91 protein-coding genes, 2 tRNA genes, 1 other RNA gene and 1 pseudogene are annotated in these 93,787 nt (G+C 60.4%); 39 read left to right on the forward strand and 56 right to left on the reverse strand.

The window, feature by feature from the left end; all coding sequences use genetic code 11:
* From AKV04_RS03175 to AKV04_RS03190, 4 genes and pseudogenes are all read right to left on the reverse strand, one after another.
* Positions 1-498, reverse strand: a pseudogene (locus AKV04_RS03175) (IS21 family transposase); the annotation flags it as partial.
* A gap of 432 nt (positions 499-930) precedes the next feature.
* Positions 931-1,938 (reverse strand): nucleotidyltransferase family protein, encoded by a 1,008-nt coding sequence (locus AKV04_RS03180; RefSeq protein WP_054005034.1) that lies wholly within the window; start codon positions 1,936-1,938, stop codon positions 931-933.
* Positions 1,939-2,059: 121 nt separating this feature from the next.
* Positions 2,060-2,245, reverse strand: coding sequence for a hypothetical protein (locus tag AKV04_RS03185; RefSeq protein ID WP_054005035.1), 186 nt, complete (start codon positions 2,243-2,245; stop codon positions 2,060-2,062).
* A complete protein-coding gene (locus AKV04_RS03190; protein ID WP_054005036.1) occupies positions 2,242-2,640 on the reverse strand; it encodes a helix-turn-helix domain-containing protein in 399 nt (132 codons plus the stop codon). Before AKV04_RS03190 ends, AKV04_RS03185 begins: the two co-directional genes overlap by 4 nt.
* Before the next feature lie 283 nt (positions 2,641-2,923).
* Here AKV04_RS03190 and AKV04_RS03195 point away from each other — a divergent pair, with 283 nt between their 5' ends.
* Positions 2,924-4,273 carry a Fic family protein gene (locus AKV04_RS03195; RefSeq protein WP_054005037.1) on the forward strand — a complete coding sequence of 450 codons (1,350 nt, stop codon included), beginning with the start codon at positions 2,924-2,926 and terminating at the stop codon, positions 4,271-4,273.
* Positions 4,274-4,399: 126 nt separating this feature from the next.
* Here the strand turns inward: AKV04_RS03195 and AKV04_RS03200 are convergent, their stop codons facing one another.
* The 3 genes from AKV04_RS03200 to AKV04_RS03215 all read right to left on the reverse strand — a co-directional run bounded on the left by AKV04_RS03200 (position 4,400) and on the right by AKV04_RS03215 (position 8,081).
* Positions 4,400-6,148 carry a DUF927 domain-containing protein gene (locus AKV04_RS03200; RefSeq protein WP_054005038.1) on the reverse strand — a complete coding sequence of 583 codons (1,749 nt, stop codon included), beginning with the start codon at positions 6,146-6,148 and terminating at the stop codon, positions 4,400-4,402.
* Positions 6,149-6,321: 173 nt separating this feature from the next.
* Positions 6,322-7,077, reverse strand: coding sequence for a hypothetical protein (locus AKV04_RS03205; RefSeq protein WP_156317332.1), 756 nt, complete (start codon positions 7,075-7,077; stop codon positions 6,322-6,324).
* Positions 7,078-7,202: 125 nt separating this feature from the next.
* Entirely contained in the window at positions 7,203-8,081 is an 879-nt protein-coding gene (locus AKV04_RS03215; RefSeq protein ID WP_156317333.1) for a hypothetical protein, read from the reverse strand.
* Between the two features lie 215 nt (positions 8,082-8,296).
* On the opposite strand from AKV04_RS03215, the gene AKV04_RS03220 reads away from it, so the two are divergent.
* On the forward strand, positions 8,297-8,500 hold the full coding sequence (locus AKV04_RS03220; protein WP_054005042.1) for a hypothetical protein: 204 nt from the start codon (positions 8,297-8,299) through the stop codon (positions 8,498-8,500).
* On the opposite strand, the gene AKV04_RS03225 is transcribed toward AKV04_RS03220, so the two are convergent.
* The 15 genes from AKV04_RS03225 to AKV04_RS03295 all read right to left on the reverse strand — a co-directional run bounded on the left by AKV04_RS03225 (position 8,482) and on the right by AKV04_RS03295 (position 27,159).
* A complete protein-coding gene (locus AKV04_RS03225; protein ID WP_054005043.1) occupies positions 8,482-9,750 on the reverse strand; it encodes a tyrosine-type recombinase/integrase in 1,269 nt (422 codons plus the stop codon). The genes AKV04_RS03220 and AKV04_RS03225 overlap by 19 nt on opposite strands.
* Before the next feature lie 172 nt (positions 9,751-9,922).
* Positions 9,923-10,012 (reverse strand) — tRNA-Ser (locus AKV04_RS03230).
* A gap of 99 nt (positions 10,013-10,111) precedes the next feature.
* Positions 10,112-10,834 (reverse strand): alanyl-tRNA editing protein, encoded by a 723-nt coding sequence (locus AKV04_RS03235; RefSeq protein WP_054005044.1) that lies wholly within the window; start codon positions 10,832-10,834, stop codon positions 10,112-10,114.
* On the reverse strand, positions 10,831-13,320 hold the full coding sequence (locus AKV04_RS03240; protein WP_054005045.1) for a DUF3772 domain-containing protein: 2,490 nt from the start codon (positions 13,318-13,320) through the stop codon (positions 10,831-10,833). Before AKV04_RS03240 ends, AKV04_RS03235 begins: the two co-directional genes overlap by 4 nt.
* Complete coding sequence (locus AKV04_RS03245) at positions 13,317-14,351, reverse strand: cysteine synthase A (RefSeq protein WP_054005116.1); 1,035 nt, start codon at positions 14,349-14,351, stop codon at positions 13,317-13,319. The genes AKV04_RS03240 and AKV04_RS03245 overlap by 4 nt, the downstream gene beginning before the upstream one ends.
* A gap of 442 nt (positions 14,352-14,793) precedes the next feature.
* Positions 14,794-16,179: an aspartate aminotransferase family protein gene (locus AKV04_RS03250; protein ID WP_054005046.1), complete on the reverse strand. Its 1,386-nt coding sequence runs from the start codon at positions 16,177-16,179 to the stop codon at positions 14,794-14,796.
* 121 nt (positions 16,180-16,300) lie between these two features.
* Complete coding sequence (locus AKV04_RS03255; protein WP_054005117.1) at positions 16,301-16,954, reverse strand: GntR family transcriptional regulator; 654 nt, start codon at positions 16,952-16,954, stop codon at positions 16,301-16,303.
* A 69-nt stretch (positions 16,955-17,023) separates the two neighbouring features.
* Positions 17,024-18,601: a glycoside hydrolase family 43 protein gene (locus tag AKV04_RS03260; protein ID WP_054005047.1), complete on the reverse strand. Its 1,578-nt coding sequence runs from the start codon at positions 18,599-18,601 to the stop codon at positions 17,024-17,026.
* 62 nt (positions 18,602-18,663) lie between these two features.
* Positions 18,664-19,797: a Gfo/Idh/MocA family protein gene (locus tag AKV04_RS03265; RefSeq protein ID WP_054005048.1), complete on the reverse strand. Its 1,134-nt coding sequence runs from the start codon at positions 19,795-19,797 to the stop codon at positions 18,664-18,666.
* 9 nt (positions 19,798-19,806) lie between these two features.
* Complete coding sequence (locus AKV04_RS03270; protein ID WP_054005118.1) at positions 19,807-20,556, reverse strand: sugar phosphate isomerase/epimerase family protein; 750 nt, start codon at positions 20,554-20,556, stop codon at positions 19,807-19,809.
* Positions 20,557-20,566: 10 nt separating this feature from the next.
* On the reverse strand, positions 20,567-22,957 hold the full coding sequence (locus AKV04_RS03275) for a beta-mannosidase (protein ID WP_235815529.1): 2,391 nt from the start codon (positions 22,955-22,957) through the stop codon (positions 20,567-20,569).
* A 4-nt stretch (positions 22,958-22,961) separates the two neighbouring features.
* Positions 22,962-24,044, reverse strand: a complete 1,083-nt coding sequence (locus AKV04_RS03280) for an ABC transporter ATP-binding protein (RefSeq protein WP_054005050.1) — start codon at positions 24,042-24,044, stop codon at positions 22,962-22,964.
* Positions 24,045-24,047: 3 nt separating this feature from the next.
* Complete coding sequence (locus AKV04_RS03285) at positions 24,048-24,959, reverse strand: carbohydrate ABC transporter permease (RefSeq protein WP_054005051.1); 912 nt, start codon at positions 24,957-24,959, stop codon at positions 24,048-24,050.
* On the reverse strand, positions 24,952-25,845 hold the full coding sequence (locus AKV04_RS03290) for a carbohydrate ABC transporter permease (protein ID WP_054005052.1): 894 nt from the start codon (positions 25,843-25,845) through the stop codon (positions 24,952-24,954). The genes AKV04_RS03285 and AKV04_RS03290 overlap by 8 nt, the downstream gene beginning before the upstream one ends.
* 84 nt (positions 25,846-25,929) lie before the next feature.
* Positions 25,930-27,159 carry an ABC transporter substrate-binding protein gene (locus AKV04_RS03295; protein ID WP_054005053.1) on the reverse strand — a complete coding sequence of 410 codons (1,230 nt, stop codon included), beginning with the start codon at positions 27,157-27,159 and terminating at the stop codon, positions 25,930-25,932.
* Positions 27,160-27,509: 350 nt separating this feature from the next.
* On the opposite strand from AKV04_RS03295, the gene AKV04_RS03300 reads away from it, so the two are divergent.
* Genes AKV04_RS03300 through AKV04_RS03310 form a run of 3 tightly spaced genes read left to right on the forward strand, consistent with a single transcriptional unit; the run spans position 27,510 to position 30,770 of the window.
* On the forward strand, positions 27,510-28,541 hold the full coding sequence (locus tag AKV04_RS03300) for a LacI family DNA-binding transcriptional regulator (protein ID WP_156317335.1): 1,032 nt from the start codon (positions 27,510-27,512) through the stop codon (positions 28,539-28,541).
* Between the two features lie 9 nt (positions 28,542-28,550).
* On the forward strand, positions 28,551-29,606 hold the full coding sequence (locus AKV04_RS03305; protein WP_054005054.1) for a sugar phosphate isomerase/epimerase family protein: 1,056 nt from the start codon (positions 28,551-28,553) through the stop codon (positions 29,604-29,606).
* 3 nt (positions 29,607-29,609) lie between these two features.
* A complete protein-coding gene (locus tag AKV04_RS03310; RefSeq protein WP_202905559.1) occupies positions 29,610-30,770 on the forward strand; it encodes a Gfo/Idh/MocA family protein in 1,161 nt (386 codons plus the stop codon).
* A 74-nt stretch (positions 30,771-30,844) separates the two neighbouring features.
* On the opposite strand, the gene AKV04_RS03315 is transcribed toward AKV04_RS03310, so the two are convergent.
* The 5 genes from AKV04_RS03315 to AKV04_RS03335 form a co-directional block, all read right to left on the reverse strand.
* Positions 30,845-31,990 (reverse strand): NUDIX domain-containing protein, encoded by a 1,146-nt coding sequence (locus AKV04_RS03315; RefSeq protein WP_054005055.1) that lies wholly within the window; start codon positions 31,988-31,990, stop codon positions 30,845-30,847.
* Positions 31,966-32,406: a TrgA family protein gene (locus AKV04_RS03320; protein WP_054005056.1), complete on the reverse strand. Its 441-nt coding sequence runs from the start codon at positions 32,404-32,406 to the stop codon at positions 31,966-31,968. The genes AKV04_RS03315 and AKV04_RS03320 overlap by 25 nt, the downstream gene beginning before the upstream one ends.
* Before the next feature lie 27 nt (positions 32,407-32,433).
* Positions 32,434-33,663: an SAM-dependent methyltransferase gene (locus AKV04_RS03325; RefSeq protein WP_054005057.1), complete on the reverse strand. Its 1,230-nt coding sequence runs from the start codon at positions 33,661-33,663 to the stop codon at positions 32,434-32,436.
* Positions 33,663-35,111, reverse strand: a complete 1,449-nt coding sequence (locus AKV04_RS03330) for a cryptochrome/photolyase family protein (protein WP_054005121.1) — start codon at positions 35,109-35,111, stop codon at positions 33,663-33,665. The genes AKV04_RS03325 and AKV04_RS03330 overlap by 1 nt, the downstream gene beginning before the upstream one ends.
* Positions 35,112-35,270: 159 nt before the next feature.
* On the reverse strand, positions 35,271-36,503 hold the full coding sequence (locus tag AKV04_RS03335) for an aminotransferase class V-fold PLP-dependent enzyme (protein ID WP_054005058.1): 1,233 nt from the start codon (positions 36,501-36,503) through the stop codon (positions 35,271-35,273).
* A gap of 516 nt (positions 36,504-37,019) precedes the next feature.
* On the opposite strand from AKV04_RS03335, the gene AKV04_RS03340 reads away from it, so the two are divergent.
* The 9 genes from AKV04_RS03340 (at position 37,020) to AKV04_RS03375 (ending at position 43,800) form a co-directional block, all read left to right on the forward strand.
* Positions 37,020-38,069, forward strand: a complete 1,050-nt coding sequence (locus AKV04_RS03340; protein WP_054005059.1) for an extracellular solute-binding protein — start codon at positions 37,020-37,022, stop codon at positions 38,067-38,069.
* Positions 38,070-38,234: 165 nt separating this feature from the next.
* Positions 38,235-38,592: a transfer-messenger RNA gene (gene ssrA / locus AKV04_RS25320) on the forward strand.
* 187 nt (positions 38,593-38,779) lie between these two features.
* A complete protein-coding gene (locus tag AKV04_RS03345) occupies positions 38,780-39,580 on the forward strand; it encodes a chromate resistance protein ChrB domain-containing protein (protein WP_054005060.1) in 801 nt (266 codons plus the stop codon).
* The gene (gene chrA, locus AKV04_RS03350) at positions 39,577-40,821 is read left to right on the forward strand and encodes a chromate efflux transporter (RefSeq protein ID WP_054005061.1); all 1,245 of its coding nucleotides are present in this window, start codon (positions 39,577-39,579) and stop codon (positions 40,819-40,821) included. Before AKV04_RS03345 ends, chrA begins: the two co-directional genes overlap by 4 nt.
* A 62-nt stretch (positions 40,822-40,883) precedes the next feature.
* Positions 40,884-41,333: an SspB family protein gene (locus AKV04_RS03355; RefSeq protein ID WP_054005062.1), complete on the forward strand. Its 450-nt coding sequence runs from the start codon at positions 40,884-40,886 to the stop codon at positions 41,331-41,333.
* Positions 41,334-41,359: 26 nt separating this feature from the next.
* Entirely contained in the window at positions 41,360-41,914 is a 555-nt protein-coding gene (locus AKV04_RS03360) for a class I SAM-dependent methyltransferase (protein WP_054005063.1), read from the forward strand.
* A 91-nt stretch (positions 41,915-42,005) separates the two neighbouring features.
* Positions 42,006-43,400, forward strand: coding sequence for a class II fumarate hydratase (fumC, locus tag AKV04_RS03365; protein WP_054005064.1), 1,395 nt, complete (start codon positions 42,006-42,008; stop codon positions 43,398-43,400).
* Complete coding sequence (locus AKV04_RS03370; protein WP_054005065.1) at positions 43,400-43,588, forward strand: DUF4169 family protein; 189 nt, start codon at positions 43,400-43,402, stop codon at positions 43,586-43,588. The genes fumC and AKV04_RS03370 overlap by 1 nt, the downstream gene beginning before the upstream one ends.
* Positions 43,585-43,800 carry a ribbon-helix-helix domain-containing protein gene (locus AKV04_RS03375; RefSeq protein WP_054005066.1) on the forward strand — a complete coding sequence of 72 codons (216 nt, stop codon included), beginning with the start codon at positions 43,585-43,587 and terminating at the stop codon, positions 43,798-43,800. Before AKV04_RS03370 ends, AKV04_RS03375 begins: the two co-directional genes overlap by 4 nt.
* Here AKV04_RS03375 and AKV04_RS03380 read toward each other — a convergent pair.
* The 3 genes from AKV04_RS03380 to AKV04_RS03390 all read right to left on the reverse strand — a co-directional run bounded on the left by AKV04_RS03380 (position 43,797) and on the right by AKV04_RS03390 (position 47,160).
* A complete protein-coding gene (locus AKV04_RS03380) occupies positions 43,797-45,140 on the reverse strand; it encodes a cytochrome P450 (protein ID WP_054005067.1) in 1,344 nt (447 codons plus the stop codon). The genes AKV04_RS03375 and AKV04_RS03380 overlap by 4 nt on opposite strands.
* Positions 45,137-46,357, reverse strand: coding sequence for a hypothetical protein (locus tag AKV04_RS03385; protein WP_054005068.1), 1,221 nt, complete (start codon positions 46,355-46,357; stop codon positions 45,137-45,139). The genes AKV04_RS03380 and AKV04_RS03385 overlap by 4 nt, the downstream gene beginning before the upstream one ends.
* Before the next feature lie 62 nt (positions 46,358-46,419).
* Positions 46,420-47,160, reverse strand: coding sequence for a cytochrome c biogenesis CcdA family protein (locus AKV04_RS03390; protein WP_054005069.1), 741 nt, complete (start codon positions 47,158-47,160; stop codon positions 46,420-46,422).
* 136 nt (positions 47,161-47,296) lie between these two features.
* On the opposite strand from AKV04_RS03390, the gene AKV04_RS03395 reads away from it, so the two are divergent.
* Positions 47,297-47,524 carry a sulfurtransferase TusA family protein gene (locus AKV04_RS03395; protein WP_054005070.1) on the forward strand — a complete coding sequence of 76 codons (228 nt, stop codon included), beginning with the start codon at positions 47,297-47,299 and terminating at the stop codon, positions 47,522-47,524.
* 49 nt (positions 47,525-47,573) lie between these two features.
* Here the strand turns inward: AKV04_RS03395 and AKV04_RS03400 are convergent, their stop codons facing one another.
* From AKV04_RS03400 to AKV04_RS03425, 6 genes are all read right to left on the reverse strand, one after another.
* Positions 47,574-50,309, reverse strand: coding sequence for an Rne/Rng family ribonuclease (locus AKV04_RS03400; protein ID WP_054005071.1), 2,736 nt, complete (start codon positions 50,307-50,309; stop codon positions 47,574-47,576).
* 452 nt (positions 50,310-50,761) lie between these two features.
* Entirely contained in the window at positions 50,762-52,090 is a 1,329-nt protein-coding gene (locus AKV04_RS03405) for a sigma-54-dependent transcriptional regulator (protein WP_054005072.1), read from the reverse strand.
* A gap of 7 nt (positions 52,091-52,097) precedes the next feature.
* Positions 52,098-53,834, reverse strand: a complete 1,737-nt coding sequence (locus AKV04_RS03410; RefSeq protein WP_328287137.1) for a sensor histidine kinase — start codon at positions 53,832-53,834, stop codon at positions 52,098-52,100.
* Positions 53,835-53,907: 73 nt separating this feature from the next.
* On the reverse strand, positions 53,908-54,576 hold the full coding sequence (gene purQ / locus AKV04_RS03415; protein ID WP_054005074.1) for a phosphoribosylformylglycinamidine synthase subunit PurQ: 669 nt from the start codon (positions 54,574-54,576) through the stop codon (positions 53,908-53,910).
* Between the two features lie 127 nt (positions 54,577-54,703).
* Positions 54,704-54,943 (reverse strand): phosphoribosylformylglycinamidine synthase subunit PurS, encoded by a 240-nt coding sequence (purS, locus tag AKV04_RS03420; protein ID WP_054005075.1) that lies wholly within the window; start codon positions 54,941-54,943, stop codon positions 54,704-54,706.
* A gap of 63 nt (positions 54,944-55,006) precedes the next feature.
* A complete protein-coding gene (locus AKV04_RS03425) occupies positions 55,007-55,771 on the reverse strand; it encodes a phosphoribosylaminoimidazolesuccinocarboxamide synthase (RefSeq protein ID WP_054005076.1) in 765 nt (254 codons plus the stop codon).
* Positions 55,772-56,013: 242 nt separating this feature from the next.
* On the opposite strand from AKV04_RS03425, the gene AKV04_RS03430 reads away from it, so the two are divergent.
* From AKV04_RS03430 to bmt, 3 genes are all read left to right on the forward strand, one after another.
* Positions 56,014-56,580, forward strand: a complete 567-nt coding sequence (locus AKV04_RS03430) for a hypothetical protein (protein WP_054005077.1) — start codon at positions 56,014-56,016, stop codon at positions 56,578-56,580.
* 58 nt (positions 56,581-56,638) lie between these two features.
* Positions 56,639-56,953, forward strand: a complete 315-nt coding sequence (locus tag AKV04_RS03435) for a DUF1476 domain-containing protein (protein WP_054005078.1) — start codon at positions 56,639-56,641, stop codon at positions 56,951-56,953.
* Between the two features lie 216 nt (positions 56,954-57,169).
* Positions 57,170-58,186, forward strand: a complete 1,017-nt coding sequence (gene bmt, locus AKV04_RS03440; RefSeq protein ID WP_054005079.1) for a betaine--homocysteine S-methyltransferase — start codon at positions 57,170-57,172, stop codon at positions 58,184-58,186.
* 92 nt (positions 58,187-58,278) lie between these two features.
* On the opposite strand, the gene AKV04_RS03445 is transcribed toward bmt, so the two are convergent.
* Positions 58,279-59,340 (reverse strand): PA0069 family radical SAM protein, encoded by a 1,062-nt coding sequence (locus AKV04_RS03445; protein WP_407638397.1) that lies wholly within the window; start codon positions 59,338-59,340, stop codon positions 58,279-58,281.
* 177 nt (positions 59,341-59,517) lie between these two features.
* Here AKV04_RS03445 and AKV04_RS03450 point away from each other — a divergent pair, with 177 nt between their 5' ends.
* The 3 genes from AKV04_RS03450 to AKV04_RS03460 all read left to right on the forward strand — a co-directional run bounded on the left by AKV04_RS03450 (position 59,518) and on the right by AKV04_RS03460 (position 61,620).
* Positions 59,518-60,213: a corrinoid protein gene (locus tag AKV04_RS03450; RefSeq protein WP_054005081.1), complete on the forward strand. Its 696-nt coding sequence runs from the start codon at positions 59,518-59,520 to the stop codon at positions 60,211-60,213.
* A gap of 234 nt (positions 60,214-60,447) precedes the next feature.
* Positions 60,448-61,089, forward strand: coding sequence for a DUF1638 domain-containing protein (locus AKV04_RS03455; RefSeq protein ID WP_054005082.1), 642 nt, complete (start codon positions 60,448-60,450; stop codon positions 61,087-61,089).
* A gap of 150 nt (positions 61,090-61,239) precedes the next feature.
* Positions 61,240-61,620 (forward strand): SgcJ/EcaC family oxidoreductase, encoded by a 381-nt coding sequence (locus tag AKV04_RS03460; protein WP_054005083.1) that lies wholly within the window; start codon positions 61,240-61,242, stop codon positions 61,618-61,620.
* Positions 61,621-61,632: 12 nt separating this feature from the next.
* On the opposite strand, the gene recN is transcribed toward AKV04_RS03460, so the two are convergent.
* The 14 genes from recN to AKV04_RS03530 form a co-directional block, all read right to left on the reverse strand.
* Positions 61,633-63,270, reverse strand: coding sequence for a DNA repair protein RecN (gene recN / locus AKV04_RS03465; protein ID WP_054005084.1), 1,638 nt, complete (start codon positions 63,268-63,270; stop codon positions 61,633-61,635).
* A 50-nt stretch (positions 63,271-63,320) separates the two neighbouring features.
* Positions 63,321-64,175, reverse strand: a complete 855-nt coding sequence (locus AKV04_RS03470) for an outer membrane protein assembly factor BamD (RefSeq protein WP_054005085.1) — start codon at positions 64,173-64,175, stop codon at positions 63,321-63,323.
* Between the two features lie 126 nt (positions 64,176-64,301).
* A complete protein-coding gene (lpxC, locus tag AKV04_RS03475; RefSeq protein ID WP_054005086.1) occupies positions 64,302-65,219 on the reverse strand; it encodes a UDP-3-O-acyl-N-acetylglucosamine deacetylase in 918 nt (305 codons plus the stop codon).
* Between the two features lie 200 nt (positions 65,220-65,419).
* On the reverse strand, positions 65,420-67,048 hold the full coding sequence (gene ftsZ / locus AKV04_RS03480) for a cell division protein FtsZ (RefSeq protein ID WP_054005087.1): 1,629 nt from the start codon (positions 67,046-67,048) through the stop codon (positions 65,420-65,422).
* A gap of 213 nt (positions 67,049-67,261) precedes the next feature.
* A complete protein-coding gene (ftsA, locus tag AKV04_RS03485) occupies positions 67,262-68,596 on the reverse strand; it encodes a cell division protein FtsA (RefSeq protein WP_054005088.1) in 1,335 nt (444 codons plus the stop codon).
* On the reverse strand, positions 68,593-69,498 hold the full coding sequence (locus tag AKV04_RS03490) for a cell division protein FtsQ/DivIB (RefSeq protein ID WP_054005089.1): 906 nt from the start codon (positions 69,496-69,498) through the stop codon (positions 68,593-68,595). Before AKV04_RS03490 ends, ftsA begins: the two co-directional genes overlap by 4 nt.
* Positions 69,486-70,406: a D-alanine--D-alanine ligase gene (locus AKV04_RS03495; protein ID WP_054005090.1), complete on the reverse strand. Its 921-nt coding sequence runs from the start codon at positions 70,404-70,406 to the stop codon at positions 69,486-69,488. Before AKV04_RS03495 ends, AKV04_RS03490 begins: the two co-directional genes overlap by 13 nt.
* A gap of 43 nt (positions 70,407-70,449) precedes the next feature.
* Positions 70,450-71,373, reverse strand: coding sequence for a UDP-N-acetylmuramate dehydrogenase (gene murB, locus AKV04_RS03500; RefSeq protein WP_054005091.1), 924 nt, complete (start codon positions 71,371-71,373; stop codon positions 70,450-70,452).
* Positions 71,374-71,404: 31 nt separating this feature from the next.
* Positions 71,405-71,650, reverse strand: coding sequence for a DUF2484 family protein (locus tag AKV04_RS03505; RefSeq protein ID WP_054005092.1), 246 nt, complete (start codon positions 71,648-71,650; stop codon positions 71,405-71,407).
* Positions 71,647-71,913, reverse strand: coding sequence for a DUF2484 family protein (locus tag AKV04_RS03510; protein ID WP_054005093.1), 267 nt, complete (start codon positions 71,911-71,913; stop codon positions 71,647-71,649). Before AKV04_RS03510 ends, AKV04_RS03505 begins: the two co-directional genes overlap by 4 nt.
* Positions 71,910-73,319 (reverse strand): UDP-N-acetylmuramate--L-alanine ligase, encoded by a 1,410-nt coding sequence (gene murC, locus AKV04_RS03515; protein WP_054005094.1) that lies wholly within the window; start codon positions 73,317-73,319, stop codon positions 71,910-71,912. The genes AKV04_RS03510 and murC overlap by 4 nt, the downstream gene beginning before the upstream one ends.
* A gap of 8 nt (positions 73,320-73,327) precedes the next feature.
* A complete protein-coding gene (locus tag AKV04_RS03520) occupies positions 73,328-74,407 on the reverse strand; it encodes a UDP-N-acetylglucosamine--N-acetylmuramyl-(pentapeptide) pyrophosphoryl-undecaprenol N-acetylglucosamine transferase (RefSeq protein WP_054005095.1) in 1,080 nt (359 codons plus the stop codon).
* Positions 74,407-75,570: a peptidoglycan glycosyltransferase FtsW gene (locus tag AKV04_RS03525; RefSeq protein WP_054005096.1), complete on the reverse strand. Its 1,164-nt coding sequence runs from the start codon at positions 75,568-75,570 to the stop codon at positions 74,407-74,409. Before AKV04_RS03525 ends, AKV04_RS03520 begins: the two co-directional genes overlap by 1 nt.
* Before the next feature lie 174 nt (positions 75,571-75,744).
* Positions 75,745-76,662, reverse strand: coding sequence for a fatty acid desaturase (locus AKV04_RS03530; protein WP_156317336.1), 918 nt, complete (start codon positions 76,660-76,662; stop codon positions 75,745-75,747).
* Between the two features lie 68 nt (positions 76,663-76,730).
* Between AKV04_RS03530 and AKV04_RS03535 the strand changes: the two genes are divergently transcribed.
* Positions 76,731-77,630, forward strand: a complete 900-nt coding sequence (locus AKV04_RS03535) for a helix-turn-helix domain-containing protein (protein WP_328287138.1) — start codon at positions 76,731-76,733, stop codon at positions 77,628-77,630.
* On the opposite strand, the gene AKV04_RS03540 is transcribed toward AKV04_RS03535, so the two are convergent.
* Genes AKV04_RS03540 through AKV04_RS03550 form a run of 3 tightly spaced genes read right to left on the reverse strand, consistent with a single transcriptional unit; the run spans position 77,624 to position 79,701 of the window.
* Complete coding sequence (locus AKV04_RS03540; protein ID WP_054005098.1) at positions 77,624-78,115, reverse strand: lipocalin family protein; 492 nt, start codon at positions 78,113-78,115, stop codon at positions 77,624-77,626. The genes AKV04_RS03535 and AKV04_RS03540 overlap by 7 nt on opposite strands.
* Complete coding sequence (locus tag AKV04_RS03545) at positions 78,103-78,648, reverse strand: hypothetical protein (protein ID WP_162232824.1); 546 nt, start codon at positions 78,646-78,648, stop codon at positions 78,103-78,105. The genes AKV04_RS03540 and AKV04_RS03545 overlap by 13 nt, the downstream gene beginning before the upstream one ends.
* A gap of 9 nt (positions 78,649-78,657) precedes the next feature.
* A complete protein-coding gene (locus AKV04_RS03550) occupies positions 78,658-79,701 on the reverse strand; it encodes an aldo/keto reductase (RefSeq protein WP_054005100.1) in 1,044 nt (347 codons plus the stop codon).
* Between the two features lie 151 nt (positions 79,702-79,852).
* Here AKV04_RS03550 and AKV04_RS03555 point away from each other — a divergent pair, with 151 nt between their 5' ends.
* The 3 genes from AKV04_RS03555 to metG all read left to right on the forward strand — a co-directional run bounded on the left by AKV04_RS03555 (position 79,853) and on the right by metG (position 82,754).
* Positions 79,853-80,413 (forward strand): YceI family protein, encoded by a 561-nt coding sequence (locus tag AKV04_RS03555; protein ID WP_054005101.1) that lies wholly within the window; start codon positions 79,853-79,855, stop codon positions 80,411-80,413.
* Positions 80,414-80,953, forward strand: a complete 540-nt coding sequence (locus AKV04_RS03560) for a cytochrome b (RefSeq protein WP_054005102.1) — start codon at positions 80,414-80,416, stop codon at positions 80,951-80,953.
* Between the two features lie 82 nt (positions 80,954-81,035).
* The gene (gene metG / locus AKV04_RS03565) at positions 81,036-82,754 is read left to right on the forward strand and encodes a methionine--tRNA ligase (RefSeq protein WP_054005103.1); all 1,719 of its coding nucleotides are present in this window, start codon (positions 81,036-81,038) and stop codon (positions 82,752-82,754) included.
* Positions 82,755-82,821: 67 nt separating this feature from the next.
* On the opposite strand, the gene AKV04_RS03570 is transcribed toward metG, so the two are convergent.
* Positions 82,822-83,604 (reverse strand): sulfite exporter TauE/SafE family protein, encoded by a 783-nt coding sequence (locus AKV04_RS03570; protein WP_054005104.1) that lies wholly within the window; start codon positions 83,602-83,604, stop codon positions 82,822-82,824.
* A 170-nt stretch (positions 83,605-83,774) separates the two neighbouring features.
* Between AKV04_RS03570 and AKV04_RS03575 the strand changes: the two genes are divergently transcribed.
* The 4 genes from AKV04_RS03575 (at position 83,775) to AKV04_RS03590 (ending at position 87,181) form a co-directional block, all read left to right on the forward strand.
* On the forward strand, positions 83,775-84,782 hold the full coding sequence (locus AKV04_RS03575) for a GlxA family transcriptional regulator (protein WP_054005105.1): 1,008 nt from the start codon (positions 83,775-83,777) through the stop codon (positions 84,780-84,782).
* A gap of 157 nt (positions 84,783-84,939) precedes the next feature.
* Complete coding sequence (gene hisD, locus AKV04_RS03580) at positions 84,940-86,250, forward strand: histidinol dehydrogenase (RefSeq protein ID WP_054005123.1); 1,311 nt, start codon at positions 84,940-84,942, stop codon at positions 86,248-86,250.
* On the forward strand, positions 86,247-86,726 hold the full coding sequence (locus AKV04_RS03585) for a UPF0262 family protein (protein WP_054005106.1): 480 nt from the start codon (positions 86,247-86,249) through the stop codon (positions 86,724-86,726). Before hisD ends, AKV04_RS03585 begins: the two co-directional genes overlap by 4 nt.
* Positions 86,727-86,728: 2 nt before the next feature.
* Positions 86,729-87,181 (forward strand): arsenate-mycothiol transferase ArsC, encoded by a 453-nt coding sequence (locus tag AKV04_RS03590; RefSeq protein WP_082351502.1) that lies wholly within the window; start codon positions 86,729-86,731, stop codon positions 87,179-87,181.
* Between the two features lie 79 nt (positions 87,182-87,260).
* Here the strand turns inward: AKV04_RS03590 and AKV04_RS03595 are convergent, their stop codons facing one another.
* On the reverse strand, positions 87,261-87,623 hold the full coding sequence (locus AKV04_RS03595; protein ID WP_054005108.1) for a winged helix-turn-helix transcriptional regulator: 363 nt from the start codon (positions 87,621-87,623) through the stop codon (positions 87,261-87,263).
* A gap of 104 nt (positions 87,624-87,727) precedes the next feature.
* Here AKV04_RS03595 and AKV04_RS03600 point away from each other — a divergent pair, with 104 nt between their 5' ends.
* The 10 genes from AKV04_RS03600 to AKV04_RS25325 all read left to right on the forward strand — a co-directional run.
* Positions 87,728-88,564: an SDR family oxidoreductase gene (locus AKV04_RS03600; RefSeq protein WP_054005109.1), complete on the forward strand. Its 837-nt coding sequence runs from the start codon at positions 87,728-87,730 to the stop codon at positions 88,562-88,564.
* A 138-nt stretch (positions 88,565-88,702) separates the two neighbouring features.
* Positions 88,703-89,110 carry a nuclear transport factor 2 family protein gene (locus AKV04_RS03605; RefSeq protein WP_054005124.1) on the forward strand — a complete coding sequence of 136 codons (408 nt, stop codon included), beginning with the start codon at positions 88,703-88,705 and terminating at the stop codon, positions 89,108-89,110.
* On the forward strand, positions 89,107-89,712 hold the full coding sequence (locus AKV04_RS03610; protein ID WP_054005110.1) for a GNAT family N-acetyltransferase: 606 nt from the start codon (positions 89,107-89,109) through the stop codon (positions 89,710-89,712). The genes AKV04_RS03605 and AKV04_RS03610 overlap by 4 nt, the downstream gene beginning before the upstream one ends.
* 250 nt (positions 89,713-89,962) lie before the next feature.
* Positions 89,963-90,847, forward strand: a complete 885-nt coding sequence (locus AKV04_RS03615) for a carbon-nitrogen hydrolase family protein (RefSeq protein WP_054005111.1) — start codon at positions 89,963-89,965, stop codon at positions 90,845-90,847.
* A gap of 206 nt (positions 90,848-91,053) precedes the next feature.
* Positions 91,054-91,272 (forward strand): translation initiation factor IF-1, encoded by a 219-nt coding sequence (gene infA / locus AKV04_RS03620; protein WP_054005112.1) that lies wholly within the window; start codon positions 91,054-91,056, stop codon positions 91,270-91,272.
* A gap of 1 nt (position 91,273) precedes the next feature.
* Positions 91,274-91,849 carry a Maf family protein gene (locus tag AKV04_RS03625; protein WP_156317338.1) on the forward strand — a complete coding sequence of 192 codons (576 nt, stop codon included), beginning with the start codon at positions 91,274-91,276 and terminating at the stop codon, positions 91,847-91,849.
* Positions 91,846-92,871, forward strand: coding sequence for a ribonuclease E/G (locus tag AKV04_RS03630; protein ID WP_054005114.1), 1,026 nt, complete (start codon positions 91,846-91,848; stop codon positions 92,869-92,871). Before AKV04_RS03625 ends, AKV04_RS03630 begins: the two co-directional genes overlap by 4 nt.
* Positions 92,868-93,044: a DNA gyrase inhibitor YacG gene (locus tag AKV04_RS03635; RefSeq protein ID WP_054005115.1), complete on the forward strand. Its 177-nt coding sequence runs from the start codon at positions 92,868-92,870 to the stop codon at positions 93,042-93,044. Before AKV04_RS03630 ends, AKV04_RS03635 begins: the two co-directional genes overlap by 4 nt.
* Before the next feature lie 98 nt (positions 93,045-93,142).
* Positions 93,143-93,218, forward strand: a tRNA-Phe gene (locus tag AKV04_RS03640).
* Between the two features lie 376 nt (positions 93,219-93,594).
* A partial coding sequence (locus AKV04_RS25325) for a transposase (protein WP_156317339.1) occupies positions 93,595-93,787 on the forward strand: 193 nt, incomplete at its 3' end.

The raw sequence follows: 93,787 nt of genomic DNA on the forward strand, positions 1-93,787 counted from the left end.
CTCGGAAACTGCTGCAGGATAAGCCCGCACAAAGCAGGCGTCACTGTGAGGCAGATCAAGTGCGAAGAAATACGCCTTTTGCTCAACACCGCCGATCACAACCATCGCCTCGCCAAAATCCGCTTGGGCGTGGCCCGGGGCATGAGCCAGCGGCACAAACATCTCTCGGCTGCGTCGGCCATGTTCGCGGACATAATTCTTCACCGTCGTGTAGCCGCCCTTGAACCCGTGCTCGTCACGCAGCCGCTCAAAAATACGCTTGGCCGTATGCCGTTGCTTGCGGTTCCGACTAAGGTCCTCCTGCAACCACTGGTCGATGAAGCCCGTGAATGCATCCAGCCTGGGCCGCTTTATCGCCGTTGTCCGCTGATACCCTGGCGGAACCGAAAAACTCATCATCTTCTTCACGCTTGCACGCGAAACACCAAAATGAAGAGCGGCGGCGCGTTCGCTCAGGCCTTCGCGGCGCGCAAGGCGCACCTTTCTATAAAGTTCCACGCTGAAAATCCCCCGCCCTCCCCGTCACCAGAAAGAGCCAAAGTGGCAAAGTTTTACTCTGCCCGCAGCAAGACTATCCCGCCACTTCCGTGGCAAACTTTTGCACTGCCGTTCTCAGACGGCGTGTTCCACGAGAACAGATCTGTTTTGCTCGCAAACACCGCGTCAACTGACGGAGCTTGACGGTCTCGGCGGTCGGAAGTGTGGTAGTCAATCAAATGGGCTGTAAAGCTGCCTGAAGCGGATATTCGCAGCGCTGAAGTTTGGTGTTGCTCATCCTCAACTACACTGGCGTCAGCACGCAGACGTTGAAGGCGTCGTCGCTTTTGCCGTTGCCGTTGCCGGAGCGGACAGCGACAGGTGTTGGCTGCGGACGCGCAACAACTGGCGGCACCTCAAGCTATTACCTGCGCCAGGTTTCGGGAAATTGCATCAGCCCAGCCATGCCGCCACGTCAGGCATCAGCTTGAGCGTGGTTGCGATCCGCTCCTGCCACCGCGGACCTCGGGACAGCGCATCCTGGTAGGCGTCTTGCAGTTCATCAGGCCTGTCGTCGAGGAGCGCCTCTATCAAAAAGCGCGCCTGCCTGCGATCTTTCTCGGCCTTGATCCTGTCGCGGGCTTCACGGCGGGCGGCGACGATCAGCTTGTGGATCGCAAATCGCTCAGGTCGCGGGATTTGAACCAATACGCCAGACCGGTAAAGCACTGCGGCAGGGATGGGTTCGGCGATCAGATAATTCAGGTGGTGCAGCGCCTGTGCAGACACGCCAAGGGCTGCGAGGGGTCGCACACCTTCGTCACCAAAGGCCGGTGTCAGAAACTCCACCAGTGCAGCGCCTTTGCTCTGACGCCAGCGCCATGCCGGCCCTGGATCAAGTGTCGGCACCGGCTCGAAAGCAAAGTCGGCCAACACTTTCTCCATGGGTGGATCGGCCTGATCATCCAGTGCAAGCGACAGACGCTCAAAACTGGCGATATCGAGATCTCCGGTTTGTGCCAGATCGTCGAAGCGGTAACGCAGGCCCAACTCTCCTTCATAGAGTCGGAATGCATGGGTGCCCACGACGGTGCCCCCCAGTCGGAAAACACCGGCGGTCGCCATTGCGGCCAACAGGCTGCCGGTGGCGGCATCGTGGCTCATAAGGCGTTCTGCGCGCAGAATACGCACCAGCCGCGCCCTCTCGGCAGCACGGCCTTCAGACGCGAGCTTCAGCTCTCGATGTCGCGTGATCCGCGCCAGAAGATCAGGGTTCTCTTCTCCGATATAGGTTTTGCGCACATCTGTGCCGATCCGAAAACTGTCATACCAATAGACGTGCCTGTTGCGCTCGACCCGCGTGGGCGTGCCGCGCAGGCCAGAGGTGCGATCATCCAGCAGCAAGCGCAGCAGATCATGATAGGCGGCATGTGCTGTGGCAGAGTGGCGGTCAAGTGGCATGTTCAACGCTCTCGGATTTCGTTGAACATCGCAAAGCGTTCAACGAAAGACAAGTGTGTTGAACATAGCTGATGTCCAGCGTTCCAGTGATCGAGGTGACCAGAGGCGCGTCACGCGTCTTTCACCGCCGAGGGCTACGCCGTTGCGCATCCAAAGCCTCGCGCAGCACCTGCACCACAGGCAGGCTTGGTGTGGGCACCCCATCGTAACAGATCGCACGCAGGAGCTCGACCCAACCTTTCTCTGCCTTGGTCAGCGGTCCATCTTGCGGCGCAGCAAAATCGTCAAACCTCTTGGGGGCGCTCATTTGCCAAAAATCCCACGCAGGGTTGTGCGGCTGCGCGTGGTGACGCGAGGATCGCCACCTTCAGATGCATCGCGGATCTCATCTAACCATCCACGCTCGTTGACGGTCACGGGGCTGCCGAGGATCTCTACGATGGCAGCCGCAGATGTGCTGCCGACCGTTTGATCAAGAGCCAACCGCAGCAAGTGGGCTGGATCACAGTCGATCGCTTTTGCCAGAGCAGGCACCCGGTCGAGCGGTAGCTTGGCTGCACCGGATCTGATCATCGACAGCACATTTGCATTTTTAAACCCGGCTTCAAAAGCCATCTCAGACTGAGTTTTGGGCTTCATTTCCAGAATGCGTCGGTCGAGAAACTTCACCAGCGCGGTGTCCTTATGAGGTTTGGTCGTCATCGCTATCGTCCTTTGCTGCTATTTCGTATCTTCTATATAGCAGGTAAAGACGCGACAGTTCGTCCGTAAGCGCATGATAGTAATGGGAAAATACGTTGCAAAAGTAGAGACCTAGCAACTGACCCGCCCCAAACAGAACACAGTAAAGGTCCGACGAAAGGCGGCAACTGATTTGCAGATTGACAGTTGCGGCAATATTGCGCGACAAAAGAGCGACATATTCCGCGACACTTGTGCGTCACGAGGAGCGACACATGCGCGTCACCACAATGGGATACTTTTGATGATCAACGCTGATCATGACATCCAGAAGGCGCTTCTCGCAGCGCTTCCGACAGACCTGACCGTGACATCAATCAGCCAGATTGAACAACGCCTGATGGACCAGGGCGTCACAGTCAGCCGTAGAACCTTGCAGCGCCACTTGGGGCTGCTCGAAGTCACTGGTCAGGTTATCAAAGAGGGCCGCAGTGTTGCCGTCACATATCGCATCGCTGAGCCTGCAATGTCTGTGGCGGCTACAGGGATCGCCATGTCATCTGCGGGCCGTGAAGTTTGGAACCTTGTTGCTCAGCCGGTGATTGCCAAACGCCCGGTGACCTACAACCAAGACTTCCTTGACCACTACACCCCCAACGCCACCTTCTATCTTCCTGACAGCATGCGCAGCCAGCTGCACGACATGGGCAGGACCGGCACAGCGAACAGACCCGCTGGCACCCACCTGCGCGACGTGATCGGTCGCCTGATGATCGACCTGTCCTGGGCGTCGTCGAAGCTGGAGGGTAACACCTACACCCGCCTCGATACCGAAAACCTGATCCGCTTCGGCACAGCTGCCCAAGGAAAAGATCTGATCGACGCGCAGATGATCCTGAACCACAAAGCTGCCATCGAATTGATTGCCGAGTCGCCAGAGGAGATCGGATACGACAGCTACAGCTTCCTCAACCTGCATGCCCTGCTATCAGAAAACCTGATGGCGGACCCTGCCGCCTCCGGTCGGCTGCGTCGTCGCCCCGTGGACATTGGCGGCAGCGTTTATACGCCGCTGGCCATCCCGCAGCGCATCGAGGCGAACTTCCAGACCATCCTCGACAAAGCCGGTCAGATCAGCGACCCGTTCGAGACCTCGTTCTTCCTGATGGTCCACATCCCATATATTCAACCGTTCGAGGATGTGAACAAGCGGGTTTCACGGCTCGGTGCGAACATCCCATTGATCAAGCACAACCTTTCGCCATTGTCGTTCATCGACATGCCCGAGGAGGCTTATTTCCGGGGCACTCAGGCCATCTACGAGTTCAACCGCACCGAGTTGCTGGTGGATGTCTACCTGGCCGCCTACGAGCGCTCCTGCCAGCGCTACGCGGCGATCGTGCAGTCACTGCCAGAACCCGATCCGCTGCGCCTGAGATATCGTGAAGCGATCCGCGCCGCAGTGCGTGATGTTGTTCTGGATGGTCATGCGGTGATCGCCGATTATGTTGCGGCTGACACTGATCCCGATGTGCTTACGCTACTCCAAGCCATCGTCGATGCCGAAGTTGCGAACCTGCACGAAGGCAACGCGCTCCGCTTCGGTATCAGACGCAGTCAGTTCGAACAGTGGAAGCAGCAATCTGGCAGATGATATGTTTCGATCTGCCCACGCCTTGATCGACGAAGGTTAGCGAAGCGCAGTCTTCTGTATTCTGCGCCCAGTGTGGCGGGACCGGGGACCAGGGGGCCGGGCAGAAACCCGGTCCCGCGCCCAAAATCAAATCGGCTTATATCGCATCACATCGGCAATCTTCAGCGTGTAGAGCCGTGGGCGTCCAGGGATGGCACGCGGAGCCTTCTTCATATGCCGACCATCTTCACCAAGTAGGAGCAACGACATTTTCATCAACGCCGTTGCTGCCGTAGCGGCCGTAGAGCCAGGATAAATTTGGTGCCAGCAATCGGCGGTGAGAAAAACTCGACTTGCATCTTTCCATCCAATCGGATCGCTCGAAACCAGAGTGCCCACTTCCGGCAAGGTGTCGAGCTTCGCAGTCAGAAATTGCTGAATGGGCACAATCACGTTGGCAAGCCCTTCGTGCTTCGCGCCATGAATTCTGTCGTGCCAGTCGAGGAATGCAGCAGTCGCGAATTTATGAGCATCACCTTCGTCCCAACCAGTCAGCTTAAAGGCAGTTGCCAATTCTCCCGCAACGCCCACAAGGGCAAAACGCTGCGCAACTCTGCTGACAACCCCGTCGGACTCCTGAGGAAGCTTCCCAAGAGACTCCTTGCATAGCTTTGCGAAAAGGGTGCGCACCACGTTATCAACCTTGTCTTGGTGGTCAAGCATTCCTCTGACAAAAGCATGTCCCACTGCTCCATGGCTCGTCTTGGCCGCGGCTTTCAGCATGTCAGCAAACATTGCCGCAGTTTCCGAACCATGAAGATCATCGAATGCGCCATGTGCTCGGCTGTCGGCTTCGATGTCGATTAAACGTGCTTCTTGTCCGGCCATCTGCCTCTGACCAGCTTCCTTCAGCTTTTCTGCAACACTGATTTCGCCCGATGAAATCAACGCAAGCCGCCAACGCTGAATTTCATCCGGTGTGATGCCCTTGGTCATGCGTGCTTTTCCCGTGCCGTTTGCCAGCATGTAGATGGTCTCCTGCAGCGCACGGGCTGAAATTTCGGCAATCTCATCTAGCGGCAGCAGGATGTCGTTGAGATTTGCAGCGATACTTTCCAGGCCATTGCTCGTTGCCCGCCACTGGGTGATGAGATCCGCACTTCCCCAAACAGAAGCTGCAAGGTGAAGCAGGGTTGTTTTGCCGGAAGACGATGCACCGCGGAAGTGGAGGCCGCCGCCATCCATCCCCACACACGCCAGGAGCGGGCCGGAGAAGGCCAGAGACACTGCCAGGACCATCATGGGGTTTCCCCGGCACTTCATGCCGATGTCAGTTTTCCAAGTGCTCAAGCTGCCGTTTGTGACCAGATGCGCAGCAGGCCCACGCGCCAAGTCCAGCAGCGGCAGAAACGCGCCCTGACCAATCACATTTTTGCCGAGAGCAAACGCGGACCGGTTCTCACCAACCCAACCCAAGCGCGACACCGACGTCATGCGCCGTGTGGGCTTCCACCGGCCGAGAAGGGCGAGCAGAAGTTCCTTGCACTTGCGCTCAGGACCCAGCTCCAAGCCATGATTGACAAGTCGGGCAACAACGTCCCCGGGGGCGCGGGTGACGTGCGCATTCATGACCGGAACATCATGCCAAACGCCATCGGGACTCTTGACGGAGATAAGCTTGCCCCATCCTGTGCCAGCCAGGTCGGCAAAACCAGCATCAACACGAAGCGGCGAGCAAATGAAAATCGGCTCACCAGCTTCTTCTTCCGCCAGTGCGTATACGCCATCGTCAAAAAGAGCGTAGCCATCTGGCAGTGAACTGGTCAGTTCTAGTGTATCCGAGTCGACCGTGGCAGGCTGCGCCGGGAAGTCGGAAATCTGCACTACGTTGTTCATTTTCTTATCCTTCAGATGAAAACACCGAGTAACCCCTCGGCAAGGCAGGTTTATTCACAGCCAACCAACTGCGTTGTTGTTCTTGGATCGAGGTGTCGGGACCATGGGACCGGGGGACCGGCTTGATTTTTGCTGGAGAGCTGCAGCGGTCCCATGGTCCCAGCCGGGACGGTTCAGCTCACGCGGCCTGGAAGCTGGTGATCAAGGTTGGCGGCCGCGTCGGCGCGCGCTGCCGTTTGGTAATCTCTGGCATCCTGAAGCAATGAGCGTGAAACCCACCAAAGCCGGGCATCAGCATCCAATCTGAGCAGACGACGCGTCAACCGATGATCCATCGTGATGTAGGTCCACCAGCCGTCTGCGTAGAAGATGTCCCTGTGGTAGAATTGGCGAGAGCCTGAGTGGCTGGCGACCTTTCCGACAGCTTTGCGCATGGCTTCACGAACCAAGCCGGGATCCACCGCTCCAGCGATATAGACACCATGAATGTGCGGACGCTTTTCCTTTCGCGAGGTCTCAAGGATCAGCAGAATGGGGAGGTTTTGCAGGCCGCGACTGACGAGCTCACGGTTCATTCGCTGACCGATAGCTCGCATAGGATCTTCTGTAGTCAGGATGAACTTTTCGAATGCCGCAGAGAAGTTCAGCGTTACTGCGCGGCCACCGCTGCCGGCTGCAAACCTGATCATTTCTCGGTGGCGTTCGCCGACTGTCAGATCCCTCCAGCGCTTCATAACAGGAGAGTGGGCAGTGCTGATAGTGACTGAATTGCGACGTGCTTTGTGCTTGGCCAAGACGTTCTTCCTTCTGTATGATAGGGGTGTTGATGGTTTGAAAAGGTTGCAACTGGACATCGTCAGGCGTGCGTCCGCATTTCCCCTTGCAAACAAGGGGATTTCGAAGATTTCGGCCTTCAGAATTTTGGACATTATTGCCGGGCACGCGGGCAGGGTTTACCTGCCTGCGTCTGCTGTGTTCTTCGGTGTGATGTAGTCACCCGAGCGCCCGTCAGTCTCCGCCGCTAGGCGGGTGTGATCGTGGCGTTTCGGGACATCTAGGCGCTTGCGGGTGATGACGCTGTCAGATCGAGCCCAATCAAGTGCTTCACGGCCCGGGCCACAAATTCCGGCTCAGGTGCATTCAAAGCGCGCGCCATCGCCCGTAGGGCAACGACGTCAATCTCAGCGGATCCGCCTTTGCGCAACGTTTCAACCCACTGAGCAGTTCGCTGCGTCACATCCGCCAAAGCGTTTGCGTCGACCCGCAGGACGGTCATTGCGCGTTGCAGGGCTGTGTCGAAGCTCAGATCCGGGTTGGCAAAGATCTCGGTGGCGACGCTTGCGACATCGCGTGTTTCAGCGTTGCGGTTCGCAGTAAAGCCGCGCCGTCGTGACAGCCAGCTGAGCGCGTCCTTCGGGTTCAGGGTCAAAGCTTTATCGTCATCGCGTCGGGTGCCTTCGCGCGCCGCAAACTCCAACTTAAATCCCTCTTTGCTCAGAGACGTGCGGACCGCCGGGACCGTCATATTGGAGAGCAATGACAACGCGCGCACCGACACGCCGCTCCAATCCTCGAATTCGTAGAGTTCCCATCTTGCCAGAAATGTTTCAAACATGCGGCGCAGAGGGAAGTCGTTGAGCTTGCAGAACGGCGAAGGCTCGCCATGCAAATCTGTCTGCGGGAAGCCGTTCAGCACGCCGCATGCCAATTCATAATGTGTCTCATCGGATGCCATTTCCAGCCCATCAAGTTGGTAGGCATACGCGTAAGCGGCGCGTGCATAGTCGTAGAGACCGTATTGTTCAATCTTGATGGCGGTGCCGCCTAGGTTTTCGATCTCCTCGCTAGGGTCTCCCCCAAGGTATTGTTGTGCAAAACCGCTGGCTTTCGGACCGGTGTAGTCGAGGATAGAGGCTTGGCACATGATCGCCACGCGTAGCTGATCCTCGATCTCGGCCCAAGTGTAGGGGATGTGGTTGTTGGTGCTCATCGTCGTGCCTCTCGCTCTGTATTTAGTGATGTCGCTCTTATAGCCGTATTATCGGCCTTGCGTCAAGATAATAATATAGATATGATATCTGCATCACTTTATGCCAACCTCATTCCATAGGAACGCGAGGTTGGCGCGACTTAGGACCAGAAGAGACTATGATCACCAAGTCGGCGAAACAGCGGGATATCGAAATCGAACGGCTGCGCGCAGCTTTGCTGAAGGTGGCGAAGTTGGTAGATGCTGATCCCGTCTATCTTCCGCTTTTCGAACGCTTAGAGGTCGAGATTGCCTTGGACCAGTCGATGGGTGACGCGATCACGCGGGCGCGTCTGATTGCGCGTCAGAGGGCGATGGTCTGAACGACCTGCTGCAGGTGCTCCAACGTGGCGCCCTGGCCGTAACGTTCTCTGCCCAAAGCATGACCAAACAAATCACGACGGATCCGTTCATCAACGCCTGCCGCCAACATCCGGTCCTCGAATGCGTGCCTGAGGCTGTAGAGCGTGTGGCCAGGTGTCTCCATCAGCCCGTTTTCACGCATGAACTTGTTGACCGTCGCTGACAGTGAAGGGTTGTCGCGATAGCGCGGAAAGCCATCAGGACATTCACGAAACGCCTCCAGACTTACTCCTGTAAGCGGGATCACGCGCTTGGCGTGCTTGCTTTTCAGCTGGCGGCCCACAGGCTCGATCGAAATATGCGGCACCCTCGCCGCCAAGTTGATATGTGCGCTCAGCAATCCAGCGCCCTCACTCGGACGATATCCGGTGTTAACCATTCCCAGCACGATGCAGCGTGCCTCGGTATTCAAGCCACCCAAAGCGCCGGGTGCCAGGATCTTCTCTTTGATCCACTCCACGGAAAACGGTGGCCGCTGACGTTGCTCGCCCTCTTTGATCGCCAGATCGGATAGCGGCAACACAAGGCCCAGCCGCTTCAGCCGGTTCACCGTCTTGAAGATGTCGCCTAAGTGAACGAGGTCCTTGTTGCCGCTGTTGGCGGTCAGATCCTCAAGCTCTATCCGCTCCATCCACCAATTGCGGAAATCAAGCATGTCATCGCCCGTGATCCTGGCAAGAGCCTTGTCGCCGATGAGATCAACGAAGTTGTTCACCGCCTTCACTCGGGGGTTTTTCCAGCGTCGCAGCTGATCCTCGCTCTTGCCGAAGGTTTTATCCTTGGCGAGCGTCCAGTAAAGCTCCAGCGCCTTGCTTACCGTAATCTCTGGCTCAACGGCTCCGCCAAGAATGGCCGCCGCCTCGATCAAATTCGGGCCTGATCTTGTCTGCGGCACCGCCTCAATTCGAGTGAGCAGTTCGTCGCGTTCCAATTTGGCGACATCGGCCACTTTCATAAACCGGAAGCCGCGGGCAGAGGCCAGCTCCCGAGCGGCCGCAAACCTCGTTTCAGCATCACTGCTATCGCCCGCGAGAAGCGCTTCCCATCCTTCGACCATGTTGGCCCAAGCCGTAACCTCCTTCGTGGCCGCAAGCGCCTCCGAGTCAGTGTGCAGACTTACCCAGACAAACTGACGGGGCTCTACAGCCGCGTAGCGCTTGGGCACACGCTTATAAAGATACTGGGTTTTGCCACGCTTCTTGATTGCCATGATGTCGCTGACCTCGCACTGCCGCGTTACAATGGTCGAATCGGCATCGAGTGTAAAGCAAAGTGTAGCGCAAATTGTATAGCAATTTCCCACTAGAACGTCGAACGCGTAGGCTCTCAGTTAACTTTTTCCTGTATTTTCAATGACTTGCACGGTTAAACAAATGTGAAAATGGCGGATCGATAGGGATTCGAACCCTAGAGACGGTTCCCCGCCTACACACTTTCCAGGCGTGCGCCTTCGACCACTCGGCCACCGATCCGTTGCGGGTGTTTAGCCTGCAACGCCAAGCGGGCGCAAGGGGGGGCGATTTGGTTTTATTGGCGATTTGGTGGGATTTTTGCCCATGGGCTGCCTGTGGTCAATCGACCAGCAGCAGGTTGACCCGGCGGTTTTGTTTGCCTTTGTTCTCGATGCGGCCGATCTCAATCCGGCCGATCTCGGCGGTGCGGGCGACATGGGTGCCACCGCAGGGTTGCAGATCAATCTGCGCCTCGCCCTGGCCGATCCGCACCAGACGGATTTGGCCCTGCCCCATCGGTGGGCTGACCGACATGGTTTTGACAAGCTGCGGATTGGCCAGCAATTCGGCATCGCTGATCCATGTGTCTGTGACCGGAAGATCACGCTCGATCAATAGGTTAAGTGCAGTGTTCAACGCGGCTACATCGGTGGGCGGCTCTGGCATCATAAAATCAAGACGGCCTTTATCAGCGCCGATCTGCCCGCCGGTCACCGGCAGGGGGATCACCACCGACAACAAATGTAGTGCTGTATGCACCCGCATATGGCGGTGACGGCGGTGCCAGTCGAGGCGCTGGGTGATTTTGCTGCCCACCGGTGGCAAGGCGGTGGCCTCGGCTGGCACCAAAGCGATCAGCCCGCCTTCAACTTTGACTGCCGTTGCAATCGGCATCCGCCCGCCCGCCCAAACGATCAAGCCACTGTCCCCCGGCTGCCCGCCTGCCGTAGCGTAGAAGATTGAGACATCCAGCACGATGCCGCCCTCGGGGGTATGCGCCAGCACGGTCGCCTCCGCCTCGCGCAGATAGGCGTCGTAGCGAAACAGCAAGGTGGTGGTCATGCGTCGGTGTCCTTGGCTTTTGGGCGGCTTGATGGGGCGGCGTCCGGCTCGGCCAAAAACACAGCGACGGCGTCCAACGCAGCTTGTTCCTCGGCCTTGGCTTCGGCATCCGCCGCCGCCTCATCCGCCAGACGCTTCAGGTAATCGCGATGCGCGTTGGTGAACAAGATGCCCTCGGCGTGGAACCGCTCGGCAATCTGGTGGTTGATCTCCGAGCGCACCGGCACCTGAAAATAGATATCCCGCACGATGACGCGGATCTCAAAATTCATCAGCTCGCCGGTGAAGCCCATCAGCGCGATGATCGGCGGCGGTGTCAAAATCGCCAGAGGTTGCGCCTCAACGATCTCACGTAGGATCGCCTCCACCCGGCGGCTGTCCGAGGTGAACGGCACCGAGACCGGCACAATCATCCGGCCCGACATGTTGAACCGGGTCCAGTTCGTCACCCGCCCGGTGATCAGATCCGAATTCGGCACGATCACGTCCGAGCGGTCAAAGGTCTGGATCCGGGTCGAGCGCACCGAGATCGCCTTGACGATGCCCGAGGTGGTGCCGACCTCGATCCAGTCGCCCTCAGACACCGGGCGTTCGACCAGCAAGATCACGCCCGAGACAAAGTTCGACACAATCGTCTGCAAGCCAAAACCGATGCCGACCGACAAGGCCGAGGCCACCAGTGCGAAGCCCGACAGATCAATCCCCGCCGCCGTGATCGCCAGCAGCGCCGACAAAAACACCCCGGCATAGCCCACGCCCGAGATGATGGCGTTCTTGCCGCCCTGATCCAGCGAGGTGCGCGGCAGGATCGAGGATTTCAAGCCCCCCTGCACCAGTCGCATCACCGCATAGCTGACCCCGAACACCGCGACGAGGATGATGAAGCTGGTCGGCGATATCCGCACGCCACCCAAGGAGACGCCAGAGCGGAACGCCGCCCACAGATCCACCAGATCGACCACCCGCGCGCCCCAGATCAGCGCCAGCAGCGGCAGCGCCGCACAGGTGATCACCAGACCGGCGATGATCGGCATCAAGCCATCGTGCCGGGCCTCAGGCGTGCGCGCCACCGTCACATACAATTCGGCAAAGAAGCCTTGCAGCACGACCACCATCGCAAACAGCGACAAGGTGTTGATCGCAGGCCAGATCAGCGCATTGGCGGCACTGACATAGCCGATCACGCCCAGAGCCGGGGCAACCACCGCGATTGCGATGGCGGCAGAAGATACCCAATAGATCAGCTCAAACCGGAACGCGCCGTCCGTGCCGCTGCGCCCCACCGCGCTTTGCCGCCGCAAGATATGGCCCAGCCGATAGAGCGCAACCGCCGCGAAAATCTGCAACGGCACCACGATCACCGAAATCGCCGCATCCGTTGCCTGCGCCACCTGCTGCGCGCGATCTGCCCCGATGTTGCTGGCAGCCCCGCCTAGAAAATTCGCAGCCCTCGGCACGATCCACGCCGCCACCAGATCGTAAACGGCAACCGAGACCCCCAGCAACACCGCTTGCAGCCGCCCCTCGGCGCGGCCCTCGGGCCCAAGTCCAATGGCGCTTTCCGTGGCAGGATCGGTTGGGAAGATATGATGCGCCAGCCAGCGTGTCAGGAAAATCACCAACACCACGGCGGGCAGCGCTGCAAACAGCGACAGGATGATCGGCCCAAACAGCGAGGCCCGCTCCAGCGCCATATACAGCAACACCGCCCCCACCACGGGCAAAGCCACTTGACCCAAAGACACAAAGCCCGAGATCAGATTGCGCCCGCGCATGTGGGTTTTCGTCAGCAGCCAGTAGGTCAACCGCCGCATCCAATGGCCGCCGCGCACCAACAACAGCAGCGCCGACAGCACCAGAACCACAATCAACGGCGCATTGTCGCGCAGTTGATCGACGTTCATCGGCCGGGTGAAGCGCCAGCGGGTTTCATCCCAGATCCACTGCCCCATCCAGCGGAACATCGACGCCGCCGTCGGCCAGTTCACCGGGTTCAGCGCCGAGGGAGACAAGCGCAGCAATTTATCGGCATGACGCTCGCGGATCAGCTTATCAATCGACGCGATGGTGCTGTCGGCACGGGTGGTGGCCTCGGTGGCGGTCAGCACCGGCGCTTGCAGCTTGGCCAACTCCGCGCTCAGCTCACCCCGCCGCTTGGCGATCATCGCATCCTCGGTCTGACCCTCAGCGGGCACCGGGCCCAGCGCGGCAATTTGGTTTTTCACCGTGGCGATCTGGTCGGCGTTGCTGCCTTGTGCGGCGCTGAAGGTCGAGCGCCATTTTACCATCTCGGCGCGCATACTGCTCAAGCGTTCGTCATCAATCTGCGCTTTGACGACAACATCCTCGATCTGCGACACCGTGGTGTCGAAGGTCTTGTAATCCTCAGGTTTAAGCGCGTCTTGCGCAAGGGCTGGGCCAGCCTGCCCCAGCGCCGCCAGCAGCGCCAGAACCAGCAGCGCCCTGCGCAGCATCAGACCAATCATGCGTCTTCAAACACCGTCGGGATATTCGACGGCGCGCGGTCCAGCCATTTCGGCACCGGCAGACCCTTTTCCTTCAGGAAGGCCGGGTTATAGAGCTTGGACTGATAGCGGTTGCCGTAATCACACAGGATGGTGACGATGGTATGCCCCGGCCCCATTTCCTGCGCCATCCGCACCGCGCCCGCGATGTTGATGCCCGACGAGCCGCCCAGACAAATCCCCTCATCCTCCAGCATTTCAAAGCACAACGGCAGCGCCTCGGCATCCGGGATGCGATAGCTGAAATCGGGGGTAAAGCCTTCGAGGTTGGCGGTAATCCGCCCCTGCCCGATGCCTTCGGTGATCGAGGTGCCGGGCGCATCAAACTTGCCGGTGGTGTAGAACGCGTGCAACGCAGCCCCCTCCGGGTCCGCGAGGCCGATTTTCACGCCCTTCGGCTGCAACGCCATGCCAACCCCGGCCAGAGTCCCACCCGAACCAACCGCACAGATGAACCCATCGACCTTGCCGCCGGTTTGTTCCCAAATCTCTGGCCCAGTCGTCTCAATATGGCTCAAACGATTGGCGACATTGTCAAACTGATTGGCCCAGATCGCACCATTCGGCTCAGTCCGTGCCAAAGCCTCGGCCAAGCGACCCGAATAGCGCACATAGTTGTTGGGGTTCTTATAGGGTGCCGCTGGCACCTGCACCAATTCCGCCCCCGCCAAGCGGAGCATGTCTTTTTTCTCCTGAGATTGTGTCTCAGGAATAACAATCACAGTGCGAAACCCCATGCTGGCACCGACCAGCGCGAGGCCAATCCCGGTGTTGCCCGCCGTGCCTTCCACAATGGTGCCGCCCGGCTTCAACTGGCCTTTGGCGACCGCATCGCGGATCATATACAAGGCCGCGCGATCCTTCACCGACTGACCGGGGTTGAGAAACTCACATTTGCCCAAGATCGTGCAACCGGTGATCTCAGACGCCCGTTTCAGCTTCAAAAGCGGGGTGTTGCCAATCGTGTCAGCCAGGTCACTGTGAATCCGCATGGGAAAACCATCCTTTATACCGTTGCTAAAGGAATAGGCGAGCGGGCGGGCAAACTCAAGCGCACGGCTGTCGAAAAGGAAAACCACACGGCTTGTGCAAGCCCGCGCCGAACTGCGTTCCAGCAATCCCGCGCTCGGCCAAACAACTCCCACCCTTCGGCTTTCATCTTGGCCTAAATATCCCCGCCGGAGGCTTCAACGCCGACCGCAAAAACTGCCCCCGCAAAACACCTCCACGATCCCGATTTTTGAGAAAAATCGTGGCCTCTTCATCGCCGGAAGGCGCAGATTGCCCCAACGGAAAAGATGAACAACCCCCTAATGCCGGGACATAACCATTTGAAATTAAATAAAACGCAAGATGTCCACGCGTGGACACCCGATAGAAAAGGGCGGAGCCTTGCAGCCCCGCCCCCAATTCCTCTCAAAACCCGGCTTCAGATCACTTAAACAACCCGTCCGCCTTCAGACCCGCATAGCACTCATCCAGCGATGTCTTCGCCCGCGCGATCAGCACGTCAATTTCGTCCGGCGTGATCACCAGCGGCGGCGCGATGATCATCCGATCCCCCACATGCCGCATGATCAGATTGTTGGCAAAGCAGCGCTCGCGGCAACGATAGCCGACCGTCCCGGTATCAGAAGAAAACTTCGCCCGCTTCTCTTTGTTCGGGGTCAGCGCAATCGAACCCATCAACCCCACCAACTGCGCATCTCCGACCATCGGATGATCCGCCAGCGCCGCCCATTTCGCGGCCAGATAGGGATGCGCCACGTCGCGGACATGCTCGACGATCTTTTCTTCCTGCATGATCCGCAGGTTCTCCAACGCCACCGCCGCCGCGACCGGATGGCCGGAATAGGTGTAGCCGTGGTTGAACTCATCGGTGCCGATCACCGCCGCCACCTCATCGCAGACAATCGAGCCACCAATCGGCTGATACCCGGAAGACAACCCCTTCGCGATGGTCATGATATGCGGCTTGATGCCAAAGGTCTGGCTGCCGAACCAGTTGCCGGTGCGGCCAAACCCGGTGATCACCTCATCCGCGATCAGCAGGATGCCGTATTTGTCGACGATACGCTGGATTTCCGGCCAGTAGGTCGACGGCGGCACGATCACCCCACCCGCACCCTGAATAGGCTCGCCGATGAAGGCGGCGACGTTTTCGACGCCAAGGTTCAGGATCATCGCCTCCAATTCCTGCGCCCGCATCAGCCCGAAAGCCTCGGGCGTCATATCGCCACCCTGATCCCAATAGTTCGGCTCGCCGATATGGACCACGCCCGCAATCTTGCCACCATGCGCATGGATGCCTGACATGCCGCCCAAAGACCCGCCACCGATGGTCGAGCCGTGATAGCCGTTGGTCCGCGCGATGATGATGCGCTTTTCCGGCTGGCCCTTGATGTCCCAATAGCGCCGCACCAGACGGATATTGGTGTCATTGGCTTCCGAGCCCGAGCCTGCAAAAAAGGTGTGGTTCATGCCTTCCGGGGCCAGTTCGGCGATCTTGGCAGCCAAAGCGATGGCCGGCACATGGCTGGTCTGGAAGAAGGTGTTGTAATAGGCCAACTCATCCATCTGCCGTTTGGCAACTTCGCCCAGCTCCGGGCGGCCATAGCCGATGTTGACGCACCACAGCCCGGCCATGCCGTCGATGATCTTGTTGCCTTCCGAGTCGGTCAGCCAGACGCCCTTGCCCTGCGTCATGATCCGCGCGCCCTTGCGGCCCAGCGCGGCGTTGGCGGTGAAGGGGTGCATGTGATGGGCGGCATCCAGCGCCTGAAGTTCAGCCGTCGGCATGTGGTTGGTGATTTTGTTCATCGCATGACCCTCTTGATACGCGCGGCCATGCCCGAATCCGGTGGCCTTTGGATCAGGATATGATCAAACGCAGCGGCGTTCAAGAAATTTGATCAAATTATTTAGAGGCAGCTTTGCGAGCCTAAATTTCACCGCGTTGCAAGGCCGCGCGGACCTGATCAACACCTTGCGCAATGTCGCGCTGCATCGCGGCTGACAACCCGGCGGCATCGCCTGCCCGCATCGCCGCAAGGGCCTCTTTGTGCGAATCCGGCAGGCTGGTGGCGCCACTGCGCGACGACACCACCCGCAGGCTGGGGCCAAAGCGCAGCCAAAGCGAACGCGCCATATCCAACAGCACCCCCGCCCCTGCCGCCTCATACAAGGCGAAATGGAAGGCGTGATTGCTTTTCAGATAGCCCGAGACATCGTCGGCGCGGATCGCGGCATCGACGGCTGCATCCAAGGCTTCCAGCTTGGCGATCAATGCGGGGGTGATCACGGCAAGGCCCGCCAAATGCGGCTCAATCGTCAATCGAGCGAAGGCGACTTGATCGAGGTCGGCGGCACTGAGGCGCGGCACGGTTACACGGCGGTTGCCCTGCGGCAGCAATGCGCCTTCGGCAGCCAAGCGGCGGATGGCTTCGCGCACTGGAGTCATTCCGGCCTCTAAACCTGCGGTCAGGCCTTGGATCGTCACGGGCTGACCGGGCTGCAGCACGCCAAACAGGATCATGTCGCGCAGGCGGGCGTAGATGACCTCGTGGGTCGGGATTTTACGGCTGTCGTCGGTCATGCGGCCTGCACTCATTGCTCTGAGCGCCGTTTATGACGGCAATGGCCTGCGTTGCAAGCCCGGCGTTTATCAGGCGGCGGGATGATAAGCGAAACGGGTGAAATCGGCACTCCAGCCTTGCCCAGTCAGATCATAGGCCACAATGCCAACAAAGGCCCCGGTGAACGAAGCATGTTCGCCGCGCCCGCCTTCATCCGAGATCACCGAGGCATCGAGCAGCGGGCCAAGCGGTTGCGCCGCGCCACCTTGCGCCCAGAAGAATTGCTGGCTGGCGCGATCCACTTTGACCGACAGGGTGATCGGGCCATCTGGCAGCGGCACCGGGTCGGTGAAGGTCAACGCCTCGGTCGGATCGCCGATGCAAGAGATGATGCGGGCGCAACGGCCAATCTGGGGTTCATCGGTGATCAAAGCGGCGTGGAATTTGTGGCGGTTGTAATAGGTGGTGAGGCCCGCCGCGCGTTGCCAGTTGGGCGGATCGGCCAAAATGGTGGTCTCGGCATGGTAGGCTTGGTCTTCTTGGCGGCGCGCGACGAGGGCTTGTTCGAACCACGAGCCGAGACTTTCGCGGCCTGTGAGGCGCATGGCTTGTCCGGTCATCTGGAAAATCCGCGCAGGATATGGGGTGCGCAGCCATTGGAATTCGGCAGGCAGGCTGTTGGTCAGATCATGCGCCGTTGGCGGCCCCGGCACGCGCGCAGGCCCAGGCAGGGTGGCAGGCGGCACCAGCCCGCCGCCCTCAAGGTAAAGCCAATCCTCCACCCACATACATTTGGCCAGCCCGGTTTCGCGCCCCATCGCACAGAACGCGCCATGCGGCCCCTGCACGGGCCGCCCACAGAGGTAGCTGTGGAAGGCCTCGCCCTCAGGCGTTTCGACATATTGGCCATGCCCGACGCGCTGGATCGGATTGCCGGGGGCGAAACGGGCGGTCATCAGGTGTTGGTTGGGGTGGGTTTCGTAAGGCCCGTGCAGCTTGCGCGACCGTGCCATCGTCACCGCGTGATCATAGCCGGTGCCACCCTCAGCGATGGTCAGGTAATACCAGCCGTTGCGTTTGAAGAGATGCGGCGCTTCGGTCAGGCCCAGAGATGTGCCGGTATAGATCGTGGTCACCTCACCCAGAAGGCCGCGCTCGGGGTGCCATTCCTGCACTTCAATGCCATCAAAGCGATCCTGCGCGGGGTTGAGGCCACTGCCGATGGGCCGATGGTTCCAGCGCATGTTGGTGAACCATTTGCGGCCATCGTCATCGTGAAACAGCGAGGGGTCAAAGCCCGAGGAGGTGACATAGATCGGGTCCGACCAATAGCCGTCAATCGCTTCAGCGGTGACGATGTAGTTGTGCGCATCCTTGAACGCACCGTCGAGGCGTTTGACATCCGTGTAAACCAGCCAGAACTTGCCATCGGCATGACTGAGGCAAGGGGCCCAAACCCCGCAGCTGTCAGGATTGCCGCGCATGTCCAACTGGCTGGCACGGTTGAGCGGACGCGCCACAAGCCGCCAATTCACCAGATCGCGGGAGTGGTGGATTTGCACGCCAGGATACCACTCAAAGGTTGAGGTGGCGATGTAGTAGTCGCCGCCCACCCGGCAGATCGACGGATCGGCATTAAAGCCGCGCAGCACCGGGTTCTCGATCATGGTTATCCTCTGGCTCATATATCCTAAGGGGGTCCGGGGTTGGGAAACCCCCGGTTCCAGCCTTAGCGCAGCAACGCCCGCGCCTGATCCGGCCCCAAAGCGGCGGGGCGGGTGCAGGTGGTGGTCAGGGTGATGAACTCCCCCGTCTCGCCCGACCGCAAAGCCGCCGTCATCACATCGACGCCGTGCAGGGTCCGCTCCAGCGAGCAGCGCGCATCGCGGCCTTCGGTGATCGCCAGCACCATATCGGCCATGCCCGCGGTGCGGTAATTCGCCTGATCCTCGCCGCGATGGCCCTTCTGGTTGACGATGCTGAACGGATGATCCCAAGCCGCAACCGTCTGCAGCACACCGTCGCGCCCCGCCATTTCCAGCGGTCCGCCGAAGAAGTTCGGGTCAGGGACATAAAGCGTGCCCTCGCTGCCGTAGAGTTCAAAATGATTGCGCTTGTGGTGCCAGACATCCCAGCTTGCCGAAAAGCTAATGGTGGCGCCTGAGTGAAACTCCAGCAACGCCTGAATATTGCTGGGGGTTTTCACCGCAATCTCTTGCCCTGCCCGATCGCCGGACCCGATGGTGCGGGTCGGGGTGGCCGATGAGGTCAGCGCCCCCACACGACGCACCGGGCCAAGCAGGTTGATCAGATTGGCGATGTAATAGGGGCCCATATCCATGATCGGGCCTGCGCCGGGCAGGTAGAAGAACTCCGGGCTGGGGTGCCAGCTTTCGGGCCCATGGCCTTGGATCGCGGCGCAGCCGGTGGTGATCGTGCCCAGCTTGCCCTCGTCAATCAGCGCCCGGGCCTGCTGATGGGTGCCGCCCAAGAACGTATCGGGGGCGCAGCCCACGGCAAGGCCCTTGCTGGCCGCGAGGTCACGCAGGGCCACACCTTCCGCCAGCGTCAGCACCAGCGGCTTTTCGGAATAGGCGTGCTTGCCTGCCTCCAAAATCCGGCGCGTCACCGCATAATGCGCGTCGGGGATGGTCAGATTGATCACCACATCGACGTCCTTATTCGCCAGCAGGTCATCGACCGATTGCGCTTTGACGTCGAACGCTGCCGCGCGCGCCTGCGCCGTTGCCATGTTCATATCGGCCACGGCGCGCACTTCCAGCCCTTTGAACAAAGGCGCCAGCCGCAGGTAAGAGGTTGAGATATTGCCGCATCCGATGATGCCAATGCCCAAGTTTGCCATGATCTATCCTTACAGCTTTTCCGCCGAGGCCAGCGAGCGGCTTGCAAAGCGCGCGTGGTCGGTGGGGTTGTCATGCTCCATCACGAAGTTCGTGACGCCGATTTTGCGCAAAGCGGGCAGGATCGTCGCCCAGTCCACGACGCCATAGCCAAGATCGGCCCAGCCATCTTCGGCGAGATTTTCGCCCTTGGCCGCGATGTCTTTGACATGGGCGGCGATGAGGCGGGACTTATGGGTGTCAATCCACGCCAACGGGTCCGCACCACCGCGCACCACCCAAGCCACGTCCATTTCCCATGCGAGGTCCGGCCCGCCCTCAAACAAAGCGGTTTGCGGAATGGCACCGTCGGCAGTTTTGACGAATTCAAAGTCGTGGTTGTGCCAGCCGAATTTCAACCCGGCATCGCGGATCGGTCCACCCGCCTTTTGCAACCGCGCGCCCAGATCGCGCCAGCCTTTGCCAGTGGTGGGGCGCTCATCGGGATGAATCCACGGCACGATCACCTGTTCCATACCCAAAGTCTTGGCGACTGTGATCGCCCAATCCGGGGTATCTTCGACTTGCGCCAGCCCGAAATGGCCGGAAGGCATTTTCAGCCCGCAGGCCTGCAAACCCGCATGCAGATCGCTCAAGCCCGCTGGGTCGGCATAAAGCCCGCCGAAGCCTTCGACGGCGCGGTAGCCGGTGGCGGCCAGCATTTCCAAGGTTTTCGCCAAGGGCGGGAAGTTGCGCGAGGAATAGAGTTGGTAGCTGAACATATGTGCCTCCTCAGGCAGTCGGACCATAGGTCGCGGAATGAAGGTCTCGGATGGTGAAACGGGGCGCAGCACCAGGTTGCGCGGGGGTAAAGGTGATCGTGGCGGGATAGCCGGGGAACAGCGTCACGGCGTTGTGCGAGAACCGCCCCGGCTGATCGGATTCGACGGCAACAAACAGCGCGAGGGCCTCGGCGGTGAGGGTGATTTCGTAGATGCCATTGGTTTCGCTGACCTGATGGGTCAGATGCGCGGGCAGAAGATCGTAGTGTTTGTAAGGCTTTGGCGCGAAAGTATCGCCAGAAATCTGCGTGCTGCCGTCGGCCCAAGTGTAGGCCAGCATTTCTTGCACGCCGAGATCGGTGGTGTTGATTTTCAGCGCCAGCACGGCGGTTTCAGCGACATTTACTGTCGCTTCCGCCAAGGGCCGCGTGCTGCCATCCATCGCCACAGCCATCGCTTTCACCGTCACATCCAGCGCCGTGCCATCGTTGATCGCGCGCAATTCGATGCCGCCCGCGACCGGAACCGCCGAGACAAACACCGTTTGGAAAAACTGTTTCGCCATATGATGCAACAGTTTCCAGCCACCGCCGTGATCAAGGCTCGACCACGAACACACCGGCCAAGTGTCGTTCAACTGCCAGATCAGCGCGCCCATGCAATGCGGTTTCAGACTGCGCCAATGCGTGACGGCGGTTTTGATCGCCAAGCCCTGCTGGACTTGGCTGAGATAGACGAAATTCTCGAAATCCACCGGAAAGCGGAAATAGCGGAACATGGTTTCCGCGATCCGCGCGTTGCCACCGGCATTTTTCTGATGGCTCTCCATCACCGGGGCGGCGATGTTGAAATCCTTGGGGTCGGCGAATTTGCGGATCACGTCCATCGACGGATAGCTTTGAAAGCCAAACTCTGAACAAAAGCGAGGGCTTACATCTCGGTAATGATCAAAATCGCGGCCCTCGTGCCAGACCGACCAAAAGTGCATATCGCCCTTGCTGTCATCATGCCAAGCATCGCCGAAATCCATCGGGCCGGGGCTGGGGCTGGAGGGCCACCACACCGCCCCCGGCACCGCTGCCTTCAACGCGGTTTCAATCGTGCGGTTCAGACGGTCATAGCCGACCAGATAGAGATCGCGGTTGGCGCGGGTTTCAGGGAACCATGTCAGCGCCCCGATCAATTCATTATCACCGCACCACAGCACCAGACTTGCGTGATAATGCAACCGCTTGGCTTGTTCGGCCACCTCAATCGCCACATCCGCCAGAAACGCGCTATCGGCAGGATAGATATGGCAAGAGAACATGAAATCCTGCCAGACCATCAGGCCGAGTTCATCGCAAAGATCGTAGAACCAGTCCGGCTCGTAGCGCCCACCGCCCCAGACCCGGATCATATTCATATTGGCATCGACTGCTGATTGCAGCAGATCGCGGGTGGCTTCAGGGGTGATGCGGCCCGACAAAGCATCCTGCGGGATCCAATTCGCGCCCTTGGCAAAAATATCGCGACCATTGATGCGGAACTTGAAACCAAGGCCTGCGGCGTCTTTGACATTGACCAAGGCGGCATCGCGCAGGCCGATACGACGGATCAAGACTTGATCGCCAAATTCGATCACCAGATCATGCAGCGGCTGCGCGCCCTGCCCTGCGGGCCACCACAAAGCCGGGTTTTCCACCACCAGCGCTGCTATCGCCTGCCCGCGCTGCACTTTGGCTTGGGTGGTCACGCCGTGCAGCGCAAAGGACACTTCGGCTCCCTCAGCTTCACCTTCGACATCCGCCGTCACCGTCACCACGGCGCGATGGGCGGAATGCGACTGCGCAACCCCCACCGCAGTGATGCGCGTTTGGGCCCGCGGTTCGAGATAAAAGTCGCCGTAAACACCGAAGCTGCCGAGAGCGATGTTCCAATCCCAGCCAAAATCGCAAGACGGCTTGCGCAGCATATTCCCGTTATGGATCGGAGTGTTGTTGGCCGAAAATGGCACGAAATATGGCTGGGCGGTCTGGCGCTTGGCGGCCTCTATCTCGGGCGCGCGGAAGGTGATCGCGATATCATTCGCCCCCAATCGCAGCGCTGCAGACAGATCAATGCGGTAGCTTCGGAACATGTTGTCCGATGCCAACACCGTGACACCATTCACCGCGATTTCCGCCACCGTGTCGAGCATCGACACCACCAGCACAAGGTCAGTGCGGCTGGTGCTAAAGCTGCGCTTGGCGACCCAATCGCGGCCACAAATCCAGCGCAGATCGTATTCGTTGCGGCCCCAATAGGGATCGGCAATCGCTCCCGCTGCGTGCAAAGCGGTGATGCCATCCCCCGGCAGCGAGAAGCCGACAGAATATGCTCCGCTTTCATCGCAAAGCGTCCAGCCCTCGGCCAAATTCATCATCTCAGACCCGCTGTTCACTGGCGGTATCGAAGATCGAGGCCTTTGAGATATCCACCTTCAGATGCACCGGCGTCCCTGCTGCCATCCGGCGTTCGACCGGCACACGGACCGACATTTTCAGACCACCCTCGGCCTCCAGCCAGACAAGGGAATCCGCACCCATCGGCTCGTCAATCTCGACCACCGCCGGGATCGTCAGGCCGGGTTCCGAGTGGTCCTGAATGTGCAGATGCTCGGGACGTAGGCCGAGGATGGCTTTGGGGCGATCCAAGATCGCACCGCCCTCATAGCCCGCGAGGTTGATCTTGGTGCTGGCGAATTGGAACGCCGCCCCGCCGTCAATCGTAGCCCCATGCAGGAAGTTCATCGACGGGCTGCCGATGAAACCGGCCACGAACAGGTTCGACGGCCGGTTGTAGATTTCCTGCGGCGCGGCAAGTTGCTGGATGATACCGCTGCGCATCACCGCGATACGGTCGGCGAGGGTCAAAGCCTCAATCTGGTCATGCGTGACGTAAACCATCGTGTTGTTCAAACGGCTGTGCAAGCGCTTGATTTCCACACGCAATTCGCTGCGCAGCTTGGCATCCAAGTTCGACAAAGGCTCGTCAAACAAGAACACATCGACATCGCGTACCAAGGCCCGCCCGATGGCCACCCTTTGCCGCTGACCGCCCGACAAAGCCGCAGGTTTGCGATCCAACAGCGGCTCAATCTGCAAAATCCCCGCCGCCCGCGCGATGCGTTTGTCGATTTCTTCCTTCGGCATCTTGGCGTTCTTCAGCCCGAACGACAGGTTTCCCCGCACCGTCATCTGCGGATAAAGCGCGTAGGATTGAAACACCATGCCGATGCCGCGATCCGACGGCTCGGCCCAAGTGACGTTCTTGCCCTTGATCCAGATCTCACCATCGGTGATGTCCAACAGCCCGGCCAAACAGTTCAGCAACGTGGATTTCCCGCAGCCCGAAGGCCCCAGCAGAACGATAAACTCGCCCTCGGCCACGTCGATATTCATGTTTTTCAGCACCGAAACCGAACCGAAATTCAAGCTCAGGTCTTTGACTTGGATGGAATGGGTCATGGGTCAGCCTTTCACGGCGCCAGCAGCAATGCCGCGAACAAAGAGTTTGCCAGAGACGAAGTAGATGATCAGCGGCACGAGGCCGGTCAGCAAAGTCGCCGCCATGTTGACGTTATATTCCTTCACCCCCTGCACCGAGTTGACGATGTTGTTGAGCTGCACCGTCATCGGGTAAATCTCGGGCTTGGTGAACACGACGCCGAACAGGAAGTCGTTCCAGATGCCGGTGATTTGCAGGATCAGCGCCACCACGAAAATCGGCAGGCTCATCGGCACCATGATCTGAAAGTAAATCCGCCAGAACCCGGCGCCATCGACGCGCGCGGCTTTGAACAATTCTTCCGGCAAGCTGCTGAAATAGTTGCGAAACAGCAGGGTCAGGATCGGCATCCCGAAGATCGTATGCACAAGGATCAGACCGTAAAGAGTGCCGTAAATATGCATCTCACGCAGCAAGATCACGATCGGATACAGCATGATTTGATAGGGGATGAACGAGCCGAAAATCAGGATGGTGAAGAACACTTCACTCCCTTTGAAGCGCCAGTTCACCAACGCATAGCCGTTCACTGAAGCCACAATGATCGAGATGATCACCGAAGGCACCGTGATCATCACCGAGTTCCAGAAACCGCGGCTCAGCCCATCACAGTTCAACCCGGTGCAAGCCTCGGACCATGCTTTGACCCAGGGTTGAAAGGTGATCTCGACGGGCGGCGCGAAGATATTGCCCATGCGGATTTCCGGCATGCCTTTGAGCGAGGTCATCACCATCACCCAGAGCGGCAAAAGGTAGTAGACCGACACCACAAACAAGGTGCCATAGAGCATGATATTGCCGCCCGAGAACCGAGTTTTCGGCTTCGCCCCGCGTGGCCGCACGACCGTCGCGCTGTGAATTGCTACATCAGCCATGCTTTTTGCCCCCAAATTCCAGATAGGCCCAAGGCACCAGCACGATCAGCACCGACAGCAACATCATCGTGCTGGCGGCAAAGCCTTGGCCGAGGTTTTGCGCGGTGAACATGTAGCGATAGACATACATCGCGGGCACTTGGCTGGCATTGCCCGGCCCACCCGAGGTTTGTGCCACCACCAGATCATAAAGCTTGATGATGCCTGCCGCGACGATCACCAAAGTGGTCATAAACACCGGGCGCATCATCGGTATCACCACATAGATATAGGTTTTCCATTTCGGGATGCCGTCAACGCGGGCAGCTTTCCAGATATCTTCGTCAATGCCGCGCAGGCCCGCCAGCATCAGACACATGGTAAATCCGGTGCCCTGCCACAGCCCTGCGATCAGCAGGCCATAGAGAACCGTATTCGGATTGTGCAAAGGATCGAAGGTGAAGGTCTCAAACCCAATCCGGCGCACCACTTCTTGAATCCCCATCTCGGGGTTCAAAATCCACTGCCAGACAAGACCGGTGACGATGAAAGACAATGCAAACGGATACAGCATGATGGTGCGGAAGGCGTCTTCAAAGCGGATTTTCTGATCCAGCAGCACAGCCAGCACGAAACCCATCACGATGGTGAAAATCAGCGACATCACGCCATAAAACGCGAGGTTCCAGATCGCGGCATTCCACAGATCGTTCGACCAAAGCCGCTTGTATTGGTCGATGCCAACAAACTCCAGCCTCGGTAACAGCTTGGAATTGGTGAAGGAATACAGCACCGTCCACAACGTACCGCCGACAAACACCACCATGGTGGTCAGCACCATCGGCACCGCCGCGACCTTGGCGTTCAGGTTGCGAAACAGCCGCAGCCCCCTTGGTTTTCCTGCCATGCTCTGCCTTCTCCCCCGCAAATCCGCACTTGGTCACAAAAGCGCCGCCCGAACGGGTCGGACGGCGCTTTTGCAGTGGAAGGCTTAAAGCCCGGTTTTCAGGATTTCGACGTAACGCGCTTGGGCATCTTCTGGGGTCATATCGCCGCTCCAGAATTCGCTCTGCATGTCACCCAGTTGGGTTTGCACATCCGGCGACCAGACCTGATCGCCTGCGGGCACGACGTTGCCGGATTTCAGGATCTCCAGACCCTTCTTCATGCAGTCGTTGGCAGCGGACATGTCGATATCACCCCGGATCGGCAGCGAGCCCTTCTTCAGGTTGAAAGCGACTTGCACATCCGGGCTGACCAACAGCGCAGCCAGACGCTTCTGTGCGGCTTCCTTCTCAGGGTCCGCCAGTTTCGGGAAATAGAATGCATCGCCGCCCGTCGAAAGGTAAGCGTTCAGCCCAAGACCCGGCAGGCAGGTGTAATCTTTGCCCGCAACCTTGCCCGCCACCGCGAATTCGCCCTGCGCCCAGTCGCCCATGATCTGACCCGCCGCTTCACCGGTGATCACCATATTGGTGGCTTGGTTCCAGTCTTGCACCGTCGATTTCGACGCCAGTTTGCGCGCGTCGGCAGAGGCTTGGAACACTTTCAGCATTTCGGGCCCAGCGGCGGCTTCCATATCTTTGTCGACGTTGACCTTCTTCCACAGATCAAGCCCGCCGATACCGACCGCAATCGCGTTGAACGCAAGGTTCGATTGCCACGCCTGACGCCCCAAAGCCAAGGGGATCTTACCAGCGGCCTCAACCTGCGGTGCCGAGGCGACAAATTCGGTCCAGTTGGTCGGGATCGGGATGCCCAAATCTTCGTAAATCTTGTTGTTGATCCACAGCCATTCTGGCGAGTGGATGTTCATTGGCGCACAATAGACCTTGCCATCAATCGTGCAGCCATCCAGCAGCGAGATCGGGTTGATCACGTCACGCCATTTCTGAGCCTCGGCCACATCGGTCAGGTCCAGCATCAAGCCAGCCTGCACCAGCTCCAGCGCTTGCTGGCCGTGGTTGAACTGCGTCGCCCCCATCGGATCACCGCCAGTGATGCGTGCGATCATCACCGGGCGGGCGGTATCGCCGCCGCCTGCAATCGCGCCGTCAACCCAATGATCGCCCGACGCGTCAAAGGCTTTCGCAAGCTCAGCCACCGCCGCCGCTTCGCCGCCAGAGGTCCACCAATGCGTAACTTCCAGATCGGTGGCATTGGCCCCAGACGGCAGCGCAACCGACAACAACAGGCCAGCGGCCAGTTTCCAATTCTTCATGTGATCCTCCCAGATCGTTTGGTATTCTGCCAAATCGCTTGATATTCTTGTCGTCTATATCGTTATAGTTCGATCCTATAACGTTATAGTTTTCTCAATCAAGCAATCTTTTCGCTTGTCGGTTGTAAAATTCTGCGCCTTGATTGCGGCTGGTATGTGCAGGATCTTCGGCTTGGGCGTTGCTGCTTGCGTGCGAGGAAGCCTCTGAAATTATGGGCAAGTTGGCGCGGATTACGATCACTCTGAACCGGACATCCGCCGCAGGTCGCAAAGGGAAAGGGCGAATCACTGGGCTGGAAGATTGCGCGGATTACCGCCAAAAGAAGCGGCAGGCTTCGGGAATGGATGCGATGACAGAATCACCCCTGCCCCTTGTCGGGGCGGAACGACCCACGCTGAAAACCATCGCAGCCGCCACCGGCCTTGCGATTGCCACGGTCAGCCGTGCGCTGAAAGATGCCCCCGATATTGGTGAGGAAACCAAGCGCCGGGTGCGCGAAACTGCGTTGAAACTCGGCTACCGGCAGAACCGCGCAGCTGTGCGTTTGCGCACAGGAAAGACCAATGTGATTGCCCTGCTGCTGTCCACCGAATCCGATGTGATGAACCACACCTCGAAACTTCTATACTCCATCGCTGATGCCCTGCGCGGCACCGCCTACCATCTGGTGGTGATGCCGTTCTTCCGCGACCAAGACCCGATGGACCCGGTGCGCTACATAGTGGAAACCGAAAGCGCCGATGGCATCATCCTGAACCAGACCAAGCCCGACGATCCGCGCATCCGCTATATGACCGAGCATCACATTCCGTTTGCCACGCATGGCCGCACCGATATGGGGCTCGATCACCCGTATTTCGACTATGACAATGAAAGCTTCGGTCGCCTTGCCGTGCAGGCCCTAGCTGAACGGCAGCGCCGCCATGTCTATATGATCGCCCCGCCGCGCAACCACATGTACGCCCGCCATATGATCATGGGGGCCAGCCAAGAGGCCGCCGCGCGGGGTATGCGGTTTGAATTGGCTGATGGCGTCACGTCGGACAGTTCCGCCGATGACATCGAAGCCGACATTGCACGTCGCTTTTCTAGGACGGCACCAGATGCGATCATCGCAGGCTCCACCACCGGGGCGATTGCGGCGGTGGCAGGGGCGGAAAGCGCAGGCTTGCGCATCGGCCAGGATTTCGATGTTGTCTCAAAAGAAGCCATCCGCCTGTTGCACCGCTTTCGCAAAGAGATGATCGTGGTGAACGAGGATGTGGCCCGAGCCGGAAATTTTCTGGCCCGCGCTGTTATGGCCGCGATAGAGGGTCGCGCGCCGGATGAAGGACAAGCACTGGAAGTGCCGCAAGCGTCGGACTTCCGCACGGGAAACTAGGGAGAGATTATGAAGACGATCAAAGGACCGGCGCTGTTTTTGGCGCAATTCGCAGCCGACGCGGCCCCGTTCAACAGCTTCGATTCGATCACCAAATGGGCCGCCGATTGTGGCTACAAGGGCGTGCAGGTGCCGTCATGGGATGCGCGGCTGATTGATTTGGACAAAGCAGCCAGCTCAAAAACCTACTGTGATGAATTGAAGGGCATCGCCGCGCAGAATGGCGTCGGAATCACCGAACTTTCGACTCACCTGCAAGGCCAGTTGGTCGCCGTCCATCCCGCCTATGACACTCAATTTGATGGCTTCGCCGCCCCCGAAGTGCGTGGCAATCCGAAGGCCCGGCAGGCTTGGGCGGTGGATCAGGTCACCAAAGCCCTGACCGCCAGCAAGAACCTTGGCCTCACCGCCCATGCCACCTTTTCGGGCGCGCTGGCCTGGCCTTATCTCTATCCATGGCCGCAGCGCCCGGCGGGTCTGGTTGAAGAAGCCTTTGATGAACTCGCCCGTCGCTGGACGCCGCTTTTGAACCATGCCGATGCCTGCGGCATTGATCTGGCCTACGAAATTCACCCCGGCGAAGACCTGCATGACGGCATCTCGTTTGAGATGTTCCTAGAGCGCGTCAACAACCACCCCCGCGCCAACATGCTGTATGATCCCAGCCACTACGTTCTGCAACATCTTGATTACCTTGAGCATATCGACATCTACCACGAGCGGATCAAGATGTTCCACGTCAAGGATGCCGAGTTGAACCCCACAGGCCGCCAGGGCGTCTATGGTGGCTTTCAGTCTTGGATCAATCGTGCGGGCCGCTTCCGCTCGGTCGGCGATGGGCAGGTCGATTTCGGCGGCATCTTCTCAAAACTCACCCAATACGGCTTTGACGGCTGGGCGGTGGTCGAATGGGAATGCTGCATCAAACACCCCGAGGACGGCGCGCGCGAAGGGGCTGCCTATGTCGCCAAACAGATCATCCGCGTGACCGAGAAAGCGTTCGACGACTTCGCAGACGCAGGCACCGACCGCGCCGCCAACCGCCGCATGTTGGGATTGGAGTAAACCATGGCGATCACCGCAGCCCATACCGCCCGCAGCCCCCGCATCCGCCTTGGCATGGTCGGCGGCGGCCGCGGCGCTTTCATCGGCGCCGTCCACCGCATAGCCTCACGCATTGACGACCAATACGAACTGGTTGCAGGCGCGTTTTCATCCGACCCCGACCGCTCCGCCGCCTCTGCCGCCGATCTGGGCGTGGCACGCAGCTATGGCAGCTTTGCCGAGATGGCGCAGAAAGAGGCGCGTCGGAAGGACGGCATTGAGGCCGTCGCCATCGTCACCCCCAACCACATGCACGCCCCCGTCGCCTTGGAGTTCCTGAAACGCGGCATCCATGTCATCTGCGACAAACCGCTGACAGCGACGCTGGCGGAGGCGAAAAAGCTGGCGAAAGCCGCCGAAGCCTCGGGCGTGGTGTTTGCGTTGACCCACAACTACACCGGCTATCCGATGATCCGCCAAGCCAAAGCCATGGTGCAGGCGGGCGATCTCGGCGACATCCGGCTTGTGCAGGTTGAATACGCGCAAGATTGGCTGGCGCATGAGGTCGACAACAAACAAGCCGATTGGCGCACCGATCCGGCCCGTTCCGGTGCGGGCGGATCGACGGGGGATATCGGCACCCATGCCTTCAACCTCGCCAATTTCGTCAGCGGTCTGACGCTGGCCGAACTCGCCGCCGACCTGCAAAGCTTCGTCCCCGGCAGGCGCGTTGATGACAACGCCCATGTCCTGCTGCGCTATACCTCTGGCGCGCGCGGGATGCTGTGGTGCAGCCAAGTCGCGGCAGGCCAAGAAAACGGCCTGCGCTTGCGGATGTACGGCACCAAAGCCGGGATCGAATGGGAGCAAGAGAACCCCAACTACCTCTGGGTCACCCCCTTGGGCGCGCCGCGCTATCGGTTGACCCGTGGCGGCGCAGGCTCGGGCGAAGCAGCCGCCCGCCTGACGCGCATCCCCCCCGGCCATCCAGAGGGCTATCTGGAAGGCTTTGCCAATATCTACGCCGAGGCAGGCCGCGCCATTATTGCCCGCCGCGACGGCAGCCTACTGGACAGCGCGGTCAGCTTTCCGGGGCTGAAAGAGGGCCTTGAAGGCGTCGCTTTTGTCGATGCCTGCGTGCGCTCATCGGCCAGAAACGGCGCTTGGACCACGCTGGCGCTGTAACACCGCCTACCCCCGCGCAACCGGAATTTTCGAAAATTCCGGCACGATTTTTCTCAAAAATCGGTTGCGCGGGGTCAGGCCTTGCGCAACCGATCCCGGTTCTGTGCCAGCCAAAACGCGGTCAGCACGGTCGGCGCGTTGGAAATCTCTCCCGAAGCCACCAGCGCCATCAGCCGATCAAAGCTGATCAGATGGCCGCGAATATCTTCCGCCTCGCCCTCCACCCCAAACACCCCCGCCGCCGTATCGGGCAGATCGGTCAGCGCAACAAATGAATACAAGAACTCCGCCGAACACCCCGGCGTCGGATAGTAGCTGGCGACCGGCAGCAGATCGGTCAACACCAAGCCTGCCTCCTCCACCGCCTCACGCCGCGCCGCCTCAACCGGCGTTTCCCCCGGGTCAATCCGACCCGCAATCGCCTCAATCTGCCAAGGCTGCGGATCGCCGCGCAGATAGGGCCCGGCACGGAACTGATCGACCACCAGCACCCGGTCACGCAGCGGATCATAGGGCAGCACCGTCACCGCATCGCAGCCGATGAACCCGGCCCGCGTCACCTGCGGGCTCATACTGCCGTCAAAGCGGCGGAAGCTGACGTCGATTTCTTCCATCGCGAAAAACCGCGCGTAGGGTTCGCGCAAAGCCGCCACCGACACATCCCCCACCCCGGCGCGATGGCGCAGGTCTGTCGGTGAAGCACCAGATGCCCGCACCCGAGACGCCCCGCGCGCCAGCATCTGCTCAAACCGTGCCGCTACCGCGCGCGGCGGCTTCACCCCGAACAGCGCCAGATAATCCTTGGCCATCGCCACAAATTCAGCGCCAAATTGCGGCTGCCACTGCTCCAACGCCCAAACACCGCCGCGCTCACACTGCGACGCGCAAGCCTCGGGGTGAAACACCACGGCCTCAACCACCGCGTCGTGTTGCATCACCGCCATGGCGCGGCCGCTATACCCAAAACCGCCCTCAAAGAAATCCATCCGCGCCACATCGGCCTCAGAGCCAGCCGTGACCAAAATCCCCTCGGCCCGCGCGCCGGGCTCGGCAATCAGGACGGGAAAACTGCGATCCTTCACCCAATACAGCGCATGATCTGCCAGCCAAGCCGGGGTGGCCACCACCTCATGCCCCAGCACGGCCTCGAGCAACGGCAGGTGCCGCAAGGTGCCGCAGAAGAAATACGGATGGTTCACGACCAGCGCTTCCCGGCCCATTCGGTGATCAAGCCAGCGACAATGCCACCCACCAAGATCACCCCCAGCATATCCGGCACCAACAGCATTTTGCCGTAATCAAACATCAACTGGAACACCCCCAAAACCGCTTCCATCGGGCCGTCATACATCATCCGCATGGATTTCTTGATCATGAAGTACAGCGAAAACGCCAACAGCGCCCAGAACACCAACAAGAGCGCCGTCACCAGCCCCGCGTTGATCGCCTCGCGGTAGCCTTTGCGGGTCAGCTTGCCCATCACCAGCCAGCCGGTGATGAAGCCAATCGCCGCTGTGATCTCGCGGAAATAGCCCAAGGGCGTGCCCTCGGGCAGATATTTGACAAAAGTCTGCGCTGCGAGAAAGCCCAGCAGCGCATAGGCCACCGCGGCGACAAGTTTAGAGGCAGTGGGCATGGCGATCCTTCTTGGCTGTAGCTCAGATCACGCCGTCCCCACCTCTGCAATCGGGCGGGTCAGCGTGATCTGCGTTACATCGCAGTTTCCGCCCTCAAACGTGCCAGCACAAGAGGCGAGATAAAAGTTCCACATCCGCCGGAATCTCTCATCAAAGCCAAGCCCAGCCGCTTCGGCCCAGCGCGCATTGAACGTGGCATACCAGCGCCGCAGCGTCTGGCTGTAGCTTTTGCCAAACTCAATGGAGCCTTTGACCCGCAGCCCGGCGCGTTCCGCCTCACGCTTCAGCACCGAGGGGCTGGGTAGCATCCCGCCGGGAAAGATGTATTTCTGAATGAAATCAACGCTTTTACGATAGATTTCAAATCGTGCCTCTTGCACGGTGATGATCTGTAACGTCGCATTGCGCCCCGGCTTCAAGCGATTGCGCACGGTGTCAAAATATACCGGCCAGTATTTCTCACCCACCGCCTCGAACATCTCGATACTGGCGATGCCGTCGTAAAGCCCAGTCTCATCGCGGTAGTCTTGCAGCTTGATCTCTACCTTATCCTGCAGCCCCAACCGTTGCATCCGCGCCACGGCAAAATCATGTTGCGCTTGGCTGATCGTCAAAGCCGTCACCCGCAGACCACGCTCTTTCGCGGCATATTCGGCAAACCCGCCCCAGCCGCAGCCGATCTCCAGCACATGATCACCGGGCTGCGCGCCCATCTGATCCACCATCGAGGCATATTTTTGCGCCTGTGCGGTCTCAAGGCTTTCCTGCCCAGTGCGGTAAATCGCTGACGAGTAGGTCATGGTATCGTCCAGCCACAGGCGGTAAAAGTCATTGCCCAGATCATAGTGATGCGCGATGTTCTTCTTGGCTTGGCGTTTCGAGTTCGATTGCAGCCAGAACCGAAACCGCTCATACGCCCGCACCAAAGCCATGCCGGGGAAGGCATCGTAGACCTCGCCATTGCCCTCATGCACCAGATCCATGAAGGTCATCAGGTCAGGGCTGGACCAGCCGCCCTCGACATAGGCCTCGCAAAACCCCAGATCGCCCTCGCGGATCAGCCGCGCGAATAGATCCGGGTCGTGTACGGTAATCTCCGCCACTGGCCCCGGATTTTGCCCCTCGACGCGAAAACGGCGGCCATCCGGTAGGACGAAATCCAACCGCCCGTTGCGCAGCTTTTGCGCCAGTTCGAATACGGCGGAAAAATAGCGCGGCAGGTGCTTTTCGCCTTTGGTCGTCGTCAACACCTCCATCATTCTCTCCCATCTTTCTCGGTTTGCCCCGCAGCGCGACCCCGCGCAGCATAGGCCTCCAGTGCCCGCGCCCGCCCATCGGCGAGGCTGAAAATCGGGTCCGGGTAAGTCTGCGTCACCGCGAGGTTCCAGCGCCTTGGCACCGCTGCAAAATAGCTCTGCGCCTCTGGCCCCGGCTTGGCCGATATCTCTGCAATCCAGCGTCGCCGATATGCCCCATCGCTGTCAAATTTTTCAGCCTGTCCGGCGGGGTTGAACACGCGAAAATAGGGTGCCGCATCGGGGCCAGAGCCTGCCACCCATTGCCAGCCCATCGCATTGGCGGCCTCATCCCAATCGGTCAGACACTCGGCAAACCAAGCCTGCCCCAGCCGCCAATCGGTCAGCAGATGCTTGGTCAGATATGAGGCCACCACCATCCGCGCCCGGTTGTGCATTCGCCCGCTGACATACATCTCGCGCATCGCCGCATCGACAAACGGCTCGCCGGTCATGCCACGCCGCCACGCTTCGGCTTGGCGGTTGTCACTGCGCCACGGGAAATCCTCCCAACCCTCACGCCAGCTTTGCGTCAGGATATGCGGCGAGTGGTGCATCAGATGATAAGCAAACTCGCGCCAGACCAGTTCCTTGCAGAACTGCTCCGCCCCGGCATCACCCTGATGCAAGGCACGCTGCCCCGCCGCCCAAATGGTGCGAGGCCCGATCTCCCCCCAAGCCAAATTCTCCGACAGCCCCGAGGTCGCACCAATCACCCCCGGAAAATCCCGCGCCGCCTTGTAGCGAACCACCGAACTGTCGATAAATTCATCCAGCCGCGCGAGGGCCGCAGCCTCGCCCACCCGCTGATGCGGCAAGCACACCACCGCCCCGCGCCGCATCGCAGCGCCCATCTGCCAATCGGCCAGATCTTCTGAGGCAGGCCAAATATCAGGCGCACGCATCGCCGTCACCGCAGGCACCGGAGGCGAAAACCCACGCGCCGACACAGCCTTCCAGAACGGCGAATAGACCTTGTAATAGCCGCCCTGCCCGGTCGCGACTTCCCAAGGCTCGATCAACAGCGCCCCCGGAAAGCTTTCGGCGACCAGCCCCTTCGCCTTCAGCGCCGCCTTCACGCCGGTATCGCGCGCCACCGCCTGCGGATCATACATCCGCTGCCACATCACCCCCGCAGCCCCGGTTTCAGCAATCAAACCCTGCAACACCGCCAAAGCATCGCCACGCCGCAGGATCAGCCGTTGCCCCATCGCGGCAAGCGTTTGGGCAAACCGCGCAACCCCCAAGCCCAGCCGCCATTTCGCCGCAGCCCCCAAAGCCTCGGCCTGAGCATCCAGCACAAACACCGGCAACAACGGCCGACCCGAGGCCACAGCCGCCGCCAACATCGGGTGATCTGAAAGCCGAAAATCCCGCCGAAACCACAAAATCAAAGGCTGATCTGCCATCACATCCCACATCGTTTCAACTGCTTACGCAGCCACCGCCCGATCAGATCACTTGCCCGTCCGCTCTGCTCAAATATCCTGAGGGGGGAGCGGAGCGGGGGGCGCACAGCCCCCCCGATTTCCGCCACGGAAATCGTCCACGATTTTTCTCAAAAATCGCTACAGCACCCGGTCCAGCGCCCTGATCAACTGCGCAACCTCCGCCGCCGAGGTGTAATGCACCAAAGACATCCGCAGCACGCCCTGCTCCAGATCAACACCCATCGCCGTCAATGGCCGCACCGCATAGAAATCGCCCGCCCAGCACGCAATCCTCGCGCGTCCCAAAGCCTCTGACACAGGCTCCGCCGCGCGGTCCAACACCACTGCCACGGTTGGCGCACGGTCCTCGCCGCGACGCGGCCCGATCAACCGCAGATCATTGCGCGCCGCCAGATAATCCAGCAGCGGTGCCACCACTGCCACCTCATGACTGCGCATCAGATCATGCACTGCCCGGTTCCGCTGCGCCGCATCAGCCTCTGCCCCGAAATGATGCGCGTGCAAAGCGTCAATGTAATCCGCCATCCCGGCACAAGCCGCGATCTGCGCATGATCCGGTCCGGCGGGGGTGAAGCGTTTATACAGCGACCCTGCGTTGAAATAATGCCCCTGCGCCGGTAATTCCGCGCCGAATTCCTCAGAGATCAGCATGATGCCCTGATGCGGCCCATAGGTCTTATAGGCCGAAAACAGATACACATCGCAGCCCAAAGCCGCAAAATCCGGCAGCCCATGCGGCGCGTAAGACACCCCATCCACCACCACCCGCGCCCCAGCCGCCTTGGCCTGTGCGGAAATCGCCGCCACATCGTTGATCTCAGCCACCACGTTCGAGCAATGCGGCAGACACACCAGCCGTACTTTGCCATCCGCCAGCAGTGCGCTCAAATCCGCCGGGTCCAAACTCCCGGTCTGCGGATCAATCTGCCACTCGCGCACCTCAATACCCTCGTCGGCCAACCGCCGCCACACCCCAGAATTCGCCTCATGATCCTGATTTGTCACCACAATCGCGGCCTTCGCCCCTTTCAGCCACACCCGCACCGCCTGCGCCAACACATAAGTATTGGCGCTGGTCGAGGGCCCAAACGACACCTGCTCCGCCTTCACCCCCATCAGCCCCGCCAGCCGCGCGCGCGCCTCGTCCATCTCGGCCCCGCCCGCCTGCGCCCCCGGATAGGGGCCATAGGGCTGCACTTTGCGATCCAGATAAAACCGATGCAGCCGGTCCACCACCTGACGGCAGGGGTAAGATCCCCCGGCATTCTCAAAAAAAGCATGGCTCGACAGCACCGGGCTGTCAAAAGCCGGAAACTGGCTGCGCACGAAATTCAGATCAAGCTTGGTCATCAAACACCTCTCATTGCGGTTCAGACAAACGGCCCAGCTGGAGTCCACGGGTTTTGCAAAGGCCGTGGCAGGTCTTCCAGCCAAGCCGCAGCCCCGCATAGGTGCTGTGGCAGACCCCGCTTAAGAGCGGGTTCGAAGCAAACTTAACCAAGGATGGCCAAGGCGTAAACCCGGCAAATTTCAAACTGAGACACTGCCAAATTCCCGACGCTTGGAGTGCGGTTGTGCGTCCGCCCCGCCCAAATACCCGATGCGGCTCGGGGCTGGCCCCAAAAACCGCTGGCTCCCAAAGCCGCTGGCTCGTCTAAAGCCGCAAGGCCAGTCAGCCAAAGCGCAGCGAATAGTGCCACGCCCGCGTGCTTTGACCAAAATTCAACCAGACGCCCGCTGCAAAAGCCGCGCAACCCGAGCGAACCTGCAATAAGGTCTTGAGCCAACCCGACGCCCGCTCTAGCCTTGCGCCATCCTCAGGCCGCAGCAGACATAAGTGGCCCCCTAACAGCCGGAAGGAACCCCATGCGCCTCACGAAACTTTTCGTCAGCACGGCCATCGCGCTCAGCTTCGCCAGTCTTGCCCATGCCGCCGACCCAGACCTCACCGTCTTCGACTGGGCGGGCTTTGAGAATCAGGCGCTGATCGAGGCTTACGTTGCCAAAAACGGCGATATGCCGACCTATTCCTTCTTCGGCGACGATGACGAAGCCTTCCAGAAAGTCTCCAACGGTTTCAAAGCCGATGTCGCCCATCCCTGCGCGCAGATGGTGCAGAAATACCGTGACGCGGGCCTGATCGAGCCGTGGGATGTCAGCAAAATCCCGCTCTATGGCGAGATCGGCGAGCGCTACAAGAACTCCAAGATCTTCGCCGATGACACGGGCGTGTGGTATATTCCCACCGACGGTGCCTATACCGCCGTGGCCTATAACACCGATCTGGTGAAGCCCGAGCAGGTCGCCTCGCTGCAAGTCTTCGTCGATCCGGCCTTCGCAGGCAAAATCTCGCTGCCCGACAACACCGATGACACCTGGTCGCTGGCCCTGCTGGCCACAGGCGTTTCGGATTGGACCCATGTGACCGACGAACAATTTGCCGCCGCCGCCGCTTGGTTGCGTCTGGCCCATGCCAATGTCCGCACCTACTGGGCCGATCCGTCGGAGCTGGCGCAGCTGATGAAAACCGGCGAAGTGGTGATCGCTTGGACGTGGAACGATGGCGTCGCCAATATGAAAAAAGAAGGCGTGCCAGTTGCGTTCCAGCGCACCCCGAAAGAGGGCGTCGCCAACTGGTTCTGCGGCTATGTCAACTTCAAGGACGGTCCCGGCAAGGAAGAAAAAGCCTATGATTTCATCAACGCTTGGCTGGACCATGGCTCGGCCAAGGGCTTGCTCGACAACTTCGGCTACGTCCACGCCAATGATGTGGCGATGAAGGACATCCCGCTGGAGGAGTTGAAGGCGCATGACGTCGATCCGGTCGATGGTATTTTGCTGTCGCAGGTACCGATTGACCCCGCAATGCGCGACCGCATGACGCAAGAGTTTGAGATGATCAAATCCGGCTTCTGATCCATTGCGAAACTGCCAAAACGCCCGCAATCCATTGCGGGCGTTTTGCTTTGCGCGGGCGCGCCTCGCAAGAAACCACGGCAATCCTTAACAAAGTGTTAAATCAACACCGACAACCCATTGATATAAAACATATAAAAAAGGTCCCGAGTTGGGACCGCACACCACCTTGCGCCGCCAGTCCCCTGCCCCTATATTCACCCTGTCCGGGGTAACTCGGACTATGGCGATAAACGCACCCATAATAAACGGCTCGGACCCGGGGGCGGTACCCGGCGACTCCACCAATTCACCCTTTCATTTGGGGCGTGTGGGGTCGAAACAGGATCGACGAACGTCTAAAGGGGCCAGCTTTTGCTCGGTGAGGTACCACCGTTATCGGTCCAAACGTACAGTTGCAAATGACAACCGTGCTCCGGCAATGGCTTTGGCTGCGTAAGCAGTTCGAGTCGCCGAAACTAAGCCCTTGCGCTTAGCCGCGTAAGGCGGGGTCCGCCGGAACCTGGCAACAGAATCCGGCACTTTTACCTCTTTGTTTTCAAAATATTGCGCGCTGGTTTGTCGTCGCATTCTGCGCAAAATATCCAGCACTAGCTTGTCCGCGCTTGACGCATCCGCCCGAATTTCCTATCCAAACTCATGGGGTCCGCGAACACCCCGTGAGGCTTAGGCTCAAGGCTCGCATCCCATGTCACCGCACAGGATGCCCCATGCCCGGACCAAACCAGATCACCCCCGCCCAGCTGATGCGCCTGATCGGCCTGCCCGATGCCCCGACCATCGTCGATATCCGCATTGCCGAAGACCTCACCGCCGATCCCCGGTTGATCCCCGGCAGCTTCACCTTGCCGCATGATCGCTTCGATCCCGCCCCGACCAATCTGCTGGGCCAAAAAGTCATTGTCGTCTGCCAAAAGGGCCGCAAACTTTCCGAAGGCGTCGCAGCCCTCCTGCGCAGCCAATCGATTGACGCGCAGGTTTTGGAAGGTGGCTCAATGGCTTGGGCCGGGGCAGGCCTTCCAATGATCGCGTTCAAAGCCCTACCGCCAACAAACCTCTGGGTCACCCGCCACCGCCCCAAAATCGACCGCATCGCCTGCCCTTGGCTGATCCGCCGCTTCATCGACCCCACCGCCCGCTTCCTGTTCGTCGCCCCGTCCGAGGTCCAATCCGTCGCCGACCGTTTCAACGCCACCCCCTTCGACATCGAAGACTGCTTTTACAGCCACCGCGGTGACACCTGCACCTTCGACAGCCTGATAACCGAATTCGCGCTGCACATCGATGCTCTGCAACGCCTTGCCCTGGTCGTGCGTGCCGCAGACACCGACCGTCACGACCTATCCCCCCAAGCCGCTGGCCTGCTTGCAATTTCTGTCGGCCTGTCCCGGCAATACCGTGACGACCTTGAACAACTGGCCGTCGGAATGACAATCTACGATGCCCTCTACCGCTGGGCGCGCGATGGTCATGATGAAGGCCACGACTGGCCCGTAGGCCGCAGCGTATGACCACGCTCCCCGACCTCACCCGCGCCTTTGCCCGCATTGGCATCCTGTCCTTCGGCGGTCCCGCCGCCCAAATCGCCATGATGCACCGCGAATTGGTCGACGAGAAACACTGGGTGACCGAGGAGGAGTACCTCTCGGCCCTGTCGTTCTGCATGCTGCTGCCCGGCCCCGAGGCAATGCAACTCGCCACATGGATCGGCTGGCGCAAACACGGCACAATCGGCGGGCTGATCGCCGGCGGGTTGTTCGTCCTCCCCGGCGCGCTCATCGTCCTAGCGTTATCAATGATCTACGCCGCATGGGGCACCCTGCCGCTCGTCGCCGCTATGTTCACAGGCATACAAGCCGCCGTCTTGGCCGTGGTCATCGAGGCCCTGTTGCGCGTCTCCAAACGCGCCCTGAAAGCCCGCGCACAATGGATCACCGCGGCTCTCGCCTTCGCAGCCCTGTTCTTCTTCGCTGCCCCTTTCCCCGTCGTGATCCTTGCCGCTGGCCTCTGGGGATTTTTTACTGCAAAATCAAATTCTTCCACCACCACAGCCATGCCCACCCCTTGGGCGGAATCCCTGCGCGCCACGGCGATCTGGGGCGCGGTCTGGCTGGTGCCGCTTGCCCTGATTGTGCTGTTCGCCCCCGCTATTCTCGCCGACATCGCTTTGTTCTTCTCCAAACTCGCGATGCTGACCTTCGGCGGTGCCTATGCGGTGCTGACATGGATGGCACAGGATGTGGTGCAGCAAAAACAATGGCTTACCCTACCACAGATGATCGACGGCTTGGGCCTTGCCGAAACCACCCCCGGCCCGTTGATCCTTGTCACCGAGTTTGTCGGCTACCTCGCCGCCGCCAAACAGGGCATTGCCATGGGCCTCGCAGGCGCGCTGATCACCCTCTGGATGACCTTCGCCCCCTGCTTTCTGTGGATATTTGCAGGCGCGCCGTGGATCGAACGCCTCACCCACGCCCCGCGCCTAAGCCAAGCGCTCAAATCCATCACCGCCGCCGTCGTCGGCGTCATCGCCAATCTGTCGCTGTGGTTCGCGGCCCATGTGATCTTCGCCAGCGTCACCCCGCTCAGTCTCGGCCCGCTGCAACTGATCTGGCCCGACCCCACCAGCCTCAAAGCCCTACCTACCGCCCTTGCAGGCATAGCCGCCTACCTGCTGCTGCGCCGCCACTGGCCGCTGCTGGGGGTCCTCGCCCTCTGCGCGATAACTTCCGCTGCAGTTGCAGCATTCTAAGCCGCCCCCCTTCCCTTTAGGCCCGAATCCCCTATGGTGGCAGCATTACGAAGGGGTGGCTCATGGCGAAGTCGATTGATTACGGAAACCTCATGCACCGCGCGATGCGGGGATTGATTCAAACCGTTCTCAAGGATGTGTCGGTCCACGGTCTCCCCGGCGCGCATCATTTCTTCATCACCTTTGACACCACGGTTGAGCAGGTTGTGATGGCCGACTGGCTGCGCTCACGCTACCCCGGTGAGATGACGATTGTGGTGCAACATTGGTTTGAAGACCTGATCGTCACCGACGAAGGCTTTGAAATCACGCTGAATTTCGGCAACCAACCCGAGCATCTTGTGATCCCTTTCGACGCCGTGCGCACCTTTGTTGACCCGTCGGTTGAGTTTGGTCTGCGGTTTGAAACTCATGAAGACGAAGACGACGAAGATGAAGACCCCGAAGACGATCCGCCGCCGCCACAGGGCGAAGCGCAGATCGTCCGGCTGGATAAATTCCGCAAGCAATAGACTTGGATGTTTTACAGGAGGCTGCGATGCCCAAAGAAACCACACTGTTCTTGCGTCAATTCCTGAGCAATCCGCTGCAAGTCTCCTCTGTGGTGCCATCTTCTCGTTGGCTGGCCCGCGCCATGGCGCAAGGTTTAGGGCCAAATTCGGGGCGTGTGGTTGAATTCGGGCCCGGAACCGGCGTTCTGACCAGCGGCATTTTGGAAACCGGCCTGCCGCCGGAAAACCTGACTCTGTATGAGATGAGCCCCAGCTTTACCGAGTTGCTGCGGCAGAAATTCCCCAACATCACCGTGCACAACGCTGCCGCACAATCGGTTGTTGGCAACGTCGAGCCCGGCGTTGAGGCGGTGATTTCCGGCCTGCCGCTGCTGTCGATGCCCATAGCGGTGCGCGAATCCATCGTGAAGGCCGCGTTTGAAATCCTCGGCCCCAATGGAACTTATGTCCAATTCACTTACGGCGCCAAGCCAGCATTGTCGACCGAACAGTTGGGTCGGTTGGGTCTAAAGGTTATCGCGGGGCCGAAAGTCTGGCTAAATATCCCGCCTGCCCGGATTTTCATCTTCCAGCGCGCCTGAGTTCGGAAAATTTTGGTATACCTCTGCATACCGATTGAATTTTTGAGCCTGCCACGCTAAGCCGCAGGCATCTTAATTTGGAGGCTTGCAGATGTCCGCCACTCGCACCGAAACCGACAGCTTTGGCCCGCTGGAAGTTCCCGCCGATAAATACTGGGGCGCGCAAACCCAGCGCTCGATCCAGAACTTCCCGATTGGCTGGGAGCGTCAGCCGATTGCCATCGTCCGCGCCTTGGGCGTGATCAAAAAGGCCTGCGCGCTGGTCAACATCGCGCAGGGCGACATTGATCTAGGCTTGGGCGAGACGATTGCCAAAGCCGCGGAAGAAGTCATCGACGGCAAATTTGATGATAACTTCCCGCTGGTGGTCTGGCAGACCGGCTCCGGCACACAGTCGAACATGAACGCCAACGAAGTGATCTCAAACCGCGCGATTGAGATGCTGGGCGGCGTGAAGGGCAGCAAAAAGCCGGTGCATCCGAACGATCACGTCAATATGGGGCAATCGTCGAACGACACCTTCCCCACCGCGATGCATGTCGCTATCGGCATGATGGCGCGCGATGTGCTGCTGCCGGGTTTGGTCAAGCTACATGCGGCTTTGGATGCTAAGGCCATTGAATTTAAAGACATTATCAAAATAGGCCGCACCCATACGCAGGATGCGACGCCCTTGACCCTGGGGCAAGAATTCTCCGGCTATGCCAAGCAAGTCGATAAAGGCATCGCGCGGGTCAAGATGTGCCTGCCCGATATCTATGAGTTGGCCCAAGGCGGCACCGCCGTTGGCACCGGCCTGAACACCCGAGTCGGCTGGGATGTGCGGGTTGCTGCGGCGATTGCCGAGATCACCGATCTGCCCTTCGTCACCGCCCCGAATAAATTCGAAGCACTCGCCGCCCATGACGCCATGGTGATGTTCTCAGGCGCGCTGAAAACTGTCGCCGCTTCGCTGTTCAAAATCGCCAACGACCTGCGCCTTTTGGGCTCCGGCCCGCGTTCCGGTTTGGGCGAATTGATCCTGCCAGAGAACGAGCCCGGAAGTTCCATCATGCCGGGCAAGGTCAACCCGACCCAAGCCGAAGCTTTGACCATGGTGTGCGCGCAGGTGATGGGCAATGACGCAGCTGTGGGGTTTGCGGGATCGCAGGGGCATTTCGAATTGAATGTCTACAACCCGATGATGTCCTATAACGTCTTGCAAAGCATGCAGCTTTTGGGCGATGCGGCGGGGTCGTTCACCGACAATATGGTTGTCGGTACCCAAGCCAATATCGCCCGCATCGACAAGTTGATGAAAGAATCGCTGATGCTGGTGACGGCTTTGGCCCCCACCATCGGCTATGATGCGGCCACCAAAGTCGCCAAAACCGCGCATAAAAACGGCACCACCCTGCGCGAGGAAGCCATCGCTTTGGGTTATGTTGACGGCGAAACCTTTGACCGCGTGGTGCGGCCCGAGGATATGATTGGGCCGAAAGGCTAATGGCTGAGATTATCAACCTGCGCGCGGTGCGGAAGGCCAAAGATCGGCTTGAAGCCCGCTCGCAGGCGGATGCCAATGCGGTGAAATTTGGCCGCCGCAAAGGTGATAAGGCGCTGGAAGCTGCGCGTTTGGATAAAGAAAAGCGCGACCTTGATGGCCACGCACTGACCCCGAAAGACCCGGAATGAGCGGCAGGCCCGTCAAACATTCGGTGACGCTGAAGGGCCACCGCACCTCGATCTCGCTGGAAGCCGCATTTTGGGACGGCTTTTGCGAAATTGCCCGCGCGCGCGGCCAAACCCTGAACGCCCTAGCCGCAGAAATCGACGCGGGCCGCGCGGATGACATCGGCCTCGCCTCGGCCATTCGGGTGTTTGTGCTGGCTCAGTTACGCGGTTAACGCCGACTGATCCGCAGCCAAATACCGTCTTTCGCCCGCACCGTCAGATGCGCCACGGGCACAGCCTCACGCCCCGCCACACATTCAAACCGGAACGCCCGCGCCAAAAGTGCCAGCAACAGGGTGCCTTCGACCATCGCAAAGCCCGCTCCCGTGCAAACCCGTGGCCCCGCCGAAAACGGCATATAGGCATCGCGGGCGCAGGCGCGATTTTCTTCAGTTTGCCAACGGTTTGGGTCAAATTCATCGGGGCGCTCCCAGATGCGTTCGTGGCGGTGCAAATGCCACGGGCTGAGCACAATTTGCGCCCCCGGAGCCACCTTACGCCCCCGCATCTCCTCGGGCACCGCATTTTCGCGCACCATCATTGGCACCGGAGGATACAGCCGCAGCACCTCGCGAAACACATCGCGGGTGAAGCGCAATTTGGGCAGGGCAGAAAATTCCGGCCGATCGCCCAAAGCCAGCGCCTCGCCTGCGACCTTTTCCTGCACATCGGCGTCCATTGCCAGCATCAGCAGCGCCCATGACAAAGCCGAAGCGCTGGTTTCATGCCCGGCCAGAAAGAAAATCGCCACCTGATCGACCATCTCAGCGGTTTCAAACCGTTCTCCTGTCTGCGGATCGGCGGTTGTCATGATCTTGGTCGCCAAATCATCCGGCGCCGTCCCCGCCGCAATCTCAACCGCGCGTCCTTCCGTCAATCGCGTGATCAGCCCTCGGATCACCGCCGCCGAACGCTTGGTGGCAGGGCGATGAAACCGCGGCACCCATTTCGGCAAGGGTAGAAAAGCCGCAAGGTTGAGAATGGGTTGCGCGCGCTGATAAGTGCGGAATTCGGCGAAAACCGCCGCAGCCACCTCATGCTCAATCGGGATTGAGAACAGCGTGCGGAAGATCACATCCGCCGCTGCGTGGCTCATCTCCGCCTCAACCTCGACCTCCCCCAACGGCATCCGCGCCAACGCCGCCTGCCCCGCCGCCCACATCGCGGGAAAGGTGTCACGCAGCCGCCCACCTTCAAATGCCGGATCAATGATGCGACGCTGACGCTTCCAGACCTCGCCATTGGTCACAAAAACCGAATTGCCGAGCAGCGGGTTCAGCCCCTCACGGATGCGGTTGGATTTGGGGAAATCATCGGGCCGCTCGATCAAAACCCGGTTCACCAAAGCCGGATCGTTGCACATATAGCTGCGGAAGAATGGCGTGCGGAACTCGGCCATCCAAGCCCGATAGAGCCGCACGGGCTGTGCCGACAGGATATCGGCGCGGAACAACCGCAGATATTGCAGCAGCGAAACCTTGTCGGCGCGCGGGCGCGGCTTGGGCGGGATCATGCCATATCCCGGTAGCCAGAAGCCGGGCGGGTGATGCGGTTTTTTGAGGGGGCGCGGTCGCGGTAACGGTCGGCCAAACTAAGCGGTCCGGCGGTGATTTGGAAGTAATCGTAGTCTCCGGGGCGATCAAAGGCGCACAGGTATTGAAAATGCAACCGGAAAAACTTCCAGCGCAACTCTTTCCACCGTGTGGGCGACAGGGTTTGGCTGAACGCGGCAGAGATTACCAAGGGCCAGCGTTTGTCCGGCGGGGCCACGCCGGTCACCGCCACCGGATCGCATAACGCAAAGGCGCAGCCATCGCCGGGGGCGGTCACATCGACCCAAACCAGTTCCTCGCTTGCGGAGAGATAGTGCAGATCCGCTCGCAGACGCTTGGCTTTCGGCAAGAAGGACACCATCGGCACCACTTGGCCCAGCGACAAAAACCCCAACCGCGCCGCCTTTGCGGGCAGTCCTTCCCGCAACAAGTCGGCCAGAATAGACACCGCCAGATGCGCGCCCGAGGAATGGCCAACCACCAGAATCTCATCAAAACCCGCCGTCATAGCGTCGCGGATCGAAAGACGAAACGCCGTCATCCGGGCTTCGAGTTCCGGCGGATTGGCCCCGCCCGCCTGCGCCGAATAGGCGTAATCATGCATGAGGTAATAGGCGAAAACCTTGTTATCCCAGCGCTTGAAGGCTCGCAGCAGCGCCCAGATCACCCCCAGACCCGCCACCCAACCCAAGGCCGGATGCGCATAAGCCACCAATTCACTGACGCCCCAACCTGCCAAGCAAGCCAAAAGCAACTCTGCCAGCAGAAACACAAACGGATAGAGGGCCGCGATCATCGGCCCCTTGCGCAACCCCGCCAGTCGAAACACCGCGCCCGAGCCGATATAGGCGTAGGCGGTGAGCAGCAGTTGCAGATAGGTCGCCAGAATCCCCCGCGCCATCGAGGTTTTGACGATATCAGACCACACCAGCACCTCGACATCCGCCTCGGTCACCGCCCCATCCATCGTGCCGGTCACATGCCAACCATAAGGACCACCAGTCTTTTTCGGTTTCAAAGCAAGCTGATAGCCCGAGATCTGCGCCTGCGCTTGGCCTTCCTTGCGGTAAAGCTCGCGGTAGCGGCGCGGATGAATTGGATCGTAGCCGGGGATATAAAACACCCGCCTGCGCTGCACGCGCTGATCGGGAAATGCTTGCGGGGTGATCGGTTCCATCGTGCCTCTGTCCAGTTGACGGCATCATGGCAGAGGAATTGGGCGATTTTAAGAGGAGAATTCTAGCCCAGATTGGCGAGGAAGGGCACATTCTCCAACAGCCAGTAGGAGAAGGATGAAAAACCACCCGTCAGCATCAACAGGCCGATGGTCCACAGCAGCAGGCCCATGATCTTCTCGATCCGCTCGGCGTGGCGCTTCATGAAGGCCACGAAGGGGGCAAGGCGGGTGAAGAAGGCGGCGACCAACAGGAAGGGGATGCCCAGACCCGCCGCATAGACCGCCAGCAGGGTCATGCCACGCGCGACATTGCCTTCTTGTGCGGCGAGGGACAGGATCGCACCCAGTTGCGGGCCGATGCAGGGTGTCCAGCCGAAGGCAAAGGCGAGGCCGAGCACGTAAGCGCCGAAGGCCGAGCCGCCTTGATCGCCTGCGTCCAAGCGCATCTCACGGTCGAGAAAGCCGATGCGGTAGATGCCGATGAAATGCGCCCCGAAGATCATCACCACCACGCCTGCGATGGTGGCGAAGGTGCTGGCATTGCCGAGGAAAAACGCGCCAAAGGCCGAGGCGGCGAGGCCGAGCAGCAGGAATACGGTCGACAGGCCAAGCACGAAGAACAGCGCAGCCAACAGCGGCGAGCGCCCGGTTTTCATCTCGGACACCGAGATGCCCGACATATAGGCCAGATAAGGCGGCACGATGGGAAGCACGCAAGGCGACAGGAATGACAGGATACCGGCCACAAGGGCCACCAGCATCGCCGGGATCAGGCTTGCGTCAAAGATGTCGATGCCAAACATGGGGACTCCGTTTTGACTGATCTAACGCAGTTGGCGGCTAAGGTCACGCTGTTGGACCTCACGTCTGCGTGCGGCATTTTGGGCTGGCGTCGTAGCCTCCGGCGGGGATATTTGAGCGCAGAGGATGGGCTTGGTTATGGATTGGGACGTGGAGTTGGATTGCTTGGGGCTGCTCTGCCCCCTGCCCGTGCTGCGGGCGCGCAAGCGGTTGCTTGGAATGACGGCAGGACAGGTTTTGCGGGTGCTGGCCAGTGACAAGATGGCGGCGATTGATCTGCCGCATTTCTGCGTCGAGGTTGGGCATGATTATCTGGGGGCCAGCGCGATCGAGGGCGGCAGCGCCTATCTGATCCGGCGCGGATAGAGAAAGGGCGGCGGGTTTCCCCACCGCCCCATCGAACAATTTTTAAGCTTTAGCGACCCAAAGACCACCAGCCGCGCTTTTTCGGCTTGGCAGGGCCATCGTCGTCGGCGGGCTCCACCGCGGCGTCGACAAGACCCGGATCGACGTGCAGGCTGGCCGCAGGTGCCGCCTCAACCAAACCCGGATCGGCTTGCAGAACCGGGGCACTTGCCACCGGAGCGGCCTCTGCGACCACTTCAACCGCGACCGAGGCGGGCGCTTCAGCCTCAACCACCACTTCGGCTTTCGGCTTGGCGCGGCTGGTGCGGCTGCGCGTCGGTTTCGGCTTGTCTTCAGCCACAACTGGGGCGTCCGCGACCGGAGCTTCCGCCGCAAGTTCCGCCACGGGTTCTGCTTTCACGGCGCTGCTGCGCGAGCGGCTGCGGGCAGGCTTGACCGCCTCAGCCACGGGCGCTTCCGCTGCTGCCACCGCCGCCGATTTGCTGCCACGCGGCGCGCGGGTGCGGGTTGGCTTTTTCACTTCAACCTCAGGAGCGGCCTCTACCGGGGCCTCGGCTGCGACTTCGGTGACGGCCAAAGGCGCATCATCGCCCGCCTCGTCATCACCCTCATCGTCGCCGTCGTCACCTTCCGCATCCGCGCCGGCGATAGCCTCACCCGGCTGACCGGGCTTCTTGCGACGACGCCGACGGCGGCGCTTCTTACCGGTGCCGCCGTCGCCATTCGCCACCGCAGGAGCGGTGGCTGCCGCAGCAACGGGGGCCGCTTCAACCACTTCGGCTTCTTCAACATCATCCACATCGTCGATGATATCTTCGTCTTCTTCTTCCGCCACCGGCGCGCCCATCAGCGAGGCATTGCCCGAGATCACCGACGATACTTCCGGCACCACGCGGGTCGCGGTCTTGAATTTCTCAATCGAGAAATCCGGGCTGATCATTGCGGGATCACATTCAATCCGCACCGCCATGCCATACCGTGCCTCAATCAAGGCAATATGCTCGCGCTTACCGTTGATCAGGAAGTTGACGATGCCAATCGGCGCGCGCAGCAGCACCTCTTTCGAGCGTTTCCGCGTGCCTTCTTCTTCCAACGCGCGCAACACTTGCAAGCCAAGGCTATCATCCGAGCGGATCAGCCCGGTGCCATGGCAATGCGAGCAGGGCTGTGTGGTCGATTCCAGCATCCCCGGACGCAGCCGCTGACGCGACATTTCCATCAGGCCAAAGCCAGAAATCCGCCCAACCTGAATCCGCGCGCGGTCGGTTTTCAGCTTATCTTTCAGCTTCTTCTCGACGGCTGCGTTGTTGCGACGCTCTTCCATGTCGATGAAGTCGATCACGATCAGGCCCGCCAAATCGCGCAGACGCAGCTGACGCGCGACTTCTTCGGCGGCCTCAAGGTTGGTCTTCAAAGCGGTGTCCTCGATGGACCCCTCTTTGGTGGCGCGACCGGAGTTCACGTCGACCGCCACCAGCGCTTCGGTGATGCCGATCACGATATAGCCGCCGGATTTCAGCTGCACCGTTGGGTTGAACATGCCGCCGAGATAGCTTTCGACCTGATATTTCGCGAACAGCGGGGTGGGATCATCATAGCGCACCACCGCTTTGGCGTGGCTTGGCATGATCATCCGCATGAAGTCTTTCGCGGTGCGGTAACCCGCCTCGCCTTCAACCAAAATCTCGTCAATCTCGCGGCTATAGAGATCGCGGATCGTGCGTTTGATCAGATTGCCTTCCTCGTAGATCGCGGCGGGCGCAATCGACTTCAGGGTCAGTTCGCGGATCTGTTCCCACAACCGCATCAGATATTCGTAGTCGCGCTTGATCTCGGGCTTGGTGCGCTTGGCACCAGCCGTCCGAATGATCAGGCCCGCGCCTTCCGGCACTTCGATTTCGGTGGCGATCTCTTTCAGCTTTTTGCGGTCAGCGGCTTGGGTGATCTTGCGGGAAATCCCGCCGCCGCGCGCGGTGTTCGGCATCAGCACGCAATAGCGGCCCGCAAGGCTGAGGTAGGTGGTGAGGGCAGCGCCCTTGTTGCCGCGCTCTTCCTTGACCACCTGCACCAGCATGATCTGCCGGACCTTAATCACTTCTTGGATTTTATAGCGCCGGGCCCGAGGCTTGCGCGGCGCGGAAATTTCTTCCGACACATCTTCTTCGGCGATGGATTCGATCTCATCGTCGGTGTCCGAGGCGTGATCAATCGAGCGATAGACCGCGTCGCCTTCCTCGGCATCCACCGAGGCGACGTTGTGGGTATGGCTGTGATCGTGATGATCGTGGTCGTGATGCGGCTGTTCCACCACATCGGCGGGCGCGGATTGCACCAGCGCATCGGCACCAGTTTCATCCCCAAGATCCACCACATCCATGCTGCTGATCTCGGACGACTGTACAGCGTCGCCCTCAACGGCTTCAGCGCGCGGGCGCTGCTGTTGCGGCTTGGGACGCGGGCGCGAGCGGCGGTTGTCTTCTTCATCCTGCGCGCGGTTGAAGGCGCGTTCTTCGTCCAGCAGGGCTTTGCGATCGGCCACGGGGATCTGGTAATAATCCGGGTGAATTTCGGCAAAAGCCAAGAAGCCATGACGGTTTCCACCATATTCGACAAAGGCCGCCTGCAGCGAAGGCTCCACGCGGGTCACTTTGGCAAGGTAGATATTTCCGGCAAGCTGGCGCTTGTTTACGGTTTCAAAATCGAATTCTTCGACCTTGTTTCCATCGACCACAACAACCCGAGTTTCCTCGGCATGGGTGGCGTCGATAAGCATTTTCTTTGACATATCAATCCATTGCGCCTGTCATGCGAAAACCCGCTTGGCGGACCAAAGCGGGTGTTTGACACAAAGAGGCGACTTGTTCGGGCGGCTGCGCGCAACGCAAATAAGCGGGCTGTGCCCGGTGGGCACCCCTCGCCTTGAATTGCCAATGTCGCGCACATCATCGCGGTTCACGTTTGGACAGCTTACGCCGCCCACCTAAAAAAGCCCGGTTTGATCCTGTGTTATCAGTCACTTACGAGCAATAATCCGGCCTTGCGGCCGATCCGACCACCCCGGTTTTCGGCGCGGTGAGCGCGCCAGATTGCTGAGGCAGAGAATTCTTTGACGATATAAAATCGCTTGACTGTCACCCTAACGGGAAACGGGCAGCGATGACAATGGGTGATTTGCGTTGGTTGCAGGGTGCAGGCTGGGTGGTTCTGCGCTTGGCGCGGAACCAGCCACCCTGCCGCTTAAACATAATCTTGCCGCTGCAAACCATACTTCGCCATCTTTTCGTTCAGCGTCCGGCGTGGCAGGCACAATTCATCCATGACGCCGGTAATCGAACCCTTATGCCGCCGCATGGTGTTGTCGATCAACATGCGCTCGAACGCCTCGACATAGTCTTTCAGCGGCTTGCCCTCAGTGGTCAGCGCAGGCCCGGAAGCCTCGTTATCCGCCATCAGCAGCGAGGCAATCGAGCCGGACCCCCGCCGATTCTGCAACACCGCGCGTTCCGCAATATTGACCAGTTGCCGGACATTGCCCGGCCATGGCGCTTGCAACAGTTGCGCGGCTTCTTGCGCCGTCACCTGTGGCGCATCGCAGCCATATTCCTCGGCAAATTGTTCCGAGGATCGGGTGAACAGCGTCAGAATATCCTCACCACGCGCCCGCAGGGGCGGGCAGATGATGGTCATCGCACCCAAGCGATAGAACAGATCGGACCGCAACACATCTTCCAGCGTCTTATCAGGCGCATGTTCATTGCAAATCGCAATGATCCGGGTTTCCGGCGGCGTGCCCTGCTCGTTGATCAAGGTCAGCAGCCGCGATTGAAGCGGATGGCTCAGTGCCTCAATATCCTCAAGACACAGCGTTCCGCCGCGAGCTTCTTCCACCAAAGGCAGATTGCCATCATCCGAGGGGCCAAACAGCTTGGCCGCCAGTTGATCTTCACTCCAAGCCGCACAAGACACGGTGACGAATTTCTTCGACCCGCGCGGCCCAACCGCGTGCAACGCATGCGCCACCAAGGTCTTGCCTGTGCCCGTCTCGCCATCAATCAAGACATGGCTATCGGCCTGACCAAGATCGAGAATATCCTCGCGCAGCCGCTCCATTGCCGGGCTGGCACCAACCAGTTTCTTCATCAGGATCGAGCCATCCGACAACTCACGCCGCAAAGCCCGGTTGTCCAAGGTCAAGCGCCGCGCCATGGTCGCGCGCTTTGCAAGTTCGGTCATCCGGTCCGGGTTGAATGGCTTTTCGAGGAAATCATAGGCTCCGACGCGCATCGCCTCAACCGCCATCGGCACGTCACCATGACCGGTGATCAGAATCACGGGAAGGCCCGAATCCATGCCCATCAGCCGTTTCAAAAACGCCATCCCGTCCATACCCGGCATCTTGATGTCCGAGACCACGACCCCCGGCCATTCCGGGCCCAACGCCTTCAACGCTTCTTCCGCGCTCGCGTAGGTTTCGGTGTCAAACCCCGACAGGGCCAGCCACTGGCTGATCGAGGCACGCATATCCGCCTCGTCGTCCACAATCGCCACTTTCATCGCCCGTGCCATGCCGCCCTCATTCCGCTGCTTTTGCTTCTTTGCCCAAAAGGGGCAGTTGAACTTCGAACACCGCACCACCGTTTTCGGCGTTATGCGCCGTCAGACGCCCACCCAGATCGGTCACAATTCCCGAAGAGATCGCTAGACCCAGGCCCACGCCCTCGCCCGGCTTTTTCGTCGTGTAGAACGGCTCAAAGATCGAGCCGATATCACCGATGCCAATGCCGTTATCGCGCACACCTAAAGTGGCGCTCTCGCCCACCGTCAACAAGAGGTCGATCTGCGGGTCGAGCGTGTCTTTGGTGGCATCCAGTGCATTTCTCAACAAATTGATAATCACCTGCTCCAGTCGCAGCCGATCCGCCATCACCATCACCGGTTGACGCGGCACAGTTCGGGTTATCTTCACAACGCGCTGCTTCAACTGTGGTTCCATCATCGCCAAGGCCGACGAGATACAGGCGCGCAGATCGACAGGCTCGAACGCCTCGCCGCCCTTGCGGGCGTAGGATTTCAGCTGCCGGGTGATCGCGCCCATCCGGTCAATCAGATCATCAATACGCTGGAAACTCGACAAAGCCTCATCCGGTCGCTTGCGCTGCAGCAGCAGCCGTGCGCCGGCGAGATAGGTTTTCATCGCGGCAAGCGGCTGGTTCAACTCATGGCTGACAGCCGCCGACATCTCACCCAAAGCCGCAAGTTTCGACGATTGCGCCAGCGTCAGTTCGGCCACTTCCAGCGTTTTCTGAACCTTTTCCCGCTCGGCAATCTCGCGGGAAAGCCGCGCGTTCAACAGCCGCAATTCCGCCGATTCGCGCTGGAACGACACGCTTTGTGACCATGCCCGGCGTGACAGCACATAAAACGTCAGCGCGGTGAAAATCGCGAATCCCATGATTTCCAAGGCAATCACACCGTTCACCCGCTCACGCACCGAATCGTAAGCGGTGAAGGTCACCATCTTCCAACCCTGAAACGGCACCCGCGCCTCGGTGCGCAACACCGCTTCGCCGGACACATAGGCATCCGGCGGATTCTGCGCCCAATCTGCAGCCCCCTTCAGGGCGCGATCCAAGGCCGAGGGGCTATCGGTCGGTGAAAGCGCCTGCGCCACCGGCTTGCTTCGCCAAGAAGGCTCGGTCGCAAGGATCACGGTGGCTTCCGAATTGGCCACCAACACCGCATCCTGCAACCCCGCCCAAGCGCGTTCGTGCTTCATCATATCGACCGCAACCACGATCACGCCCTGCACCTGACCATCCGCCTCAATCACCCGCGAATAGGTGAAATCATAGGCGCCGCCGGGCTGTGGCGTGACAGAGAACACCGTGTCCTTGGTGCGCTTGGCATCGACGAAATAGCTGTCATTGCGGTGCGAGGTGCCCAGCAGGTTGCGATTGGTCGCCCCCACCGTCCAGCCGTCTTTGTCCAACAGCAGGATCGAGGCGACGCCGATTTCCTTTTGCACCTCGATCAGCCGCAAGGTGGTGCGGGAAAACGAATTCTTTTTCAACGAGTCGCGAATCGCCGGATCATCGGCCAGCAACAGCGGCACCACCGCCGTGCGCTGCACTTCTGACAGCATATTGCCGGAATAGAGCGCCAAGCGCAGTTCGGCCCGGTTGCGGGTGGTCTCAGTAAAGCGTTCTGACAGCCAGCGGTTGGTGATCAGGACCACGCCGACTGCCAGCAAGATCAATAGGGTAGCAGCCAGCCGAATCCGCCAGGATTTCCCCGGCGCTGCATCTGACATACGTTTGGATCGGCTGCGGCTTTGCATCGCGTAAGTTTAAGCCCGCCCAAGCCCGGCCTCAAGCCGAAGGGACTCAGGCCAGCGCCATCCCGCCCATCAGGCTGGCAAACAGCGCAGCACCATCGGTGCCGCCTGTACGGGCATCCACCACCCGCTCCGGATGCGGCATCATCCCCAGCACGCGACGGTTGGCCGAGAGCACGCCCGCGATGTCAGCCGCAGCGCCATTGGGATTTTGGGTATAGGTGAAAGCGATGCGATCTTCGGCGCGCAAAGCAGCCAGCCCTTCGGCATCAATGGTATAATTGCCGTCGTGATGCGCCACCGGCACCGCAATCTGCTGGCCTTTGGCGTAAGCACTGGTGAACGCGCTGTCAGCCGTGGCCACTTGCAAGCCAACGGTTTTGCAGATGAACTTGAGGCCCGCATTCCGCATCAAGGCCCCCGGCAGCAGTTGCATCTCGGTCAACACCTGAAAGCCGTTGCAAATCCCCAGTACATAGCCACCCCGGTCCGCATGGCTGCGAATGGCCGCCGCAATCGGCGACTGCGCCGCAATCGCGCCGCAGCGCAGATAGTCACCAAAGGAAAACCCGCCCGGAACCCCGACGACATCGGTGCCTGCTGGCAGCGCCGTGTCCTTGTGCCAGACCCGCGACACCTCAAAACCGACGCGCTCAAATGCTACAGCAAGATCACGGTCGCAGTTCGAGCCGGGAAAGGTGACGACGGCGGCTTTCATGGGCAGCTCTCCGATAAATTGGGATGGCCCGCGCATAGCGCAATCCACGCGGTGCTTCCAGCCAAAAATCCGGTTGAAGCCCCAGCACGGAATTCGCGCGAAAATCGAGTTGTTGCACGCGCCTTATTTAGATCAATTCGACCCGGTAGCTTTCAATCACCGCATTCGCCAACAGCTTGTCACACATGGCGCGGGCAGCAGCCTCGGCAGCAGCTTTGTCTGTCTCTGCCAAATCAAGCTCGATCACTTTACCCTGCCGCACGCCGTTCACCCCAGCAAAGCCCAGCGTGCCAAGCGCGTGACGCACCGCCTCGCCTTGCACATCCAGAACGCCAGATTTCAGCATGACCGTTACGCGCGCTTTCATAGCAATCTCCTCAAAGGGGCGGGGTTGCCGCCCGATACCGCCGCTTGCCCTGACGGGCAAGCCTTAGTTGATCAAAGTCGGCTTCACCGTATGCGTGACGTTGGAGGGCAACACGCCCAAGCGCCGCGCGAGTTCGGTGTAGACATCGGGCAGCGGTCCCGGCTCGGGGATCGGTTGGCCGTCGCCACGATCAACCAGACCGCGCAGATCCCACAACCGGCAGCTGTCCGGGCTGATCTCATCGGCGACGATCAGGCGCATGTAATCGCCTTCCCAAATCCGCCCGACTTCGATGCGGAAATCCACCAAGCGGATGCCGACGCCCAGCATCACGCCGGACATGAAATCATTCACCCGCAACGCCAGCGCGATCACGTCATCCAGATCCTGCTGGGTGGCCCAACCAAAGGCGACGATATGTTCTTCCGCGACCATCGGCAGCGACAGGCGGTCATCTTTCAGGTAATATTCGACAATCGGGCGCGGCAGTGGGGTGCCTTCGGGGATGCCGAGACGCTCGGAAATTTCACCAGCAGCAAAGTTGCGCACCACGACTTCCAGCGGGATGATTTCGGCCATCCGCACCAGTTGCTCGCGCATGTTGACGCGGCGGATGAAATGGGTGGGCACGCCGATGGCATTCAACCCCGACATGAAAAACTCTGACAGACGGTTGTTCAACACGCCCTTACCTTCGACCGCAGCCGGGGTGGCTTCGGCTGCGGTGGGCGCGGAATCGTCCTTGAAATATTGGATCAGAGTGCCCGGTTCCGGTCCTTCATACAGGATCTTCGCCTTGCCCTCGTAAACCTTCTTCCTGCGCGCCATGAATGCTCCGATGCCAAACGGGCACGGGGGCGGCCAACGCCACCCCTGCCCTTTTTCCCGGCTATATGCCAAGCTGCGACGAGGAGCAAGGTATACGGGGCAAGGCGTAGGACGGCTTGATCTTCGACGGGAATGCGGGGCGGTGGTGCTTGTCCAGCTGCGGTACAAAAAAGGAAACTGAGGGTGGGACGCGAGGCTGAAGCGCAGATGACATTTGCCGGGCAGAGCGGCGGGGGAAAATCGTGTTGGAAGCGACGGAGCTGCTCCTGCGCAGTGCGCTCAAAGCCCGTATCCCCCGCGCCGATCTGGCGGGCTTTGCTGTTGAGGGCGACGATCTGGTGGTGCTGACGCCTGCGGGCGCGTTGCGGGTTTCTTTGGGTGCCGCGCAGGCAGCACTTTGGCTGAAGACGCTGCAAAAGCCCGCCCCTAGTCTTGCCGCCAAGCTGGGGATCAGCCCGCAAAACCCGGCCTTTGTGATCGGCAATCTCAGCGATGCGGCGCTGATTGCCGCCTTGCAAGGCTGCACTTTGGGTGATGCGGCGCTGTTCGTCGCTGAATTGCCGGATCAGGCAGCGTTTGAGGTCGCCTTGGCGGTGATCCTCCCGCAGCCGCAGGCACGGTTCTGGGGGGGGGACGCGGAAAGGCACGACGCGGGGGTTTTCCGAGGCAGATTTGCGCGCGCAGATGCGGGGTGCCGCGTTCATCGACAGCAAATCCTGTGCGGTCTCGGCGCTGCACACTACCACCGGCTACGCTCGGGTGCGCTGATGGCCGATCTGCCACAGCCCAGCCGTGGCTTTTTATCTTGAACGGCGGGCGCGGGATGGGCATATGGTGGATAACTTTCCATGACCCAGAGGGCCAGCCATGACCACATTTGACGACCGCGAACACGCTTTTGAATCCAAATATGCCCACGATGCCGAAATGCAGTTCCGTGCTGAGGCGCGGCGCAACAAGCTGACCGGTCTGTGGGCGGCGGGATTGCTGGGCAAATCCGGCGATGAGGCGGCAGAATATGCGATGTCGGTTGTGCATGCTGATTTCGAAGAAGCCGGCATTGAAGATGTGGTGCGCAAGGTCGCGGGCGATCTGGGCAGCTTGTCGAGCGCCGATGCCGTGCGCGCCAAGATGGCCGAACTGCTGCCGGTGGCCAAAGCCGAGCTGATGAACGAGTTTTAAGCCCACCTGCGACAGCAGCATTTCAAGAGGCCGCCGCCGGGTTTGGTGCGCGGCCTTTTTGCTGCGGCGTTTACGGATGCGGCTGGCTTTGCGGCACATCATGTGCTGCGGCGCATAGTGTTATGAGGAATATAGATTTGCCTCGCTCCGCCGCGCATGGCAAACACAGGGTCAACGTGAAACATAGGTTCGCTCTGAACCAGACGAGGTCTGCCGATGTCCCAAGATGCGCTTTCGAAACTGCTCGCCAGCCGCGATTGGCTGATGGCCGACGGGGCCACCGGCACCAATTTGTTCAACATGGGTTTGGAATCAGGCGAGCCGCCAGAGTTTTGGAACACCGACAAGCCCGACAATATCCGCACTCTGTATCGCAATGCGGTGAATGCCGGATCGGATATTTTCCTGACCAACACCTTTGGTGGCAATGCCAGCCGTTTGAAACTGCACGCAGCCCAAGGCCGGGTGCGTGAGTTGAACCGGGTGGGTGCTGCTTTGGGGCGCGAGATTGCCGACGCCTCGGGGCGTGTGGTGGTGGTTGCGGGCTCGGTCGGGCCGACGGGGGAGATTTTTGAGCCGATGGGCACGCTGACACATCGCGTCGCGGTCGAGATGTTCCATGAGCAAGCCGAGGGCTTGAAAGAAGGCGGCGCGGATGTGCTGTGGGTGGAAACCATGTCGGCACCCGAGGAATATGCGGCGGCTGCAGAGGCTGCAGCTTTGGCGGGCATGCCATGGTGCGGCACGATGAGTTTCGATACCGCAGGGCGCACGATGATGGGGATGACCTCGTCCGCGATGGCCGAGATGGTGGAAAAGCTGGCCAATCCGCCGATTGCGTTTGGCGCGAATTGCGGTGTCGGGGCCTCGGATCTGATGCGGACTGTGCTCGGGTTTGCGGCTGTTGGCTCGGCGCGGCCGCTGATTGCCAAGGGCAATGCCGGGATTCCGAAATATCATGATGGCCATATCCATTACGATGGCACGCCGGAGTTGATGGGGGAATATGCGGTGCTGGCGCGCGATGCCGGGGTGCGGATCATCGGCGGTTGCTGCGGGACGATGCCGGAGCATTTGGCGGCGATGCGCAAGGCGTTGGAGAACACGCCGAAGGGTCCGCTGCCGACGCAAGAGGATATCACCGCCAAGCTGGGGGCGTTTTCTTCGTCCTCAGACGGCACCGGGGATACGTCGGCCGATCCGAAACGTGAGCGGCGCAATCGGCGCGGGTGATGTGAAGCGGGGCGCTTGGCCCAAGTGCTACGGAATTTGAGAAATTCTGGCACGATTTCCGTTTCGGAAATCGGTTGCGCCGGGGCTGGCCGTCAGAACAGGCTGAGCTGATCGCCCGCCCGTGCCGGGGCTGCAAAGAGATCGCAGCGCATCGGCGGCAGCTTTACCGACAGACCCAACCGATCCACCGCCACCCGGAACCGCCGCGCCATCAGATCTGCCCACGGCCCCTCTCCCCGCATCCGTTTGCCAAAGGCCGGGTCGTACTCCATCCCGCCATGCAATTCGCGCACCCGTGCCATCACCTTGGCGGCGCGGTCGGGGGCGTGTTCGGCCAGCCAATCTTGGAACAATTGCGACACCTCACGCGGCAGGCGCAGCGAGATGTAACTCGCCGCCGTCGCCCCGGCATCGCGGCAGGCGGTCAGGATCGGTTCCAATTCATGATCGGTCAGGCCGGGGATCATTGGCGAAACCATCGCCCGCACCGGAATCCCCGCCTGCGCCAAGCGAGAGATCGTCAGCAGACGCCGCTTGGGTGCCGCCGCCCGAGGTTCCATCTTGCGCGCGAGGTCTGTATCCAGCGTGGTCACCGAAACCCCGACGCGGCACAGGCCCTGCCCTGCCATCTCGGACAAAAGATCAATGTCGCGCTCGATCAAAGTGCCTTTTGTGGTGATTGCCAGTGGATGCTTGAACGCGCGCAGCACTTCAAGCACTTCGCGCATCACGCCATATTCGGTCTCGATGGGTTGATAAGGGTCGGTATTGGTGCCCAGAGCCATCACCGCGACCTTATAGGATTTCGCCCGCAGCTCTTTTTCCAACACCGCGCCAATCCCCGGACGGGCGATCAGTTTGGTTTCAAAATCCAACCCCGGCGACAGGTTCAAAAACGCGTGGCTCGGGCGCGCAAAGCAATAGATGCAGCCATGTTCGCAGCCGCGATAAGGGTTGATCGCGCGGTCAAACGGCAAGTCGGGCGAGGTGTTGTAGCTGACAGCCGAACGCGGCACGTCCAGCCGGACCTCGGTGCGCAACACCCGTTCCTCAGGCGGCTCCCAGCCATCCTCAAACGCCAGCCGCGCGGCACCTTCAAACCGCCCCACCACATTGCCCAATGCGCCGCGCCCGCGCGGGCGCACCCCCGGCATGATTGTGCTCTCTGACTTATCCATCCCGCCAAACTAGAACATATCAAGAACAATCCCAAGCGATTTCTGCATTTCCTGCCCTACAAAGTCGGCTTTCTGTTGGCGCATGTCGCTATTCGAACAGTGTCTGGCGGGCTTTGGCCCCATCACACTGACAACCGCCCAAGGAGTTCCCAGATGGCCGACGACGAAATCATCCTTGCTGATCTTTCCGATGACGAACTGGTTATGCAAATGCATGACGACCTCTACGATGGTCTGAAGGAAGAGATCGAAGAAGGCGTTAACATTCTGATCAGCCGTGGCTGGACGCCCTATGACACGCTGACCAAAGCTTTGGTTGCGGGCATGACCATCGTGGGCGCTGACTTCCGCGACGGCATCCTGTTCGTGCCAGAAGTGCTGCTGGCGGCCAATGCGATGAAGGGTGGCATGTTCATCCTCAAGCCGCTGCTGATCGCCACCGGCGCGCCGCGGATGGGCAAAATGGTGATCGGCACCGTCAAAGGCGATATCCACGACATCGGCAAGAACCTTGTCGGTATGATGATGGAAGGTGCGGGCTTTGAGGTGCGCGATCTTGGCATCAACAACTCGGTTGAGAAATATCTCGCCGCTTTGGAAGAAGAAAAGCCCGATATCCTTGGCATGTCGGCGCTGCTGACCACCACGATGCCCTATATGAAAGTCGTGATCGACACGATGAAAGAGAAGGGCATGCGCGAGGACTATATCGTTCTCGTCGGCGGTGCGCCGCTGAACGAAGAATTCGGCAAGGCGATTGGCGCGGATGCCTATTGCCGCGACGCCGCCGTGGCTGTGGAAACCGCCAAGGCCTTGGTTTTGCGCAAGCACAACCAGTTGACCGCTTAAATCAGCCGAGACGCTGGTTCTTTAGCCTCGGGGTCTTGCCCCGAGGCTTTTTAATTGCCACGTTAAGAGGACAATAAGGAGGATGCCAATGCCGCTCCCAACCTTTCTGGCCCTGATTTTCGGGGTAATTCTTGCTGCCGGAGCTTCAATTGCCGTGATTCAGGTTACGGGCTTGTCGTTTGTCTGGCTCGGGCTGTTGGCCCTGTGCCTCGCGTTGTTCGTCCGTACCCTGCGATGGCACTGATCAGCGATGATCTGCTGACCGCTGAGGGTCTGGCACCTGCGCATCTGGGCCGGGTGTTGCTGATCGCTTGCGGCGCTTTGGCGCATGAGGTGCTGGCACTGAAGCGCGTGAATGGTTGGGATCATCTCGATCTGCAATGCCTGCCTGCCAATCTGCATCTCTATCCCGACCGGATCACGGAGGCGGTGACGCGCGCGGTGGAAGCGCAGCGAGGAGCATATGACAGCATGTTCGTGCTCTATGCCGATTGCGGTACCGGCGGGCTGTTGTTGGCGCGCTGTCAGGAATTGGGCGTTGAGATGATTGAGGGCCCGCATTGCTATTCGTTCTTTGAAGGCAATGCGGTGTTTGCCGCCCATCCCGATGAGTTCACCGCGTTTTATCTCACCGATTTTCTGGTGCGGCAGTTTGATGCTTTTGTCTGGCGGCCGATGGGCCTCGATCGCCACCCGCAACTGCGCGATATGTATTTCGGCAATTACACCAAGCTGGTCTATCAGGCGCAGACCAATGATCCAGCGCTGGATGCCAAGGCCGAAGACTGCGCCCGACGGCTGGGGCTGGCCTACGAGCGGCGGTTCACTGGCTATGGCGATCTGGCGGTGGTGATGGCGCAGGCGGCGGCGACATAAATCCGCCGAAGCCTTGACTGTGCGACGCAAATTCCGCGCGGGTTTTGGTGTGTCGATTGGCAATGCCGCGCGCAGGGTCTATTGTGTCGTCATGAGCAAAATCGCCGTCACCCTGTTTGCAAACCACCCACGCCCGATGTCGGTCTTGGCATGAGTCTTGAAGATTTTCCGCGCCGCTTTGCGCAGGCCTTCACCGCGCAAGATGCCGCTGGTCTTGCCGCGCTGATTGCGCCTGATGGCACGCTACAAAGCCTGACCGGGCTTTGGGCGGAATCACCAGAAGAAATCGAAAGCGCCTTTGCGGCAGAAGCGGCGGGAATTTTTGCCCGCGCGCGTCTGGTCACCGGCAAGGCACAGATCCGGGCGTTGGGACCGCATAATGCCTTATTGCGCCAGCGCTACACCGTGTCGGGGGCACGGGATCAATCCGGTGCCGATCTGCCGCGCTTTGGCGCGATGTTGGTGGCGGTGTTGGAGGTCGGCCCTGCGGATTGGCTGGCGTTGAACCTCAGCTTTACCGCCCTGCCCTAAGCCAGCCCAAGCTTATGCCAACAAAGCCCGCGCCGCCTCGCGCGCGGCTTCGGTGACCCGGTCGCCGGCCAACATGCGGGCGATTTCCTCGATGCGGGCCTCGGCTCCCAAAGCCAACACGGTGGACAGGGTCTGGCCTTTGCTGACACGTTTTTCCACCCGCCAGTGATGGCCGCCCAAGGCCGCGACCTGCGGGCTGTGGGTGACTACCAGAACTTGCGCAGAGCTGGCGAGGGCTTTCAGGCGACGTCCGACGGCATCTGCAGTGGCCCCGCCCACCCCCCGATCAATCTCATCGAAGATCATCGTCAGTCCGGGGGTGTTGGCGGTCAGGCACACTTTCAGCGCCAGCAAGAAGCGCGACAACTCACCGCCCGAGGCGATCTTGTTCAGCGCCCCAGACGGTGCTCCGGGGTTAGTGGCGACGGTAAATTGTACCGCATCGGTGCCATCGGGGCCAGGATCACCCGCAGAGATTTCGGTGGTGAACACCGCGCGTTCCATTTTCAGCGGCGCGAGTTCGGCGGCCATAGCTTTGTCGAGACGCGCAGCGGCGGTTTTGCGGGCTTTTGACAGCGCCATCGCTTCGCGCTGATAGGCGAGTTCCGCCTCAGCCAGCGCCTTTTCCAGCTTGGCAAGACCCGCAGCTCCACCGTCAATCGCCGCCAGTCGCGCGCGGGCGTTTTCGGCGAAATTGCCAAGATCATCCGCCAGCACACCATGCTTGCGGGCCAAAGCGCGGATGGCAAACAAGCGTTCTTCCAAGTTCTCCAGATCGCCGGGGCGGAAATCTAATCCGCGCAGGCAAGACTCAATCCCGTCTTGCGCCTCGCCCAATTCCACCAAGGCGCGGCCCAAGGCAGTCAGCGCAGTATCAAGGCGGCCTTCGGCCTTGTCAGCCGCCGCCTCCAGCCAGCGCAGCGCGTCGCTGATGGCATTCTCGGCCCCTTCGCTCAGCGCCGAATGGGCGCGCTGCACGTCGGTGCGAATACGCTCGGCCCCCTGCATGGCGCGGCGGCGGGTGTCCAAGCTGGCCTCCTCGCCCGGTTCGGGGTTCAGCTTATCAAGTTCGGCGACGGCATGACGCAGGAAGTCTTCTTCGACCTGCGCGCGCTCCAGTGCCGCGCGGGCCACTGCCAAAGCGTCACGCGCCTGTGCTTGCGCCCGCCATGCGCTGCGCGCGGCGGCGGTATCGAGGCCTGCAAAGCTGTCCAAAAGGTTGCGGTGGCCGCGTGGGTTCAGCAATCCCCGGTCGTCATTCTGGCCATGCAGTTCGACCAGAGTATCCGACAAATCGCGCAGCACATCGCCCGACACCCGGCGGTCGTTGACGAAGGCGGTTTTGCGGCCATCGGCGGTGTTGACGCGGCGCAGGATCAATTCATCGGGGTCATCGAAGCCTGCCTCAGTCAGCACCGCGCGGGCAGCATGACCGGGGGGAAGATCAAACTCCGCCACCACTTCGCCCTGTGCTGCCCCTGCCCGCACAAGTTCAGCCCGACCGCGCCAACCCAACACAAAGCCCAAAGCATCGAGCAAAATCGACTTGCCCGCCCCGGTTTCCCCGGTCAGCACGTTCAGGCCCGGAGCAAACTCCAAGGTCAGCCGATCAATGATCAGCACATCGCGGATATCAAGGCTGCGCAGCATCCCCTACCCTTTGCAGACCAATCGGGCGCCTGCGCCGCAGCGCAGGGGTATCACAACCATTCACCCTTGATCGTCTGCCGGTAAATTTGTGACAGCCAGCTGGTGCCTTTGGCTTCCGGCGACAGACCTTGCTTTTTGAGCAGGTTGAAGGCGTCTTGGTAGAACGGCGAGGATTGGTAGTTATAGCCCAAGATCGCGCCTGCGGTCTGCGCCTCATCGGTCAGACCCAGCGCAAGGTAAGCCTCAACCAGCCGCTCCAACGCCTCAGCGGTGTGGGTGGTGGTCTGGAAATCCTGCACCACCGAGCGGAAACGGTTGATCGCGGCCGTGTAGTTGCCGCGCTTCAGGTAATAGCGCCCGATCTCCATATCCTTCGCGGCCAAGTGATCGAAGGCCAGATCAAACTTCAGCGTGGCCGATTTGGCATATTCACTGTCGGGATATTCCTCAATCACCACGCGCAGGGCTTGCAACGCCTGATAGGTCAGGCCCTGATCGCGGCCAACCTCGTCGATCTGGTCGTAATAGGACAAGGCCAGCAGGTAGGATGCATAGGCCGCGTCCTCATCGCCGGGGTAGAAATCGAGATAGCGCTGCGCGGCAATGCGGGCTTCTTCGTATTTCTTGTTCTTGTGCTGGGTGAACGCCTGCATGATCAGCGCACGTTTGGCCCATTCGGAATAGGGATAAAGCCGCTCTACCGCTTCAAAATCCGCCAAGGCATCTTCGTTCTTGCCCCGGCGCACTTCCAGCGCCAGCTCTCCGCGTTTGTAAAGCTGTTCAGCCGTCAGGCTGTCTAACGCCGCAGTATCATTCTGCTTTTTCTGTGAACAGGCGGCCAAAAAGGCCACAAGCACCACCATACCCAGCATCCGCAAGGCTTTGCCCGACTGTCCGCCTGCCATCTTCCGCCTACCCCAATAACCCGCGCCGAGGGCCCCAAAGATGGGGCCGCGTTCACCGCGCTTTCGCCCCTCGTAGCACAGAAAAATCGCAGGCGCAAAACGGCTTTCACGCTTTGCCGAATGGTTTTAGCCGCGCAGAGGCAGATCACCACGATGAACGCCAACGCCGGGCAGCTTTCCGCCCGCAAGGCCTTCGCAATCTTGCTCAATCCAAGCGCCGGGCGTGGCAAAAAGCACGCGCAAAAGCCGGTTGGTCATCGCGTGTCCCGCCCGCTCACCGGTATAGCGGCCAAGGATCGGCGCACCCGCCAAAGCCAGATCGCCCAAGGCATCCAGCATCTTGTGGCGCACCGGTTCATCCGAATGGCGCAAACCACCCGGCGACAGCACTTTCGCGCCATCAAACACCACAGCGTTTTCCAGCGTACCACCCAAAGCCAGCCCGCGCTCTTGCATCGCGATCACATCGGCGTTGCGGCAAAAGGTGCGGCTGTCGGAAAGTTCGCGCACGAAAGCGCCGTTCGACATGTTCAAATGTTTCGATTGCTTGCCAATCGCGGCATCCTCGAAATCAATTTTGAAGTCGATCTCCAGCATGTCGGAAGGCTCCAGCCGGGCAAACGCCGCGCCATCGCGCACTTCGACCGTCCGCAGAATACGGATAGCGACCACCGGGGCGGTCTGCTCCACGATGCCTGCGTTCAGGAAGCCTTCGACGAAGGGAGCAGCCGAGCCGTCAAGGATCGGCACTTCCGGCCCGTCAATCTCAATCACAGCGTTGCTGATCGCCGAACCGGCCAAGGCCGCCATCACATGTTCAATGGTTGAGACGCTTGCGCCCGCCGCATTGGCCACCAAGGTGCACAGTTTCGACGGCACAACCGCATCCCAACGCGCGGGAATCCGCGCGTCGCCTGATACATCCGAGCGCAGGAACCAGATGCCTTGGTCCGCTGCCGCAGGATGCACTTTCATCGTAACGGCTGCACCCGAGTGCAAGCCGAAGCCGGTAAAGACAGCCGTGGTTTTCAGCGTATTTTGCAACGGAACTCTCCGAGACGTTAATTCTGTGGCCAGACCTATGGCCGCAGCAATGATCTAAGTCCGCAGCGGCGTTATCTCAACTCACAGTTTGTAACGGAGTGTAACAGGATTTTAATGGTGCAAGACATTGATATCTATAGAAAAAGGCCCGGATATTTCCGGGCCTGTTACGTTCGCGTTAAGTCGTCTCTATACCCGACTCAGTTGGCCTGACGGCGCAGGAAGGCCGGAATCTCGATCCGCTCTTGATCTGCCGACAGTTCCTGTTCGTCATCATAGGCGGTGACGGGCGGTTGTTGGCGCGCGGACTGCTGGCGTTCCTGCGGCTGTTCAGCTGCCCCGCCCGCCATACGGTTGATCAGGCTGCCGATGCCAAAACGCGCACGCTCGGCGGGTTTCGGTGCGGGCGCTGGGGCCGCCATCCGCTGTTGCGGTTGTTGCGCGGGCTGACGGGCCGCACCGGCTTGCGACGGCGATTTAGACACAGCGGCTTGCAGACGGGCCAGAGCCTCGGGCGACGGCGTGCCAGCGGCGCGCGGACGCGGGGCGACAAAGCTGCCTGCGTCATTGTCCAGCGACAAGGGTGCCGGAGCCTGCGCACGCGGCTGTTGCACCGGAGCTTGTTGTGCCGGGCGGTAAACCGGGGTCGGCAGATCGTCTTCCATCATCTCTTCAGCGTGATCGTGGAAGCTGGGCTGCTGGGCGTGGAACAGATCCTGCGCCGGGGCTTGATATTGCTGCGCCGCAACAGGCTGTTGCACCGGAGCGGGCGCTGCCGCTTTCGGCTCGGGGGCCGGGACTGCTGGCGCGAGCGGTTGCGCCATCGAGCGGCGGGTGGCGGGCATCTCAGCCCGGTTTTGGCCAACGTCGATGCCCGTGGCGACCACGGAGACCCGCAATGTGCCCTCCATCGAGGTGTCCAAGGTGGAGCCCACGATGATATTCGCGTCAGGATCGACCTTTTCGCGGATGATGTTGGCGGCCTCATCAAGCTCAAACAGCGTCAGATCATAGCCGCCAGTGATGTTGATCAAAACACCCTTTGCGCCATGCAACGAAATCTCATCGAGCAGCGGGTTGGCGATGGCTTTCTCGGCAGCTTCCACGGCGCGGTTGTCACCGGTGGCTTCGCCTGTGCCCATCATTGCCTTGCCCATCTCATCCATCACCGCGCGGACGTCGGCGAAGTCGAGGTTGATCAGGCCAGGGCGCACCATCAGGTCGGTGACGCCCTTAACGCCTTGATACAGCACATCATCCGCCATCGCGAACGCATCGGTGAAGGTGGTTCGTTCGTTTGCGAGGCGGAACAGGTTCTGGTTCGGAATGATGATCAGCGTGTCGACAACTTTTTGCAGCGCAATGATGCCGTCTTCGGCCTGCTTCATCCGTTTGTTGCCTTCAAACTGGAAGGGCTTGGTGACAACGCCCACGGTCAGCACGCCCAATTCACGCGCGGCTTGCGCGATGATCGGGGCAGCCCCGGTGCCAGTGCCGCCACCCATGCCCGCAGTGATGAAGCACATATGCGCGCCTGCGAGGTGATCGACGATTTCTTCAATCGTCTCCTCAGCCGCAGCTGCCCCAACGGTCGGACGCGCCCCTGCCCCTAGACCCTCGGTCACCCGCAGACCCATCTGGATCTTCACCGGCGCGTTCGATTGTTGAAGCGCCTGCGCGTCGGTATTGGCGACAACGAACTCGACCCCCTCAAGGTTCTTCTCGATCATATTGTTGACAGCATTGCCGCCCGCGCCACCGACGCCAAACACCGTGATACGCGGCTTTAGCTCTTCGCGCGCCGAGGCCATGATCAGATTCAATGCCATTTTTATCCGCCTGTTCTTATTACGCGGGCTGCCGCCGCCGGTTTGCCGTATCGGTCTTCCCCTGCCTGTCCCGAAGCAGAGTGTGCCGAATTATCCTCAATTCTATCCACAGATAGCCCGAAGGTCACGCAAAAAACACACTGGCCCCACAAAATATGGGGCCAGTGTTGCCGGTATTAGCGGTATTTCGCCAATGTTACCCGATTTAGCGGATTACCAGTTGTCCTTAAACCACCGGAAGGCACGTTTGAGGGATCGCGCCGGGTAACGTTCGGCCGGAATGTCGAAATCCCACCACTCGTCTTGCGGATGGGCGGCGAACAGACACAGGCCCACGGCGCTGGAAAAAGCAGGCCCGGTTGCCGCCTGCGGCAGACCCTGCACCCGCAAAGGCCGACCCATGCGGACGCGCTGGCCAAGGATACGGCTGGCCAATCCATCCAGTCCGGGGATCTGGCTTGCGCCCCCGGTCAGCACGATCTGCTGGCTGGGCAAGCTGTCAAAACCCGCCGCATCTAAGCGAGCGCGGACTTCTTCCAGAATTTCCTCGACCCGAGGCCGCATGATGCCGATCAGCTCGGTGCGCGAAATCTGACGACGGTCTTTCTCCCAATCGCCCGAATCGCCACCCATCTCGATCATCTCGCGGTCATCCATGCCCGTCGCATGCACGCCGCCGTGTTTGGTCTTGATGCGTTCGGCCACCACCAGCGGCACTTGCAGGCCCTTCGAGATATCCGAGGACACATGATCGCCGCCCATCCGCACGGAATCGGCGTAGATCATATGCTTTTTCATAAAGATAGAAATGCCGGTCGCACCGCCGCCCATATCAATACAAGCCGCACCGAGTTCCTGTTCGTCCTCGACCAGCGAGGAAATCCCCGAAACATAGGCCGAAGACGCAATCCCGGCGAGTTCCAGATCGCAGCGCTTAATGCAATACAGCAGGTTTTGCACCACCGAGGCATCGACCGACAGCATATGCAGATCGCAGGCCAGACGGTTGCCGATCTGCCCACGCGGATCGCCCAGGCCCGAGCGATGATCCAAAGCGAAGTTCACCGGCTGTGCGTGCAAAATCTCACGCCCATCGCCGAAATCCGGCACATCACAGGCCGCCAGCACGCGGGCCACGTCTTGCTCGGTCACCACCGAATCCTGCAATTCCCATTCGCCAGCAAGGCCATAGCTGCGCGGTTCGGCCCCCGAGAAGCAGGCGATCACATGATCAACCCGCACATTCGCCATTTTCTGCGCGGCTTGAACCGCCGTCCGAATAGCCCGCTCGGTTTCATTCATCACCGCGATTTCGCCAAACCGCACGCCGCGCGACCGCGTTGTCGCAGCCCCGATCACCCGGAACGATGATTGCCCGGCCATCGGCCCCACGCCATCCTGATCGCGGTCATCCTCGATGCCGTCAAACCGCAGCACCAGACAGGCGATCTTCGAGGTGCCGACATCCAAAATCGCCACCACACCGCGCTGCATCGCTGCCCGCCGCATGTTGCGCATTGCGCGTTGGGATTGGTAAAGGTCTGTCATAATCCGCTCTCCGTCGTCGGTGCCAGCCCTTGCGCACGGCGGACTTCGTTCATCGCGAACGGAGCCAGCCGGATCGCCGGGCGGTCTTGATTTCTTAGGTCTATCGAAAGAATGTCGCGTTCTAGCAATTTATCAGAGGCGTTCAGCGCCAGCAGGCGTTCGACCGCCGCCACCGGGTTCACCGAGGGCAGCAAGATGCTCTGATCACGGTCCAACACCAGATCCCAGCGGCGTTCGCCCACGCGGATCAACCCACGCACACGGGGAGCGATCGGTCGAGCGGTGTCGAAAATCGCCAAAGCTTCTGGCATCGCCGCATCTGCGCCCTCGCCCGCCACCAGCGGCAAATCGGCCCGATCCGCGCGCGCAGACAGGCCCGCGACACGGTGGCCGGTGGCGTCGAGCAGTTGCAAACCAGTCGCGCCACGCCACACCACCACCGGCACACGCTCGGTCAAGATCACTTGCAGCACGCCGCCCGAGCGCACCCGCAGCTCGGCAGAGGCAACAGCATCTAAGGCTTCGGCCCGGGCGCGCAGCTCGGTCATATCCAGATCAAACGAGGATTGCGGCAGCTTCAGTGCCAGCTTGGCCCGCACCGCATCGGTCAGATCGCGCGAGGCACCCTCAACCGACAAAAGCCCTACGCGAAACTCGGGACGCTGTTCGAACTTGGTGCGCAGATCGACAAAGCTTTGCACAATCGCAGCGCGGCGGGCGTCGCTGTACAGCACTCCAGAGGCGATCAGCGCCACCACCGTCAACGGCAATCCCAGACGGCAGACCACCCGAAACAGCGGCGTCAACCACAGCCGTTGCATCCGGTATTGCCACCGGCTTGGCGCAGGATCGCGGCGGATGCCATTGGCTGGAAGTGAGCGATTGCGGCTTAGCGATTGCATGAGGCGTCCTCCACCATCCAAGCGCAGAACGCGGGGAAGGAGATGCCGAAGTGGCCCGCTTGTTCGGGGGCCAGCGAGGTTGGGGTCATCCCCGGTTGGGTGTTGGTTTCCAGCAGGATCAACCCCGCCAGACCGCGCGCTTCATCCCAACGGAAATCGGTGCGGCTGACGCCCCTACAGCCAAGGGCGTTATGGGCGCGCAGGGCGTAATCAAGGCAGGCGGCGGTGATGCCTTCGGGCAACTCAGCGGGCAAAACATGCCGCGAGCCGCCAGTTTTGTATTTCGCATCAAAGTCATACCAGCCGTTGGTGATGATGTCAGTCACACATAGCGCCCGATCCCCCATCACCGCGCAGGTCAATTCCCGCCCCGGCGCATAGGTTTCCACCATCACCCGCTCCGGCATGGTTTCCGCCAGACGCGGCGCGTTGCTGCCCTCGCGGACGATATAAACCCCAACCGAGGAGCCTTCGTTGTTCGGTTTCACCACATAGGGCGGCGGCAGGATATGGCCTTTACTGACGTCTTCCCGCGCAGCCAGCACCGATTGCACGATCGGCAGGCCAGCGGCGGCAAAGACTTCTTTCGCGCGCGCCTTGTCCATCGCCAAGGCCGAGGCCAGCACGCCAGAATGGGTGTAGGGAATTTTCAGCCATTCCAGCAGGCCCTGAACGCAGCCATCCTCACCCCAACGGCCATGCAAAGCGTTGAAGCAAACATCAGGTTTGATTTCAGCCAGCCGTGCGGGCAAGTCGGGGCCGCAATCGACCTCAACCACCTGATACCCTGCCTCCCTAAGTGCTGTCGCGCATTCACGACCAGAGACCAGTGAGACTTCCCGCTCTACGGAAGGCCCACCCATCAACACCGCCACTTTGGAAGCCGCTTTTGATAAGCCGCCCGCCATCTACTGCCTCATCCAGACCTTTTTCGGTCCATGATATTGTTATTTATGCGATACGTTCGCCGACCCGCATAATTTCCCACTCTAACGTGATACCGCTCTGTTGGAAAACCCTTTTTCGCACTTCCTCGCCTAAATCTTCGAGGTCGGCGGCACTGGCCTCTCCGGTATTGATCAGGAAATTCGAGTGCATCGGCGACATTTGGGCACCACCCAGCGAAAACCCGCGCATCCCCGCATCGTCGATGACTTTCCATGCCTTTAGCTCGTGGCTGTCATCCGCGCGGCCTGTGCTGGAATGGCCGACCGGATTGCGGAAGGTTGACCCTGCCGAGCGGTCTTTCGTCGGCTGGCTGGCGTCACGTTTGGCGATTTGATCGGTCATCCGCGCCTCCAGCATCACCGGATCGCCGGGCGCTGCGCGGAAGGTCGCGGCGACGACCACCCAACCCTCGGGCAACTGGCTTTGACGGTAAGCCAGCTTAAGATCGGCGGCGGCAAGTTCGACAACCTCACCCTGCCGCGTCACGCAACGCACCGAGATCAGGTGATCGGCGACATAAGACCCATAACAGCCCGCATTCATCCGCACCGCACCGCCAATAGAACCCGGAATGGTGCGCAAAAACGTCAGATCCAGCCCCGCCTCGGCGACTTTGCGGGCAACATGGGCATCCAACGCCGCAGCACCTGCCGTAACGGTGCCGTCGCAAGTAATCGCGTTAAACCCCCGCCCCAGCCGGACCACCACCGCGCGCAGACCACCATCGCGCACGATCAGATTGCTGCCGACCCCCATCGGGAACACCGGCACATCGGGGTCAAGCGCGGCCAAGAAACTGCACAAATCCGCCTCATCGGCAGGTTGAAACAGCCAGTCGGCTGGCCCACCGACACGCAGCCAGGTAAGGTCTGCCAAAGGGCGATGCGGCGTCAAAGTGCCGCGAACGGGGGGCATTGTATATGTCATGCCCCCCTTTTTAGGCAAATTGCGCCAAGCCTCAAGCCCCAACCCGCGCCCTGATCCACCGCCACAGATACCTGAGCGGCCAGCGGAGCACCGATCCGGCCGCGATCAGAAAGGCCAGACCCAACCACCGGCCATTTTCATAGCTTAGCCAGATCAGCAGCGGCAGACCCACCGCAATCAGCCAATAGGCATTGCGCCAGTGGTAGTCTTTGCTGGGCAACATGCCCGTAAGATTGGCCACCACCAGCCAGATCAGCCCGGCGACCAGTGAGATCATTTCCGCAAATCCGGCGGCAGTTCGACCGATAGTCCCAAGGCGCGACGGGCGAAATAGAGCAGCGGGCGGCGGAACATCGACAGGAACGCGAACAGACCCAGCCCGACCCAAAGCAAGCCATGCGCTAGGCCGATCCAGAGCAGCAGCACCGGGGCGAGCACCAGCAGCGTCATCCCCGGCACCATCTGTTGCTTCATCGGCAGCATGGCGGTGATCGTCGCGGCAATCACCCAAAGGCAGCCCATGATCAGCGGCAGGCTCATGCGGTTTTGCCCGTCAGCCGTGCGGGCAAGCCATTCGCCCAAGCCGAGATCGAACCTGCGCCAAGGCAAACCACCATATCACCCGGTTGCGCCTGTTCTTTCACCAACCGCGCCAAATCGGCCTCATCAGTGATCGCACGAGCGTGGCGGTGGCCGTGGGCGATCAGGCCGGCTACCAGATCATCGCGGGATGCGCCCGGAATGGGGTCTTCACCCGCGGCGTAGACTTCGGCGATGGCCACCACATCGGCCTCATTGAAGCAGGTGCAGAATTCCTCAAACAGATTCGACAGCCGCGAATAACGGTGCGGCTGATGCACGGCGATGACGCGGCCTTTGGTGGCTTGGCGGGCGGCTTTCAGCACAGCGGCGATTTCCACCGGGTGATGGCCGTAATCGTCGATGATGGTGACACCATTCACTTCCGCCACTTTGGTAAAGCGGCGATTGACGCCTGCAAAGCCAGCCAAAGCCTCGCGGATTTCTTCTTTCTTCATACCCAGATGCCGCGCCACCGCAATCGCCGACAACGCATTCGAGACGTTGTGATCCCCTGGCATTGGCAGCACGCAGCCCTCAATGACAGCCCCCTGCCCTTCGCCCTGCAATGCCACATCAAAATGCGCAACACCGTTGTCATAGGTCAGGTTCACCGCCCGCACATCGGCTTGGGCGTTAAAGCCAAAGGTCACCACACGGCGGTCGGTGACGCGGCCAACCAAAGCCTGCACCTCGGGGTGATCGGTGCAGCACACCGCGAGGCCATAGAACGGCACGTTGGAGACGAAATCATAGAAGCCTTTGCGCAGGGCGTCGAAGGTGTGCCAATGCTCCATATGTTCGGGGTCAATGTTGGTCACAATCGCAATCGTGGCGGGCAGGCGGTTGAAGGAACCATCCGACTCGTCAGCCTCCACCACCATCCACTCGCCTTCTCCGGCACGGGCATTCGAGCCATAGGCATGGATCACCCCGCCGTTGATCACGGTCGGATCAAAGCCTCCCTTGTCGAGCAAAGTCGCCACCATCGTCGTGGTCGTGGTTTTGCCATGCGTGCCCGCGATGGCGATGTTGGAGCGCAGCCGCATCAATTCCGCCAGCATTTCGGCCCGGCGCACCACAGGCAGGCCACGCCGCCGCGCTTCCTCCAGTTCCGGGTTGCCCTTTTTGATCGCGGAAGAAATCACCACAACCGCCGCTTCGCCGATATTGCTGGCCGCTTGGGCCTCAAAGAACACAGCACCCAAAGCCACCAGCCGATCAGTGATCTTGCTGGCCTTCGCATCCGATCCCTGCACCCGGAAGCCCTGCGTCATCAGCACTTCGGCGATGCCCGACATGCCAATACCGCCGATACCCACAAAGTGGATCGGCCCCAGTTCCATCGGAAGTTTTGTCGCGTTCATCGTCTATCCTAACTCGCCAAAGCCTCAACCAGCGCCACCAAACGGTCGGTCGCATCTGGCCGCCCTTGTGCTTGCGCCTTACGCGCCATATCTTCCGCCCGTGGCGGATTTTGCAGAACCGCCGCCATTTGGGCGCTTAAGCCGCCCGCGTCAAGCTGAGCCTCTGCGATCAGCACGGCTGCCCCTGCGTCAACCAAACCGCGCGCGTTGGCGGTTTGATGATCGCCCGTCGCCGCCGCGAACGGCACCAGAATCGAGGGCCGCCCGATCACCGAGATATCAGCCACCGACGATGCGCCCGAGCGGGAAATCACCAGTTGTGCCTCGGAGAGCCTGCGCGGAATGTCGGTGAAAAACGGCTCCACTTCCGCCCGCACGCCAGCATCGGCGTAAGCTTGCACCACTGCCGCCAAATCCTCCGCCCGCGCCTGATGTGCCACCCGCAGGTGCCGCCGCAGGCTCTCTGGCAAGGCCGCCACCGCCGCGGGCACCACTTGCGACAGGATGCGCGCGCCCTGAGAACCACCGATCACCAGCAGTTCCATCGGATAATCGCCGGGCGCAATATAGCCTGCCCCTGCGCGTTCTAAAACCGAAGCCCGCACTGGATTTCCGGTATGAATACCCTCCACGCCCGAAGGCAAAGCCGTCGGCCAAGTGCCACAGGCCACCTTATCGACGCGCCCAGCGAACAGCGTATTCACCCGCCCCAACACGCCGTTCTGCTCATGAATCATCCGGGGCCTGCGCAAAATCCACGCCGCCGTCAGCGCCGGGATCGACGGATAGCCGCCAAAGCCCACGACCACATCGGGCCTGTCGCGCAAAGACGACAGTAGCGCCGAGACGATGCCGCCCGCAATCCGAAACGGCACTGCCAGCTTGGCCGCCAGCCCACCGCGCGCGAAGGTCGCCGAGGACAACTCGACAATCTCAACCGCCTTAGGAAAGCCCCCAGCATAGCGTGCCCCCCGCGCGTCGGTCGACAGCTTCACCCGCCAACCCTTCGCGATCATCGCCTCGGCCAAAGCCTGTGCCGGGAACATATGCCCGCCGGTGCCGCCCGCTGCGATCAACAGCAAAGGCATCAGCGCCCCCGCTTAAAAATATCAGACATCTGACCCTGCGGACGGCTGCGCGTCATCGCCAGCAACATGCCCACGGTAATCCCCGCCGCGATCACCGAAGACCCGCCATAGGACACAAACGGCAAGGTCATCCCCTTGGCAGGCAGCAAGCGCACCGCCACGCCCATGTTGATCATCGCCTGCACCCCGAAAATACAAGCCAAACCCGTGCCCGCGAGCCGGGTGAACGGATCACGCTCACGCGTCAGCCGCACCAGACTGCGCACCACCACCGTCGCGTAAAGCGCGATGATCACCAGCACCAGAACAAGGCCGTATTCTTCCGCCGCGACCGCGATGATGAAGTCAGTGTGCGCATCCGGCAGCGTCCATTTCACCTGGCCCTCGCCGACGCCGACCCCAAAGAAGCCGCCCTCTTGAATGGCACTGGTGGCATAGCCCATCTGGCTGCGTGGATCGACATCCGAGTTCAGAAAGCCATCAATCCGCCGCGCGAAGTGTTCCGAGGAATGATAGGCGGTAAAGCCACCCAAACCCGTTAACCCCACTGCCGTCACGATCAGAATCATCGGCGCGCCCGAGACGAAATAGATCACGCCCCAGCCAAACAGCACCAGCATGGCTTGGCCGAAATCCGGCTGAAACGCCAGAAACAGCACCACGGTCACGGTCAAAGCGAAGGAAATCAGTCTGCCGGGCGGGCCGTTCAGGTCTTGGCTAGAGGCCATCAGCCAAGCGATCACGATCATAAAACCCGGCTTGAGAAACTCGGACGGCTGCACCGAGGCAAAGCCAAAGCTGAACCAGCGGATAGCACCCTTGCCAAAATCGGTGCCAAACATCGGCAACAGCATCAGCGCCAGCATCGACACCGCAAAGCCCAGCACACCAAGCCTGCGCACCATCGCAGGCGACATCATCGACACGCCAAATATTGCAGCCAAAGCCATGCCGCCGAAAAACGCCTGCCGCGTAACATAGTAATAGGGGTCGAGCCCGTTGCGCTCGGCCAAGGGCACCGAAGCCGCAAGCCCCAACAGCAGCCCGATGGCAAACAGCACCAGCACCGCTGTCAGCGTCCATTTGTCAATCGTCCGCCACCAGCGGGGAATCACCGGTTCCGATACCCTGCTGGGCATCGAGCCATAGACCATCTCAGTCATGGAAAATCCGCCTGTATTTTCGTCTGCTCTGCCGATACCGGGTTTCCCCGATACTGCCGGGTTGTCCCGGTCTAAGGCCAAGACTAGCCAAAACGAATCACAAAGGCCAGCAGAAACAAGGGGTCACGAATCACTTCTGTGGCGATTCTCCGCCGCAAAAGCCGTGCGCCGCCGCTACAGCTGATCCTGCACGGCAGCATCGTGCCGAACCGGCCAGATCGGATGCGGCACCGGGTCTTTTGCGTGCCAAAAATACTGCCGGATGATCTGGCCATAGCTGCGATAGACGTAGGCCTCATTGCGGCGCAGGTAATGCTCGCGCCGACTGGCATACAGCGCTGGCAACTCATACCACGGCACAGCCGGATGCATGTGATGCACAACGTGGAAATTGTTGTTCAAAAACAAATAGCTGAGCGGGCCGCGATCCTCGATCACCACGGTGCGGGCGCGAAACGCCTCATGCGCGCGGTGCTCCAGATAGGTGCGGATTTTCAGCAATGCCGTGCCGAGGTAAACTGCCAGCAGATAGGCCCAGATCGGCATCCCCACCCATTGCAGCCACAGCACCAAGGGCACCAACCCGATAAGATGCAGCCCCCACGCTAGCAAAACCCGGCCATCGCCCGCGCGCAGCAAGGCCAGTTCATCGCGCAGAAAGATATAGCTGCCCAAAGCGGGGCCAAGCAGCACCCGCCCGGCCAAGGTATTGTTCCAGCGCAGCAAAACCTGCAGCAGCGGCGCAGTTTTGGCCCAGACGGCAGGCTCCATATAGTTCGACTCTGGGTCATCATAGGGGTCTGTCAGCGCCGGGTCGAAATGGTGCTGCAAATGCATGTCCTTGAAGCGCAGATAGGGCACGAAGGGCATCAGTGCCGGAAACACCAGCGCCTCGTTCACCCACTGCGCACGGAACGGATGGCGATGCAGCACCTCATGCTGCAAGGACGAAAACTGCGCCAAGGCGATCCCGGTGAGAAGGATCGACACCGCGCCCGTGCCGGGCCAAACCCAGCCGCCCACTGCAAAGAGGGTATAAGTTCCCAGCAACACCGCCACAGTTGGCCACTCGATAACGCGACTTTGCGGCATATCTTTCCTCATCAAGGGGTTATGGGCGTATGCTAACACTTGCCAAACCGTGGCGGAACTCAGAGGATATGCAACATCTCATCACCATTGCGGATAAAAACAAACAGATGCCGGATTTTATCGACAAACGCGACCGCGCCCCGCTGTTTCGCATCCGTCTGGCCGAGGCGATGGCGCAGCAGGGCACCAGCCAAGCTGCCCTGGCCCGCGCCACCGGGGCGGATCGCTCGACGGTTTCGGCCCTGCTCGCCCCCGGCATCCGGCTGCCCAATGCGCAACTGACCGCCGATTGCGCCACCGCTTTGGGGGTGTCTTGCGACTGGCTTCTCGGCATGACCGATCGGCCCGAGCCGGTGGATGCGCTGCTTGCCAGTTCCGTCACCCTTTCCGAAGCACCGCGTGCTTTGTTTGACCAAGAGCTCATCGGCTGGCACCGTGCGGCGGCTGGCTACAAAATCCGCCATGTCCCCGCCAGCCTGCCCGATATGCTGAAGACGCCCGAGGTGGTGGCGTGGGAATATGCCGACTACCTTGGCCGCTCGGCCGATCAGGCGATTGCGGCGTTTCAAGATCAGCTGGATTGGATGAAATCCGCGCAATCCGATTATGAAATCGCCATGCCACTGCATGAAATATCAAACTTTGCCAGAGGCTTAGGCTATTGGTCTGGCCTGCCGCTTGCCGCCCGCCAAGCGCAGATGGATCATCTGATTGCGCTTTGCGACACGCTCTATCCGTCGCTGCGGCTGTATCTGTTCGACGCGCACCGGGTCTATTCCAGCCCGGTTACGGTGTTCGGCCCGCACCTTGCCGCTGTCTATCTCGGCCGCCAGTACATCGTGTTTCGCGACCCTGACCGGGTGCAATCCATCCTGCAACATTTTGACGGACTGGTGCGCGCCGCCCCGTTCGGCGCGCGTGGCGTGCGCGATCATCTGGCGCGATTGCAGAGGGTTATGGATCAGTAAACCACCAGCCGCCGCAGATCATAGCCGTTCCATTCCAATATATCCCGCGCCGCTTTCAGCCGATCCGGCGGGAAAGTCCCGCGGTTCAAGATAAAGCCCAGCCGCCCATTCGGGCTGCCGACCACCAACGTGCGATAATCGCCATCGGCCCACAAAATCCACCACGGCCCCGGCTGCCCCGGCACCGCAAACCGCCCGACGGTATCGGATTGCATCGGCCCCGTCCCCGCCATCTGCACGCCAGATTCGCACAAACGGTAGCGGATTTGCAGCCCGCCTGCGCCTTGAGAAATCTCGGCGCCGCCCGGCTTGCACCCCTCGCCGTCGAAAGCCGCCACTTGGCTCCAACTGCCGACCAGACGGTTTTGATCCATCACCGCATTGGAATACATCGGCGCATCCGGCGCGCGGTAGCGCCCCACCGCCACGGTTTTCGGGGCAGCCACACAGGCGCTCAGCAGCAAAAGCGCGATCAATCGATACAAAGGGTCACCATTGCGCCATTATCCTGCAAAATTTCATTACAGCCAAACAAAGGCGCGATTGGCGCGCAAGTGTTTGATCTAGCAAGGCAATCACCCTCGCAATCGCTTTTCTTACGGCAAGATTTGCCCGCATCGCGCATCCTACGCACGCAACTCATCCCGCCCGCTTTGCCTGCGACGGCCCATTGCCCGCCCTTTTTGACACAGGCCAGTTCTTCCGGCCCAAGCACCCGCGCTGGTTCTTCTGCCACCGGCCGCATCGCGGCTTTGGCGGGATCGACAGCTGCGGGATCGGGCTGCGCTGGTGTAACTTGCGCGGATGTAGGTTGTACTGCGTCCGGCTTTGCAGGTTTCACGACATCCGCCGCTGGCTTGGCCGGATCAGCCGCAACCGCCACAGCTGGCGCATCCAAAGAGATCACCGCAATCGCATCGCCGGTGATCGGATTGGCGGTATCACTGGGCTTCGCCAGTTTGCCGCCGCCCAAGGTGCAGCCCGCCAACACAACCGCCAAAATCATGCAAAACCGCATCGCGCGCACCTAGTATGGCATCGGATGCGCGCGATGCGCGGCATCAATTTCGGCCAAAACCTCAGCATCCAACTCGACATCTGCAGCCCCCAAAGCCACTTCAAGCTGTGCCAGATTGGTGGCGCCAATGATCGGAATACAGGGGAACGGTCGCGTCAGGCAAAACGCAATCGCCATCTGCGCCGGATTCAGCCCGTGCCGCGCCGCAATGCCCAAATAGGCCGCCACCGCCGGAAACACCTGTGGCGTGATGCGCCCCGACAGCGTCGGATTAAGCGCCCGCCGCGTACCTTCCGGGATCACATCGCCGGCATATTTGCCCGTCAGCAGCCCGGTGGCCAAAGGCGAGAACGCCAATAGCGGCATGTCTTCCAGCGCCGAAAGTTCGGCCCAATCGCTGTCAAACTGACGACACAGCAGCGAATACTCATTCTGCACCGTCGCCATTCGTGGCAAACCATGCTTGTCCGCCAGCGCCAGCCAGCGTCCTGCTCCCCAGACCGATTCATTGGAAAGTGCAATATGGCGGATTTTCCCTTCAGCGATCAGATCGGCCGATACCTCAAGCATTTCAAGCATATGCGCTTCAATGCTCGCCTTATTCCCGCCCCTCGGGTCAAAGTGCCAAATGTCGCGAAAGTGATAGGCGGCGCGGTTGGGCCAGTGCAGTTGATACACATCAATGTAGTCGGTATTCAACCGCCGCAGTGAATCCTCCGCCGCCGCCCGCATCACCGCTCCGGTCAAGGGCGCGCCACCGCGTACCGCGTCCTGCCCCTCTCCCGTTACCTTGGTCGCCAACACCAGCCGATCACGCCCACCCCGCGCCGCAAGCCAGCTGCCAATGATCTCCTCGGTGCGCCCCACGGTTTCAGCCCGTACCGGATTGACCGGATACATCTCGGCGGTGTCCCAGAAATTCACGCCGTGCCCCAGCGCCATATCCATCTGGGCGTGGCCGTCAGCCTCGGAGTTCTGGCTGCCCCAAGTCATCGTGCCCAGTGAAATCGCCGATACCGAAAGCCCCGTCTGCCCCAATCGCACTTGCCGCATCGCGCCCTCCTGTTTCAGCGCAGACTAGGCGGCGCGCCCCGACAAGGAAAGCCCCCGTGCAGGACCCGATCAGACTGAAGTCTGACCTCACGCGAATTTGCGCAGCCTTGACCATTTTAATGTTACATTACCTTAGGATAAGGAGGCTTACATGCGCATGCTGCTGTTGCTTTTGGCGCTCGGAGCCAGCCCCGCCTTCGCTGCCCCTGCCAAATATACCCTGCAACCCGATGCATCGCTTATCGAGTTTGAAACTGATTTTGGCACCGATAAAATCACCGGGCAAATGCCGATCACCCGCGCCGATCTCACGCTCGATTTTAAGAATGTCAGCGCCAGCCATGTTGCCGTGACGCTGGATTCCGCCCATGCCGAGGCCTCGTTTCCCTTTGCGGCTCAGGCGATGAAAGGTCCCAAGGTGCTGGATTCGGTGGACTTTCCGCAGATCAGTTTTGAAAGTACCTCGGTGACCGCCAAGGGCGAAGGCGCCGAGGTCAAGGGTCGTGTGACCATTCGTGGCGTCACCAAGCCGATGGTGATGCTGGCGATGATCTGGCGGCAGAAGGGGCATCAGGCGGGCGATCTCAGCCATCTGACCATCCGGCTGACGGGGGCGGTCAACCGCTCGGATTTTGGCGCGGTGGGCTGGTCGGACATGGTCGGTGATCAGGTGCGCCTAGATATTCTCGCCCGCATTGCACGCAGTGACTAGATGTGGCGGAACTCTCCCACCCAGTTTGGCTTGGCCTCGCGCCTGCTGCATTGGACCATGGCGGCGCTGATCTTGGCTTTACTGGTGCTTGGCACGGCACTTGGCTGGATTAAGCCCAATCTTTCGACGCTTTGGCTCTATGGCCTGCACAAGACCATGGGGCTGACAGCGCTCAGCCTCGCCGTGATCCGGTTGATTTGGCACCGCATCAGCCCGCCGCCACCGCCGCTTGGCCCCACTGCGCACTGGCAAAACCGCGCCGCCCGCGCCACGCATCTCGCACTTTATCTGCTGATGCTGGCGATCCCGCTGTCCGGCTGGATCGCCAGTTCCGCCACGGGTCTGGATGTGGTGATCTTTGGCCAGATCACCCTGCCCGCCATCACTCCCACTTCGGAAGCGCTTGAAAACGCTGGCTTTGCCATGCATGGCATCCTGACTAAGCTGCTGCTGGCGCTGCTGCTGGCCCATATCGCGGGTGCGGTTCTGCGTGGGCTAAAGGGTGACGGTACGCTGCGGCGCATCACAAAAGGCTTATAATCCCGGTCTATGCCCTAACCTCGTCTAGCCCTTGGCCCTCGCATCGGGTAAACGAGGCGCAACTGACGGGAAAGGGCATCGCATGGCACGGATTCTGATCACCTCCGCCATTCCTTATATCAATGGCATCAAGCACTTGGGCAATCTTGTGGGCAGCCAACTGCCCGCCGATCTGTTTGCGCGCTACAACCGCGCGCGCGGCCATGAGGTGATGTTCATCTGCGCCACGGATGAACACGGCACCCCGGCCGAGTTGGCGGCGGCCAAAGCGGGCAAACCTGTCGCCGAATATTGTGCCGAGATGCACAAGGTGCAGGCCGAGATTGCGCGCGGCTTTCGGTTGTCGTTTGACCACTTCGGGCGGTCGTCCAGCGAGCGTAACCATCTGCTGACCCAGCATTTCGCCGGCAAACTGGCCGAGGCTGGGCTGATCCGCGAGGTCGAGGAAAGCCAGATCTATTCCATCGACGATCACCGCTTTCTGCCCGACCGCTATATCGAGGGCACATGCCCGAACTGCGGGTATGAGTCTGCGCGTGGCGATCAATGCGACAACTGCACCAAGCAGCTTGATCCCACCGATCTGATCAACCCACATTCGACGATTTCCGGCTCGACCAATCTTGAGGTGCGCAAAACCAAGCACCTTTATCTGCGCCAGCGGTCCTTGCGGGACAAGCTAGAGGCTTGGATTGACAGCAAAAAAGACTGGCCGATCCTGACCACCTCGATTGCCAAGAAATGGCTGAACGACGGCGATGGCTTGCAAGATCGCGGCATCACCCGCGATTTGCACTGGGGCATCCCGGTCAAAAAAGGCGATCAGATCTGGCCGGGGATGGAGGGCAAAGTTTTCTACGTCTGGTTCGACGCTCCAATCGAATATATCGCCTGCACTGCGGAATGGGCCGATGCGCAGGGCTTGCCAGATGCCGCGTGGCAACGCTGGTGGCGCACCGATATGGGTGCCTCGGACGTGACCTACTATCAGTTCATGGGCAAAGATAACGTGCCTTTCCATACGCTTAGCTTCCCCGCGACCATTCTAGGCTCGGGCGAGCCGTGGAAGTTGGTCGATTACCTGAAATCGTTCAACTACCTGAATTATGACGGCGGCCAGTTCAGCACTTCACGCGGGCGCGGCGTGTTCATGGATCAGGCATTGTCGATCCTGCCCTCGGATTACTGGCGCTGGTGGCTGCTATCCCACGCCCCGGAATCGGCGGACAGCGAGTTCACATGGGAGAATTTCCAAGTCTCGGTGAACAAAGACCTCGCCGATGTTTTGGGCAACCTCGTCTCCCGCGTCACCAAGTTCTGCGTCGCGAAATTCGGCAGCGAAGTGCCCAGCGCCGGGGAGTTTGGCGAGCAAGAAGCGCGCCTGATTGAAGAACTCGGCACCCGCATCAAAGACTACGCCGCCTGTATGGAATCGATGGAGGTCCGCAAGGCCTCTGCCGAGTTGCGCGCGATTTGGGTGATCGGCAACGAATACCTGCAAGCCGCCGCACCCTGGACGGTGGTGAAAACCGACCCCGAGCGCGCGCAAGCGATGATCCGCCTCAGCCTGAACCTGATCCGGGTCTATGCGATCTTGTCAGCACCGTTCATTCCCGATGCGAGTGCCACGATGATGGCCGCAATGGGCTCGGATGATTGGACTTGGCCCGATGATGTGGCCGCAGCAATGGCCGCCCTGCCCGCAGGCCATGCCTTTACGGTGCCGGAAAACCTGTTCCGCAAGATCACCGACGAAGAACGCGCCGATTGGCAACAACGCTTCGCGGGCATTCGGACCTGAATAGCTGCAGATGAAATGCAAAAGGCCGCAGGACAATCCTGCGGCCTTTTGCATTTAGACCAAACGCTTAGCTGAAGATCAGCTTCAGGCTGACCAGCACCAGAATAAGCGCCAAAAACACCCGCAGCGCTTTTTCCGGCAGGCGTGGCGCTAATGTGCTGCCGACGATGATCCCCGGAATGGACCCGATCAGCAGCGAGATCAGCATCGCGAAATCCACATCACCAAACCACCAATGCCCGAGGCCTGAGATCAGCGTCAGCGGCACCGCATGGGCGATGTCAGACCCCACAATCCGCAGCACCGACAGGCGAGGATAGATGATCAACAGCGCCGTCACCCCAATCGCCCCCGCCCCAACCGAGGTTGTGGTGACAAGCGCGCCAAGGATCACCCCGGTTACGATGGTTTGGGCGGCCACCCTCGTCTCGTTGGTGCTGGCAAAGCGGCTGAAAAACTCGACAATCTGGTTGCGAAACAGCAGGGTGGCCGAGGTCGCCAGCAGCACGATCCCCAGCATCAGCGCCAAAATCCCGCCCTTGCTGGTGTGCACACCATAATAGTTCATCACCGCGAACGTCACAAATGTTGCCGGAACCGATCCGGTCGCCAGCCTGCGCACAATCCGCCAATCCACCGATTTGGCCTTGTGGTGGATCGCAGCCCCGACCGATTTCGTCGCCGCAGCATAGAGCAGATCCGTGCCCACCGCCGTCGCCGGATGCACCCCAAACAGCAAAACCAGCACGGGCGTCATCAATGATCCGCCACCCACCCCAGTAAAGCCCACGATCATGCCAACAAAGAAGCCCGACAGCGAATAGAGAAGATTTATATCCGCAAATGCCATTTCAGAGAATCTCCCTACTGCGCTCGCCCTGTTTGGCAGGAAAATCAAACCCGTCAACTGAACTTTTAATCTCTATAGACTTTAGCGAGATTATGTAACCCTACCGCCCCCCCCCAGAAGCTAATGCGTTTGCTCTGGGTCTCTGCTAGGATTGCAGCAAAGGAGAAGCGATGAACGACATTGCCAAATTCGTCGCCAAAGGCTCGGCGCATGTCACCCTGCCGGCGCAGGTAGAGCCGCTGGACGTGGCCTTCGTTTTGCTGCCGAAATTCACCATGCTGGCGTTTTCATCGGCGATTGAGCCGTTACGGATGGCCAATCAACTGACGCAACAGGTGCTGTTTCGCTGGCAGGTTTTGTCCGACGATGGCGCGCCGGTGGCCTGCTCCAACGGCGTTCCGATCATGGTGGATGGCGCTTGGGGCCAAGCCAGCCCGGCGGGTATTGTGCTGGTCTGTTCGGGGGTAGAGCCCGAAGGCAAAGCCAGCCAGGCCTTGGGGGATTGGCTGCGTTCGTTGTGGCGGCGGGGCCGTGTGGTGGGCGGTCTTTGCACCGGGGCCTATGCTCTGGCGCAGGCGGGCATCCTGAAGGGCCACCGCTTTACCATGCATTGGGACAATATCGACGCCTTTGCCGAGAACAATCCTGATATGCTGCCAGCCCGCCAAGTGTTCTGCATCGATGACCGGGTGATGACCTGCGCTGGTGGCGTCGCTGCCGCCGATCTGATGCTGAAGCTGATCAACGACCGCTTCGGCCCCGCCTTGGGGCAAGAGGTGATGAATATGTGCCTGCTGACGCAGCGCCGGCAGGAAGCGGATCTGCAAACCACCTCGCTCGCCGCCCGCCTTGGCACCCGCCACGACAAACTGCTGCAAGCGGCGGCTTATCTGGAGGCGCATATCGAAGAAGACTTCGACTTGGACGCCTGCGCAGCCCATCTGTCGCTGTCGCGCCGCCAGATTGAGCGACTGTTCAACCGCTACCTGAACATCACACCGGTGCGGTATATGAACGATCTGCGGCTGGCGCGCGGGCGGGCGCTGCTGGCCGAAACCGATCTGAAGGTGACAGAGGTGGCGGTGGCCTGCGGTTATGCCTCGACCTCGCATTTCTCGAAATCCTTCCGCAAGAAATATGGCACCTCGCCCTATAGGTTCTCGCATTTCGGCGGATAGAACGGCTGCAAAGGTGATCTGATGGCGCGGCTTACGCCGCAGGCCTCTTGAGCGCTTACGCGCAGTTGGAATGCGGCATCACCGCCTGTGCCCCGCGTTTTTCTTGCAGCACCCTGCCCCAACCGCTATGCAAGCGCAGCAATTCCCGGAGGCCGCCATGCCCACCCATCTCTCGACCCGTGATGCCGATTTTGAGGCCCGCTTCGCCGCCCTGTTGGGGATGAAGCGCGAAGAGGCCGAGGATGTTGATCACACCGTGGCGGCGATCATTGCCGATGTCCGCACGCGCGGCGATCAGGCTGTGCTGGATTTGACCGCGAAATTCGACCGCCTGACGCTGACAGCGGAAACCCTTGCCTTCAGCCCGGAAGAAATCGACGCCGAATGTGCGAAAGTCTCGCCCGAGGATCGCGCAGCCTTGGCGCTCGCCGCGGACCGCATCCGCGCCTATCATGCTCGCCAGCTGCCGCAGGATGAGATGTGGACCGACAGCGCAGGCGCAAGCTTGGGCTGGCGTTGGACCCCCGTTTCGGCGGCTGGCCTCTATGTCCCCGGCGGCACCGCGTCTTATCCGTCCTCAGTGTTGATGAACGCCATCCCCGCCAAAGTGGCGGGCGTGCAACGGCTGGTGATCACCTGCCCCACCCCCGGCGGCATTGTGAACCCGCTGGTGCTGCTGGCAGCCCGCATCGCAGGCGTGGACACCATCTACCGCATCGGCGGCGCGCAGGCGGTGGCGGCCCTCGCCTATGGCACCCAAACCATTACCCCGGTGGATAAAATCACCGGTCCGGGCAATGCCTATGTGGCGGCAGCCAAGCGCCGGGTGTTTGGCCGCGTTGGCATCGACATGATCGCTGGGCCCTCGGAAATTCTGGTGATTGCCGACCGTGACAATGATCCCGACTGGATCGCGCTCGACCTGCTCAGCCAAGCCGAACATGACGCCTCTGCGCAATCCATCCTGATCACCGATGATGCCGCTTTTGGCGAAGCCGTGGCACTGGCCGTCGAAAAACGCCTTGTCACGCTGGAGCGTCGCGATATTGCGGGGGCATCTTGGCGCGACAATGGCGCGGTGATCATCACCCGCGATCTGCACGAGGCCGCCACCCTGTCGAACCGCGTCGCCCCCGAACATCTGGAGCTTTGCACCGCCGATCCCGAGGCGTTGAGCCTTGAAATCACCCATGCTGGCGCGATCTTTTTAGGGGCATGGACACCGGAAGCCATCGGCGATTACGTTGGCGGGCCGAACCATGTGTTGCCCACCGCCCGCTCGGCGCGGTTTTCTTCTGGATTGAGTGTGATGGATTTTGTCAAACGCACGACCCTGGCCAAAATGACTCCCGAGGCGCTGGCGCAGATTGGCCCCGCAGCCGAACGGCTGGCGATCTCGGAAAGCCTGCAAGCGCATGGGCTGTCGGTGCGCGCGCGGTTGGATCGGTTGAATGGGGGGACGGCATGACCAACCGGATCTGCGCCATCGATATTGACGAAAAAGGCCTCGCCCGTGTCACCCCCACGATTGAGCAAGAGCGCAATGTGGCGATCTTTGATCTGTTGGAGGATAACTCCTTCGCGCTGCCCACCCGCGACGATCGCCCGACCTTGCCTGGGCCGTACCGTTTGGGGCTGGCGATCCGCGAGGGGCGGCTGGTGTTTGATATCGCCACGGAAGCCACGGAAAAAGTTGGCGAATTCCATCTGTCACTCGGGCCGTTTCGGCAAGTGGTGAAGGACTATTTCCAGATCTGCGAAAGCTATTTCGAGGCCGTCAAGCGCCTCCCCCCCAGCCAGATCGAAGCCATCGACATGGCACGGCGCGGCATCCACAACGAAGGCGCGCGGGTGTTGCAGGAACGCCTTGAGGGCAAGGCCGAGGTCGATATCGACACCGCACGGCGCCTGTTCACCCTGATCTGCGTTTTGCACTGGGGCTGATGATGGCATTTCCGCAAGCTGTGCTGTTTTGCTGTGATCACAACGCCGTCCGCTCGCCAATGGCCGAGGCGATGATGAAGAAATTCTACGGCCAACGCGCCTATGTGCAATCGGCGGGGGTGAAGAACGATATGGAGATCGACGGCTTTTCCATCGCCGTCTGTGCCGAACTCGGCATCGAACTCGCCCGCCACCGCGCGCGCTCGTTCGAGGAAATGCAGAACCTCGGCGACGATCTAGGCCAGTTCGACCTGATTATCGCGCTGTCCCCCGCCAGCCAGCATGCAGCGCTTGATCTGACCAAATCCTATCATCTTGAGGTTGAATACTGGCCGATCATCGACCCCACCGCCTTGGGCGAGGGCCGCGACGCCAAACTCTCCGCCTACCGCCAAGCCCGCGACCAGATCAAAACCCGGATGCTCGACCGCTTCGGCCCGCCGACGGAACTCTAATTCCCTAAAACTTATCTAAAATTGTCATCCTCTGCGCTCAAATATCCCACGGGGGTTTGGGGGTGTGAAACCCCCAATTCTACGCCCCCACCCGCGCCGCCTGTATCTGCGGCAAATTCGCCTCAATCCAACGACCCAACGCCGCCACCAGCACTGCCGCCTCTTGCCCCAAGGCAGTCAGCGAATATTCCACATGCGGCGGCACCACCGGATGCGCCACCCGCAGCACCAGCCCGTCGCCCTCCAGCGCCTGCAAAGTCTGCGCCAGCATCCGTTCCGACACGCCACCCACCCTGCGCCGCAGGGCCGAGAATCGTAAAGTGCCATCCTGCAAAGCAAACATCACCAGCACGCCCCACTGGCTGGTCAAATGCTTCAACACCGCCCGCGATGGACAATCTGCCGCCAACACATTCGGTGGAAACTCGACCTCTACATTCATTCTGCACCCTTTCGCCGCAAAACCTTACACTAACAAAAATGTATGTACTTCCCTTTCGTAAGTAAAGGCGTATCTCTGCGCCATCGACCAAACAGGAGATCAAAATGACCATCGCAATCACCGGCGCCACAGGTGCCCTCGGCCAGCTTGCCCTCACAGCCCTAAAAGCCCGCGCGCCGCAGGCCGATGTCGTCGCACTCGTCCGCGATCCGGCGAAAATCACTGGCACCCCGGCCCGCGCCTTTGATTACACCAAAGCTGAAACCCTTGCCCCCGCCCTCAAAGGCATCGACACCCTCGTGCTGATTTCCTCGAACGATTTCAATGACCGCGCAGGCCAGCACCGCGCCGTGATTACCGCCGCCAAGACCGCAGGCGTCAAGCGAATCATCTACACCTCGATCCTGAAGGGTGACGCCTCGCCGATGATCCTGGCGCAAGACCACATCGCGACTGAAGCCGCGCTGAAAGCCTCTGGCATCCCCGCCACCATTCTGCGCAACGGCTGGTACACCGAGAACTACACCGGATCGCTGAAAGCCTCGGTTGAACACGGCGCGCTGATCGGATCCTCTGCTGACGGTCGCATCGCCTCCGCCGCCCGCGCCGATTATGCCGAAGCCATTGCGGTTACGGCGCTCGACGACAGCCATACGGGCAAGACCTACGAACTTGCGGGCGATACGCCCCACACCATGGCCGATTTCGCTGCCGAAGTCTCGAAACAGACCGGCAAAACCATCCCGTTCAACACTCTGCCGAAAGACACCTATGCGGGCATCCTGCAAAGCTTTGGTCTGCCGGAAGGTTTCGCCAATATCCTCGCCGACAGCGATGACACCGCAGCACGCGGGTCTCTGCTGGACGAGAGCCACACCCTGTCGAAACTGATAGGTCGCCCAACCACGCCGATCGCCACCACGATCAAGGCGGCGCTGTAAAGCGCGCGCCAGTCGGCACTCTGAACCAACTGCGACAGCAGGCAACCGCTGTCGCAAACCACCGCCATCCTGCCGATCCCGGTCTGGACCGGGCTGCTTCCGCGTGCCACCATACGCCAAATTATGTATGAGGCCCGCATGACCCAATCCGCCCGCGACACCGTCACCGCCTATTACGCCGCGTTCAACGCCGAGAATCCCATGGGCATGCTCGCCTGCGTCACCGACGGCATTGAGCACCGCGTCAACGAAGGCGGCATCCGGCTTGGACGCGCAAAGTTCGCCGAATTCTGCGCGCATATGGGCGTGTCCTACCGCGAGCAACTGAAAGACATTGAGATTTTCGTCAACGCGGCAGGCACCCGCGCCGCCGCCGAATTCGTGGTCCACGGCGCATATCTCAAAACCGACCCCGGTCTGCCAGAAGCGAATGGCCAGACCTACATCCTGCCCGCCGGGTCGTTCTTCGATCTGACAGAGGGCAAAATCTCCCGCATCACCACGTTCTACAATCTCAACGACTGGATCGCTCAGGTCTCGGCATGACCGCAGATCTGGCCGCCGAAATCGAAGTCCGCGCCCTGACTGGCCCCGCACTGGAGGCCGCTCTAGATGGCGTCGCCGCGCTGCGCATCGCGATTTTTCGTGACTGGCCTTACCTTTACGACGGAAACCTCGACTACGAACGCGCCTATCTGAAAACCTATCGCGACAACCCCGGCGCCCTGTTGGTGGCTGCCTTCCACCAAGGCCGCTTGATTGGCGCTTCGACCTCCACCCTGATGGAAGATCATGCCGAAGCGTTTTCCGCGCCGTTCCGCGCGCTGAACATCCCACTGGAAAACATCCTTTACGGTGCCGAATCCGTGCTGCTGCCCGCCTATCGCGGCATTGGTCTGGGCCACCGCTTCATTGATCTGCGCGAAGACCACGCCCGCGCCATGCACCGCGCCTATGTCGCGTTCTGCTCGGTCAAACGCCCGGAGCGTCATCCGATGAAGCCAGAAAACGCCCGCTCAAACGATGCCTTCTGGAGGGGCCGGGGCTACGAACCGCTGCCCGGCGTGCTGGCCGAATTTGCGTGGAAAGATGTGGGCGACAGTGAAGAGACCGTGAAGCCGCTGCAATTCTGGATGCGCAAACTCTAACCTAACGTCTCCCCCTTGCCCGATTTGTCCCGCGACAAATCGGGCCCCGCCTGCCTGCCCCCGGCAGGCGCGGCCCGATTACCCTGCGGATAGCTTGCTGCCCAACTCCCCTTGCTCAACGGCGTCCCGCCTTTTGAGCAACGAACCGGCGAACTCTGCCCCGCAGAGTTTGTTTGCGGTTCGGTCCGGTCTTTCAACCGCAGCACATCTTGCCATAATGGCGCAAAGTCCTCTTATCCCAAGGCCCCAAATGATCCTCGCAGCCGCCGCCTACCCGCTCTCCCACCTTGTCGATTTCGCGGAATATGCCAACAAACTCACCATATGGGTTGAAGATGCCGTAGCGATGGGCGCGAACCTGCTGGTGTTCCCAGAATATGGCAGCATGGAGTTGGCCTCGCTCGCCCCCCTCGAAGTTTCGGAAGACCTTGAAGCCGCGCTGCACGAAGTCGCTCGCCATGGTTCCGCCGCCGCTGCTCTGCATTGTCAACTCGCAGCCAAGCATAACCTCTACATCCTCGGCGCTTCGGCCCCGTATTTCGGCAACACCCGCCCCACCAACCGCGCCACCCTCTACGGCCCCAAGGGCATCATCGGCCATCAAGACAAACAGATGATGACCCGGTTTGAGCGCGAGACTTGGAATGTGGTCGCAGGCAACCCCTTGCAACTGTTCGACACGCCCTTGGGCAAGATCGGCGTGCTGATCTGCTATGACAGCGAATTCCCCCTGCTCGCCCGCGCGCTGATCGAGGCGGGCGCGCAAATCCTGCTCGTGCCGTCCTGCACCGACACTCTGGCCGGATACACCCGCGTCAAAGTCGGCAGCATGGCCCGCGCGTTGGAAGGCCAATGTGTGGTCGTCCACGCCCCCACCGTTGGCCTGTGCGATTTCTGCCCCGCTGTCGACGAAAACGTGGGCGCCGCCGCGATCTACGGCTCCTCTGACAAAGGCTTCCCCGAGACCGGGATTCTCGCCCAAACCGCGCTGAACGAACCCGGTTGGGCCATCGCCGAAATCGACCTTTCCGCCATCGAATCCGTGCGTGCCACAGGCTCGGTTTTCAACCACCAACACTGGCCCGAACAAGCCGCCCGCGCCGCGCAAACCCTCGAAATCGTTAAAAATCTCTAAACGACGCCACGCCACCCTATTGAAATATCACAACAAAAAAAGGTCCCGAGTTGGGACCAGCCCATCCTCTGCGCCCAAATATCCCGCCGGAGGCTCTTTTTCTACCAAACCACCCCACGATTTTCCCCCTTGAAAATCCCCCCCAACAAGCGCATATCCCCGCCGATGCCTGCGGTTCCCGCGGGCTAAATCCTATTGGAGAGACCATGGCCAAGGAAGATATCCTCGAATTCCCCGGTGTCGTGAAGGAACTCTTGCCCAACGCGACATTCAAGGTTGAACTCGACAACGGCCATGAATTGATCGCGGTGATGGCAGGCAAGATGCGCAAAAACCGCATCCGGGTTCTGGCAGGCGATAAGGTGCAGGTCGAAATGACGCCTTATGATCTGTCGAAAGGCCGCATCAACTACCGCTTCAAGTAAATTGAAGTTCATCCTCGGATCAGGCAGCCCGCGCCGGAAGGAGCTTCTGGCGCAGCTTGGCATCATCCCCGACGCCATCCTCCCCCCCGACATCAACGAAGACCCGTTGAAGGGCGAACTCCCCCGCCCCTACTGCGCCCGCCTCGCCCGCGAGAAGGCCGCAGCGATTCCGGCGGACCCCGATGACATCATCCTGACCGCCGACACCACGGTCGCCCTCGGCCGCCGTATCCTCGGTAAGCCCGCCGATGCCGGTGAGGCCGCGCGGTTTCTGACTGATCTTGGCGGGCGGCGGCATCAAGTGATCACCGCCATCGCCGTCAAACGCGGCGACAAAATCTGGAGCCGCGAAAGTGTCTCCGCCGTGAAGATGAAACGGCTGTCCGACGTGGAGCTGAACACCTATCTCGCCTCAATGGAATGGCAGGGCAAAGCTGGTGCCTACGCCATCCAAGGCGCAGCTGGCGCGTTCATCCCTTGGATTTCCGGCAGCTTCACTGGCATCGTTGGCCTTCCCTTGGCTGAAACCGCAGCCCTGCTTGCCGCCGCAGGCTACCCCGTCTGGAAAAGCCAATGACCCGCACCGTCCTGCTCGACACGCTAACAGACCGCCCCGCCGCAGCACTTATCGTGGACGGCCAGTTGCACGATCTGGCCATCGACCCGATCACCGACGCCCCCCTACCCGGCGCGATCTACCGCGCCATCGCCGACCGCCCGATGAAGGGCCAAGGCGGGTTGTTCGTCAAACTGCCGGAAGGGTCCGGCTTTCTGCGCCAAACCGCAGGCATCGCCCCCGGCCAGCGCCTGCTGGTGCAGATCACCGGACCAGCAGAGGCAGGCAAAGCCTATCCAGTCACCACCCGCCTGCTGTTCAAATCGCGCTATGCCATCGTCACTCCCGGGGCACCTGGCCTGAACATCTCGCGCCGGATCAAGGATGACGCGCTGCGTGACGATCTGGAGTCCCTCGCCAAAGCTGCCATGCACGGCGCGGATGAGACGCTTGGCCTGATCCTACGCTCCGCCTGCACCCACGCCAATGACGATGAAATCACCGAAGACATCGCCGCGATGCGGGAACTTGCACAGGCGGTGCTCGCCGATACCATCGGCAATGCTGAACTGCTGGTCGAGGGTGCCGGCGCGCATGAAACCGCGTGGCGCGACTGGGCTGATCCTGAACCCGATGAGGTGATCGAGGGCGGTTTTGCCGATCACGACGTGCTGGAGATGATCGACGCCCTGCTGACCCCGCGCGTAACCTTGCAGGAGGGGCACATGATGATCGAGCCGACAAGGGCGCTGATCGCGGTGGATGTGAACACCGGCAATGACACCTCGCCCGCCGCCGCCCTGAAAGCCAATATCGCCGCCGCCCGCGAACTGCCACGCCAGCTGCGCCTGCGCGGCTTGGGCGGTCAGGTTGTGATCGACTTCGCCCCGATGCCGAAAAAAGACCGCGCCATCCTCGACCAAGTCATCCGCGCCGCGTTCAAATCGGAATCCGAGGTCAATCTCGCAGGCTGGACCACGCTTGGCCTCTACGAGATCACCCGCAAACGCGACCGTTTACCTTTGTCCGAGGTATTGGCATGACCTGCCCGATTTGTGCCCGCAAATCGGACGAGAAATACAAACCATTCTGCTCGCGCCGCTGCGCAGATGTTGATTTGGGCAAATGGCTTACGGGCAGTTATGCCATCCCAGCGGTCGCGATTGACGACGAAAACCCCGAAGATTTAACCGACCCGAAACATCGCCCGCAATGATCTGCCGTCGGCTGCATTTTTCTGCCAAAACCCTCTGGACAGCCCCGCGCCCGTAACGTATCACCCCGCCACCAAGCAAGATAACACCTTGCAGATGTGCCCGGATAGCTCAGTTGGTAGAGCAGCGGATTGAAAATCCGCGTGTCGGCGGTTCAATTCCGTCTCCGGGCACCACTTCATCCCATTGTTATTGCTAATAAATTCGGCTTGCGTTTTGAATACCCTTTCTTACGGTTTGACGGTTTTGGGAAAAGGTTTGACAACTTTTGTTCACCGTTCAGTCTCAACCTCTAATGTTTCAATAGTCTTGCGGTTGCTATCTGCAAGGCGCGCATTCCTAGAATAATGATGCGCCATGCTTTCGGTTTTCTGCCCGAGTAGATCGGCAATCTCGCGCGGAGGAACATCGCGTCGCTTGTCGATTACGAGCCGATACGAGCGCGCATTACCAACTTGGCGGAGACTGCTGCCAACGAAAAACTGAGAGTGGACCTGTCGCGGTTTCGTTCCGGTTTTTTGAGAGCAATACTCGCCATCAAGGAGACCGGATATGGCAGCGATACACAGCGACGAATTCAAGCGGGATGCGGTTCGCATCGCGCGAACCAGTGGCCTGACACGGCGTCAGGTTGCGTCTGATCTGGGGGCTGGGTTTTCCACCCTGAACAAGTGGGTGAAGATGGTTTCCGATGAGGCTGGCCCGCCTGACGCTGACCAGAACTTACTTCGAGAGAACGAACGGC

The organism is Cypionkella psychrotolerans, from assembly GCF_001294535.1.
Classification (GTDB): Bacteria; Pseudomonadota; Alphaproteobacteria; order Rhodobacterales; family Rhodobacteraceae; genus Cypionkella; species Cypionkella psychrotolerans.

Coding starts and splice junctions, on each gene's coding strand:
- AKV04_RS03180 (WP_054005034.1), bottom strand. CDS start 1,938: ATGCCACTTGACCGCCACTCTGCCACAGCACATGCCGCCTATCATGAT.
- AKV04_RS03185 (WP_054005035.1), bottom strand. CDS start 2,245: ATGAGCGCCCCCAAGAGGTTTGACGATTTTGCTGCGCCGCAAGATGGA.
- AKV04_RS03190 (WP_054005036.1), bottom strand. CDS start 2,640: ATGACGACCAAACCTCATAAGGACACCGCGCTGGTGAAGTTTCTCGAC.
- AKV04_RS03195 (WP_054005037.1), top strand. CDS start 2,924: ATGATCAACGCTGATCATGACATCCAGAAGGCGCTTCTCGCAGCGCTT.
- AKV04_RS03200 (WP_054005038.1), bottom strand. CDS start 6,148: ATGAACAACGTAGTGCAGATTTCCGACTTCCCGGCGCAGCCTGCCACG.
- AKV04_RS03205 (WP_156317332.1), bottom strand. CDS start 7,077: ATGTCCAAAATTCTGAAGGCCGAAATCTTCGAAATCCCCTTGTTTGCA.
- AKV04_RS03220 (WP_054005042.1), top strand. CDS start 8,297: ATGATCACCAAGTCGGCGAAACAGCGGGATATCGAAATCGAACGGCTG.
- AKV04_RS03225 (WP_054005043.1), bottom strand. CDS start 9,750: ATGGCAATCAAGAAGCGTGGCAAAACCCAGTATCTTTATAAGCGTGTG.
- AKV04_RS03235 (WP_054005044.1), bottom strand. CDS start 10,834: ATGACCACCACCTTGCTGTTTCGCTACGACGCCTATCTGCGCGAGGCG.
- AKV04_RS03240 (WP_054005045.1), bottom strand. CDS start 13,320: ATGATTGGTCTGATGCTGCGCAGGGCGCTGCTGGTTCTGGCGCTGCTG.
- AKV04_RS03245 (WP_054005116.1), bottom strand. CDS start 14,351: ATGCGGATTCACAGTGACCTGGCTGACACGATTGGCAACACCCCGCTT.
- AKV04_RS03250 (WP_054005046.1), bottom strand. CDS start 16,179: ATGAACAAAATCACCAACCACATGCCGACGGCTGAACTTCAGGCGCTG.
- AKV04_RS03255 (WP_054005117.1), bottom strand. CDS start 16,954: ATGACCGACGACAGCCGTAAAATCCCGACCCACGAGGTCATCTACGCC.
- AKV04_RS03260 (WP_054005047.1), bottom strand. CDS start 18,601: ATGATCGAGAACCCGGTGCTGCGCGGCTTTAATGCCGATCCGTCGATC.
- AKV04_RS03265 (WP_054005048.1), bottom strand. CDS start 19,797: ATGGCAAACTTGGGCATTGGCATCATCGGATGCGGCAATATCTCAACC.
- AKV04_RS03270 (WP_054005118.1), bottom strand. CDS start 20,556: ATGTTCAGCTACCAACTCTATTCCTCGCGCAACTTCCCGCCCTTGGCG.
- AKV04_RS03275 (WP_235815529.1), bottom strand. CDS start 22,957: ATGAATTTGGCCGAGGGCTGGACGCTTTGCGATGAAAGCGGAGCATAT.
- AKV04_RS03280 (WP_054005050.1), bottom strand. CDS start 24,044: ATGACCCATTCCATCCAAGTCAAAGACCTGAGCTTGAATTTCGGTTCG.
- AKV04_RS03285 (WP_054005051.1), bottom strand. CDS start 24,959: ATGGCTGATGTAGCAATTCACAGCGCGACGGTCGTGCGGCCACGCGGG.
- AKV04_RS03290 (WP_054005052.1), bottom strand. CDS start 25,845: ATGGCAGGAAAACCAAGGGGGCTGCGGCTGTTTCGCAACCTGAACGCC.
- AKV04_RS03295 (WP_054005053.1), bottom strand. CDS start 27,159: ATGAAGAATTGGAAACTGGCCGCTGGCCTGTTGTTGTCGGTTGCGCTG.
- AKV04_RS03300 (WP_156317335.1), top strand. CDS start 27,510: ATGACAGAATCACCCCTGCCCCTTGTCGGGGCGGAACGACCCACGCTG.
- AKV04_RS03305 (WP_054005054.1), top strand. CDS start 28,551: ATGAAGACGATCAAAGGACCGGCGCTGTTTTTGGCGCAATTCGCAGCC.
- AKV04_RS03310 (WP_202905559.1), top strand. CDS start 29,610: ATGGCGATCACCGCAGCCCATACCGCCCGCAGCCCCCGCATCCGCCTT.
- AKV04_RS03315 (WP_054005055.1), bottom strand. CDS start 31,990: ATGGGCCGGGAAGCGCTGGTCGTGAACCATCCGTATTTCTTCTGCGGC.
- AKV04_RS03320 (WP_054005056.1), bottom strand. CDS start 32,406: ATGCCCACTGCCTCTAAACTTGTCGCCGCGGTGGCCTATGCGCTGCTG.
- AKV04_RS03325 (WP_054005057.1), bottom strand. CDS start 33,663: ATGGAGGTGTTGACGACGACCAAAGGCGAAAAGCACCTGCCGCGCTAT.
- AKV04_RS03330 (WP_054005121.1), bottom strand. CDS start 35,111: ATGGCAGATCAGCCTTTGATTTTGTGGTTTCGGCGGGATTTTCGGCTT.
- AKV04_RS03335 (WP_054005058.1), bottom strand. CDS start 36,503: ATGACCAAGCTTGATCTGAATTTCGTGCGCAGCCAGTTTCCGGCTTTT.
- AKV04_RS03340 (WP_054005059.1), top strand. CDS start 37,020: ATGCGCCTCACGAAACTTTTCGTCAGCACGGCCATCGCGCTCAGCTTC.
- AKV04_RS03345 (WP_054005060.1), top strand. CDS start 38,780: ATGCCCGGACCAAACCAGATCACCCCCGCCCAGCTGATGCGCCTGATC.
- chrA (WP_054005061.1), top strand. CDS start 39,577: ATGACCACGCTCCCCGACCTCACCCGCGCCTTTGCCCGCATTGGCATC.
- AKV04_RS03355 (WP_054005062.1), top strand. CDS start 40,884: ATGGCGAAGTCGATTGATTACGGAAACCTCATGCACCGCGCGATGCGG.
- AKV04_RS03360 (WP_054005063.1), top strand. CDS start 41,360: ATGCCCAAAGAAACCACACTGTTCTTGCGTCAATTCCTGAGCAATCCG.
- fumC (WP_054005064.1), top strand. CDS start 42,006: ATGTCCGCCACTCGCACCGAAACCGACAGCTTTGGCCCGCTGGAAGTT.
- AKV04_RS03370 (WP_054005065.1), top strand. CDS start 43,400: ATGGCTGAGATTATCAACCTGCGCGCGGTGCGGAAGGCCAAAGATCGG.
- AKV04_RS03375 (WP_054005066.1), top strand. CDS start 43,585: ATGAGCGGCAGGCCCGTCAAACATTCGGTGACGCTGAAGGGCCACCGC.
- AKV04_RS03380 (WP_054005067.1), bottom strand. CDS start 45,140: ATGATCCCGCCCAAGCCGCGCCCGCGCGCCGACAAGGTTTCGCTGCTG.
- AKV04_RS03385 (WP_054005068.1), bottom strand. CDS start 46,357: ATGGAACCGATCACCCCGCAAGCATTTCCCGATCAGCGCGTGCAGCGC.
- AKV04_RS03390 (WP_054005069.1), bottom strand. CDS start 47,160: ATGTTTGGCATCGACATCTTTGACGCAAGCCTGATCCCGGCGATGCTG.
- AKV04_RS03395 (WP_054005070.1), top strand. CDS start 47,297: ATGGATTGGGACGTGGAGTTGGATTGCTTGGGGCTGCTCTGCCCCCTG.
- AKV04_RS03400 (WP_054005071.1), bottom strand. CDS start 50,309: ATGTCAAAGAAAATGCTTATCGACGCCACCCATGCCGAGGAAACTCGG.
- AKV04_RS03405 (WP_054005072.1), bottom strand. CDS start 52,090: ATGGCACGGGCGATGAAAGTGGCGATTGTGGACGACGAGGCGGATATG.
- AKV04_RS03410 (WP_328287137.1), bottom strand. CDS start 53,834: ATGTCAGATGCAGCGCCGGGGAAATCCTGGCGGATTCGGCTGGCTGCT.
- purQ (WP_054005074.1), bottom strand. CDS start 54,576: ATGAAAGCCGCCGTCGTCACCTTTCCCGGCTCGAACTGCGACCGTGAT.
- purS (WP_054005075.1), bottom strand. CDS start 54,943: ATGAAAGCGCGCGTAACGGTCATGCTGAAATCTGGCGTTCTGGATGTG.
- AKV04_RS03425 (WP_054005076.1), bottom strand. CDS start 55,771: ATGGCGCGCAGGAAGAAGGTTTACGAGGGCAAGGCGAAGATCCTGTAT.
- AKV04_RS03435 (WP_054005078.1), top strand. CDS start 56,639: ATGACCACATTTGACGACCGCGAACACGCTTTTGAATCCAAATATGCC.
- bmt (WP_054005079.1), top strand. CDS start 57,170: ATGTCCCAAGATGCGCTTTCGAAACTGCTCGCCAGCCGCGATTGGCTG.
- AKV04_RS03445 (WP_407638397.1), bottom strand. CDS start 59,340: ATGCCGGGGGTGCGCCCGCGCGGGCGCGGCGCATTGGGCAATGTGGTG.
- AKV04_RS03450 (WP_054005081.1), top strand. CDS start 59,518: ATGGCCGACGACGAAATCATCCTTGCTGATCTTTCCGATGACGAACTG.
- AKV04_RS03455 (WP_054005082.1), top strand. CDS start 60,448: ATGGCACTGATCAGCGATGATCTGCTGACCGCTGAGGGTCTGGCACCT.
- AKV04_RS03460 (WP_054005083.1), top strand. CDS start 61,240: ATGAGTCTTGAAGATTTTCCGCGCCGCTTTGCGCAGGCCTTCACCGCG.
- recN (WP_054005084.1), bottom strand. CDS start 63,270: ATGCTGCGCAGCCTTGATATCCGCGATGTGCTGATCATTGATCGGCTG.
- AKV04_RS03470 (WP_054005085.1), bottom strand. CDS start 64,175: ATGGCAGGCGGACAGTCGGGCAAAGCCTTGCGGATGCTGGGTATGGTG.
- ftsZ (WP_054005087.1), bottom strand. CDS start 67,048: ATGGCATTGAATCTGATCATGGCCTCGGCGCGCGAAGAGCTAAAGCCG.
- ftsA (WP_054005088.1), bottom strand. CDS start 68,596: ATGACAGACCTTTACCAATCCCAACGCGCAATGCGCAACATGCGGCGG.
- AKV04_RS03490 (WP_054005089.1), bottom strand. CDS start 69,498: ATGCAATCGCTAAGCCGCAATCGCTCACTTCCAGCCAATGGCATCCGC.
- AKV04_RS03495 (WP_054005090.1), bottom strand. CDS start 70,406: ATGGCGGGCGGCTTATCAAAAGCGGCTTCCAAAGTGGCGGTGTTGATG.
- murB (WP_054005091.1), bottom strand. CDS start 71,373: ATGACATATACAATGCCCCCCGTTCGCGGCACTTTGACGCCGCATCGC.
- AKV04_RS03505 (WP_054005092.1), bottom strand. CDS start 71,650: ATGATCTCACTGGTCGCCGGGCTGATCTGGCTGGTGGTGGCCAATCTT.
- AKV04_RS03510 (WP_054005093.1), bottom strand. CDS start 71,913: ATGAGCCTGCCGCTGATCATGGGCTGCCTTTGGGTGATTGCCGCGACG.
- murC (WP_054005094.1), bottom strand. CDS start 73,319: ATGAACGCGACAAAACTTCCGATGGAACTGGGGCCGATCCACTTTGTG.
- AKV04_RS03520 (WP_054005095.1), bottom strand. CDS start 74,407: ATGCCTTTGCTGTTGATCGCAGCGGGCGGCACCGGCGGGCATATGTTC.
- AKV04_RS03525 (WP_054005096.1), bottom strand. CDS start 75,570: ATGACTGAGATGGTCTATGGCTCGATGCCCAGCAGGGTATCGGAACCG.
- AKV04_RS03530 (WP_156317336.1), bottom strand. CDS start 76,662: ATGCCGCAAAGTCGCGTTATCGAGTGGCCAACTGTGGCGGTGTTGCTG.
- AKV04_RS03535 (WP_328287138.1), top strand. CDS start 76,731: ATGCAACATCTCATCACCATTGCGGATAAAAACAAACAGATGCCGGAT.
- AKV04_RS03545 (WP_162232824.1), bottom strand. CDS start 78,648: ATGCGGTTTTGCATGATTTTGGCGGTTGTGTTGGCGGGCTGCACCTTG.
- AKV04_RS03550 (WP_054005100.1), bottom strand. CDS start 79,701: ATGCGGCAAGTGCGATTGGGGCAGACGGGGCTTTCGGTATCGGCGATT.
- AKV04_RS03555 (WP_054005101.1), top strand. CDS start 79,853: ATGCGCATGCTGCTGTTGCTTTTGGCGCTCGGAGCCAGCCCCGCCTTC.
- AKV04_RS03560 (WP_054005102.1), top strand. CDS start 80,414: ATGTGGCGGAACTCTCCCACCCAGTTTGGCTTGGCCTCGCGCCTGCTG.
- metG (WP_054005103.1), top strand. CDS start 81,036: ATGGCACGGATTCTGATCACCTCCGCCATTCCTTATATCAATGGCATC.
- AKV04_RS03570 (WP_054005104.1), bottom strand. CDS start 83,604: ATGGCATTTGCGGATATAAATCTTCTCTATTCGCTGTCGGGCTTCTTT.
- AKV04_RS03575 (WP_054005105.1), top strand. CDS start 83,775: ATGAACGACATTGCCAAATTCGTCGCCAAAGGCTCGGCGCATGTCACC.
- hisD (WP_054005123.1), top strand. CDS start 84,940: ATGCCCACCCATCTCTCGACCCGTGATGCCGATTTTGAGGCCCGCTTC.
- AKV04_RS03585 (WP_054005106.1), top strand. CDS start 86,247: ATGACCAACCGGATCTGCGCCATCGATATTGACGAAAAAGGCCTCGCC.
- AKV04_RS03590 (WP_082351502.1), top strand. CDS start 86,729: ATGGCATTTCCGCAAGCTGTGCTGTTTTGCTGTGATCACAACGCCGTC.
- AKV04_RS03595 (WP_054005108.1), bottom strand. CDS start 87,623: ATGAATGTAGAGGTCGAGTTTCCACCGAATGTGTTGGCGGCAGATTGT.
- AKV04_RS03600 (WP_054005109.1), top strand. CDS start 87,728: ATGACCATCGCAATCACCGGCGCCACAGGTGCCCTCGGCCAGCTTGCC.
- AKV04_RS03605 (WP_054005124.1), top strand. CDS start 88,703: ATGACCCAATCCGCCCGCGACACCGTCACCGCCTATTACGCCGCGTTC.
- AKV04_RS03610 (WP_054005110.1), top strand. CDS start 89,107: ATGACCGCAGATCTGGCCGCCGAAATCGAAGTCCGCGCCCTGACTGGC.
- AKV04_RS03615 (WP_054005111.1), top strand. CDS start 89,963: ATGATCCTCGCAGCCGCCGCCTACCCGCTCTCCCACCTTGTCGATTTC.
- infA (WP_054005112.1), top strand. CDS start 91,054: ATGGCCAAGGAAGATATCCTCGAATTCCCCGGTGTCGTGAAGGAACTC.
- AKV04_RS03630 (WP_054005114.1), top strand. CDS start 91,846: ATGACCCGCACCGTCCTGCTCGACACGCTAACAGACCGCCCCGCCGCA.
- AKV04_RS03635 (WP_054005115.1), top strand. CDS start 92,868: ATGACCTGCCCGATTTGTGCCCGCAAATCGGACGAGAAATACAAACCA.